Source organism: Nonomuraea marmarensis (assembly GCF_043197025.1).
Taxonomy (GTDB): Bacteria; Actinomycetota; Actinomycetes; order Streptosporangiales; family Streptosporangiaceae; genus Nonomuraea; species Nonomuraea marmarensis.
In genome coordinates this window covers 113523-224740 of sequence record NZ_JBICRM010000008.1, presented here as the reverse complement: position 1 = coordinate 224740, position 111218 = coordinate 113523, and the positions used below count along the sequence as shown (strand labels likewise).

Annotated in this window: 104 protein-coding genes, 3 tRNA genes, 4 pseudogenes and 1 riboswitch (2 of these 112 cut by a window edge); of the genes and pseudogenes, 41 read left to right on the top strand and 70 right to left on the bottom strand. The window is 69.6% G+C overall.

Annotation, left to right across the window (positions count from 1 at the left end; translation table 11 throughout):
• Positions 1-1449 carry the 5' portion of a hypothetical protein gene (locus tag ACFLIM_RS15880; protein ID WP_393165907.1) on the bottom strand. It extends 51 nt beyond the left edge of the window, so the window shows 1449 of its 1500 coding nt (coding positions 1-1449); the start codon lies at positions 1447-1449; its stop codon lies beyond the left edge, outside the window.
• A gap of 269 nt (positions 1450-1718) precedes the next feature.
• Positions 1719-2681: a thiamine-phosphate kinase gene (locus ACFLIM_RS15875; RefSeq protein WP_393166203.1), complete on the bottom strand. Its 963-nt coding sequence runs from the start codon at positions 2679-2681 to the stop codon at positions 1719-1721.
• Between the two features lie 53 nt (positions 2682-2734).
• Here ACFLIM_RS15875 and ACFLIM_RS15870 point away from each other — a divergent pair, with 53 nt between their 5' ends.
• Both ACFLIM_RS15870 and ACFLIM_RS15865 read left to right on the top strand, forming a co-directional pair.
• Positions 2735-2968: an Lrp/AsnC family transcriptional regulator gene (locus ACFLIM_RS15870; RefSeq protein ID WP_138693958.1), complete on the top strand. Its 234-nt coding sequence runs from the start codon at positions 2735-2737 to the stop codon at positions 2966-2968.
• Positions 2969-2981: 13 nt separating this feature from the next.
• The gene (locus ACFLIM_RS15865; protein ID WP_393165905.1) at positions 2982-3413 is read left to right on the top strand and encodes a DUF3515 domain-containing protein; all 432 of its coding nucleotides are present in this window, start codon (positions 2982-2984) and stop codon (positions 3411-3413) included.
• Between the two features lie 6 nt (positions 3414-3419).
• On the opposite strand, the gene ACFLIM_RS15860 is transcribed toward ACFLIM_RS15865, so the two are convergent.
• From ACFLIM_RS15860 to ACFLIM_RS15850, 3 genes are all read right to left on the bottom strand, one after another.
• Positions 3420-4514 (bottom strand): D-alanine--D-alanine ligase family protein, encoded by a 1095-nt coding sequence (locus tag ACFLIM_RS15860; protein ID WP_393165903.1) that lies wholly within the window; start codon positions 4512-4514, stop codon positions 3420-3422.
• A gap of 64 nt (positions 4515-4578) precedes the next feature.
• Entirely contained in the window at positions 4579-5589 is a 1011-nt protein-coding gene (locus tag ACFLIM_RS15855) for an NAD(P)H-dependent glycerol-3-phosphate dehydrogenase (protein WP_393165901.1), read from the bottom strand.
• 4 nt (positions 5590-5593) lie between these two features.
• The gene (locus ACFLIM_RS15850) at positions 5594-6304 is read right to left on the bottom strand and encodes a lysophospholipid acyltransferase family protein (protein WP_393165899.1); all 711 of its coding nucleotides are present in this window, start codon (positions 6302-6304) and stop codon (positions 5594-5596) included.
• Positions 6305-6378: 74 nt separating this feature from the next.
• On the opposite strand from ACFLIM_RS15850, the gene cofC reads away from it, so the two are divergent.
• Together cofC and ACFLIM_RS15840 are read left to right on the top strand one after the other, a co-directional pair.
• Positions 6379-7014, top strand: a complete 636-nt coding sequence (cofC, locus tag ACFLIM_RS15845) for a 2-phospho-L-lactate guanylyltransferase (RefSeq protein WP_393165897.1) — start codon at positions 6379-6381, stop codon at positions 7012-7014.
• 60 nt (positions 7015-7074) lie between these two features.
• Positions 7075-7275, top strand: a complete 201-nt coding sequence (locus ACFLIM_RS15840; RefSeq protein WP_393165895.1) for a hypothetical protein — start codon at positions 7075-7077, stop codon at positions 7273-7275.
• A gap of 66 nt (positions 7276-7341) precedes the next feature.
• Here ACFLIM_RS15840 and ACFLIM_RS15835 read toward each other — a convergent pair whose 3' ends face one another.
• The 4 genes from ACFLIM_RS15835 to leuC form a co-directional block, all read right to left on the bottom strand.
• A complete protein-coding gene (locus ACFLIM_RS15835) occupies positions 7342-7641 on the bottom strand; it encodes an HU family DNA-binding protein (protein ID WP_393165893.1) in 300 nt (99 codons plus the stop codon).
• A 107-nt stretch (positions 7642-7748) separates the two neighbouring features.
• The gene (locus tag ACFLIM_RS15830; protein WP_393165891.1) at positions 7749-7979 is read right to left on the bottom strand and encodes an SCO5555 family protein; all 231 of its coding nucleotides are present in this window, start codon (positions 7977-7979) and stop codon (positions 7749-7751) included.
• Complete coding sequence (gene leuD, locus ACFLIM_RS15825) at positions 7958-8545, bottom strand: 3-isopropylmalate dehydratase small subunit (protein WP_393165889.1); 588 nt, start codon at positions 8543-8545, stop codon at positions 7958-7960. The genes ACFLIM_RS15830 and leuD overlap by 22 nt, the downstream gene beginning before the upstream one ends.
• Positions 8546-8556: 11 nt before the next feature.
• Entirely contained in the window at positions 8557-9942 is a 1386-nt protein-coding gene (gene leuC, locus ACFLIM_RS15820; protein ID WP_393165888.1) for a 3-isopropylmalate dehydratase large subunit, read from the bottom strand.
• Positions 9943-10121: 179 nt separating this feature from the next.
• Here leuC and ACFLIM_RS15815 point away from each other — a divergent pair, with 179 nt between their 5' ends.
• Both ACFLIM_RS15815 and ACFLIM_RS15810 read left to right on the top strand, forming a co-directional pair.
• Positions 10122-10838, top strand: coding sequence for an IclR family transcriptional regulator (locus ACFLIM_RS15815; RefSeq protein WP_346111356.1), 717 nt, complete (start codon positions 10122-10124; stop codon positions 10836-10838).
• 58 nt (positions 10839-10896) lie between these two features.
• Positions 10897-12609: a hypothetical protein gene (locus ACFLIM_RS15810; protein WP_393165885.1), complete on the top strand. Its 1713-nt coding sequence runs from the start codon at positions 10897-10899 to the stop codon at positions 12607-12609.
• 157 nt (positions 12610-12766) lie between these two features.
• On the opposite strand, the gene ACFLIM_RS15805 is transcribed toward ACFLIM_RS15810, so the two are convergent.
• The 4 genes from ACFLIM_RS15805 to ACFLIM_RS15790 all read right to left on the bottom strand — a co-directional run bounded on the left by ACFLIM_RS15805 (position 12767) and on the right by ACFLIM_RS15790 (position 13778).
• A tRNA-Glu gene (locus tag ACFLIM_RS15805) sits at positions 12767-12839 on the bottom strand.
• Between the two features lie 18 nt (positions 12840-12857).
• A tRNA-Glu gene (locus ACFLIM_RS15800) sits at positions 12858-12933 on the bottom strand.
• Between the two features lie 89 nt (positions 12934-13022).
• Entirely contained in the window at positions 13023-13292 is a 270-nt protein-coding gene (locus tag ACFLIM_RS15795; RefSeq protein WP_393165884.1) for a hypothetical protein, read from the bottom strand.
• A 414-nt stretch (positions 13293-13706) separates the two neighbouring features.
• Positions 13707-13778: transfer RNA gene (locus tag ACFLIM_RS15790), tRNA-Gln, on the bottom strand.
• 164 nt (positions 13779-13942) lie between these two features.
• Between ACFLIM_RS15790 and ACFLIM_RS15785 the strand changes: the two genes are divergently transcribed.
• Positions 13943-15910 (top strand): M3 family metallopeptidase, encoded by a 1968-nt coding sequence (locus ACFLIM_RS15785; protein ID WP_393165882.1) that lies wholly within the window; start codon positions 13943-13945, stop codon positions 15908-15910.
• Here the strand turns inward: ACFLIM_RS15785 and ACFLIM_RS15780 are convergent.
• A complete protein-coding gene (locus tag ACFLIM_RS15780; protein ID WP_393165881.1) occupies positions 15907-16479 on the bottom strand; it encodes a PadR family transcriptional regulator in 573 nt (190 codons plus the stop codon). The genes ACFLIM_RS15785 and ACFLIM_RS15780 overlap by 4 nt on opposite strands.
• A 54-nt stretch (positions 16480-16533) precedes the next feature.
• Between ACFLIM_RS15780 and ACFLIM_RS15775 the strand changes: the two genes are divergently transcribed.
• Positions 16534-17781 carry an MATE family efflux transporter gene (locus ACFLIM_RS15775; protein ID WP_393165879.1) on the top strand — a complete coding sequence of 416 codons (1248 nt, stop codon included), beginning with the start codon at positions 16534-16536 and terminating at the stop codon, positions 17779-17781.
• Here ACFLIM_RS15775 and gltX read toward each other — a convergent pair.
• Together gltX and ACFLIM_RS15765 are read right to left on the bottom strand one after the other, a co-directional pair.
• Positions 17675-19048, bottom strand: coding sequence for a glutamate--tRNA ligase (gene gltX, locus ACFLIM_RS15770; RefSeq protein WP_393165878.1), 1374 nt, complete (start codon positions 19046-19048; stop codon positions 17675-17677). The two genes, ACFLIM_RS15775 and gltX, sit on opposite strands and share 107 nt — an antisense overlap.
• Positions 19041-19817, bottom strand: coding sequence for a fumarylacetoacetate hydrolase family protein (locus ACFLIM_RS15765; protein ID WP_393165876.1), 777 nt, complete (start codon positions 19815-19817; stop codon positions 19041-19043). Before ACFLIM_RS15765 ends, gltX begins: the two co-directional genes overlap by 8 nt.
• Before the next feature lie 212 nt (positions 19818-20029).
• On the opposite strand from ACFLIM_RS15765, the gene ACFLIM_RS15760 reads away from it, so the two are divergent.
• Complete coding sequence (locus ACFLIM_RS15760; protein ID WP_393165874.1) at positions 20030-20368, top strand: antibiotic biosynthesis monooxygenase family protein; 339 nt, start codon at positions 20030-20032, stop codon at positions 20366-20368.
• A gap of 3 nt (positions 20369-20371) precedes the next feature.
• Here ACFLIM_RS15760 and ACFLIM_RS15755 read toward each other — a convergent pair whose 3' ends face one another.
• Complete coding sequence (locus ACFLIM_RS15755) at positions 20372-20968, bottom strand: HD domain-containing protein (protein WP_393165872.1); 597 nt, start codon at positions 20966-20968, stop codon at positions 20372-20374.
• A gap of 165 nt (positions 20969-21133) precedes the next feature.
• On the opposite strand from ACFLIM_RS15755, the gene ACFLIM_RS15750 reads away from it, so the two are divergent.
• The gene (locus ACFLIM_RS15750; protein ID WP_393165870.1) at positions 21134-22762 is read left to right on the top strand and encodes a heparinase II/III family protein; all 1629 of its coding nucleotides are present in this window, start codon (positions 21134-21136) and stop codon (positions 22760-22762) included.
• 13 nt (positions 22763-22775) lie between these two features.
• On the opposite strand, the pseudogene ACFLIM_RS15745 reads toward ACFLIM_RS15750, so the two are convergent.
• Positions 22776-22988: pseudogene (locus ACFLIM_RS15745) on the bottom strand (MerR family transcriptional regulator); the annotation flags it as partial.
• Between the two features lie 146 nt (positions 22989-23134).
• Here ACFLIM_RS15745 and ACFLIM_RS15740 point away from each other — a divergent pair.
• A complete protein-coding gene (locus tag ACFLIM_RS15740; protein WP_393165868.1) occupies positions 23135-23938 on the top strand; it encodes an aminotransferase class IV family protein in 804 nt (267 codons plus the stop codon).
• 183 nt (positions 23939-24121) lie between these two features.
• On the opposite strand, the gene cimA is transcribed toward ACFLIM_RS15740, so the two are convergent.
• Positions 24122-25699, bottom strand: a complete 1578-nt coding sequence (gene cimA, locus ACFLIM_RS15735) for a citramalate synthase (protein WP_393165866.1) — start codon at positions 25697-25699, stop codon at positions 24122-24124.
• A gap of 198 nt (positions 25700-25897) precedes the next feature.
• Positions 25898-26542 carry a DsbA family protein gene (locus tag ACFLIM_RS15730; RefSeq protein ID WP_393165864.1) on the bottom strand — a complete coding sequence of 215 codons (645 nt, stop codon included), beginning with the start codon at positions 26540-26542 and terminating at the stop codon, positions 25898-25900.
• A 59-nt stretch (positions 26543-26601) separates the two neighbouring features.
• Here ACFLIM_RS15730 and ACFLIM_RS15725 point away from each other — a divergent pair, with 59 nt between their 5' ends.
• The 3 genes from ACFLIM_RS15725 to ACFLIM_RS15715 all read left to right on the top strand — a co-directional run bounded on the left by ACFLIM_RS15725 (position 26602) and on the right by ACFLIM_RS15715 (position 28922).
• Positions 26602-27246, top strand: a complete 645-nt coding sequence (locus tag ACFLIM_RS15725) for an O-methyltransferase (protein ID WP_393165862.1) — start codon at positions 26602-26604, stop codon at positions 27244-27246.
• A 68-nt stretch (positions 27247-27314) separates the two neighbouring features.
• Positions 27315-28298 carry an aldo/keto reductase gene (locus tag ACFLIM_RS15720; protein WP_393165860.1) on the top strand — a complete coding sequence of 328 codons (984 nt, stop codon included), beginning with the start codon at positions 27315-27317 and terminating at the stop codon, positions 28296-28298.
• Positions 28299-28370: 72 nt separating this feature from the next.
• Complete coding sequence (locus ACFLIM_RS15715) at positions 28371-28922, top strand: Uma2 family endonuclease (RefSeq protein WP_393165858.1); 552 nt, start codon at positions 28371-28373, stop codon at positions 28920-28922.
• 39 nt (positions 28923-28961) lie between these two features.
• Here the strand turns inward: ACFLIM_RS15715 and ACFLIM_RS15710 are convergent, their stop codons facing one another.
• Both ACFLIM_RS15710 and ACFLIM_RS15705 read right to left on the bottom strand, forming a co-directional pair.
• Entirely contained in the window at positions 28962-30059 is a 1098-nt protein-coding gene (locus ACFLIM_RS15710; RefSeq protein WP_393165856.1) for a branched-chain amino acid aminotransferase, read from the bottom strand.
• A gap of 197 nt (positions 30060-30256) precedes the next feature.
• A complete protein-coding gene (locus ACFLIM_RS15705; protein ID WP_393165854.1) occupies positions 30257-31303 on the bottom strand; it encodes a 3-isopropylmalate dehydrogenase in 1047 nt (348 codons plus the stop codon).
• Positions 31304-31403: 100 nt separating this feature from the next.
• A riboswitch (cyclic di-AMP (ydaO/yuaA leader) is annotated at positions 31404-31543 on the top strand.
• Between the two features lie 27 nt (positions 31544-31570).
• On the opposite strand from ACFLIM_RS15705, the gene ACFLIM_RS15700 reads away from it, so the two are divergent.
• Positions 31571-32128, top strand: a complete 558-nt coding sequence (locus ACFLIM_RS15700; RefSeq protein WP_393165852.1) for a C40 family peptidase — start codon at positions 31571-31573, stop codon at positions 32126-32128.
• A gap of 54 nt (positions 32129-32182) precedes the next feature.
• Entirely contained in the window at positions 32183-32998 is an 816-nt protein-coding gene (locus ACFLIM_RS15695) for a class I SAM-dependent methyltransferase (protein ID WP_393165850.1), read from the top strand.
• A gap of 420 nt (positions 32999-33418) precedes the next feature.
• Here the strand turns inward: ACFLIM_RS15695 and serA are convergent, their stop codons facing one another.
• On the bottom strand, positions 33419-35008 hold the full coding sequence (gene serA / locus ACFLIM_RS15690) for a phosphoglycerate dehydrogenase (RefSeq protein ID WP_393165848.1): 1590 nt from the start codon (positions 35006-35008) through the stop codon (positions 33419-33421).
• 242 nt (positions 35009-35250) lie between these two features.
• Here serA and ACFLIM_RS15685 point away from each other — a divergent pair, with 242 nt between their 5' ends.
• From ACFLIM_RS15685 to ACFLIM_RS15665, 5 genes are all read left to right on the top strand, one after another.
• Positions 35251-36105, top strand: coding sequence for a hypothetical protein (locus ACFLIM_RS15685; RefSeq protein WP_393165846.1), 855 nt, complete (start codon positions 35251-35253; stop codon positions 36103-36105).
• A 78-nt stretch (positions 36106-36183) separates the two neighbouring features.
• Positions 36184-37545, top strand: coding sequence for an MFS transporter (locus tag ACFLIM_RS15680; protein ID WP_393165844.1), 1362 nt, complete (start codon positions 36184-36186; stop codon positions 37543-37545).
• Positions 37546-37736: 191 nt separating this feature from the next.
• The gene (locus tag ACFLIM_RS15675) at positions 37737-38288 is read left to right on the top strand and encodes an FHA domain-containing protein (protein ID WP_393165842.1); all 552 of its coding nucleotides are present in this window, start codon (positions 37737-37739) and stop codon (positions 38286-38288) included.
• 88 nt (positions 38289-38376) lie between these two features.
• Positions 38377-39921, top strand: a complete 1545-nt coding sequence (gene dacB, locus ACFLIM_RS15670; RefSeq protein WP_393165840.1) for a D-alanyl-D-alanine carboxypeptidase/D-alanyl-D-alanine endopeptidase — start codon at positions 38377-38379, stop codon at positions 39919-39921.
• A gap of 513 nt (positions 39922-40434) precedes the next feature.
• Complete coding sequence (locus tag ACFLIM_RS15665; RefSeq protein ID WP_393165838.1) at positions 40435-40572, top strand: hypothetical protein; 138 nt, start codon at positions 40435-40437, stop codon at positions 40570-40572.
• Between the two features lie 39 nt (positions 40573-40611).
• Here the strand turns inward: ACFLIM_RS15665 and ACFLIM_RS15660 are convergent, their stop codons facing one another.
• The 4 genes from ACFLIM_RS15660 to ACFLIM_RS15645 form a co-directional block, all read right to left on the bottom strand.
• Entirely contained in the window at positions 40612-40860 is a 249-nt protein-coding gene (locus ACFLIM_RS15660) for a hypothetical protein (protein ID WP_393165836.1), read from the bottom strand.
• A 276-nt stretch (positions 40861-41136) separates the two neighbouring features.
• Positions 41137-41904, bottom strand: coding sequence for a type I methionyl aminopeptidase (gene map, locus ACFLIM_RS15655; RefSeq protein WP_393165834.1), 768 nt, complete (start codon positions 41902-41904; stop codon positions 41137-41139).
• Between the two features lie 70 nt (positions 41905-41974).
• The gene (locus tag ACFLIM_RS15650; protein ID WP_393165831.1) at positions 41975-42697 is read right to left on the bottom strand and encodes a siderophore-interacting protein; all 723 of its coding nucleotides are present in this window, start codon (positions 42695-42697) and stop codon (positions 41975-41977) included.
• Entirely contained in the window at positions 42694-43224 is a 531-nt protein-coding gene (locus ACFLIM_RS15645) for a PadR family transcriptional regulator (RefSeq protein WP_393165830.1), read from the bottom strand. Before ACFLIM_RS15645 ends, ACFLIM_RS15650 begins: the two co-directional genes overlap by 4 nt.
• A gap of 210 nt (positions 43225-43434) precedes the next feature.
• On the opposite strand from ACFLIM_RS15645, the gene ACFLIM_RS15640 reads away from it, so the two are divergent.
• From ACFLIM_RS15640 to ACFLIM_RS15630, 3 genes and pseudogenes are all read left to right on the top strand, one after another.
• Positions 43435-44256 (top strand): NAD(P)H-binding protein, encoded by an 822-nt coding sequence (locus tag ACFLIM_RS15640; RefSeq protein WP_393165828.1) that lies wholly within the window; start codon positions 43435-43437, stop codon positions 44254-44256.
• Entirely contained in the window at positions 44253-44423 is a 171-nt protein-coding gene (locus ACFLIM_RS15635; protein ID WP_393165826.1) for a pyridoxamine 5'-phosphate oxidase family protein, read from the top strand. Before ACFLIM_RS15640 ends, ACFLIM_RS15635 begins: the two co-directional genes overlap by 4 nt.
• Positions 44424-44433: 10 nt before the next feature.
• A pseudogene (locus ACFLIM_RS15630) lies at positions 44434-45300 on the top strand (haloalkane dehalogenase); the annotation flags it as partial.
• Positions 45301-45421: 121 nt separating this feature from the next.
• On the opposite strand, the gene ilvC reads toward ACFLIM_RS15630, so the two are convergent.
• The 5 genes and pseudogenes from ilvC to ACFLIM_RS15605 form a co-directional block, all read right to left on the bottom strand.
• Positions 45422-46405, bottom strand: coding sequence for a ketol-acid reductoisomerase (ilvC, locus tag ACFLIM_RS15625; RefSeq protein ID WP_393166202.1), 984 nt, complete (start codon positions 46403-46405; stop codon positions 45422-45424).
• 23 nt (positions 46406-46428) lie between these two features.
• Positions 46429-46953, bottom strand: a complete 525-nt coding sequence (ilvN, locus tag ACFLIM_RS15620) for an acetolactate synthase small subunit (RefSeq protein WP_393165824.1) — start codon at positions 46951-46953, stop codon at positions 46429-46431.
• 78 nt (positions 46954-47031) lie between these two features.
• A pseudogene (locus ACFLIM_RS15615) lies at positions 47032-48777 on the bottom strand (acetolactate synthase large subunit); the annotation flags it as partial.
• A 198-nt stretch (positions 48778-48975) separates the two neighbouring features.
• A complete protein-coding gene (locus tag ACFLIM_RS15610) occupies positions 48976-51567 on the bottom strand; it encodes a putative bifunctional diguanylate cyclase/phosphodiesterase (RefSeq protein ID WP_449291473.1) in 2592 nt (863 codons plus the stop codon).
• Positions 51568-51828: 261 nt separating this feature from the next.
• Positions 51829-52737, bottom strand: a complete 909-nt coding sequence (locus ACFLIM_RS15605) for a 2-hydroxyacid dehydrogenase (RefSeq protein ID WP_393165822.1) — start codon at positions 52735-52737, stop codon at positions 51829-51831.
• Positions 52738-52775: 38 nt separating this feature from the next.
• On the opposite strand from ACFLIM_RS15605, the gene ACFLIM_RS15600 reads away from it, so the two are divergent.
• Entirely contained in the window at positions 52776-53822 is a 1047-nt protein-coding gene (locus ACFLIM_RS15600) for a PQQ-dependent sugar dehydrogenase (protein ID WP_393165820.1), read from the top strand.
• Here ACFLIM_RS15600 and ACFLIM_RS15595 read toward each other — a convergent pair.
• The 3 genes from ACFLIM_RS15595 to ACFLIM_RS15585 form a co-directional block, all read right to left on the bottom strand.
• Positions 53809-55812, bottom strand: coding sequence for a VanW family protein (locus ACFLIM_RS15595; RefSeq protein ID WP_393165819.1), 2004 nt, complete (start codon positions 55810-55812; stop codon positions 53809-53811). The two genes, ACFLIM_RS15600 and ACFLIM_RS15595, sit on opposite strands and share 14 nt — an antisense overlap.
• 92 nt (positions 55813-55904) lie before the next feature.
• Positions 55905-56567: a response regulator gene (locus tag ACFLIM_RS15590; RefSeq protein WP_393165817.1), complete on the bottom strand. Its 663-nt coding sequence runs from the start codon at positions 56565-56567 to the stop codon at positions 55905-55907.
• The gene (locus ACFLIM_RS15585) at positions 56564-58138 is read right to left on the bottom strand and encodes an ATP-binding protein (protein WP_393165815.1); all 1575 of its coding nucleotides are present in this window, start codon (positions 58136-58138) and stop codon (positions 56564-56566) included. The genes ACFLIM_RS15590 and ACFLIM_RS15585 overlap by 4 nt, the downstream gene beginning before the upstream one ends.
• Positions 58139-58274: 136 nt before the next feature.
• Here ACFLIM_RS15585 and ACFLIM_RS15580 point away from each other — a divergent pair, with 136 nt between their 5' ends.
• Genes ACFLIM_RS15580 through ACFLIM_RS15570 form a run of 3 tightly spaced genes read left to right on the top strand, consistent with a single transcriptional unit; the run spans position 58275 to position 61225 of the window.
• Positions 58275-59243, top strand: coding sequence for a tripartite tricarboxylate transporter substrate binding protein (locus tag ACFLIM_RS15580; RefSeq protein ID WP_393165813.1), 969 nt, complete (start codon positions 58275-58277; stop codon positions 59241-59243).
• Positions 59243-59728, top strand: coding sequence for a tripartite tricarboxylate transporter TctB family protein (locus ACFLIM_RS15575; protein WP_393165812.1), 486 nt, complete (start codon positions 59243-59245; stop codon positions 59726-59728). The genes ACFLIM_RS15580 and ACFLIM_RS15575 overlap by 1 nt, the downstream gene beginning before the upstream one ends.
• Entirely contained in the window at positions 59729-61225 is a 1497-nt protein-coding gene (locus ACFLIM_RS15570; protein WP_393165811.1) for a tripartite tricarboxylate transporter permease, read from the top strand.
• Positions 61226-61287: 62 nt separating this feature from the next.
• Here ACFLIM_RS15570 and gatB read toward each other — a convergent pair whose 3' ends face one another.
• The 6 genes from gatB to ACFLIM_RS15540 form a co-directional block, all read right to left on the bottom strand.
• The gene (gene gatB, locus ACFLIM_RS15565; protein ID WP_393166198.1) at positions 61288-62778 is read right to left on the bottom strand and encodes an Asp-tRNA(Asn)/Glu-tRNA(Gln) amidotransferase subunit GatB; all 1491 of its coding nucleotides are present in this window, start codon (positions 62776-62778) and stop codon (positions 61288-61290) included.
• Between the two features lie 2 nt (positions 62779-62780).
• Positions 62781-64271, bottom strand: a complete 1491-nt coding sequence (gene gatA, locus ACFLIM_RS15560) for an Asp-tRNA(Asn)/Glu-tRNA(Gln) amidotransferase subunit GatA (RefSeq protein WP_393165809.1) — start codon at positions 64269-64271, stop codon at positions 62781-62783.
• Complete coding sequence (gene gatC / locus ACFLIM_RS15555; RefSeq protein ID WP_393165807.1) at positions 64268-64567, bottom strand: Asp-tRNA(Asn)/Glu-tRNA(Gln) amidotransferase subunit GatC; 300 nt, start codon at positions 64565-64567, stop codon at positions 64268-64270. The genes gatA and gatC overlap by 4 nt, the downstream gene beginning before the upstream one ends.
• Before the next feature lie 445 nt (positions 64568-65012).
• A complete protein-coding gene (locus ACFLIM_RS15550; RefSeq protein ID WP_393165806.1) occupies positions 65013-67085 on the bottom strand; it encodes a putative bifunctional diguanylate cyclase/phosphodiesterase in 2073 nt (690 codons plus the stop codon).
• A 166-nt stretch (positions 67086-67251) separates the two neighbouring features.
• A complete protein-coding gene (gene ligA / locus ACFLIM_RS15545) occupies positions 67252-69441 on the bottom strand; it encodes an NAD-dependent DNA ligase LigA (RefSeq protein WP_393165804.1) in 2190 nt (729 codons plus the stop codon).
• Positions 69442-69507: 66 nt separating this feature from the next.
• Positions 69508-70491, bottom strand: coding sequence for a methionine synthase (locus ACFLIM_RS15540; RefSeq protein WP_393165802.1), 984 nt, complete (start codon positions 70489-70491; stop codon positions 69508-69510).
• A gap of 24 nt (positions 70492-70515) precedes the next feature.
• Here ACFLIM_RS15540 and ACFLIM_RS15535 point away from each other — a divergent pair, with 24 nt between their 5' ends.
• Positions 70516-71148: an MBL fold metallo-hydrolase gene (locus ACFLIM_RS15535; RefSeq protein WP_393165800.1), complete on the top strand. Its 633-nt coding sequence runs from the start codon at positions 70516-70518 to the stop codon at positions 71146-71148.
• Here ACFLIM_RS15535 and mnmA read toward each other — a convergent pair.
• On the bottom strand, positions 71141-72199 hold the full coding sequence (mnmA, locus tag ACFLIM_RS15530; RefSeq protein ID WP_393165798.1) for a tRNA 2-thiouridine(34) synthase MnmA: 1059 nt from the start codon (positions 72197-72199) through the stop codon (positions 71141-71143). The genes ACFLIM_RS15535 and mnmA overlap by 8 nt on opposite strands.
• Positions 72200-72266: 67 nt before the next feature.
• On the opposite strand from mnmA, the gene ACFLIM_RS15525 reads away from it, so the two are divergent.
• Positions 72267-73310, top strand: coding sequence for a DUF695 domain-containing protein (locus ACFLIM_RS15525; protein ID WP_393165795.1), 1044 nt, complete (start codon positions 72267-72269; stop codon positions 73308-73310).
• Here the strand turns inward: ACFLIM_RS15525 and ACFLIM_RS15520 are convergent.
• Positions 73303-74466, bottom strand: a complete 1164-nt coding sequence (locus tag ACFLIM_RS15520) for a cysteine desulfurase family protein (RefSeq protein WP_393165793.1) — start codon at positions 74464-74466, stop codon at positions 73303-73305. The two genes, ACFLIM_RS15525 and ACFLIM_RS15520, sit on opposite strands and share 8 nt — an antisense overlap.
• A 53-nt stretch (positions 74467-74519) precedes the next feature.
• Between ACFLIM_RS15520 and ACFLIM_RS15515 the strand changes: the two genes are divergently transcribed.
• From ACFLIM_RS15515 to ACFLIM_RS15505, 3 genes and pseudogenes are all read left to right on the top strand, one after another.
• Positions 74520-75032 (top strand): TetR/AcrR family transcriptional regulator, encoded by a 513-nt coding sequence (locus ACFLIM_RS15515; RefSeq protein ID WP_393165791.1) that lies wholly within the window; start codon positions 74520-74522, stop codon positions 75030-75032.
• A 150-nt stretch (positions 75033-75182) separates the two neighbouring features.
• A complete protein-coding gene (locus ACFLIM_RS15510) occupies positions 75183-76370 on the top strand; it encodes an MFS transporter (RefSeq protein ID WP_393165789.1) in 1188 nt (395 codons plus the stop codon).
• Between the two features lie 16 nt (positions 76371-76386).
• Positions 76387-76668, top strand: a pseudogene (locus ACFLIM_RS15505) (HIT family protein); the annotation flags it as partial.
• Between the two features lie 54 nt (positions 76669-76722).
• On the opposite strand, the gene ACFLIM_RS15500 reads toward ACFLIM_RS15505, so the two are convergent.
• From ACFLIM_RS15500 to ACFLIM_RS15445, 12 genes are all read right to left on the bottom strand, one after another.
• Positions 76723-77118 (bottom strand): type II toxin-antitoxin system VapC family toxin, encoded by a 396-nt coding sequence (locus ACFLIM_RS15500; protein ID WP_393165786.1) that lies wholly within the window; start codon positions 77116-77118, stop codon positions 76723-76725.
• Positions 77112-77366 carry a type II toxin-antitoxin system Phd/YefM family antitoxin gene (locus tag ACFLIM_RS15495; RefSeq protein ID WP_393165784.1) on the bottom strand — a complete coding sequence of 85 codons (255 nt, stop codon included), beginning with the start codon at positions 77364-77366 and terminating at the stop codon, positions 77112-77114. Before ACFLIM_RS15495 ends, ACFLIM_RS15500 begins: the two co-directional genes overlap by 7 nt.
• A 188-nt stretch (positions 77367-77554) precedes the next feature.
• Positions 77555-78508 carry an electron transfer flavoprotein subunit alpha/FixB family protein gene (locus ACFLIM_RS15490; RefSeq protein WP_393165781.1) on the bottom strand — a complete coding sequence of 318 codons (954 nt, stop codon included), beginning with the start codon at positions 78506-78508 and terminating at the stop codon, positions 77555-77557.
• Between the two features lie 19 nt (positions 78509-78527).
• A complete protein-coding gene (locus ACFLIM_RS15485; protein WP_393165780.1) occupies positions 78528-79307 on the bottom strand; it encodes an electron transfer flavoprotein subunit beta/FixA family protein in 780 nt (259 codons plus the stop codon).
• 190 nt (positions 79308-79497) lie between these two features.
• Positions 79498-80715: a serine/threonine-protein kinase gene (locus ACFLIM_RS15480; RefSeq protein WP_393165778.1), complete on the bottom strand. Its 1218-nt coding sequence runs from the start codon at positions 80713-80715 to the stop codon at positions 79498-79500.
• A 35-nt stretch (positions 80716-80750) separates the two neighbouring features.
• The gene (locus tag ACFLIM_RS15475; RefSeq protein WP_393165777.1) at positions 80751-82517 is read right to left on the bottom strand and encodes a serine/threonine-protein kinase; all 1767 of its coding nucleotides are present in this window, start codon (positions 82515-82517) and stop codon (positions 80751-80753) included.
• A gap of 25 nt (positions 82518-82542) precedes the next feature.
• On the bottom strand, positions 82543-84525 hold the full coding sequence (locus ACFLIM_RS15470; RefSeq protein ID WP_393165775.1) for a serine/threonine-protein kinase: 1983 nt from the start codon (positions 84523-84525) through the stop codon (positions 82543-82545).
• A gap of 152 nt (positions 84526-84677) precedes the next feature.
• The gene (locus ACFLIM_RS15465) at positions 84678-85190 is read right to left on the bottom strand and encodes a YbaK/EbsC family protein (RefSeq protein ID WP_393165773.1); all 513 of its coding nucleotides are present in this window, start codon (positions 85188-85190) and stop codon (positions 84678-84680) included.
• Positions 85191-85251: 61 nt separating this feature from the next.
• Positions 85252-86802, bottom strand: coding sequence for a flavin monoamine oxidase family protein (locus ACFLIM_RS15460; protein ID WP_393165770.1), 1551 nt, complete (start codon positions 86800-86802; stop codon positions 85252-85254).
• An 82-nt stretch (positions 86803-86884) separates the two neighbouring features.
• Positions 86885-87727 (bottom strand): M55 family metallopeptidase, encoded by an 843-nt coding sequence (locus ACFLIM_RS15455; protein ID WP_393165767.1) that lies wholly within the window; start codon positions 87725-87727, stop codon positions 86885-86887.
• 62 nt (positions 87728-87789) lie between these two features.
• The gene (locus ACFLIM_RS15450) at positions 87790-88995 is read right to left on the bottom strand and encodes a DUF6395 domain-containing protein (RefSeq protein WP_393165765.1); all 1206 of its coding nucleotides are present in this window, start codon (positions 88993-88995) and stop codon (positions 87790-87792) included.
• Between the two features lie 2 nt (positions 88996-88997).
• Positions 88998-89369, bottom strand: a complete 372-nt coding sequence (locus ACFLIM_RS15445) for a hypothetical protein (RefSeq protein WP_393165763.1) — start codon at positions 89367-89369, stop codon at positions 88998-89000.
• A 201-nt stretch (positions 89370-89570) separates the two neighbouring features.
• Between ACFLIM_RS15445 and ACFLIM_RS15440 the strand changes: the two genes are divergently transcribed.
• Positions 89571-90431, top strand: coding sequence for a hypothetical protein (locus ACFLIM_RS15440; protein WP_393165761.1), 861 nt, complete (start codon positions 89571-89573; stop codon positions 90429-90431).
• 28 nt (positions 90432-90459) lie between these two features.
• Here the strand turns inward: ACFLIM_RS15440 and ACFLIM_RS15435 are convergent, their stop codons facing one another.
• Positions 90460-91233 (bottom strand): enoyl-CoA hydratase/isomerase family protein, encoded by a 774-nt coding sequence (locus tag ACFLIM_RS15435; protein WP_393165759.1) that lies wholly within the window; start codon positions 91231-91233, stop codon positions 90460-90462.
• Positions 91234-91312: 79 nt separating this feature from the next.
• A complete protein-coding gene (locus ACFLIM_RS15430; protein ID WP_393165758.1) occupies positions 91313-91969 on the bottom strand; it encodes an endonuclease in 657 nt (218 codons plus the stop codon).
• Positions 91970-92063: 94 nt separating this feature from the next.
• Between ACFLIM_RS15430 and ACFLIM_RS15425 the strand changes: the two genes are divergently transcribed.
• The gene (locus tag ACFLIM_RS15425; protein WP_393165756.1) at positions 92064-92354 is read left to right on the top strand and encodes a Fe-S cluster assembly protein HesB; all 291 of its coding nucleotides are present in this window, start codon (positions 92064-92066) and stop codon (positions 92352-92354) included.
• A 33-nt stretch (positions 92355-92387) separates the two neighbouring features.
• Here the strand turns inward: ACFLIM_RS15425 and ACFLIM_RS15420 are convergent, their stop codons facing one another.
• A complete protein-coding gene (locus tag ACFLIM_RS15420) occupies positions 92388-93080 on the bottom strand; it encodes a rhodanese-like domain-containing protein (protein ID WP_393165754.1) in 693 nt (230 codons plus the stop codon).
• 73 nt (positions 93081-93153) lie between these two features.
• Between ACFLIM_RS15420 and ACFLIM_RS15415 the strand changes: the two genes are divergently transcribed.
• Positions 93154-95169 carry a CehA/McbA family metallohydrolase gene (locus ACFLIM_RS15415; RefSeq protein WP_393165752.1) on the top strand — a complete coding sequence of 672 codons (2016 nt, stop codon included), beginning with the start codon at positions 93154-93156 and terminating at the stop codon, positions 95167-95169.
• Positions 95170-95460: 291 nt separating this feature from the next.
• Positions 95461-96063: a TetR/AcrR family transcriptional regulator gene (locus ACFLIM_RS15410; protein WP_393165750.1), complete on the top strand. Its 603-nt coding sequence runs from the start codon at positions 95461-95463 to the stop codon at positions 96061-96063.
• A gap of 41 nt (positions 96064-96104) precedes the next feature.
• On the opposite strand, the gene ACFLIM_RS15405 is transcribed toward ACFLIM_RS15410, so the two are convergent.
• From ACFLIM_RS15405 to ACFLIM_RS15355, 11 genes are all read right to left on the bottom strand, one after another.
• Complete coding sequence (locus ACFLIM_RS15405) at positions 96105-96383, bottom strand: hypothetical protein (protein ID WP_393165748.1); 279 nt, start codon at positions 96381-96383, stop codon at positions 96105-96107.
• Entirely contained in the window at positions 96376-97089 is a 714-nt protein-coding gene (locus tag ACFLIM_RS15400; RefSeq protein ID WP_393165746.1) for an HNH endonuclease family protein, read from the bottom strand. Before ACFLIM_RS15400 ends, ACFLIM_RS15405 begins: the two co-directional genes overlap by 8 nt.
• An 85-nt stretch (positions 97090-97174) precedes the next feature.
• Positions 97175-98053: a 2-hydroxy-3-oxopropionate reductase gene (locus ACFLIM_RS15395; protein ID WP_393165744.1), complete on the bottom strand. Its 879-nt coding sequence runs from the start codon at positions 98051-98053 to the stop codon at positions 97175-97177.
• A complete protein-coding gene (locus ACFLIM_RS15390) occupies positions 98050-98841 on the bottom strand; it encodes a hydroxypyruvate isomerase family protein (protein ID WP_393165742.1) in 792 nt (263 codons plus the stop codon). Before ACFLIM_RS15390 ends, ACFLIM_RS15395 begins: the two co-directional genes overlap by 4 nt.
• Positions 98838-99524: a GntR family transcriptional regulator gene (locus ACFLIM_RS15385; protein WP_393165740.1), complete on the bottom strand. Its 687-nt coding sequence runs from the start codon at positions 99522-99524 to the stop codon at positions 98838-98840. Before ACFLIM_RS15385 ends, ACFLIM_RS15390 begins: the two co-directional genes overlap by 4 nt.
• Positions 99525-99573: 49 nt before the next feature.
• Entirely contained in the window at positions 99574-100497 is a 924-nt protein-coding gene (locus tag ACFLIM_RS15380; RefSeq protein ID WP_393165738.1) for a D-2-hydroxyacid dehydrogenase, read from the bottom strand.
• Complete coding sequence (locus ACFLIM_RS15375) at positions 100494-101375, bottom strand: carbohydrate ABC transporter permease (protein WP_393165736.1); 882 nt, start codon at positions 101373-101375, stop codon at positions 100494-100496. The genes ACFLIM_RS15380 and ACFLIM_RS15375 overlap by 4 nt, the downstream gene beginning before the upstream one ends.
• Positions 101375-102259: a carbohydrate ABC transporter permease gene (locus ACFLIM_RS15370; protein WP_393165734.1), complete on the bottom strand. Its 885-nt coding sequence runs from the start codon at positions 102257-102259 to the stop codon at positions 101375-101377. Before ACFLIM_RS15370 ends, ACFLIM_RS15375 begins: the two co-directional genes overlap by 1 nt.
• Before the next feature lie 8 nt (positions 102260-102267).
• Positions 102268-103554 (bottom strand): ABC transporter substrate-binding protein, encoded by a 1287-nt coding sequence (locus tag ACFLIM_RS15365; protein WP_393165732.1) that lies wholly within the window; start codon positions 103552-103554, stop codon positions 102268-102270.
• Positions 103555-103610: 56 nt separating this feature from the next.
• Positions 103611-105554 carry a beta-galactosidase trimerization domain-containing protein gene (locus tag ACFLIM_RS15360; protein WP_393165730.1) on the bottom strand — a complete coding sequence of 648 codons (1944 nt, stop codon included), beginning with the start codon at positions 105552-105554 and terminating at the stop codon, positions 103611-103613.
• Between the two features lie 216 nt (positions 105555-105770).
• Complete coding sequence (locus ACFLIM_RS15355) at positions 105771-107849, bottom strand: family 10 glycosylhydrolase (RefSeq protein WP_393165728.1); 2079 nt, start codon at positions 107847-107849, stop codon at positions 105771-105773.
• 212 nt (positions 107850-108061) lie between these two features.
• Here ACFLIM_RS15355 and ACFLIM_RS15350 point away from each other — a divergent pair, with 212 nt between their 5' ends.
• Both ACFLIM_RS15350 and ACFLIM_RS15345 read left to right on the top strand, forming a co-directional pair.
• Entirely contained in the window at positions 108062-108835 is a 774-nt protein-coding gene (locus tag ACFLIM_RS15350) for a hypothetical protein (RefSeq protein WP_393165726.1), read from the top strand.
• Positions 108828-109970: a helix-turn-helix domain-containing protein gene (locus ACFLIM_RS15345; RefSeq protein ID WP_393165724.1), complete on the top strand. Its 1143-nt coding sequence runs from the start codon at positions 108828-108830 to the stop codon at positions 109968-109970. The genes ACFLIM_RS15350 and ACFLIM_RS15345 overlap by 8 nt, the downstream gene beginning before the upstream one ends.
• A 6-nt stretch (positions 109971-109976) precedes the next feature.
• Here ACFLIM_RS15345 and ACFLIM_RS15340 read toward each other — a convergent pair whose 3' ends face one another.
• Entirely contained in the window at positions 109977-110141 is a 165-nt protein-coding gene (locus ACFLIM_RS15340) for a hypothetical protein (RefSeq protein WP_393165722.1), read from the bottom strand.
• Positions 110142-110221: 80 nt separating this feature from the next.
• Here ACFLIM_RS15340 and ACFLIM_RS15335 point away from each other — a divergent pair, with 80 nt between their 5' ends.
• Positions 110222-110629 carry a TOBE domain-containing protein gene (locus ACFLIM_RS15335; RefSeq protein ID WP_393165720.1) on the top strand — a complete coding sequence of 136 codons (408 nt, stop codon included), beginning with the start codon at positions 110222-110224 and terminating at the stop codon, positions 110627-110629.
• Between the two features lie 64 nt (positions 110630-110693).
• On the top strand, positions 110694-111218 hold the 5' portion of the coding sequence (modA, locus tag ACFLIM_RS15330; protein ID WP_393166196.1) for a molybdate ABC transporter substrate-binding protein. It continues 201 nt past the right edge of the window; only the first 525 of its 726 coding nucleotides appear in the window; its start codon is at positions 110694-110696; the stop codon falls past the right edge of the window.

Below are 111218 nucleotides of genomic sequence, written 5' to 3'. Positions count from 1 at the left end.
CCCCCTGCCGGTGGCGGTGAACGAGACGTCGACCGAGTCCCCGGCCGGCAGCGACTCCGGCAGGTCCAGGATCAGCAGGTCGCCGTCCTGGGTCCATTCGGCGCCGGCCACGTTCATGACCCTGCCCTCGACGGGGACGGAGACCGTGGGCTTCTCCAGCGTCTCCTGGGAGGTGTTCGAGAGCCGCATGTCGGCCTTGTAGGTGGTCAGGCGCTGGTTGATGGTCTGCTTGACGTTCACCGAGCCGCCGGTGGGCGCGGAGTCGACTGTTGGGGTGTCGGTGGGGACCGGGGTGGTGCCGATGTTCGGGGCCACATCGTCGAGCGTGGACGCGTCCTGGGTCGGGCTGTCCGTCACGCTCACCTCGACGGGCGGGTCGGCCGGCTCCTCGGTCGGCGTCGCCGACGTCTTCATCTTGGTCTTCGTGGTCTTCGTGGGCGTCGGGGTCGCGGTACGACGGGGCGTACGGGCGCTGTACGTGGGCGTCGGCGTCGGTGTCTCCTCGGGCGTGGTCTCCTCCGGGGCCCCGTCCGACGGCGCCTCCTCGGGCTCGGTCTCCTCCACGGCGGGATCGGAGACCTCGGGGCCCGACTGGTTGGTGGTGGCCTGCACGGCCGTGCCGCGGGGTCCCGGGTCCGCGGCGGAGCTCATGAACTTGACGCCCGCCACGGTGCCGCCGAGCACGACGGCCACGGCGGCGACCGACAGCAGCGCCACCTTGCCCTTGCCGCCTCCCGAGGGGGCGGTGAGCACGTCGTCGCCGCGAGCGGGCCTGCGGCGGCCGCGGCGGCTCCGGGGCTCGTCCGGTTCGTCCATGCCGTCGGACGACCAGCCGGAGCCGAGGAAGCCGGTCTCGGCGTCCGCCCAGGCCGGGGCCTGCACGGCCGTCGGCTCGCCGGCCACCTTGATGTCACCCGGCTCGGGCGGGCCACCGAAGATGGGGCCTGAGGGGGCGTCGAACCTGCCGGTACGGTCGCCGGGCCCGTCGAACGGTCCCGGACGATCAGCCGGCCCGTCGAAAGGCCCTGGACGATCGGTAGGTCCGTCGAAAGGCCCGGGGCGATCGGTTGGGCCATCGAAAGGCCCGGGTCCGCCGAAGGCCGCCGTCTGATCATCAGGTCCGTTGGCGCCACCGTTGAAGGGCGCAGGCCGGGCGAAGGAGGCGGACCCGTCGAAGCGGCCCGGAGGGTCGAAAGCGCTCGGCCTGTCCGCGGGGTTGAAGGGGCCGGGGCGGTCGGCGGGCTGGTCCCAGTCCGGTGGGCGGGCGAAGGCGCCCGTCGTCTCGAACGGCCCGGCCTCGTCCCCCGTGGGGCTCGGCGGCGGGAAGGCGCCCGCGGGGTCGTTGGCCGGTGGGAAGCCGGTGGCGGGGTCGTTGGGCAGCGCGAAGGCCCCGGTGGTCTCGAACGGCTCCGGAGCGCCCGGCGGCGGCCCGTCCTGTCGCCGTGGCATGGGAGCCCACTGGCCGGTCACCTCAGGCTGGTCTGGCAGCGAAGGCCAGCCCGGCGGCTCGGCCTCCTCGTCAGGACCCCAGAATGCGCTGCTGTTCCCCCGTTCATCCCCGTCGTCGGATCCACCTGTGCCGTGGCGGCCCATGGCTGCCCTTTCTGCCGGTTACAGTGGCCGCCAATCTTCATAACACCTTTGCTACGCCGTTGTCACAGTAATCCCACGAGTGATACCCCAAAACGGGAAAATTTCACTCAAATCGGGACAAGTCATCACCGAAAGTGATCCCAACCAGGTCGTCCAATCTCGCGCCCATACACCGCGATGCCCTCGCCTTCGACCACCCGGCCCACGACCTGCCACGACGGCGGCAACCGTACCTCTGCCGGGAACACCGCCGCGAGCGCGTGATCCTCACCCCCCGTGAGCACCCACTCGAGCGGATCGGCCCCCAGTTCCTTGGCCGCCACCGCCACCGGCTCCCCCACGGCGAGGGCCTGGGGATCCAGCTCGACGCGTACGCCGCTGGCCTCGGCGATGTGGCCGAGATCCTGCACCAGCCCGTCGCTGACGTCCAGCATCGCGCTCGCGCCGAGTTCGGCCGCCTGCGGGCCCGCCGCGTACGGAGGGCGGGGCCTGCGGTGCGCGGCCACGGCCTGCTGGAGGGCGGAAGAGTCCAGCGGCGCGCCCGCCTCCAGGAGCGCCCATCCGGCGGCGGCGTGCCCGAGCCGGCCCGACACCGCCACCACCTGCCCGGGCCTGGCCCCTGAACGTTTCACGGGAGCGCGCCCGCCCAGGTCGCCCAGCGCGGTCACGCCGATGACGACCATGTCACACCGGGTGACGTCACCTCCAGCCACGCTCGCGCCGACCTCCGCGCACTCGTCCCTGAACCCGTCGGTCAGCGTGTCGAGCCACGTCAGGGGAAGGTCGGCGGGGATCCCGAGCCCGACCACGATGGACGTCGGCACGGCGCCCATGGCGGCCACGTCGGCCAGGTTCTGCGCCGCGGCCTTGCGGCCCACGTCATAGCCGCTGGACCAGTCGCGGCGGAAGTGCCTACCCTCGAGCAGCAGATCCGTCGAGACCACGACACGGCCGTCCGGCACGCGGACGATGGCGGCATCGTCACCCGGGCCGAGCATTACCGCCGCGCCCTGGGGCAGACGTCCGGTAATACGATTTATCACTCCGAATTCGCCGAGATCTCCGACTGTGATGACGCACCTCCTGATGCACACAGGGTACGGTGGCCCTTCGGCGTGATCCAATCGCCTGGGAGGACGTAATGGTGCAGGCCTACATCCTTATTCAGACCGAGGTCGGCAAGGCCGCTGCCGTGGCTCGCGAGATTTCCGGGATTCCGGGGGTCACTCAGGCGGAAGACGTGACGGGGCCCTACGACGTGATCGTGCGCGCCGAGGCCAACAACGTCGACGAGCTGGGCAAACTCGTCGTCGCGCAGATTCAGGCGGTGGATGGCATCACGCGTACTCTTACGTGTCCGATCGTTCACATTTGAAGGTAGTCGTCGCATGCGTGCCGCCGCCGTACTGCTCGTTCTCCTAGCACTCGCCGGTTGCGGCGGCACCGTACAGGTCGATCCGCCCGCGCCGCAGGGCGACGCGGTGGCGGCCTGCGGCAAACTGGCCACCCTGCTGCCTGAGACGCTCGACGGCGACCCGCGTGGCACGTCCACCCCCGAGTCGCCGTACGTGGCCGTCTGGGGCCAGGGCACCATCGCGTTGCGCTGCGGCGTGCCCCGGCCCGCCAAGATGGCGCCCACCGACCAGTTGCAGGAGATCGGCGGCGTGGGGTGGTTCGCCGATCCCGACAGGCCCGCGTTGTTCACGGCTGTGACGGACATCGCGTACGTGGAGGTCACGGTCGGCGGCGAGCACGTGGCCGCCGAGGTGCTCGCGGACCTGTCGAAGCCGATCGCCCAGATCTCGGCGCAGCCCCGCTGATCGTTCTCAGCGCAGCCCCGCCGATCGGGACAGCGCGAGCTGGATGAGCCGGTCGACCAGCGCCGGGTAGTCCAGGCCCGAGGCGGCCCAGAGTTGCGGCGCCACCGACAGCGACGTGAACCCGGGCATGGTGTTGATCTCGTTGAAGATCAGCCTGCCGTCGGGCGTGTAGAAGAAGTCGACCCGCGCGAGCCCCTCGCAGTCGAGCGCGTCGAACGCGCGCACGGCCATCGCCCGCAGCTCCTCGATCGTCTCCGGAGGGAGGTCGGCGGGCACGGTGAGCGACATCTGGTCGGGGTAGTACTTCGCCTCGAAGTCGAAGAACTCCTGCCCGCCCTCGACCTTCACCTCTCCCGGCATCGACGCGGCCGCGGGCTCGTCACCGGGCGACTCCAGCACCGCGCACTCGATCTCGCGGCCCGCGATCGCGGCCTCGATGAGCACCTTGGGGTCGTGCTGCCTGGCGAACTCCACGGCCGACTCCAGCCCGGCCCGATCGGACGCCTTGGAGATGCCCTGCGAGGACCCGGCCCTGGCCGGCTTGACGAACACCGGCCAGCCGAGGTCCTCCGCCTCCTTCAGCACGCGGTCGCGATCGAGCCGCCAGTCGCGGTCGCGTACGACGACGTAGCGTCCCGTCGGCAGCCCCGCGGCGGCCATGACGGTCTTCATGTGGGCCTTGTCCATGCCCACCGCGCTGGCCAGCACGCCGGAGCCGACGTAGCGCACCCCCGCCATCTCCAGCAGGCCCTGGATCGTGCCGTCCTCGGCGTAGGGGCCGTGCATGACGGGGAAGACCACGTCGACCGTGCCGAGCTCCACGGGAATGCTGCCGGGGTCGTAGGCCACCAGCGAGTTGCCGCCCGAAGGCAGCGCCAATGCCGCTCCCGAGGTGTCGACGACGGGCAGCTCGCCGGACTCGATGGCGTATCGCTGGTCGGACGCGGCCAGCACCCATCTGCCGTCCTGGGCGATCCCGATGGGGATCACCTCATATTTGCTCCTGTCGATCGCATCCAGCACGCTGCCCGCGCCCATGAGGGACACGGCATGCTCGGAATTGCGGCCTCCGAAAACGACGGCGACGCGTGGCTTGCTCATGGTGTCCGAATCTACCGGGGTGTCCCTGTCACAGCGAGTCAAGCACGCCGTAATCAGGTCTTTGTCAGACGCCGTAGCGCTCGGGCTTCGGCGATCGTGACATGAGTAGCATGCCCGCCTCGGCCGGTGCCATGCCGTCGTGCACGATCCCGACGACCACCTCCGTGATCGGCATCTCGACGTCGTGCTTCCTGGCCAGCTCCAGCACGGACTCGCAGGACTTCACGCCTTCCGCGGTCTGCTTGGTGGCGGCGACCGCCTCGGCCAGGGTCATGCCACGGCCCAGGTTCTCGCCGAACGTACGGTTGCGCGACAGCGGCGACGTACAGGTGGCGACCAGATCGCCCATCCCCGCGAGCCCCGCGAACGTGTGCGGGTCGGCCCCGAGCGCCGCGCCCAGGCGGGAGATCTCGGCCAGGCCCCTGGTGATGAGCATGGCGCTGACGTTGTCGCCCATGCCCATGCCCGCGGAGACGCCCACGGCCAACGCGATCACGTTCTTCACCGCACCACCGAGCTCGACGCCGACCACGTCGGGGTTGGTGTACGGGCGGAACCACGGCGGCAGGTGGCAGATCGACTGGAGGCGGGCGGCGACCGACTCGTCGGTGCAGGCGACGACCGTGGCGGCGGGCTGGCGGTGGGCGATCTCCTTGGCCAGGTTGGGCCCGGAGACGACCGCGACCCGCTCCTCGGGCACCTCCGCGACCTCCCGGATCACCTCGCTCATCCGCTTGGTCGTGCCTAGCTCGATGCCCTTCATCAGGCTGACCAGGACCGCTTTAGGGGGAATGTGCTCGCGCCAGGCGGCCAGATTCGGCCGCAGGAGCTGCGACGGCACGGCCAGCACCACGAAGTCCGCCCCGTCGAGCGCCCGCGCGGGGTCGGTCGTGGCGCGCAGAGCCTTCGGGAGGGGCACGCCGGGCAGGTAGTCGGCGTTCGTGTGGTCGCGGTCGATGGCCTCGACCAGCTCCCGCCTGCGCCCCCACAACGTGACCTCGTTACCTGCCTCCGTCAGGAGCATCGCGAACGTGGTGCCCCACGAACCTGTGCCGAAAACGGCCACTTTTGTCATGCCATCACCGCCCAGCGGGATCGTAGGGGGTCGCGGGGGCCTTCTCGCCCCGCAGCTCGGCGAGCTGCTCGGTGATGGCCGCCATGATGTCGGCCGTCGCGTCGCGCAGCACGCTGGCGTGCAGGGGCTTGCCCTCGTGCTTCGACAGGTCCACCGGCGGCCCCACGATCACATGGAACGTCTTGCGCGGGAACAACCTGGGCTTCTTCTCCCCATACGGGAGCAGCTCTTGCGCTCCCCAGTGGGCCACCGGGATGACCGGCGCGCCGCTCTCCAGCGCCAGCCGGGCCGCGCCCGTCTTGCCCACCATGGGCCACAGGTCGGGGTCGCGGGTGCAGGTGCCCTCGGGATAGAACAGGATCGCGCCGCCGTCCTCGAGCCGCTGGGCCGAGGCGCGCAGCGACCTGGCCGCCTCGTCGCTGCCCCGGTCGACCGGGATCGCGAGCAGGCTCGTCACCGCCCGGCCCAGGAACGGCACCCTGAACAGGCCTGCCTTGGCCAGGATTACCGGCCAGCGGCCGTTGTTGTAGAGGAAGTGCGACAGCAACACCGGATCCGTCCAGGAGAGATGATTGGCCGCGATGATCACGCCGCCGGTGCGGGGAATGCGCTCCCCCCGGCGCCAGTCCCGCTTGACCAGGAGCCGCGACAGCGGTTTGACGATCACTACTGCCAGGGTTTCCCAGAAACGCGATGGTCGCGTGGGGCGGCTCATGGTCTCCTCCTACGGTATGCGCCCCAAGTCTCCCGGTTGGTCGCGTGGGATGTCGAGGCGCGATGCTTAAGGGTATGAGCTTCCGCTGGTCACTGGTGATCCCGGTGAAGACGCTGGTCGCGGCGAAGACCCGGCTGGCCGCCGCGACGGGTCCGCACCGCACCAGGCTGGCCGTCGCCGTGGCCAGCGACACGGTGGCGGCGGCGCTCTCCTGCCCGCTGGTCGCCCGGGTAGTCGTGGTCACGGCCGACCCCGCCGCGGCGGGGCCGCTGGCCGCGCTGGGCGCCGACGTGGTGCCCGACCCGGACCGCGGGCTGAACACCGCGCTGCGCACAGGGGCCGCCCATGCCGTACGCCTCGCGCCCGGCGACCCGGTGGGCGCGCTCCAGGCCGACCTACCTGCACTGCGGCCCGCAGAGTTGGGCGTTGCCCTGGGGGCAGCGGCCGAGTTCGACCAGTCGTTCGTGCCGGACGCGCTCGACGTCGGCACCACCTTCTATGGAGTACGGCCCGGGATGCCGTTCACACCGAGGTTCGGTGGCGAGTCGCGGGCCAAGCACCTGGCCGGTGGGGCCAAGGAGCTGTGCGTGCCCGGGATCGACTCGGTACGGCGGGACGTGGACACACCCGACGACCTGCGCGCGGCCATCGCGCTCGGGCTGGGGCGGCACACGGCGGCGGTGGTCGCCGATCTGTGGCCCGGCTCATGAGGCGAGCCGTCCATCCTCGCGACCTCGCCGGGCAGGGGCAAACGGTTTAATCTGGTCTGCGTGCAGGGGACGGTACGCAGCTTCGATCAGGACACTCGTTCTGGCACGGTGTTCCTCGATGACGGGACCGTGCTGGAGTTCGGCGCTCCCGCTTTCGACGCGGGGCCGCTGCGGCTGCTGCGCACGGGGCAACGGGTCAACCTCGCGATGTCCGGCGGGGAAATCAGCTACATCACGCTCTCGACTTTCCCGCTGCCGTAACCGTGCCGCGCCGATAAAGGCGAACGCCCGGGCCGACCGGGGCCCGGGCGTGCTGGTCCGTTTCGTTTACCTTTTCTTTCCGATTTTCTTGCCGCCCTCGTTGACCAGCTCTTTGAAATCCGAGCCGGGGCGGAACTTGGGTCCCCAACTCTCCGCCACGCGGATTTCCGCGCCGGTCGACGGATTCCGCGCCGTGCGGGCGGGCTTGTTCACCATCTCGAACGCGCCGAAGCCCGTGATCGAGACCTTGTCGCCTTTGGCCACGGCCTTCTGGATGGCGTCGACGACCGCGTTCACGGCCTCGGTGGCCGTCTTCCTGTCGCCCACCCGATCGGCGATGGCCTCGACGAGTTCTCGCTTGTTCATGAAAGTCCTGCTCCCCCAGTTACGGCTCGGGGTTCCAGCTCACGAGTTCGACGTAGAAACCCCTTACGCGCTCGAAAGTAGGCCGGATTGCGGGGGAACTCAATCACCTAGCGTGTTTCCTCATTGCGTGGCGTGTCGAGGGCGCCGTCAAGAGAGGCCAGAAACGCGTCGAGGCGGGTCGCCGCCCTTTCCGGGTCCCGCTTCGCCAGGTCGCAGATCGTGAGGTAGCGGCGGGCCGCCCGTTCCTTGTCCGCGGCGGGCAGCAGGCGGACGCGGCGGTGCGCCTCGCGCAACCGCCGCGCCAGTTCGTCGTCTTCTAGACGGTCGTCGGCAGCCATGGCTGCCGACCATTCTCGTACGCGTCCACATCGTCGGCGTGACGCAGGGTCAGCCCGATGTCGTCGAGCCCCTCCGTGAGCCGCCAGCGGGTGTAGTCGTCGATCTCGAACGCGACGACCTCGCCGGCCCAGCGGACCTGGCGTTCCCCCAGGTCGACGGTGACCTCCAGCTTCGGGTCCGCCTCGACGGCCGACTGCAGGGCCTCGACCTTCTCGGCCGGCAGGATGACCGGCAGCAGGCCCATCTTGGTGGAGTTGTTGCGGAAGATGTCGCCGAACCTGGCGGCGATCACGGCGCGGAACCCGTACTGCTGCAAGGCCCAGACGGCGTGCTCGCGCGAGGAGCCGGTGCCGAAGTCGGGGCCCGAGACGAGGATCGAGCCGCCCTCGTAGGCGGGGTCGTTGAGGACGAACGCCGGGTCCTCGCGCCAGGCCGCGAACAGGCCCTTCTCGAAGCCGGTGCGGCTGACCTGCTTGAGCCAGACGGCCGGGATGATCTGGTCGGTGTCGACATTGCTGCGGCGCAGCGGCACCGCCGTACCGGTGTGAGTCGTGAATGCGTCCATGTCGTGATCTCCTAGAGGTCGGCGGGAGCGGTCAGGCGGCCGGTGACGGCGGTCGCGGCGGCGACCTGCGGCGACACCAGGTGGGTGCGGCCACCCTTGCCCTGGCGGCCCTCGAAGTTGCGGTTGGAGGTGGAGGCGCTGCGCTCGCCGGGCGCGAGCGTGTCGGGGTTCATGCCCAGGCACATCGAGCACCCGGCCTCACGCCACTCGGCGCCCGCGGCCTTGAACACCTCGTGCAGGCCCTCCTGCTCGGCCTGCAGCTTGACCAGCATCGAGCCGGGCACGATCAGCGTGCGGGTGCGCACCTGGCGGCCGCGCAGGATCTCGGCGGCCGAGCGCAGGTCCTCGATGCGGCCGTTGGTGCACGAACCGACGAACACCGTGTCGACCTCGATCTCGCGCAGCGGCGTGCCCGCGGTCAGGCCCATGTACTCGAGCGCCCGCTCGGCGGACGAGCGCGCGACCGGGTCGGCGAAGGAGTCGGGGCTCGGCACGGCCTCGCCCAGCGGCAGGCCCTGTCCCGGGTTGGTGCCCCAGGTGACGTACGGGGTCAGCGTCGCGGCGTCGATCTCCACGACCTTGTCGAACACGGCGTCGTCGTCGGTGCGCAGCGACTTCCAGTATTCGACGGCCTGGTCCCACGCCTCGCCCTGGGGCGCGTGCGGGCGGTCCTTGAGGTAGGCGAACGTGGTCTCGTCCGGCGCGATCATGCCGGCCCGGGCGCCCGCCTCGATCGACATGTTGCAGACCGTCATGCGGCCCTCCATGGAGAGCTTGCGCACGGCCTCGCCGCGGTATTCGACGATGTAGCCCTGGCCGCCGCCGGTGCCGATCTTGGAGATGATCGCCAGGATCAGGTCCTTGGCCGTGACGCCGGGAGGCAGCTCGCCGGAGACCTCGATGGCCATCGTCTTCGGCCGGTAGGCGGGCAGCGTCTGGGTGGCCAGCACGTGCTCGACCTCGGAGGTGCCGATGCCGAACGCGATGCCGCCGAACGCGCCGTGCGTCGAGGTGTGCGAGTCGCCGCACACGATCGTCATGCCCGGCTGCGTCAGCCCGAACTGCGGCCCGATGATGTGCACCACGCCCTGCCCGGCGTCGCCCATCGGATGGAGCCTGATGCCGAACTCGGCGGCGTTCTTCCGCAGCGTCTCGACCTGCGTCTTGGACACCGGGTCGGAGATCGGGCCGAGCACGGTCGGCACGTTGTGGTCCTCGGTGGCGATGGTGAGATCGGGCCTTCGCACCTTCCGGCCGGCGAGACGGAGCCCGTCGAACGCCTGCGGGCTGGTCACCTCGTGAATGAGGTGCAGGTCGATGTAGAGCAGGTCCGGTTCGCCGTCGGCGCGGCGGACTACGTGTTGCTCCCAGACCTTCTCGGCCAGTGTGCGGCCCATGATCTCCTCCTGCTTATTTGCGATGCTCGCGCATCGCGGCTCGGTCGCTCAGACCCGGTCTCTTCCCTCGTCGCTCCGGTTGCTCCGCTCCCTGCGCTCCTGAGCCGAGAGACCGGCGCTCCCTCGCGGGAGATTCCTTTGACTTGCTTTCTCATATGTCGAGACGGCAGTATCGGCTTATGGACAACTCTAGCGGAGTCGGAGTACTCGACAAGGCAGTTCTTGTACTCAATGCCCTCGAAGCGGGACCCGCTTCACTGGCGCAGCTCGTCCAGGCCACCGGTCTGGCCCGGCCCACGGCCCACCGGCTGGCCGTCGCACTGGAGCACCACCGCATTGTGAGTCGTGACACGCAGGGCAGGTTCGTGCTGGGCCCGCGGCTTTCCGAGTTGTCCACCGCGGCCGGCGAGGACCGGCTGCTGGCGGTGGCCGCACCTGTGCTGATGCAACTCAGAGATCTCACCGGGGAGAGCGCTCAACTCTACCGTCGCCAGGGCGACGAACGGGTCTGCGTGGCCGCGGCGGAGCGGGCCAGCGGGCTGCGCGACACGGTTCCCGTGGGCTCGGCGCTGCCCATGGCGGCGGGCTCGGCGGCGCAGATCCTGCTGGCGTGGGAGGAGCCCGACCGGCTGCACCGGGGCCTGCGCGGGGCCAAGTTCACCGCCGCCACGCTCGCCTCCGTACGACGGCGGGGCTGGGCCCACAGCGTCGGCGAGCGGGAGCAGGGGGTGGCCAGCGTTTCGGCGCCCATAAGGGGCAGCGGCGGCAAGGTCATCGCGGCCGTTTCGGTCTCCGGGCCCATCGAGCGGCTGACCAGGGCGCCCGGCCGGCTGCACGCGGTGCCCGTTATGGCCGCGGCCGAACGCATAACGGAGGCGATGCGGCGGACATCATGATCAGCAAAAGGAGGTATTTGGGGAGCCGACAGCCTCCCGGGCGCACTAGCCTGAGTGCGTGACCGATCGCATCGAGGTAGCCGCCACTGAGCTGCGACCCCTGCTCGAAGAGTTCATCATGTGGGCGCGTGCGAACGCGCCCGGGAGCGACCCCGAGCTCGTGGGGCCTGCCGCACTTTGGCACCGTCTCGCCTTCTCGCAGGATCTCGGCACCTGGAAGCGGGCCGACCTGCGTAACCTGCTGCTCGACCGCATACCCAAGGTCGTGGAGGATCCCGACGCCGCCGCCGACGGGATGCTCCCGGCCGTGGACGCGTACCTGACGTTCCTCTCGCAGACCGGCAGGCTGGCCAAGGGCTCGGACTCCCTCGCCGAGCTGCAGGCCGAGCTCGACGACGTCGAAGACGAGTTCGTCGACCTGATGGAGGACCTGCTCGAGGACGTCGAAGGCGACGACGAGGGGGAGGAAGAGGCCGGCGACCTGGGCGACTTCGAGCCGTTCGCCGACGAGCTGGCCGAGCTCGACACGATCAGGCTGCGGCCCGACTCCGAACTGGCCGCGGCCGCCCGCCAGGCGCCGCTGGTCGCCATGGCCCGCGACCTGGCCGTGTGGGTGGGTTCGGGGCGTCGGGTGGGCGAGGACACGCTGCTCTCCGACGCCGAGGTGGAGGAGGCGCTGACGGCCGTCGGGATGCCCAGGCCGCAGACCGACGGCCCGGTCTCCGAGGCCGTCCCCCAACTATGGAACATCTGGAACCTCGCCGTGGACCTGGAGTTCCTCCAGCCGGGCGAGGTCGGCACGGTGGCCGTGCAGGACGACACCGCGGAGTGGCCGTTCGACGAAGACGAGGACGTGCTCGACGCCTGGATGCTCGGGCTGCACTCCGTCGACTACGGCGACCCGGAGTTGGACGACGAGGACCTCACGATGGCCCTGGCCGGCCTGACGCGGGGCCTGCTGGTCAGGCTGCTGCTCGCGGGTGGCTCGCGCGACCTCGACGAGCTGGCGCAGGAGCTGGCCGAGGCCGCCGCCGACCTCGACGAGCTGGGCTCGGACGCGTGGGAGGCGGCGGGCGACCCGCTGGCGCCCGCGATCGACTGGCTGATCGGCTACGGCATGGTCGAGGTCCAGGACAAGACCCTCAGCCTCACGCCGCTCGGCACCGAAGGCGTCATCCACCTGGTGGACGACGCCGACATCGAGGTGGACGCCAGGCCGGCGATCGAGTCGATGAGCGCCCACGAGCTGCTGGCGCTGAGCGCCGAGCTGCCCGAGGACGAGGCCGACGCCGAGTTCGCGGCCTGGATGCGGCTGCGGGAGCCGGAGAAGGCGGCTGAGGAGCTGCTGGAGGCCGCGGCGGAGGACGAGAGCGACGCGCTGATCAGGGTGCAGGCGGCCAGCGTCGTCGGCACGCTGGGCGCGGCCGCCATCCCGGCCTGGCAAGAGGCCCTCAAACAGCCGTCCCTGCGGCCTTACGCGGCCACGCATCTGAGCCAGCTGGAGATCGAAGGGGCGCCCGAGCCGACGCAGGACGACACGCACTGGCTGATCCTGGACATGTGGACGATCTCTGCCGGGCTGGGGCGGTCGGAGTTCGTGAGCAGCCTGCGGGACATCGGGCCTGACATGGTCAACAGCCTGCTCGAGGTGATCTGGAAGATTCCGCATGCGCATGTGGAGGAGCTGCTGGATCTGATCTCGCAGGTCCACCCGGACAAGCAGGTGGCCAAGGCGGCCCGGCGCGCCCTCTTCAGGGCCCGCTCTGTGTGATGCGTTCTGTGCACAAAGCTCCCCGCCGTTCATGGCGGGGAGCTTTGTGCTGAGTACAGCGCCGTTCGGGGCGGGGCTCTTTGGGTTTTACGCTTCGTACGAGCGGCCCCGGAATACGAAACGCCCCGGGCTGAGTGCACCGGAGCGGTTGTAGACGTAGTCCCGACCGGATTCGAACCGGCGCTACCGCCTTGAGAGGGCGGCGTCCTGGGCCACTAGACGACGGGACCTTCGTGAGCTTGTGACAGTGGTAGTCCCGACCGGATTCGAACCGGCGCTACCGCCTTGAGAGGGCGGCGTCCTGGGCCACTAGACGACGGGACCCTGTCCACAAGCTGATCTGCCGGGCTGCCCGGCAACGCAGGTAACTCTACCGCACCCCGCAGACCACAACCAAACCGCTTATCCGCCCATCAGATCGGGCCTGTAGCGCCGAACCCAGTCACCCATCGGGCCCCGTTCCCACAGCGGATCGAACTCTCCGAGCGGATCGCCACCTCCGGTCTGCCCGTCGCCGGGTCCACGGGGACGCGGGCCAGGCGGTCGCGCATCCAGCCCGGTACTCGGGGCGGCACCGTCCGCTCCCCCCAGCCGATGAGCCCGACCGAGCGCAGTGCCTGGGCCCGCACTCGTACGCCGCCCGGTCGGCCCACGCGTCGCGGGTTGGCCAGTTGGGTGTCCACGACGTCGATCCTGGTGATGTCCTGCCAGCGGAGCGCGATGGTCGTGCCGTGGCCCGGCTCCGACTAGATCTCCACGGTGCCGCCCACGCCGCGTGCCCGTTGCCGCATGCCGTCCAGGCCGAAGCCGTCAGCGGGCGGCTGCGGGTCGAAACCGGTCCCGTCGTGGCCCGGATGTCCAGGAGGATCGTTTCGTCGGCGTAGGACAGGGTGAGGCCCGTCCTGGTGGCTCTCGCGTGCTTGGCGACGTTGGCCAGGGCCTCCTGCGCGATGCGGAACAGGGTGGTCTCCACGTCGGCGGCCAGGGCCACGGGGGTGCCGGTGATCTCCAGGGCGAGGTCCACGCCGGGGCGCAGATCACGGATATTCCGCACCGGCTCGCAAAATAAAAAACGGACGCATCGCGTCCGTTAAATGCTGGGGTACCAGGACTCGAACCTAGACTAACTGAACCAGAATCAGTCGTGCTGCCAATTACACCATACCCCACCGCCCGCAGCCCCTCGGGACCGCGCTTGGCGACGTCCGAAAGAATAGCCCAGCTCGGGGGGTAAGACCAAAACGATTAGCCAACCGGCCCTCCGCCGCCCCCGGCACCGGCCCGGTCGTGCCAAGCTGAAGGGGACAAAACACCACGTGGAGGAGCCCCAGCGTTGGCCGAGAATCCGTTCTTCGCCCCTAGCAATCTGCCCTACCAGCTGCCGCCCTTCGCGGACATCCGCGAGGAGCACTACCTGCCGGCGTTCGAGCGCGGCATGGCGGAGCAGCTGGCCGAGGTCGACGCGATCGCGAGCAGCACAGAGCCGCCCACCTTCGACAACACGATCGCCGCGCTCGAGCGGTCGGGGCGGATCCTCGACCGCACGGCCACGGTCTTCTACAGCATCGCCTCCTCGAACACCACCGACGGCATCATGGAGATCGAGAAGCAGATCTCCCCCGAGCTGACCAGGCACAGCGACGCGATCCGGCTCAACAGGGCGCTGTGGGCGCGGATCAAGCAGGTGACCACGGAGGACGCCGAGGAGTCCTGGCTGCTGGAGAAATACCGGGACGACTTCATCAGGGCAGGGGCCGACCTGTCGGAGACCGAGCAGGACCGGCTGCGCGAGCTCAACGGGGAGCTGTCGACGCTCTCGACGGAGTTCGCGCAGAGCCTGCTCAAGGCGTCGACCGAGTCGGCGCTGGTGGTGGAGGACCCCAAGGAGCTCGACGGCTTCGACGAGGCCAAGATCGAGTCGTTGCTCAAGGACGGCAAATACGTCCTGCCGCTGCTGAACTTCACCAACCAGCCGGGCCTGGCCCAGCTCACCGACCGCGACGTGCGCCGCCGGCTGTACGAGCTGAGCGTCGGGCGGGCGCCCGGCAACTTCGAGCGCGCGGCCAAGATGGCGACGCTGCGGGCGGAGCGGGCGGCGCTGCTCGGGTTCCCCAACCACGCCGCCTACTCGGTGACCGACCAGACGGCCAAGACCGCCGAGGCGGTCGAGGAGATGCTCGGCCAGCTCGTCGGCCCCGCCGTGCGGAACGCGGGCAAGGAGGCCGAGGCGCTGACCGAGCAGGCCGGGTTCGCGATCGAGCCGTGGGACTGGTCGTACTACTCGGAGAAGGTGCGCCAGGCCCGCTACGACTTCGACGCCGCCGCGATGCGGCCGTACTTCGAGCTCAACCGGGTCTACCGGGACGGCATCTTCTTCGCGGCGACCGAGCTGTACGGCGTCACGTTCGCCGAGCGCGCCGATCTCGGCGGATACCACCATGATGTGACCGTGTTCGAGGTGTCCAACGAGGACGGGAGCCGGTTGGGGCTGTTCGTGCTCGACCCGTACGCGAGGGAGACCAAGCGCGGCGGGGCGTGGATGAACAACCTGGTCGACCAGTCCTTCCTGTTCGGCCAGCTGCCCGTGGTGATGAACAACCTCAACGTCACCAAGCCGGCCTCCGGGCCGACGCTGCTGACGTACGACGAGGTCAACACGGCCTTCCACGAGTTCGGGCACGCGCTGCACGGATTGTTCTCCCAGGTGCGCTACCCGCGCGTGTCGGGCACCAGCGTGCCGCGCGACTTCGTCGAGTACCCGTCGCAGGTCAACGAGATGTGGGGGACCTGGCCCGAGGTGCTGGCCAACTACGCCAAGCACCACGAGACGGGCGAGCCGATGCCGGCCGAGCTGGTGGCGAAGCTGACGGCGGCGGAGAAGTTCAACCAGGGCTTCAAGACCGTCGAATACCTGGCCGCGACGCTGCTCGACTGGGCCTGGCACAAGCTGGCGCCCGGCGAGACGGTGGCCGACGCCGAGGCGTTCGAGGCGGCGGCCCTGGAAGCCGCGCGGATCGACGTCGCGCTGGTCAGGCCGCGCTACCGGACCAACTACTTCGCGCACATCTTCGCCGGCGGCTACAGCGCCGGCTACTACTCCTACATCTGGAGCGAGGTGCTCGACGCGGAGAGCGTGGAGTGGTTCAAGGAGAACGGCGGGCTCACCAGGGCGAACGGCGACCACTTCCGCCGCGAATTGCTCTCCCGCGGCGGGAGCCTCGACCCGCTGACCGCGTTCCGCAACTTCCGGGGGCGCGAGCCGAGCATCCAGCCGCTGCTCGCCCGCCGCGGCCTCGACTAGCCGCCGTCGCGCAGTGGGCCGGAACGTGGCCCACTGCGCAGTTCCTCGATGCGACGGCGGAGCCACTCCCGCTCGGCCTGGCTCGACGCGCGGGCGATCAGGAGCATGCCGCGCCGGTACGGGTCCGGCTCGTCCTTCGCCCTGACCGGCCTGCCGCCCTCGTAGAAGAAGCTCGCCGGGGCCTCCAGAAAAGCCAGGCGGCGGCCGAGCACCCGCGCCTGGTCGGCTGGGTCGGGCAGCGCCGACAGGAACGTCAGCAGCGCGAAGAACCTGGTCTGGTCGCTGATGTCCAGGTCCGAGGGCTCACGCAACCGCCCGAGCAACTCCTCGCGGCCCTCGCGGGTGATCGTCAGCACCTGCCGGCGCGCGGCCGCCGCACCCGCCTCCTCGTGCCGTTCGACCAGCCCCTTCGCTTCGAGCCTGGAGATGGCCGGGTAGAGGGCGCCGTCGCTGACCGGGCGCAGGTGGCCGGTGAGCGCCGCCAGGCGTGACTTGAGCTCGTAGCCGTGCATGGGGCGCTCGTTCAGGAATCCCAGGATGGTGAGGCTCAGGTCACCGCCGCTTGCCATGGGGTGCATCGTAACGCTATACCTCTAAACGAGGTACAGCGAAACGAGGTAGTGATGACCCGGCTGGCCCTGCCCATCTACGTGGAGTTGCTCACCGCCGTGGTCGCGGTCGGCCTGATCGACCTGCTCTGGGTGTCCGGGCTGGGCGAGGCGGCGATCGCGGCGGTCACGGTGGGCACCACGGCCGAATACCTGGCGTACGGGCTGTTCCTGGCGGTTCCGACGGGGGTGACCGTGCTGATCGGGCGGCGCGACGGCCACGCGCCGCTGGCTCCGGTGATCAGGACGGGCTGGTTGTTGTGGGGGGTGTTCTCGGTCGCGATCGCAGTGCCGGGCGTGTTGTGGCGCGAGCCCCTGGCCGGGCTCTTCACCGATTCACCGGCGCTGACCGCGGACTTCTTACTCGTCTCGCTCGGCGGGTTGCCGGTGTTCTTCGCCCAGACGGTCGTGGACGGCATCCTGAAGGGCCTGGGGAACACGAAGCTCCCCATGCGGAACGCGTTCATCTGCAACGGCCTGGTGATCGCCCTGGATCCGCTCTTCATCTACGGGCTCGACCTGGGCGTCCAGGGCGCCGCGATAGCCACGGTGATCGCGCGCCTGATCACGCTGGCGATCGCTCTCTTGTCTGTGGTACGGCTCCGCTCCCCGGGTCAGGGCCTGGCCGCGGGCGAGGTGATCCGGACAGGGCTCCCCATGTCCGGAGATTTCCTGGCTCGTTCCCTGGTGGGGCTGGCCCTGGTGGAGATCGTGGCCGGGTTCGGCACGGCCGAGGTGGCCGGGTACGGGATCGGGCAGAAGATCATGCTGGCCGGGGTCATGGTGTTCTACGCGTTGCGCCAGGCGGCGATGATCCGTACCGCTCGCTCGGAGCCCGTCCGGGCGCCGCTCCGGCTCGGGCTCGGGGCGGGAGCCGTGGTGGCGATCGTGCTGAACGTGGCCGCGGCGCCGGTCGCCGGGCTGTTCACCGACGATCCGGCGGTGGCCGTGGGCTTTCTGCGGTGGATGGCGCTCTATCTGGTGCCGTTCGGCGGGTTGATCGCCGTGGGCGGGGTCATGCAGGCAAGCGGAAGGGGCAGCCGTCTGCTGGCCGCCACGCTGGCGGGCTTCGCCGTACAGCTGCCCCTTGCCTATCTGCTGAGCTCGTGGCTCGGCGTCCCCGGGGTGTGGTTGTCGATGGCCGCGGGAGCCGCGGTCAGCCTCGCAGGCGCGCTAGCGCGGCGCGCAGGCGGTCCTGGATCCGCTCGCGGCCGAGCACCTCGATCGACTCGAACAGCGGCAGGCCCACCGTCCGGCCGGTGATCGCCACGCGTACGGGGGCCTGGGCCTTGCCGAGCTTGAGCCCGTGGGCCACGCCGACCTCCTCCAGCGCCTGCTTGAGCGACTCGGGGTCCCAGCTCACCGACTCCAGCCGCTGCAGGTAGTCGGTGAGGATCTCCACCGGGGAGTTCTTCATCGCCTTGTCCCAGGACGCCTGGTCGAAGACCGGCTCCTCGAGGAAGAGGAAGTCGACGTTCTGCCGGATCTCCGACAACACCGAGATACGGGTCTGAGCCAGCGCCGCGACCTTGCTGAACAGCTCGCGGTCCCAGGAGGGGTCGAGGTAGGGCACGCAGCGCTCCTCGAACGTCTCCAGCGGCAACGCCCGGATGTACTCGCCGTTGAACGCGCGCAGCTTCTTCTCGTCGAAGAACGCGTTGGACGGGTTGACGTCCTCCAGCCTGAACAGCGGCGCCATCTCCGACCACGGCATGATCTCGCGATCCTCGCCGGGGCCCCAGCCGAGCAGCATGAGGTAGTTGACCATGGCCTCGGGCAGGTAGCCCTCCGCGCGGTAGTCCTCCAGCGCCACCTTGTCGCGGCGCTTGGACAACTTCTTGCGCTGCTCGTTGACGATCACCGGCAGGTGCGCCCAGACCGGCGGCGTCGCGCCCAGCGCGGGCCAGAGCAGCTCCTGCCTGGCCGCGTTGGGCAGGTGCTCCTCGCCGCGGGCGACGTGGGTGATGCCCTGCGTGATGTCGTCGACGGCGTTGGCCAGCACGTAGAGGGGCGAGCCGTCGCTGCGCGCGATCACGAAGTCTTCCTGCGCGTTGTTGGGGAACTCCACCCGGCCGCGCACCAGGTCCTCCACCACCGTGACGCCCTCGTCGGGCGTGCGGAAGCGCACCGCGCCCGCGGTGAGCCCGCGCCCGCGGCAGTAGCCGTCGTAGCCCTTGTCCTTGGAGCCCGTGCGCTCCTGGACCTGCTCGCGGGTGCAGTCGCAGAAGTACGCCTTGCCGTCGGCCAGCAGTTTGGCCACGGCCTCGCGGTGCTGCGGCTCGTACGCCGACTGGAAGTAGGGGCCCTCGAACACCGGGTTGGTGCCATTGATCCCGATCCAGTCGAGCGCCGAGATGATGCCCTCGGTCCATTCGGGCCGGTTGCGGGTGGCATCGGTGTCTTCGATGCGCAGGATGAACCGCCCGCCGGACTGCATGGCGACAGCCCAGTTGAACAGCGCGGCGCGGGCACTGCCCACGTGGAACATGCCGGTTGGAGACGGGGCGAACCGCACCCGTACGTCAGTCACGGGAGACCACCTTGTTCGTGAGTGTGCCGATGCCTTCGATGCCGACGCTGACCTCGTCGCCGATCTCCAACGGGCCGACGCCCGCGGGCGTGCCGGTCAGGATGACGTCGCCGGGGATCAGCGTCATGACGGCGCTGACGTAGGCGACCAGCGCGGGAATGTCGTTGATGAGCTGGCTGGTGCGCCCACTCTGCCGGATCTCGCCGTTGACCGTGGTCGTCAGCGCCAGGTCGGTGGCGTCGAGGTCGGTCTGGATCCACGGCCCGAGCGGGCAGAACGTGTCGAACCCCTTGGCCCGGGTGAACTGCACGTCCTTCTTCTGCAGATCGCGGGCGGTGACGTCGTTGGCGCAGGTGTAGCCGAAGATGACGTCCTTGACCCGCTCGACCGGCACCTCGCGGCACAGCCTGCCGATCACCACGGCCAGCTCACCCTCGTAGTCGACGCGGTCGGACAGCGTCGTGGGATAGGCGATGTTCTCCCCATGGCCGATCACCGTGGTGGACGGCTTCATGAAGATGAGCGGCTCCTCGGGCACCTCGTTGCCCAGCTCGGCCGCGTGCTCGGCGTAGTTTCTGCCGATGGCCACCACCTTGCTCGGCAGCATCGGGGCCAGCAGCTTCACCTGGGACAGCGGGTGCCGCTCGCCGGTCAACTGCACCTGGCCGAAGGGATGGCCGGAGACCGCGGAGACGAACTCCTCCCCCGGACCGCCCTCGACCACACCGAACGACACGCCTTCGCCTGTGGAGAACCTCGCTATACGCACCCGACAAGGCTATCGCCGCCGCCGGAGGGCTCCGGTCACGTCCGGACACGCCTGGCCTTGGACTTGTCGATAAATGGGCGGGTTGTCCGCAGTCGTGCTCGAGCACCTGCGCGACGCGCTGGACCGGGATCATGTACCGGCGGCCGCCCGCGTTAGCCTGGTGCCCTCACCTGCGCCGCCCTGTGGTGGTGCGCTGACGAGAGGGGCCTGTGTTGTCCGTCGTGAAGATCAACGTGCTGACCGTGCCCGCCGACATGCGGGAGGAGCTCGAACGGCGGTTCTCCAAGCGGGCCGGGATGGTGGAGTCGGCGGCCGGGTTCGAGTGGTTCGAGCTGCTCAGGCCGGTGGAGGGCACCGATCAGTACCTCGTCTACACGCGCTGGCGCAGCGAGGAGGACTTCCAGACGTGGCAGCAGGGGCAGGCGTTCCAGCGCGGGCACGCCCAGGCGGCGCAGGGCGCCCAGGGGCACGGGCATGGACAGGGGCCCGCGGCGACGGGCTCGGAGGTGTGGACGTTCGAGGTCGCGGAGAGCGCCGGGCCCAAGTCCTGAGCTCTACGCGTCCAGGGGGTTGCGGGTGATGCGGTCCACGATGCCGCCGCCGACGAACTGGGCCGCGAAGCTCGACGGCTTGCGCGCTCCCTGCTCCGAGATGCACACGCTGAACTCCTTGGCGATCTCCAGCCGCGGGTAGCGCTCCAGGACCTCGCGCCGCACGTCAGCGGGGATCTCGTCCGTCCTGCGGCCCGAGATGTCCATGCCGGTGGAGAGCTCCAGCAGGTGGCCCTCGGGGTCCTCGTCCAGCGGCACCTCCTCCCACATGTGCCGGATGATCACCTCGCACGCGCGTAGCCTGCGCTCGGGCGACCAGCCTGCCCCGGCGCAGAAGGCCCAGGCCACGTGCCCGCCCGCCTCCTCGTACGGGACCGTGTGGCTGTCGAACTCGGCCACCAGCCCGATGTCGTGCAGCATCGACGACACGTACAGCAGCTCGGCGTCGAACGCGATGCCGTTGTCCCGTGCGTACGCGGCCGCCCACAGGTAGGCGCGGACCGAGTGGTTGAGCAGCGAGGGCGAGTGGTATCTACCGGCCACTTCGAGGGCGCCGCGGCAGGCCGGCGTGTCCGGGATCACGAGATCGTCGAGTGTCACGTACCCCAGCATGTCGCGACTGGCACGGCGTCCGCCAGCCGGAGTGCCGGCGCCGCATCGGGCGGCTAACGAATCAGGCATTCGGCTTGACCCGTTGATCGTGATTCCGAAAGCATGTCCCGCCCTCATCTTTTGTCCCGTTCGTTTGCCCTGGAAGGACCTGGCGTGCGCCGGCTCGCGATACCTCTTGCCCTCATGCTCGTACTCGGTGGGTTCGTGAGCCCCGCGCAGGCCGACAAGGTGACCCGCACCGCGGAGTGCCAGGGCGACTGGTTACCCGGGACGCCGACGGCCGACGATGTCATGAACGGTGAGATCTCGCTGGTGGGACTGCCGGCGTACAAGCTGGGCAAGAAGATCAACTGGGCCGCGAGCCCGTACCGGAACCGGTCGTGGGAGTTCGTGTTCCAGTCGTTGCGCTGGATGGGGACGCTGGTCGTCGCGTACGAGAACAGCGGCGAGCAGCGCTACCTCGACCGCGCCACCGAGATCGCCAAGGACTGGGCCGCGAACAACAAGCCCGGGGCGCGCGGGACCAAGTCGTACGTGTGGAAGGACCACCCCGTCTCGCTGCGCACGCAGCCGCTGCTGTGCCTGAGCAGGCACGTCAACGAGAGCTGGCTCAAGGACAGCCTGGCCGACCACGCCCGGCTCCTGTCGAACTCGCGGCTCTACAAGAAGGGCCACAACCACGGCATCGACCAGGACATCGCGCTCATGGGCATCGGCTGCCGGTACGGCCGCAAGGACTGGGCGAACCTGGCCACCAGCCGGCTGACCGGCACGGTCAAGCTCGACGTCGACTCGCAGGGCGCGCTCATGGAGCAGGCGCCGCGGTATGCGGTGTACGTGTACGACCGGCTGCAGGTGGCGATGGCCAACATGAAGGCGTGCGGCAGGAAGGTGCCCGCCGAGATCGCCAAGCGGACCGAGGCCCTGAAGGACTTCATCGCCCACTCGACCATGCCGAACGGCTACATGGTGCCCATCGGGGACGGCAGCGCCGAAACCGAGCCGAAGATGGAGACCGGCACGCCGAAGGAGGAGGTCAAGGCTTATCGGGCGGGGTACGTCTTCGGGCGTACGGCCTTCGGGAAGCCGGAGTCGGCGTACTACTCGATCAGGTTCGGGCCTGGGCTGAAGTTCCACGGTCATGAGGATCACCTTGGGGTGACGTACTACGCGCAGGGGCGGAACATCCTCGTGGACGGGGGGTTCCATTCGTACGAGAAGAGCTCGTATCGGTACTGGACGCTCTCGCCGGAGGCGCACAACGTGCCGACGGTGGTCGGGGCCCGGTTCAGGCCGCGGACCTCGTCCAAGCTCGTGGGGACGAAGTACGGCAAGGACCGGCAGTCGTTCAAGGTGACGGACAAGGCGTATGGCGTGAGCCGCACGAGGTCGGTGCTGGTGAACCACGGGGAGGACCTGATGGCTGTCCTCGATACGGCGTCCGGGGGCAAGAAGATCAGGAACATGTGGCGCTTCGACCCGTCGCTCAAGATGCTCTCCGATGGCGGCGGGAAGGTCGTGCTGGGGGACGGCAAGTTCAAGGTCACGATGGTGCAGTTGTCGTCGTGTGACCGGGTGGGCGGGCAGAAGGTGGAGCGCGGCGGGAAGCTGGGCTGGGTTTCGCCCACGTACCTGTCGAAGAAGCCGACGAATGTGGTGGTGTCGCCGACGGCGAAGTCGCTGCTGACGGTGATCGTGCCGGGCACGGACTCGCCCAAGGTGTCATGCTCTGGCGGGAAGGTCACGGTCGAGGGCGTGTCATTCCCATCCGATCTGTTCTAGGGGTTACCGTGCGGCCCCGGACGCACGGCAACACCGAACGGATCACCTCGGTGGACAGGCCCGCATTCAGCAGGGCACGGATCTGCCGCACGGTGATCACCGAGTCCTCGTCATAGTCGCGGTAACCGTTTGGATCACGTCTGGCGTCGAGCAATCCCTGCGCCTCGTAGTACCGCAGCAACCGTGAGCTGACCCCGGTACGCCTGGACAACTCCCCGATCAGCATGTGACCAGCCCCACCTGAGGTTGACCTTCCTATCGATGTCAACCCTTAACGTCGCCTCATGAGCGGAACATTCCGCACACGTCGCCCGCGGCCGTGGGCGGGGCTCGTTCTTCCGTCCACTCGATTCCGTACCGCTGGAGTGCTGCATGACCTCTTTTGTTGTTCAACGTAACGGTCAGGCGGCGACCGCCGAGGAGTTGGCGCCGCTCGCTTTCGCGGGCTATGCCCACTTCACCGCCATGCAGGTGCGTGGAGGCCAGATCCGGGGCCTCGACCTGCATCTGGAGCGGCTGCGGTCTGCCTCGAAGGAGTTGTTCGATCAGGCATTGCCCGACGATCGGGTGCGGTCGTATCTGCGGACGGCGGTGGAGGCCGGTCCGGCTGACCTCTCGCTGACGGCCACGGTGTACTCGCCGGCGGGCGAGTTCACCGTGGCCGGGGCTGATGCGGAGCCGGAGGTGCTGGTCCGTACCGGGCCGGCCGCGTCCGGCCCGCAGGGCCCGCTGGCCCTGGCGACGGTCGCGTACGAACGGGTCCTGCCGGCCGTGAAGCACGTCGGCGAGGTGGCCAAGACGTATTTCCTCCGCCAGGCCGCTGGACAAGGCTTCGACGACGCCGCCTTCGTCGACCGCCGGGGCCGGCTCAGCGAGGGCTCGATCTGGAATCTGGCCTTCTGGGACGGCACCGCGGTGGTGTGGCCTGACGCCGAGATGCTGGGCGGGACCACCATGGGCATTGTCCGCCGGCAGCTGGATCGCCTCGGTGTCCCGCAGCGCGTCCAGGAGGTCACGCTCGCCGACCTGCCGGCGTTGGCCGGGGGCGTGGTCATGAACTCATGGACGCCGGGTGTGGCGGTACACCGGATCGGCTCTGTTTCCTTGCCTGAAGCGCCGAACTTCTTGGAGTTGCTTCACCAGGCATACCAGGCCGAACCACTCACCTCGCCGTGAGGGCTGGTCCCACCAAATCCCCAGACCTGAACGCCAGAGGGGACCCTTCTACCGCAGTCAACGCTGGTCGCGAGGGGTAGCGGCGGCGATCTCCGGCCGGGTCGAGATCACAATGGGCATAGACAGCAGACCCCCCATCGCGCGTCGTTGGTTGCGAAGGACCTTGCTTGAAAGCCCGAACCCCTAGTGGGTTTCGTGGCCGGCGCGCAGGAGGCCGTACGTGACTGCCTGTTCCAGCGCCTGCCAGGAAGCGTCGATGATGTTCTCCGCCACCCCGACCGTGGCCCACTCGGCCCTGTCGTCGCTGGAGGTGATCAGGACGCGGGTGATGGCGTCCGTGCCGTGGGTGCCCTCCAGTATGCGGACCTTGTAGTCCACCAGCTCCAGCTTCGCCAGGTCCGGGTACAGCTGCTCCAGCGCCAGCCGTACCGCCTTGTCCAGGGCGTTCACGGGGCCGTTGCCCTCGCCTGTGGCCACGATGCGCTCGCCCTTGGCGTGCAGTTTGACCGTGGCCTCGCTGACCAGTTCGCCGCCCTTCGTGCGTTCCACGATGACGCGCCAGGACTCCACCTCGAAGTGGCGCTTGCGCTGCCCGTGCACGGTGTCGCGGAGCAGCAGCTCGAACGAGGCGTCCGCGGCCTCGAACGTGAAGCCTCGCGACTCCAGGTCCTTGACGCGTTCGACCAGCGTCTTGGTGTGCTCGGGGGTCAGCGAGTAGCCCAGCTCGCGGCCCTTGAGCTCGACCGAGGCGCGGCCGGCCATGTCGGAGACGAGCATGCGCATGTCGTTGCCCACCTGGGCCGGGTCGATGTGCTGGTAGAGGTTGGGGTCCACCTTGATGGCGCTGGCGTGCAGGCCGGCCTTGTGGGCGAAGGCGGACGTCCCCACGTATGGGGCGTGGGAGTTGGGGGTGACGTTCGTGACCTCGGTGATCGCGTGGGCGATGCGGGTCATGTCCGCCAGCGCGCCCGCGGGTACGAGGTCGAAGCCGCGCTTGAGCTGCAGGTTCGCCACGACCGTGAAGAGGTTGGCGTTGCCCGAGCGTTCGCCGTAGCCGTTGGCGCAACCCTGTACGTGCGTGGCGCCCGCCTTGACCGCCGCCAGGGTGTTGGCCACCGCGCAACCGGTGTCGTCGTGGCAGTGGATGCCGACCCGGGCGCTGGTGCGTACCGCATCCAGGACGATCTCCGCCAGCTCGTCCGGGAGCATGCCGCCGTTCGTGTCGCACAGGGCGATGACGTCGGCGCCGGCTTCGGCGGCGGTCCTGATGACCTCCAGCGCGTAGGCTGGGTTGGACTTGTAGCCGTCGAAGAAGTGCTCGGCGTCGAGGAAGACTCGCTGTCCCCCCGCACGAAGGTGGGAGACCGTGTCGCGGATCATCGCGAGGTTCTCCTGGAGAGTCGTGCGGAGGGCCAGCTCCACGTGCCGGTCGTGGCTCTTGGCGACAAGGGTCACGACCGGCGCGCCGGATTCGCGCAATGCGGCCACCAATGGGTCGTCGGCTGCCTTCACACCGGCCCGGCGGGTCGCGCCGAACGCGGCTAGTTGCGCGTGCTTCAGATCGAGCTCTGTTCGAGCCCGCTTGAAGAACTCTGTGTCCTTGGGATTGGCGCCCGGCCAGCCCCCTTCGATGAAGCCGACGCCCAGGCTGTCCAGGTGACGTGCGACGGCGAGCTTGTCGGCGACGGTGAGGTTGAGCCCCTCCTGCTGGGCGCCGTCACGCAGCGTCGTGTCGTATACGTGGAAGCGTTCGTCGGCCATGAGTCTCTCCGGAGGAGTCTGGGTGCTGGAAAACAAAAAGACCCCTCACGGACGTGAGAGGTCTGCGCGCTGGCGGTGTCCCTTTGTCAGCCAGCGCGCCTGCTGATAATGAGCAGACCGTAGAACATGGTGCTCACCAGTCTGCCACATGGATTCACCATCTGGCACACTGATCTCACGCACTGGGACACAGGCTCGTTAGACCACGACACCGTCGCCCCCGGTGATGGCCCGTTCGAGCGCCGCCGGATCGAAGGCCTCGCCACCCAGCTGCTGCCCGTCGAGCAGCACCGTGGGCGTGCCTTCCAGCCGCACCTTCGCCGTCTCCGCCAGGTGCTCCTCGGCGTACGACTGCGAGGTGACGCATTCGTCCACGTCCGCCCCCGCCTTCCTGGCCGCCTTGACCAGTTCCTCGACGGTGAACCCGGACGCCTCCCCGTGCGGCGCGGGCTGGATGGCGTACAGCTCGTCCCGGAACGCCAGCCAGTTCGCCTCGGGGACGCAGCGGGCGGCAGCGGCGGCGCGGATGGAGTTCGAGCGCATGGGCTCGTCCTGGAAGATCGTCACCGGGTGGAAGACGACCTTGACCTTGCCTTCCATGGCCAGCTTCCGGATCGTGCCGTCCACCCTGGCGTGCAGGTCCTTGCAGACGGGACAGTCGAAGTCCTCGTACAGATCGAGCACGGGAGCCTCTCTCGACCGGTCGGCGAGGACCATGGTGCCGTCGATCTGGCGGGTCAGCCGCACTCCGTCGGACGACTCGCCCGGCTCCGAGAACGCCAGCACCCCGAGTACGGCGATCGCCACGCACGCGACCGCGACCGCCACCAACCGCTTCATCATCAGCCCACTCTCACCTCATTGATCGCGCAGACCCTACCGGAAGAGGAAACAATGGCCGCATGAAGGCATACCTCCTGGATCCCGCCGTAGCCCAATACGTCTTCGCGCACACCACCCCGCCCGACCCCCTGCTGGAGGAGCTGGCGAAAGAGACCGCCGAGGCCACCGGCGACGCGGCCGGCATGCAGATCTCCCCCGACCAGGGCAACTTCCTCACCATGATCACCCAGCTCGTGGCGCCTCAGGTGGTCGTGGAGGTGGGGACGTTCACCGGCTATTCGTCCGTGTGCATCGCCCGCGGGCTGACCGGCGGCCGGCTGCACTGTTTCGACGTGAGCGAGGAGTGGACGTCCATCGCGCGCCGGTACTGGCACCAGGCCGGGGTCGAGGACCGCATCACGCTCACGCTCGGCCCCGCGCTCGAGACGCTCGCGGCCTTCGACCAGCCCATCGACCTGGCCTTCCTCGACGCCGACAAGGGAAACTACCCCGGCTACTACGAGCTGCTCGTCAACCGCCTGCGCCCCGGCGGGCTGATCGTCGCCGACAACACGCTGAGGAGGGGGTGGGTTGCGGATCCGGCGCACGACGAGACCACGACCGTGGAGATCCGCGAGTTCAACGACCTGGTGATCGAGGATCCGCGGGTGACCGTGCTCATGTTGCCGGTCGCCGACGGCATGACCCTGATCAGGAAGAACTAACCGATCAGCATGACCGGGCCCGCGCCGGGCAGTTTCCACCCCTGACCGCACAAACCTGAGGGGGACACATGCAGTACCGCGCTCTTGGCCGGCAGGGTCCGACGGTCTCGGCGCTGGGGTTCGGTGCGATGACCCTGGCTCCGGGGATCTACGCCGACGTGGACGAGCAGCAGGCGGCCGACGCCCTGCTGGCGGCGCTCGACGCGGGCATCACGTTCATCGACACCGCCGACATCTACGGCGCCGGACACAGCGAGAGCCTGATCGGCCGGGTGCTGCGCGGGCGGCGCGACGAGTTCACGCTGGCCACCAAGTTCGGCGGCAACCAGGACGAGCGCGGCCTGCTGGTGCCGGGTCTCGGCCGGCCCGAGTACGTACGGACCGCGCTCGACGCCAGCCTCGGCCGCCTGCGTACCGACCACGTGGACCTGTACTACCTGCACCGGCTCGACCCGACGACGCCCGTCGAGGAGACCATGGGCGCGCTCGCCGAGCTGGTCGAGGCCGGGAAGGTGGGCCACGTCGGGCTGTCGGAGGTGTCGGCGCGCACGCTCAGGCTGGCCTGCGCCGTGCACCCGGTCACGGCCGTGCAGAGCGAGTATTCGCTGTTCAGCCGGGCGCCGGAGCAGGAGGTGCTGCCGGCCTGCGAGGAGCTGGGCGTCGGCTTCGTCGCCTACAGCCCGCTGGGCCGCGGCATCCTCGGCGGCACGATCCGGGGCCGGGGCGAGCTCGCAAGCGGCGACTGGCGCCGGGGGAACCCGCGTTTCCAGGAGGGCAACCTCGATCGCAACGTGGCGCTGGCCGACGCCGTGGCCGCGCTCGCCGCCGAGCACGACCTGTCCGCCGCGCAGCTCGCGCTGGCCTGGCTCATGCACCAGGGCGCCGTGCCGATCCCGGGGTCGCGGCGGGCCGGGAACGTGCGCGCCAACGCCGCGGCCGCCGACGTGACGCTGGCCAAGGAGGTCGTGTCGCGGCTCGAAGAGCTCGTGCCGCCTGGCGCGGCGGCCGGTGAGCAGGGCAACGAGGCGTATATGGCCAACATCGACGAGTAAAGGAAAACGCCTCCTCGCAACGCCGCCGAGTATTACGCTGGGTCACTCCGTGACTACCAGAGGACGGCGACTATGGTCGGGCCACTCGAAGAGCGATTCCGGACGGTACGCGATTTGCTCCCCGAATATCGGGTGGAGACGACGAAGGGCCGGATCGTGGTGAACGAGTCGGGCACCTGGCAACACAACACGATTCTTTCTCAGCTGTTGTTCCAGATAGTCGGCGCGGCGGCCGAGCGGGGCTGGGAGATCTGGCCGAACATCACCGTCCACCTGGGACAACACGCCGATCGGTTCGTGCCCGACCTGGCCGTGGTGCCGCGGTTCCCGCGAATGGCGGAGGAGCACGCCGTGCTCGGCGATTCGACGTTGCTGCTCGTGGACGTCGTTTCCGCGGGCAGCACCTACGACGACTACTACGTCAAACCGAACGGATACGCGCCGGCCGGGGTACCGCTTTATCTGGTGGTCGATCCTTTCCGGCGTTCGGTCCGGCTGCACAGCGAGCCGGGCGGCGGAAAATACGGCCGGGAAACGGAGGCGAACGCGGGTGAGCCGTTGTTCCTGCCGCCGCCCTGGGGGTTCGCCCTGGACACCGGGAAACTGCTCGGCGCCGACGAATAGGCGGCCTCGGGGCTCGGTGAGGCCCCGAGGACGGGCCGACTAGACGATCTTGTGGACCCAGCTGTGGGAGTCGGGGCGGGTGCCGTACTGGATGCCCATCAGCTCTTCCCGCACCCGCATCGTCACGGGACCGGGGGTGCCGTCGGCGACGGTCCAGGAGCGGTCGACGCCCTTCACCGTGCCCACCGGCGTCACCACGGCCGCCGTCCCGCACGCGAACACCTCCGTGAGCTCTCCCGCCTCGGACGCCGACTGCCACTCCTCGATCGAGAGGAGCCGCTCCTCGGTCTCCAGGCCCAGGTCCCCGGCCAGCTCCAGGATCGAGTCCCTGGTGATGCCGGGCAGCAGGGTGCCGGTGAGGGCGGGGGTGACGAGCTTGTCGCGGAAGACGAAGAACAGGTTCATGCCGCCCATCTCCTCGACGTACCTGTGCTCGTGGGCGTCCAGCCACACCACCTGGTCGCAGCCGTTCTGCACCGCCTGCCGCTGCGCGACGAACGCCGCCGCGTAGTTGCCGCCACACTTCGCGAAGCCCGTGCCGCCGGGGGCGGCCCGCGTGTACTCCGTGGACAACCAGACCGAGACGGGCTTGATCCCACCCGTGAAGTACGAGGCCGCGGGCGAGGCGATGACCATGTACTTGTACGACTTCGACGGGTAGTTCACCCCGAGGCCCGCCTGGGTGGCGATCATGAAGGGCCGCAGGTAGAGGCTGTGGCCCTCGGTCGTGGGCACCCACGCCCTGTCTGTCTCGACGAGGAGCTCCAGCGAGTCCACGAACGTCTCCTCCGGCAGCTCGGGCATGGCCATGCGGCCGGCCGAGCGGTTGAAGCGGGCGGCGTTCGCGTACGGGCGGAATGTCACGATCGAGCCGGTGATCTGCCGATACGCCTTGAGACCCTCGAACAGCTCCTGCGCGTAGTGGAAGACCGAGGTGGCCGGGTCGAGCGAGAGCGGCCCGTACGGCCTGAGCGTGGCGTCATGCCACCCCTGCCCCTCGGTGTAGTCGATCGAGATCATGTGATCCGTGAAGGTCTGCCCGAAACCGGGGTCCGCCAGCACCTGCTCCCGCTCGGCCGCGGTGCGAGCGTGGTCGGATAGCTGCACGTCGAAGCTGAGCTTCTCAGCGATGGTCATGACGGCGGTCCTTCTCTCTGAGATGTCTGACAAGGCTTGGGGCGTACGCGAACACTGCCCGGGAGCAGTATTCGTACTTCCTATTGTCTCGCTATATGAGAACGTCGGTGCCCGATGGGCTGGTTCGGCCGTTTGGACGCGAAAAAGCGCCTGGCAGTCCTCCTCGGACCACCAGGCGCGTTCGGGGCTAGGCGGTCCTAGCCGGATACTCGCGCGGTGATGTCGTCGCCGATCTCGTGGGTGGTGCGGCCCGCCCAGCCGGCCAGCCGGTCGACGATGTCGTCGGCGACCGCCTGCTCGACCTTGGCCGCCTCGGTGTGCAGGCCGAGGTGGTCGAGGAGCATGGCGACCGACAGGATGGTCGCGGTCGGGTCGGCCTTGCCCTGCCCGGCGATGTCGGGGGCGCTGCCGTGCACCGGCTCGAACATGCTGGGCGCGGTGCGCTCGGGGTTGATGTTGCCGCTGGCCGCCAGGCCGATGCCGCCGGCGATGGCCGCGCCGAGGTCGGTGATGATGTCGCCGAACAGGTTGTCGGTGACCACCACGTCGAACCGCTCGGGCTGGCTCACGAAGAACATCGAGGCCGCGTCGATGTGGCTGTAATCGGTCGTGACCTCGGGGAACTCCTCCGCCACCCGGTTGACCGTGCGCTGCCACAGGTCGCCGGCGTAGGTGAGGACGTTGGTCTTGTGGACGAGCGTCAGCTTCTTGCGCGGCCGCGACTTGGCCTTCTCGAACGCGAAACGCACCACGCGCTCGACGCCGTAGGCGGTGTTGAGCGACTCCTGGGTGGCGATCTCGTGGGGCGTGCCGCGCCGCATGACGCCGCCGGTGCCCGCGTAGAGGCCCTCGGTGCCCTCGCGGACGACGATCATGTCGATGTCCTCGGCGGGCGTGTCGGCCAGCGGGGTCTCCACGCCGGGGAACAGCTTGACCGGCCGCAGGTTGACGTAGTGGTCGAACTCGAACCGCAGTCGGAGTAGCAGGTCGCGCTCGAGCACGCCCGGCGGCACGCTGGGGTCGCCCACGGCGCCGAGCAGGATCGCGTCGTAGCCGCGCAGCTCCTGGAGCACCGCGTCCGGCAGCGTCTCACCGGTGCGGTGATAGCGCGCGGCGCCCAGGTCGTAGTGCGTGGGCTCGATCTTCGTGCCTACGGCCTCCAGGACCTTGAGTCCTTCGGCTACGACCTCGGTGCCGATGCCATCCCCAGGGATGACGGCCAGGCGGATGTTACGCGACTCCATGGGCGGTACCTTACCGGCTCGTCTCGACTGACGAACACAGCATCTCATTTTTCGGACGTCCGGTTTTGCGGTGGTTTACAACCCTTTGACCGTTTCGTTAGAGTCCGACAAGCCTAATCCACGCAGCGTCGCGTGGAGCCGGGGACCCACCTCCCCCATGGGGCGAATCGGCATCCGCCGTAGGGCTGCTTCCAAGCCCGAGCCCGTCAGCTAACCCGGTAGGCCGCATGGAAGGACAGTCCGCTGTCTCGCATCGCCATTTTCCTGGTGGCAGCCGCCGCCGGCCTCACTCTGGCCACCCCAGCCCACGCCACCTCCCCCCAACCCACCTCCCACGATGGACCGACCACCCTGACCGGCCCCCAGGTCAAACGCATCCAGCAGAAGCAGGCGCCCACGCCCGCCTGGAAGGTCGCCCTCGACTTCGCCCTGCACAAGCGCGGCATCCCGTACGTCTGGGGCGGGACCAGCGACCAGGGGTACGACTGCTCCGGGCTCATGCTCAGGGCCTACGAGGACGCGGGGATCGAGTTGCCGCGTACCGCGGCGGAGCAGTACAACGCGTTCTCCAGGAAGATCTCCTGGGATCACCTCAAGCCCGGCGACCTGGTCTTCTTCAGCAATCTCGGGCACGTGGGGATGATCTCCAAACCCGGTTACATGGTGCACGCGCCCCACACCGGGGACGTGGTCAAGGAGGAGAAGCTCTCGGACTGGCGCAGGGACGCGTTCGTGGGCGCCGTACGGCCCGACCCCAAGGGCGTACGACTCTGGTCCGAGCAACGCCGCACCCCTCCCCCGTCGATGCTCACCGCCATCCTCTGACCAGGAAAGCGGCCCCGCGAGCCGTCGCGGGGCCGCTGCCGTAGCGTGGTGTGTATGCCACCCGAGAAGGTGCACCTCACCGGGGAGAAGGCCACGCTCCTCGCCACCCTGTACGGCAGGGCGCTCGACGCGAGATCGCGGCAGCCGATCCTCGGCGACGAGCTGGCCGCGGAGGCGGTCGAGCGGATCGACCACGACTTCACCAAGACGGGGATCACCACCCGCACCGCCCCGGCGGTCGCGCTCAGGGCCCGGTTCATCGACAACTGGGCCAGGGAGTTCCTGGCCCGGCAGCCGGCGGCCACCGTGCTCCACCTGGGCTGCGGGCTCGACACCCGCGTCCACCGGCTGGCCCCGCCGCCCACCGTGCGCTGGTACGACGTGGACTACCCCGAGGTCATCGACCTGCGTGGCCGCCTGTTCCCCGAGCGGCCCGGCTACTCCATGATCGGCTCATCGGTCACCGACCTGAAATGGCTGGAGCAGGTCCCCGACGACGCTCCCGTGCTGGTCGTCGCCGAGGGCCTGCTCTACTACCTCGACCCCGCCGAGGGCCAGGGGCTCCTGCGGGCGATCGTGGACCGGTTTCCCAGCGGCCAGTTCGTCTTCGACGCGCTCAGCTCGTTCGGACTCCGGCTGCAGAAGCTCAACAAGCCTGTCCAGAAGGCCGGGGCCACGCTCTACTGGGGGATCGACGGCCCACAGGATCTGGAGAAGATCCATCCGAGGTTGCGCTGCGTCGACGCGGTGAGCGCGTTCGACATCGACGGGTTCGACCGGTTGTCGATCCCGCACCGGGTCTCGGCCTGGATCGTCAAGGCTCTGCCGGGGATGAAGCGGACGGCCGTGTTCTACCGGCTGGAATTCTGAGGCGCGCCGCCGTTGTCCCGGCGGTCCAGCGCGGTCTGCAGGGCCTCGGCGGCCTCGTCCTCGTGCTCCTCGGCACGGTTCCAGACATACATCTCGTACATGTGACTCATCTCGTTTCGCGGGCGCGTTCCACTGGGAAGTCGGATCCCGGTCGCGAACCCGACCGGGCCTGATCTCGTGGTCCGGATCACGGACCGGACGAAAGGGGCTTACTGGCCGACGCAACGCCGCTCACCGCGGCGAGTCGTCGACCTGCCCTAACAGGCCCCGCCGCGGCAGGTAATAAGTACGAGAACCTGGCGCATTTCCAACAACAGTACCCGAGCCATCTCGTTGGATGTCCTAGTATCTCGCATCCTGAGACAACAAAAAGGCCGCCACCCGGAACGATCCAGGTGGCGGCCCCTACAAACCGAAAGGTCAGTCCTCCAGGTCCACCGAGCGGCCGCTCTCAGCGCCGATCTCGGCCACGATCTGCTCGATCACGTCGGCCGGGATCGCCGAGTCGACGGTCAGCGCGATGAGCGCCTTGCCGCCCTTGACGTCGCGGGCCACCTGCATCGAGGCGATGTTGATGCCGTGCTCGCCGAGGAGCCGGCCGACCACGCCGACGATGCCGGGACGGTCGGTGTAGGTGAAGAACGCCAGGTGGGCCGTCGGCTCGATCTCCATCTCGTAGCCGTTGACCTCGACGATCTTCGTGATCTGGCGAGGGCCGGAGAGCGTACCCGAGACCGAGACCTGGCGGCCGTCGGCGAGCAGGCCGCGCACGGTCACCACGTTGCGCCAGTCGGGGCTCTCGGAGCTGGTCACCAGCTCGACGGTGACGCCGCGGTCCTTGGCCAGCAGCGGCGCGTTGACGTAGGTGACCTGCTCCTCGATCACGCCGGCGAACACGCCCTTGAGCGCCGCCAGCTCGATCACCCGCACGTCGTGGGAGGCGATCTCGCCGCGCACCTCGACGTCGAGCTTGGTGGCGACCTCGCCGGCCAGCGCGGTGAACACCCGGCCCAGCTTCTCCGCCAGCGGCAGGCCAGGCTTGACGTCCTCGGCCACCGCCCCGCCCTGCACGTTGACGGCGTCGGGTACGAACTCGCCCGCGAGCGCCAGCTTCACGCTGCGCGCGACCTGGGTGCCGGCCTTCTCCTGGGCCTCGTGCGTGGAGGCGCCCAGGTGCGGCGTGACGACGACCTGGTCCAGCTCGAACAGGGGGCTGTCGGTGCACGGCTCCTTGGCGAACACGTCGAGACCCGCCCCCGCGACGCGCCCCTCCTTGATCGCCGAGTAGAGCGCGCCCTCGTCCACGATGCCGCCGCGGGCGACGTTGACGATGCGTACGGACGGCTTGACCGCGTGCAGCTCCCTGTCACCGATGAGCCCGATCGTCTCCTTGGACTTGGGCAGGTGAACGGTGATGAAGTCGGCCTGCTTGAGCACCTCTTCGAGGCTGAGCAGCTTGACGCCCATCTGCGCGGCGCGGGCCGGCGGCAGGTAGGGGTCGTAGGCGATCAGCTCGACGCCGAACGGCTGCAGCCGCTGGGCCACGAGCTGGCCGATCTTGCCGAGCCCGAGGATGCCGACGACCTTCTCGTCGAGCTCGACCCCGGTGTACTTGGAACGCTTCCACTCACCGTTCTTCAGCGCGGCGTGGGCCTGGGCCGTGTTGCGCGCGCTGGCCAGGATGAGGGCGATGGTCTGCTCGGCGGCGCTGGTGATGTTGGAGGTCGGGGCGTTGACCACCATGACACCGGCCTTGGTGGCGGAACCGACGTCGACGTTGTCGAGGCCGACGCCGGCGCGGGCGACGACGCGCAGCTTGGGCGCGGCGGCGACGGCCTCGGCGTCGACCTGCGTGGCGGAGCGGACGATCAGCGCGTCCACGTCCGCGAGAGCGGGGAGCAGCTGGGAACGGTCGGCGCCGTCGGTGTGGCGGACCTCGAAATCAGCACCGAGTACGGCGAGGCCGGCTTCGGACAGCTCCTCTGCGACCAGAACGACGGGCTTGTTCACTGGTGTGGATCCTTAGGGACATGCTGCGGGCTTCGGGGGACACGTCCACGGATCCCCCGGCGGTCCCACAGAGTGTATCCGTGGCTTGTGAACGCTTTCACGAGAGACCCACGATGTGAGACGGGTCCCGCCGTACCCAGCGGTAGGCAAACTCATCCACTCCGCGGCCATCTTTGTCTTGATCGGGACATTTATTCGCCATTAGCCTGATAAGCCGTGGCCGAGTACTTAGGGTTCGTCATATGAGCATCGGGAATCCTGCGCTTGCCGACGTGCTCGCACAGCATGGCACGCCTCACCGCCTGCTGGGCGCTCTCGCCGACGGTGGAGTCCTGGTGGCAGTGCGACCAGATCGCTCAGTCGTCCTCGGGACGACCCAAGCCGGTGACCGGGTGCTGCTCGGTTACACCGGCCCTGCTACCTATGCCAGGCACCGCGGCAGTCATTCCCTGTCGGCGTGCGACGCCGACACCATCCTGGACATCCAGCGCGTCACCGGCGTGCGGGAGATCGTGATCGACGCGGCCGGACCAGCCGCCGCGGCCGTGCCCATCGACGATCTCCAGCGGTTCCTCACCTCGACGCGTAGCGGGCCTACGCCCGTCCTGTCCGGGGCGGTGCCGGCCGCCTACGCGACGGGTGCCATGGCCACCGTGTCGCGGGGCGCCGCGCTGGCCCAGGTGGCGCCGCCGAGCCCGGAGGCGCCCGCGCTGCCGTGGGTGCCCGCACCCCGGCCGCACCTGTCGGGGCCCATGCAGCAGGTGGACCCCGGGTACCGGCGGTGCACGCATCCGATCCTGCCCGCGCTGCGGCAGGCCATCTCGTACCTGCTCATGGACTTCCCGCTGGTGCACCATGTGTGGATCTCCGAGGCCCGCACGGCGTCCGGGGCGCCCGGGATCATGCTGCACGTGAAGGTGCACATGTCGGCCGCCGAGGACGTCGTACGCGATCTGCACCGGCTGGTGCGCGCCCGGCTGCCGCAGTTCGCGGCCTCGGGGGCGCCGATCCTCATGGCCAGGGTGGCGGACACGCGCAGCGAGCGCCGGATGATCGAGATCGGTGCGCACGTGGTGTGCGCCGACGTGAGCGACTGACCCGGTAACGGGCCCTTCGCCGCATGAGCGGAGAACTGGGCCCTATCGGACAAGCGCTCGCTCGGCTTCAATAAGGGCATGATCGCACCGGCGGTGACCACGCCCACGGTCTCCAGGGGCGTGCGCCTCGGCTACGGCGTGGGGTCCTTCTGCACGGCGACGGTGAACGCCGTGCCCGGGCTGCTCCTGCTGTACTACATGACCAATTTCCTGGCCGTGCCCGCGTGGCTGGCCGGGGTGGTCGTGACCGCGCCCAAGGTCTGGGACCTGATCATCAACCCGCTGGTCGGCCGCTGGTCGGACCGGACCCGTTCGCGGCTGGGCCCGCGGCGGCCCTGGTTGCTGGCGGGCGCCTGCACGTTGCCGATCGCGTTCTTCCTGGTGTTCGCCGGGCCGCCGCTGACGGGGGTGCCCGCCGCCCTGTACGTGGGGGTGTGCTTCATGGCGACGGCGACGGCGTACGCGTTGTTCGAGGTGCCGTACAAGGCGATGCCCGGCGAGATGACGCACGACTACCACGAGCGCACGTCGCTGCTGCAGTGGCGGATGATCTTCATTGGCGCGGCCACCGCGATCAGCGGGGTGCTGGCGCCGGCCATCGTCACCAGCCAGGGCGGGAACGGCACGCTGGGCAGCTACCGGCTGATGGCGGTCACGATCGCGGTCATCCTGCTCGTCTCGATGTTCGGCTCCTTCTTCGGCACCGCCCGCGCTCCGATGACCGGCGCGCCCGAGGCCGACAGGGGCGGGTGGCGGGAGCAGTTCGCCGCGATCAAGGGGAACCCGGCGTTCGTCTGGATCACCGCGCTGGCCTGCACGCAGATGCTCGCCGTGAGCATGATGCTGGCCGCGGCGCCGTACTTCGCCGCCTACATCATCGGCACGCCCACGGCGACACAGACGTTGTTCGCCGCGCTGGTGGGCCCGATGTTACTGACGATGCCGCTGTGGGTGCGGCTGTCCAAGCGGTTCGACAAGCGCGGGGCGATGATCCTGGCCGCGCTCATGTTCGGGGGCGGGACGGCGGCGACCATGGCCACCCCGATCTTCGGCGTCGTCTACGCGCACGTGATGATCCTGCTGGTCGGCGTGGGCATCGCGGGGGTGGAACTGCTGCTGTTCTCGATGCTGGCGGATGTGATCGCGGTGGACGCGGCGCAGACCGGCAAACGGCGGGCGGGCGTGCTGACCGGGTTGTGGACGGCCATCGAGAGCGGCGTCAGCTCGTTCGGAGCGCTGATCTTCGGCGTGATCCTGTCGGTGGCCGGCTTCGTCGAGTCCGAACCGAGCCGACCGGTCGAGCAGCCGGACAGCGCGGTGACCGCGGTCCTCATCGGGCAGACCACGATCCCCGCGCTGATCATCTTCCTGTCGGTGCTGATGACGCTGAAATACCGCCTCACGCCACCCGGCGCGCCGGCACCAGACGCGTCCGCGTGAACAGCCCGGCCACCAGCGCGGGCGCCTGGCCGTGCACCGGGTCACCTCTCGCAGTGTCGGTGATCGTGTAGACGGCCCGGCCCTGCTCGTCGACGCCGCCGGGCGCGACCAGGCCGTCGCGTTCCAGGCGGGAGAGCGTCGCGATCCGCGTATTCTGGACACGGAACGCGGTTCAGGCCGATACTCGCTACATGAGCTCCACGCACCCGCCCTTTCGCGCGTCCGACGGGGAACGCGACCGTGCGATCGACGAGCTCAGAGACCGAGCCGTGGAGGGCCGGATCTCGCACGACACGTTCGTGGGCCGGGTGGACCAGGCGCTGCGGGCGCAACACCAGTCCGAGCTCGACGAGCTGGTGGCCGACCTGCCGCGGCGGCCGACGTTCAGGCAGCGGTTGACCGACGCGGTCGCGTCGGTGTCGGAGTTCACCACCAGGCTGCAGTCGGCGTGGCGGCGGCCGCGGCTGCCCCGGCTGGCCCTGCCGGACGACGACCGGCTGCGTTACGTGGTGGGCCGGGGGTCCGCGTGCGATCTCGTGTTGTCGGACCTGACGGTCTCCCGGGTGCACGCCGAGCTGCGGCGCGAGGGCGGCGGCGGGTGGATGCTGGTCGATCTCGGCTCGCTCAACGGCACCCGGCTCAACGGGTGGCGGCTGGTGGGGCCCGTGCGGGTCAGGTCGGGTGACGAGATCTCGTTCGGCGACAGCGGCTTCCTGCTGACCGCACAACAGCCGTCGCTCTGACGCCCCGATAAATACGGATATTTGCGGATTACAGGCTGACTGCGCTGATCCATGCTCTCATGCGATCCCTCAGCCTTTTGGAGACCCCATGCGGCGCACCTCAGCCTCCCTCGTCGCGGGCGCGCTCGTCGCGGCCCTCGCGTGGGCGTCCAGCCCCTCCTCACCGGCCGTCGCGCTCGATCCCTCGGCGGGCGCGGCCGACCTGACCCAGGACCTCAACAAGATCCTCGCCGACTCGCGGCTCACGATCGCCAGGGCGGGCGTCGTGGTCAAGAGCGCCCAGACCGGCGAGGAGCTGTACGCCACCGACGCCGACAAGCTGCTGATCCCCGCGTCCAACACCAAGCTGTTCACCTCCGCCGCGGCGGTGGAGACGCTCGGGCTCGACTACCGGTTCCCCACCACCGTGCTGAACGGCGGCCGCAAGGTCGGCTCCGTGCTGACCGGCGACCTGGTGCTGCGCGGCACCGGTGACCCGACCATGCTGGCGGCCGACTACGACGCGCTGGCCAAGGAGGTGGCCGCGGCGGGCGTCAAGGTCGTCACGGGCAGGCTGGTGGCCGACGACACCTGGTTCGACGCGCAACGGCTCGGCAACGACTGGGCCTGGGATGACGAGACCGCGTACTACGCGGCGCCGATCTCCGCGCTGACCGCCTCGCCCGACACGGACTACGACGCGGGCTCGGTGATCGTCGCGGTGGCGGCCGACGGCGGCAAGGTCAAGGTGACCACCACGCCGGAGACCGACTACCTGAAGATCGTCAACAAGGCCACCGTGGGCTCGGCGACCGACGTGCTCATCGAGCGGCAACACGGCACGCGCACGGTCGTGATCACGGGTACGGTGGCGGCCCCGTACCAGGAGTGGGTGGCCGTCGACGACCCCACGGCGTACGTATCCTCGCTGTTCCGTAAGTCGCTGGCCGCCCACGGCGTCAAGGTGCTCGGGCCGACTGTCGCCGGGGCGGCTCCTTCCGGTGCGAAGGAGCTGGCCAAGCACGAGTCGATGACGCTGGGCGAGTTGCTGGTGCCGTTCCTGAAGCTGAGCAACAACATCCACGCCGAGATCCTCACCAAGGCCATGGGACGCAAGGCCGCGAACCAGGGCACCTGGTCGGCCGGGCTCAAGGTCAGCACCGACTTCGCCAGGGCCAACGGGGTGCAGGTGATCAACATGCGTGACGGGTCCGGGCTGTCGCGCCGGGACGGCTTCTCGCCGGGCTCGATCGTGCAGCTCCTGACGTCCGTACGGACCAAGCCGTGGTTCAAGACCTGGTACGACGCCCTGCCCATCGCCGGCAACTCCCAGCGTTTCGTCGGCGGCACCCTGCGCAGCCGGATGCCGAACACGCCCGCCGCCAATAACGTGCACGCCAAGACGGGTTCGCTGACCGGGGTGACGGCGTTGTCCGGTTACGTGACGAGCGCCGAAGGCGAGCCGCTGGTCTTCTCGATCATGCTGAACCAGTACCTGTCCGGCTCCCCCAAGGACATCGAGGACAAGATCGCCATCCGGCTCGCCCAGTTCTCCCGCACCACCGCGACCGCCGACGCCGTCCAGCTCCGCGCCACGGATCAGGGCGCGGCGGGCGACCTCGAGTGCTCGTGGCTCAAGCCCGTGCAGTGCTAGCGACTCGCTGAGACCCGGCGGCCCCCTGACGCTCAGGGGGCCGCTGTGGTTTACCGAGCTCGGGACGGGTCGCATGACGATTCGGCCACTTGGAGCTCCAAGTTTGCCCTCAAATTTCCGGACATAGCCGACTCGGGCGGGCCAGAATTCGGATTCGACGCAGTGTCGAGCCCCGAACCGGAGGACAAGAATGCGCGGACAGCTCCAGGCACTGGCCTGCCTCGGCAGTCTGGCGGCATTGAACTTCGGCGCCCATTAGAGCGCCGCTCCCAGACCAGGGAGCGCCGGGCTTTCACCGGCCCCACCCGAGCCGGTTTCCCACCGCACGCCCATGCGCTCCCTTCCCAGCGGGCCCGGCCGCGCCTCCCCCCGCACATAGGACCGCGGCCGGGCCCGCATCTCTGCGAGCCGACCTGTTGCGGGCGGCGCTGCCGTACCGGGAGTGGTTCATCGGGGTGGGGCTGGACTCGGCGGAGGTGGGTATCCGCCGTGATGCTGTACGAGGGATTAGTCGTGACCGTCAACTCGGACGATCCCGCGTACTTCGGGGGTTATGTGGCCTTGCAGCGGGAGCCGGGGATGACGGACGCGCAGCTCGACCGGATCGCCCGCGACTCCTTCGACGCCTCATTCGCCTACGAACATGATTAAGGGGCCCACCTCGCCGGATGGGCCCCTTCAGAACGCTTTTCAGCCGCCACTCAGGACAGACTTGAGGAGCTGGTTGAGGATGTCGACGTCGACGATGTCGTTGTCCTCGCCGAAGTTGTTCCACTCGCCGAAGTCGAACTCCGGGTCTTCCCTGTCGCTGCCTGGACCGGGCAGGATGGCCGAGTTCGCCTGCGTGGCGGTGATGCTAGGTGTCGCCGCGAGCGCGGGGCCGCCGAGCATGACCATCCCGCCGACGACACCGGCGAGGATGAGCCCTTGTTTGTACATTTCGATTCTCCTCTGATAACCCTCGACTACTCTCCGTAGCTATCGGAGGATGATCTGCCCGGGCGCCAAGTTTGACAAACACCCCTATTTTCGCTCCTGACCTGCATAAATACAGCGTCTGGGCGAAGCGATGCCGAAGATCGGTGTACTTGACGGAACGGCCGTTTGCGATTGGGGGACGGAATTGCCATTCTTGACCTCCGCACAACCGTGGCGCAGCCCGTTTCCAGGCCCCGAACTGGTGCGCTTTGTCACGGAGAGGCGTGATTCGGGAGCCTACGGCAGGGTCAGGATGACCGGGCCGTCCGCGGTGATGGCGACCGTGTGCTCGACGTGCACGCTCCTGCTGCCGTCGCCCGAGCACACCGACCAGCCATCCTCCGCCATGAAGTAGCCGTCGCCGCCTCCGGCCATCAGGCTCGGCTCGATCGCGATCACCAGCCCGGGCCTCAGCCGCAGCCCGCGACCGCTGCGGGCCTCGTTGGGCACGTACGGCGACTCGTGCATGGCCCGCCCGATGCCGTGGCCGCCGAAGTCGTTCTGCATGCCGTATCCCGCACCGCGCCCGACCGTGGACATGGCGTGGCCGATGTCCCCCATCCTGCCGCCGGGCAGCGCCGCCTCGATGCCCGCGGCGAGCGTCTCCTCGGCGACCCTGATCAGTTTGAGGTCCTCCGCGCGGGCGTGCCCGACGGCGAAGCTGACCGTGCCGTCGGCGTGCCAACCCTCGATGTACGCACCGCAGTCGACGCTCAGCAGGTCACCGTCACGCAACCGGTACGGCGTCGGCAGCCCGTGCAACATCACCCCGTTCACCGACGTGCAGATCACCCCCGGGTACGGCATGGCGCCGAAGGACGGGTGGTACCCGAGGAACGACGCCCCCGCCCCGGCCTCCTGGATGACCATCCTGGCCACCTCGTCGAGTTGCTTCAGCGACACCCCGACGGCGGCCCGCTCCCGCACCGCGGCCTGAACGGCGGCGACGACCCGGCCCGCCTCCCGCATCGCATCGATCTCCCCGGCGGTCTTGAACTCGATCACGGCCCCTCCCGGCCTCTCGAACGATAACTATACCGGTATTATTATCACGGATCTCGACCGTGCCGACGCTTCAGTCCATCCCCTTCCTGCCCGGAGTCCAGAACGGCTTCGTGCGCACGTCCCTGCGCTGCCAGCCACGTTCGCCGACCAGGTGGGCGCGTACGGCCTGGATCGTGCGCGCCTCGCCCGCGAGGTAGGCCACGCCGGGCTCGTCCGGCAGATCCAGCTCCCTGACCGCGTTCACCAGGACCTCGGACCGGACCGCCGACGCGCCCTTCCTGCACACCCTGACCAGTTCCCCGGGCAGGTCCAGATGGCCATCCGGCCCATCGGCCTCCACGGCGCCGAAGGCCGGCTCGCCCTCCGGCAGGGAACGCAACATCGCGCCGAACGCCACCGACGCCGTCTCCTCCCCGGCGAACAGGTGGTACGGGGCCTCCTCCCGCACCACGAAGCCACCGTCCGGCCGGGTGAAGGCGATCTCCTGGCCAGGCTTGGCGTTCCTGATCCACGAGGTGCCGGGCGAGTCTCCGCCGTGGTCGTACCCGATCAGATCGACGGCCTCCCAGGAGGGGTCGTGCTCCCAGATCGAGTACGTGCGCAACACGCCGCCCAGCAGGCCATCACCCTCGACGAAGAGGCGTACGTGCTGGCCCGGCGTCCATTTCAGCCCGGCGAGGGCCTCTCCCCCGATCCTGACCCGCCGCATGCGGGAGGTCACCCGCTCGACCTCGACGACCTCGCCCGCCAGGAACATCCGGTCGAGCAGGCGGCGAGCGATGCTCCGGCTCATGATCGCTGCCTCCTGGGGTCCAGCCGCTCGATCCTGCGGCGGGTGTCCACGAAGATCTCCTGGATCTGCTCGACCACCCTCGGGTCGCCGTGCGCGTGGGCGAGTGTCTTCACGGCGGCCTTGACCAGGCGCAACGCCGGGCCGATGATCTCGGCCGCCTCGGGCTCGCGGAACATCCCCCACTCGCCCCTGCTGGCCGCCCGGCCCCAGAGCCGCTCGATCTCCTCGGCCTGCTCGTCGGCGGCCCGCCGGCCTTCCTCGGTGACGTGGTAGACCTTGCGGCCGTCGGCGGGCTCGACGCGTACGAGACCTTCGTCTTCGAGCAGTTGCAAGGTGGGGTAGATGGAGCCGGCACTCGGCTCGTAGGTGCCGTTGAAGCGGTCGGCGAGGCGGCTCATGACCTGGTAGCCGTGGCCGGGCTGCTCGGCGATCAGGGCGAGGATGGCCAGGCGGAGCTCGCCGGGTCCGAAGAAGCGCCCTGTGGGGCCCAGCCCTCCTGGGCCTGGGGTGCGTCGCGCGTTCATCATGAGTCGGATGCTATATCGAACGATATATCTTGCGCGACTATTTCAGATGCTTCCTCGTCGCGGCCTCGCGCATCCGGTGGAAGGCGACACGTCGACCGAGCGGTGATCCCATGCGCCTGAGTCAGTTGCCTGACTAACTATAGACATGGCGCCGTCCCATGGGCTACGGTTCCTCAAGTTAGTCAGCCAACTCACTTTGAGGAGAAGTTCATGATCGTAGTGACCGGTGCGACGGGGAACGTCGGACGCGAGCTGGTCGGACTGCTCGCCGCCGCGGGCGAGCAGGTGACTGCGGTTTCCCGGCGACCAGCACCAACGCCGATGCCGACAGGAGCGCGGTGGAGCCAAGGTGATCTGGCGGATCCCGCCGGTCTGCGGGATGCGCTGGAGGGAGCCGACGCGATGTTCCTGCTGGTCGCCGGGGACGATCCGGAAGCCCTCCTCCATCAGGCCAGGGAGGCCGGTGTCGGCCGGGTCGTGTTGTTGTCCTCCCTGGGTGCGGGGACCAGGCCGCACCTCTACCGTCACCCCGCGGCGTTCGAGGCCGCCGTGCGCGGCTCCGGCCTCGACTGGACCATCCTGCGACCGGGCGGCTTCGACTCCAACGCCTACGCCTGGGCCGGCACGATCCGCGCCGAGCGTACGGCCGCCGCACCGTTCGGCGACGTCGGCCTGCCGACCATCGACCCGGCCGACATCGCCGAGGTCGCGTCCGCGGTCCTTCGCGAGAACGGTCACTCCGCTCGTACCTATGAGCTCACCGGCCCCGCCCCGACTACGCCGCGGGAGCGGGCGGCGGCGATCGGTGCTGCGCTGGGTGAGCCGGTGCGGTTCGTCGAGCAGACCCGCGAGGAGGCCAAGGCGCAGATGTTGCAATTCATGCCCGAACCGGTCGTGGACGGCACCCTGACCGTCCTGGGCGATCCGACGGCCGCCGAGCAGAAGGTGAGCCCGGACGTCGAGCGCGTCCTCGGCCGCGCACCGCGTACCTTCGCCGACTGGGTCGCACACAACCTCGCGGCCTTCCAATGAGCGCGCCGCCTCGCCCGGTTGAGGGCTTCCTCGCCGGGCCGCACCTGGCCACCTTCACTACGGCCCGCCCCGACGGCTCGTCGCACGTGGTGCCGGTGCGCTTCACCTGGGACGGTACGTCCGGCCTGGCCCGCATCCTGACCCGCGCAATGAACCTCAACCTCTAAAGAAGGACTTACTATGCCCATCCAGCGCGTACTTGACTCCACGATCTTCTACCGGGAGCTCGGCACCGGCACGCCGATGGTCTTCCTGCACGGCAACCCGACCTCCTCACACCTGTGGCGGCACATCCTGCCCGCCGTCGGCGACCCGGGCCGCCGTCTGGCCCCCGACCTGATCGGCATGGGCGAGTCAGGCAAACCGCCCATCGACTACACATTCGCCGACCACGCGCGCTACCTTGACGCCTGGTTCGACGAGCTCGGTTTGGACCAGGTCGTGCTGATCGGGCACGACTGGGGCGGCGCCCTGGCCTTCGACTGGGCCGCCCGCCACCCCGACCGGGTGCGCGGCATCGCGTTCACCGAGACCATCGTCAAGCCGATGACCTGGGGGGAGTTCCCGGAGGGCGGGCGCCCGCTGTTCCGGGCCATCAAGACCGAGGGGGTGGGCGAGTCGATGATCCTCGACGACAACGCGATGATCGAGCAGGGGTTCCCCGGCAGCGTCGCCACCCCCATCAGCCAGGACGACCTCGACGCCTACCTCCGGCCGTACCCGACCAGGGAGAGCCGCCTGCCGATGCTGCGATGGGCGCGTTCGATGCCGCTGGGCGGCGAGCCGGCCGACGTCGTGGCCAGGATCGAGGCGTACGACAGGTGGCTGGCGATCAGCGCGGACGTACCCAAACTGCTGCTCACGTTCAACCCGGGACCCGGGGCGATGATGGGCCGGGAGCTCACCGACTGGTGCGCCGCCAACATGGCCGGCCTCGACATCAGCCACCATGACGTGATCGCCGGCCACCACAACCCCGAGGACCATCCCCATTTGATCGCCACGGCCATCGCGGAATGGGCGGACAAACACGGGCTCCGGTGAAAGCGCTTTCGAGCGGCTCGCCCTCGGCGCGCACCGGCGGCTCGAAGACGGCCGGCCGGCCCACACTCCAGCGAGGCAGCGGGTGGGGCGCACCTGCCCCACCCGTACCCCAAGAAACCGGTTACGCCTTGAGCCAGCTCATCATCGGGCGGAGCTTGGCGCCCGTCTTCTCGATCGGGTTCTCGGCCAGCTCCTCCCGGTGCTGCGTGAACTCCTTCTGGCCCGTGTCGAACTCCTCGACGAGCTGCCGGGCGAACGTCCCGTCCTGGATCTCGCCCAGGATGCGGCGCATCTCCTGGCGCGTCTCCTGCGTGATGACGCGCGGCCCGCGGGTGTAGCCGCCGTACTCGGCCGTGTCCGACACCGACCAGTACATCTTCGAGATGCCGCCCTCGTACATCAGGTCGACGATCAGCTTCATCTCGTGCAGGCACTCGAAGTACGCGACCTCGGGCTGGTATCCGGCCTCGATGAGCGTCTCGAACCCGGCCTTGATGAGCTCCGACACGCCACCGCACAGGACGGCCTGCTCGCCGAACAGGTCCGTCTCCGTCTCCTCGGTGAACGTCGTGCGCAGCGCCCCGGCGCGCGTGCCGCCGATGCCCTTCGCGTACGAGAGCGCCAGGTCCAGCGCCTTACCGGAGGCGTCCTTCTCCACGGCCACCAGCACCGGCACGCCCCGCCCGGCCTCGAACTGCCGGCGGACGAGGTGGCCAGGGCCCTTCGGCGCGACCATGCACACGTCCACACCCTCGGGAGCCTCGATGAGGCCGTAGCGGATGTTCAGGCCGTGGCCGAAGAACAGCGCGTCCCCTTCGACCAGGTTCGGGGCGACGTGCTCGGCGTACAGGTGGCGCTGGATGTGGTCCGGCGCGAGGATCATCGTGAGGTTGGCCTCCTCGACCGCCTCCGACGGCGTGAGCACGCGCAGGCCGTCGTTCTCGGCCTTCTCGCGGCTCTTGGAGCCCTCCGGCAGGCCGACGCGCACGTCCACGCCGGAGTCACGCAGGGAGAGCGCGTGGGCGTGGCCCTGGCTGCCGTACCCCAGCACGGCCACGTGGCGCCCCTGGATGATCGACAGGTCGGCCTGATCGTCGTAGTAAATCTCGGTCACTTGCTCAATACCTTTCAGGCGGTACGGTCCAAAGCCCTGAGGGACCGGTCGGTGATGGAGCGGGCGCCGCGGCCGATGGCCACCATGCCCGATTGGACGAGTTCTTTGATCCCGAACGGCTCGAGGACCTTGACGAACGCGTCGAGCTTGTCGGGGGTGCCGGTGACCTCGATGGTCACGGCGTCGGACGCGACGTCGACGCAACGGGCGCGGAAGAGGTTGACGAGCTCCAGCACGTGGGAGCGGCTGTCGGCGTCGGCCCTGACCTTGATCAGCATCAGCTCGCGCTGCACGGACTGCGTCGGGTCGAGTTCGACGATCTTGAGCACGTTCACGAGCTTGTTGAGCTGCTTGGTGACCTGCTCAAGGGGAAGCTCCTCCACGCTGACCACGATAGTGATGCGCGAGATGTCGTCGTGCTCGGTGGGTCCGACGGCCAGCGAGTCTATGTTGAACCCCCGCCGGCTGAACAGCGCGGACACGCGCGCAAGGACTCCGGGCTTGTTCTCGACAAGCACAGAAAGAGTATGCCTGCTCATTGGTCGCTCACCGCTCCTCGTTCGCTCCGCGGGCGCTCCTTCGTCGCGACCGCTGCACTCACTGCGTCGGGTTCGCTCCTACTCATCCTCGTTCTCCCACTTCGGCGCCATGTCACGGGCGATCTTGATGTCGTCGTTGCTGGTGCCTGCCGCGACCATGGGCCAGACCATGGCGTCCTGGTGGACGACGAAGTCGACCACGACGGGCACGTCGTTGATCTCCATGGCCTTCATGATCACGGCGTCCACGTCCTCGGGACGCTCGCATCGCAGGCCCACACAACCATAGGCCTCGGCCAGCTTGACGAAGTCCGGGATGCGGCGCGTCTTCTGCAGGTCGGTGTTGGAGTACCGCTCGTCGTAGAAGAGCGTCTGCCACTGGCGGACCATGCCGAGATTGCCGTTGTTGATGATGGCGATCTTGATCGGCACGCCCTCCAGCGCGCAGGTGGCCAGCTCCTGGTTGGTCATCTGGAAGCAGCCGTCGCCGTCGATGGCCCACACCGTGGAGCCGGGGCGGCCCATCTTGGCGCCCATCGCGGCCGGGACGGCGAAGCCCATGGTGCCCAGGCCGCCGGAGTTGATGAACGTGCCGGGGTTCTCGTAGTCGATGAACTGCGAGGCCCACATCTGGTGCTGCCCGACCCCGGCCACGTAGTACGTGTCGGGTCCGGCGATGGCGCTCAGCCGCTCCATGACGTACTGCGGCGCCAGCGTGCCGTCCTCGAACGTCTCGTATCCCAGCGGGTACGTCTGCTTGTACCCGTTCAGCACCGTCCACCAGTCGGAATAGTCGCCCCGGGCCTCCGACGCCTGGATCACGCCGATGAGGTCGCTGATGACCTCCTTGCAGTCCCCCACGATCGGCACGTCGGCATGCCGGTTCTTGGAGATCTCGGCGGGATCGATGTCCGCGTGCACGATCTTCGCATGAGGCGCGAACGACGACAGGTCACCGGTCACCCGGTCGTCGAATCGCACCCCCAGCCCGATGATCAGATCGGACTGCTGCAGCGCCCCCACGGCGGAGACGCTCCCGTGCATGCCGGGCATGCCCATGTGCTGGGGATGACTGTCGGGGAACGTCCCCCGCGCCATCAGGGTCGTGACGACCGGGATGTTCGTCAGCTCGGCCAGTTGCAGCAACTCGGCCGAGGCGCCCGCCTTGTGCACGCCGCCGCCGACGTACAGGATCGGCCGCCTGGCCTCGGCGATCAGCTTGGCTGCCTCGCGGATCTGCTTGGAGTGCGGCCTGGTGACCGGGCGGTAGCCCGGGAGCTGCATGGTGGGCGGCCAGCTGAACGTGGTCTCCGCCTGCAGCGCGTCCTTGGAGATGTCCACGAGCACCGGGCCGGGACGGCCCGTGGAGGCGATGTGGAAGGCCTCCACGATCGTACGGGGGATCTCCAGCGGATCGGTGATCAGGAAGTTGTGCTTCGTGATCGGCATGGTGATGCCGGAGATGTCGGCCTCCTGGAAGGCGTCGGTGCCGATGGCCCCGCTCGGCACCTGACCGGTGATGGCCACGATCGGCACCGAGTCCATGTACGCGTCGGCAATCGGCGTCACCAGGTTCGTGGCCCCGGGGCCGCTGGTCGCCATGCACACCCCGACCCGGCCCGTGGCCTGCGCATAGCCCTCGGCCGCGTGCCCCGCACCCTGCTCGTGCCGTACGAGCACGTGCCGGACCTTGGTCGAGTCGTAGAGAGGATCGTAGGCCGGCAGAATGGCGCCGCCCGGGATCCCGAACACGGTGTCGACTCCCACGTGCTCCAGCGCCCTGACCAGGGCCTGTGCACCTGTCATCCGTTCGGTCATCGGCTCGTTCCTTGCGTGGCTACTCGCTTAAGGACATAAAAAATGCCCCGTCCCGCCAGGCGGCGGGTCTGGGGCGGCGCGCAGGTCGTCGTGCTTCGCTATCGGCCTGCGCGCCGGCGAAGTACTACGAGAATCTCACTGCGAAGCATGGCTTACACCATAGCCGCTCCGAAGGCTCCAGTGTCAACTTCGTGGACACAAGTCTCAAACAGTGAGACTCGTCCGCATCAACGAGTCGACCCCGCGCGCCGCCATCGGACGGGCCACCAGGAAACCCTGCCCCCTCGTGCACCCCATGCGCTTGAGCAGCTCCAGCTGCTCGGGGCGTTCGATGCCCTCGGCCACCACGATGAGCCCGAGGTCGTGGCCGAGCCGCACGATCGTACGGGTGAGCAGCGTCAGCGTGTCGTCCCGGCCGAGCCCCGACACGAAGGAAGGATCGATCTTGATCATGTCGACCGGGAGCTGCCTGAGGAACGCCAGCGACGCGTAACCGGTGCCGAAGTCGTCGATCGCCAGGCGTACCCCGAGGGCGCGCAGCTCGGACAGCCGCTTGATCGTCTCCTCGGCGTCCTCGACCAGCATCTCCTCGATCACTTCGAGCGTGAGCGAGGAGGCGGGCAGCCCGCTCTCCTCCAGCGCCTCCCGGACCGTCTCCACGAAGCGCGGCGCCATGATCTGCCTGGCCGACAGGTTGAGCGACAACCCGATGTCCCAGGACGAGGCCCGCCAGGCGGCCACCTCGCGGCACGCCTCGCGCAGGATCCACTCGCTCAGCGGCACGATCAGCCCGGTGTCCTCCGCCGGGCCGAGGAACTGCTCGGGCGGCACGAACACCGAGCCGCGCCACCACCGCACCAGCGCCTCGACCGCCGTCACCCGCGACGTGGCCAGGTCGACCACCGGCTGGTATTCGATCGCGAACTGCTGCTCGATCAGCGCCCGCTGCAGGTCGGCGGCCAGCTCCAGCCTGCGCACCACGTCGGCGTGCATCTGTGCGGCGAACACCTCCACCCGCCGCCCGCCCAGTTCCTTGGAGCGCGCCATGGCCACGTCGGCGTTGCGGATCAGGTCGGCCGCGGGCAGGTCGTCCTCGGTGAACGCCACGCCCACGCTCGCGGTCAGCGCCACGTCGCGGTCGGCGACGCGGAACGGCTCCTGCGAGACCGCGCGGACGAGCCGCTCGGCCAGGTCGACCGCGACCTGCGCGTCGCCGCCCGTCTCCACGAGCACCGCGAACTCGTCGCCGCCCCACCGGGCGAGCGTGTCGTCGGTACGTACGGCGCCGCGCAACCGCCGCGCCGCCTGCCCGAGCAGGTAGTCGCCGCTGGCGTGCCCGACGGAGTCGTTGACCGAGGTGAACCCGTCGAGGTCGAGGAAGATGACCGCGACGTTGCCGGACGTGCGCCCCGGCAGCACCTCGCGGGTGCGCTCCTCGAAGTAGGCGCGGTTGGGCAGCCCGGTGACGCCGTCGTGGAAGGTCAGGTGGGCCACCTGGTTGCGCAGCGCCTCCTCGTCGCTGACGTCTCTGGCGGTCACCAGCATCAGCTCGTCGCCGCCGACGTGGCGGGTGGCGACGGACTCGGTGGGGCGCCAGGTGCCGTCGGCGCCGCGCACCCGGCAGGCGATCAGGCAGGCGCCGGGCGAGGCGGTCTCCTCGTCGAGGCCCATGGCGCGCAGCGCGTTCTGGATGCCGGGCACGTCCTCCGGGTGGATGTAGTCGAAGATCGACCCGCCGACCAGCTCCTCGGGGCGGTAACCGTAGGTGACCTCGACCCCGGCGCCGATCTCGCGCACCACGCCTTCGTAGTCGCACAGCAGCACCACGTCGCCGCTGCTCTCGGCCAGCTCCCTGAGCTGCCGCTCGCCGAGCCTGACCTGGCCGCGCAGGCGCATGTTGGTCGCCGACACCACGAACAGGCGCACCAGCAGGAGCAGCACCACGGAGACCGCGACCACCACCACGCCGGCGACCGGCGGCTCCTGGCGCCCGCCGGCCAGGTGGGCGAGCAGCGTGCAGGTCGCCACGGCCACCAGCGCCATCGGCACGATCGCGATCACGTTGCCGACGGCGCGACCGCCCGCCTGCCCGCCGCGCGGCCCCCACGGGACGGCCGCGAGCAGCAGGAGCGCGACGGGCGCGAGCAGGACGCTCCACGGCTGCGGGTCGCCGCCGTCGAGCCGCGCCACCCCGGTCGCCAGGCCCGCCACGGTCATGGTGGCGAGCACGCCGACGCCGGCCAGGCCGAGCAGCCAGGAGGGAGACCTGCTGGTGAGCACGGACGGGATCACGGCGCACGTCACCAGCAGCGCGACCATCGGCGGCAGCATGACGAGGGTGAACGCGGGCGGGTCGGCCGTGTCGGCGTAGACGTGGCGCAGCGCCACCACCCAGCCGATCATGAAGAGCGAGGCGGCACACAGGTAGGAGTCCGTGATATGCCGTAATGCGACCCTGGCCGGGAACCTGCGGTCGGCGGCGATCACCGCGCCACCGGCCGTGACCACGGTGCCGAGCAGCACGAACAGGTCGGCGAAGCTGACCACGAAGCTCTCGGCGAACGGGCGCAGCGCCACCCCGGCGGCCCAGATGACGGCACCGCCGCCCATCCAGCGCGCGCCCAGCGCCGTCGGGCGGTGCGCGGCCGACTTCACCGAGGCGATCAGCAGGGAGGAGGCGGCGACCAGCGCCGCCAGCCCTCCGGCGAGCGCGCCGGTGAGCAGGGCCTGACCGCCCGCGAGGAGCGCGGCGGCGAACGCCACCACGCCTACCGCCGCCGCGGCGGTCAGCGGCACTCGAGGATCACGCCAGCGGATCACAGTCGTTGCCCATCCCGTCTCGAACTCTGCACCCATGACCCGCCGAAGTCCGGCGGATCACTTCGCCAGTGTGTGCGGTCATGGGGGCGCGGGTGGTGACAACGCCGATGTCGTCACCGATCTGATAACCACACAGACCTCTTGCCGCCAAGAGTTCCTTGACAGTGAGTCAGGAACTCCCTGCAAAGGTAACCGTACGCAGGGAAGGTCACGGACCAGCCACGGTCCGGGATCCTCTCAATACGCGTCGGTTATGACGTTGACCAGGTGCTCGCCTGCGAGGTAACGCTCGAGCTGAACGCGCAGGAGGCGCAACATGCGCCGCCCCGACGCGGGGGTGCTGCCCGCGACGTGCGGGGTGATCAGTACGCCCGGCGCGCTCCAGAGGGGGTGGCCCTCGGGCAGCGGCTCGGGCGCGGTCACATCCAGCGCGGCGCGTAGCCTACCGGTTTTGAGCTCCGCGAGCAGGGCGTCGGTGTCGACGATTCCGCCTCTGGCGGCGTTCACCAGGAGCGCGCCGTCCTTCATCCGCGCCAGGAAGGCCGCGTCGACCATCTCCGCGGTGTCGGACGTGGAGGGCACCAGCAGCACCACGACGTCCGCCGCCGGCAGCAGTTTGGGCAGTTCGTCCAGGCCGTGCACGCCTTCGCGGGCGCTCCTGGCCACGCGTACGACCTCCACCTCGAACCCACCGAGCCGCCTTTCCAGCGCCGCGCCGATGGAGCCGTACCCGACGATGAGCACGGTCGAGTCGGCCAGCACCTCGGTGTGGTGGTAGGTCCACTCGCCCCGGCGCTGCGCGTCCACGAACCCGGGGAACTCCCTCAGCACCGCCACCATCGCCCCGACCGCCCATTCGGCGGTCCCCGCGTCGTGCACGCCCCGCGCGTTGCACAACCTCACGCCCCGGGGAATGTGCGGCAGGTACGCCTCCACCCCCGCGCTCGTGGCCTGCACCAGCCGCAACGAGCGCATCCGAGCCAGCGTCCCCGGCAGGTCGAGCACCGTGATCAGCGGCGGGATCCAGACCTCCACCTCCTCGATCCCCGCCGGCATCGGGGACGTGCCGTCATAGACAGCGCATTCAACCCCAGGTAGGTCGGACAGAACATCAGCCACCGAATCGGACGGAACCCAGGTCTTCATGCGGAGAACCTTACGACTCGGGGGGAAGTATGGAACACATGAGGAAGATCTGCACGATCATGCTGATGGCCGCGCTCACCGCCTGTTCCAGTGCGGGAGAGGTGCTCCCCACGGCCGCCGTCTCGGCAGGCGCCGCCCCCGGCGAGCCGAAGGACGTGGTGACCGGGCTGTCCGTGCCGTGGGCGATCGCGTTCCTGCCCGGCGGAGACGCGCTGGTCACCGAGCGGGACTCGGCCAGGCTGCTGCGGGTGAGCCAGGCTGGCAAGGTGACGGGGCTGGGGACGATCGAGGGGGTACGGCCGGAGGGGGAGGGCGGCCTGATGGGCGTGGCGGTCAAGGGCGACCAAATATTCCTTTACTACACGGCGGAACAGGACAACCGGATCGTCCGCTACCGGCTCACCGGCGACCGCCTCAGCGACCAGCGCATCCTCGTCCAGGGCATCCCGAAGGGCGGCATCCACAACGGCGGCCGGCTGGCCTTCGGCCCCGACGGCTACCTGTACGCGACCACCGGCGAGACCGGCGAAGGCGGCCTCGCCCAGCAGCGCGACTCCCTCGGCGGCAAGATCCTGCGCATGACCGTGGACGGCGCGCCCGCCCCCGGCAACCCGTTCGGCACCCTCGTCTACAGCTACGGCCACCGCAACGTCCAGGGCCTGGCCTGGGACCGCTCGGGCCGCCTGTACGCCACCGAATTCGGCCAGGACACCTACGACGAGATCAACCTGATCAGGCCGGGCGCCAACTACGGCTGGCCGGAGGTCGAGGGCCGCGGCGACGACCCGCGATTCGTGAACCCGCTCCTCACCTGGACCACCGCCGAGTCGTCCCCGTCCGGCATGGCGTACGCGGACGGCTCCCTGTGGGTGGCCGCGCTGCGCGGGGAGCGCCTGTGGCAGATCCCGCTCAGCGCGGACGGCTCGGCGGGCAAGCCCGTCGCGCACTTCACCGACCGGTACGGCCGGCTCCGCGCGGTCACCACGGCCCCCGACGGGACCGTGTGGGTGGGCACCAGCAACAAGGACGGCAGGGGCTCGCCGCGCCCCGGCGACGACCGGATCCTCTCGGTCAACGTGTCGTAGCGGTGCAGATCACCTGGGCCTGCGGCCGATACTCCGTGGTCAGCTTCTTGTCCTTCTTGACCGCTTTGCCGTCCTGGTTGAACACCCGGGTGACGTCGATGGTGAAGCCCTGCTGGCCGGCCGTGGGCAGGCAGTCGGGCGCGTCACTCGTCTCGCGCCGGAACTGGGTGAGGTTACGCCGCTCCGACTCGACCGCCTCGATCTCGTCGTACCGCTTGGTGCTCCACAACGTGACCGAGACCGAGGTGTCGGTAAAAGCGGTCTTGATCAGCACGCCGTTCTCGGAGTCGTTGCGCCACTTCAGGTCCTGTTTCGGATAGAGCAGCGCGACGTCGCGTCCGGCCGGGTAGCGGGGGGCGTAGTAGTCCATCGGCTGGTGCTCGACGTCGTCGAACCCGCCGAAGAACGCCGCGTTGTACATGGTCGTGGCGAACTGGGAGGTGCCGCCGCCAACAATGTTCACCATCCGGCCGCCGACGATCTGCCCGGCCTCGACGTAGCCGTCCTCGACCGTGCGCTCGCCCACGACCTCGTTGATCGAGAACGTCTCCCCCGGCTTCACCAGGCGTCCGTCGAGCTCCTGGGCCATGCGCTGGATGTTCTTGACGCGCGGCTGGCAGCAGTCGAACGCCGTGGTGAACGTGCCCACGATCTCCTTGATGCCGAGGCCGCGTACCTCCGAGGTGGTGACGGTCGGGGCGACGGCGCCCAGCCGGACCGGGACCGTGCGGGCCCCGCCCGCGTCGAACACCTTCTCGGCGTCCCTGGCCAGCAGCTTGTCGTTCACGCCCCGCCCCGTGCGCGCGGGCACCAGGACGGGCTTACCGTCCACGATGTCGTACGTGGCGTCGCGCGGCTGCTGTGCGGCGTCCACCAGGCTGCTCTCCACGACGGCCAGCACGGCCTTGGCGTTGAACTCGGGAGCGAGCCCGCCGCTGCCGTCGGAGTTGTAGGTGAGGTTCGCGGCGATCATGGCCGGGGAGACCTGCGCCTGCTTGTCGCCGATGGTCAGTGTGATGGGCGCGGCGACGGCCTGCTTCGCCTTGGCGACCGCTTCCTCGACGGCCCCGGCGGTGGTGACGGGCTTGGCCGGCCTGAGCGTGAGCGCCACCGTGCCGCCCCCCTTCAGGAAGGCGTCGCCGATCCTGCGCACGGCGTCGTCCCTGTCGAGCAGCACGCCGTCCTCGGGCAGCCGGGTCTTGGGCTCCAACCCGGTGAAGGACACCCGGCCCTCATGCGCCTGCTTGTCGGCGCCCTCCGCCAGGCCGTCGACGGTCCTGGTGAGCTGGGAGGAGTCGATGCTCACTTTCGGTTCGAGCTCGGTCTTGCCGGTCAGGCCCTGCCAGACCTCCTCCGGGCTGGGGAACCCGCTGGGCGCCTGCCCGATCGTGCCGACCACGTCGAGCTCCAGACCGGCCTCGTCGGCCTGGATGGTGGCCTTCGCGCCGCCGATGTCGGCCACGACCGGCTTGCTCAACCTGGCGCCCAGCTCGGTGCGCAGCTTGTCGGCCGCCTGGGTCACGGTCAGGCCGCCGATGTCGACGCCGGCCACGTGGGTGCCGCGCAACACCGATCCTGACATGAGCACCGCGGGCACGACGTACGCCAGCGCCGCCAGCACCGCGACGAACACGAACAGGCCCGTGAGGAGCCGGCGCCGCCTGGGCGGCTCGGGTTCGTAGGCGGGCGGCCGTTCCGCAGGCCCCGTCGCGCCGAACACCGGGGCGGGCGGGGACGACGGTTCCTTGGCGCTCATCGGCCACGGCTGCGCCGGCGGCGCCACCGGGGGCAGCGCGCCGTTCGAGGGACCGCCCGGGGCGCTCGGGCCTTGGGCCGGCCGGGGCTCCTGCCTGTTCTGCGGGCCGAAGATGTCCCGGGAGACGCCCGGGGGCAGGCCTTCGATCCGCGGCTTCTTGGAGACGCCCGACGTGGGTAGTGGCACCGAGGCGAACGGGTCGGTCGGTGATTCGATCGGTCCGGCGTTTCGCACGCCTCAATCTCCTCCCGGTCCGCAGCCAAGTCTCAGGCAACAGTAAGGCACGCGCATCCGCATATGTCACGGTAAATGGCTACGGAAATGTGTCAACCTAGCCACCGGTAGCGATGTTCGGGTCGACCGGCCGTGCCGTAACGCGGCCGGAGTTCGGCCTGCCCTGCGGCGCACAGATATTCCAGATAGCGGCGGGCGCTCACCCGCGACAGGCCCGTGAGCTCGGCCGCTTCGGCCGCCGACAGGTCGCGGCCCGCCTCCCGCAGGGTATCGGCGACCAGCGCGCAGGTGGCCGCCGACAACCCTTTCGGCATGGGCGCGGCGGATTTGGGCGTGCCGAAGAGCCGGTCCACGTCGTCCTGGCGGGCCTCGGGGCCGATGGCGGTCAGGCGCTTGCGGGTGTCGGCGTACTGGTGGAGGCGTTCGGTCAGCGCGGCGGCGGTGAACGGCTTGATGAGGTAGTTGACCGCGCCGCCGCGCATGGCCTCCCTGACGGTGGGCACGTCGCGGGCCGCGCTGATCATGAGGACGTCCACGTCGTTGAGCGCCTTGAGCACCTCCAGTCCCGACATGTCGGGCAGGTAGATGTCGAGCAGCACGAGGTCGGGCCGCAGCTCGGCCACCGCGGCGAGCGCGTCGGCACCGTTGTGCGCGACGGAGACGACCCGGAAGCCGGGTACGCGGGTCACGTAGCCGCTGTGAATGCGCGCCACCATGAAATCGTCGTCCACGACTAGGACGCGCAAGTCGCTCATGACCGCACCTTGGCGGGGAGGAGGGCGGTGAAGACCGCGCCGCCCGAGTTGCGGACCTCTACCCAGCCGCCTCTGCGCAGGCAGGCCTGCCTGGTCAGGGCCAGGCCGAGGCCGCGCGGCCCCGACTGGGCGGCCTTGGTGGTGAATCCCTCCCTGAAGACCTCCTCCACCAGGTCCGGGGCGATGCCGGGGCCCGAGTCGCCGACGCGCACGCGCAGCCCTTGATCATTGGCTTGCACCGACACCTCGATCGTGCCCTCCGCGCCGTCGAGGGCGTCGATGGCGTTCGCGACCAGGTTGCCGACCACCAGGACCGCGTCCTGCGGGTCGCCGATCAGGCCCTCGGGCACGGCGGAGTCGTCGGACAACACGAGCTTGGCGCCGCGCTCGGCCGCCTCGGCGGACTTGGCCAGCAGGAGGGCGGCCAGCGTGGGGTCCTGGACGCGTTCGCGCAGGTCAGTGGCGTACGTGCCGCGGGTGGTCCGGGTGATGAAACCGACGGCGGCCTCGTGCTCGCCCAGCTCCAGCAGGCCGACGACGGTGTGCATGCGGTTGGCGAACTCGTGCGCCTGGGCCCTGAGCGCCTCGGTCGCGCTGCTGGTGTCGTCGAGCTCGCGGGCCAGGCGTACCAGCTCGGTGCGGTCTCGCAGGGTGACGACCCAGCCGCGGTGCTGGCCGCGTACCGACACCGGGGTGCGATTGAGCACCAGGACGCGTTCGCTGTGCAGGACGACGCGGTCCTCGCCCGGGTCGGCGCCGCCGAGCACGTCGCGCATGCGATCCGAGACCGGCATCTGGGTGAGGTCCTCACCCACGTCGCCGAGCAGCTCGCGGGCGGCGTCGTTGATCAGCGTGACGCGGCCGGCGAGGTCGAGCGCGAGCACGCCCTCCTTGACGCCGTGCAGCACACCTTCGCGCTGCTCCAGCAGCGCGGCGATCTCGCGCGGCTCCAGGCCGAACGTCTGCCTGCGCACCCGCGCGGTGATCAGCGCGGCCAGCGCGAGCCCGGCCAGCAGCACCGCCAGGGCCGTCCAGATCAGCGGCGGGAGCGCGGCACCGAGCTGCCCGATGACCGTGGTCTCCAGCACGCCGACCGAGACGAGGCCGATGACGTTGCCGTATTCGTCGCGGATGGGGGTCTTGCCCCGGACCGTGGTGCCGATCGTGCCGGTCTCCGTGCCGACCCAGCTCCTGCCCGTCCGCAGCACCGTGGTGCCGTCGGTGGACAACTGCTTGCCGATCAGCGAGGTGTTGGGGTGGGCGTAGCGCTTCTGGTCGGCGTTGGCGATCACGACGTAGTCCGCGCCGGTCTCGTGCTGCACGCTCATGGCCAGCGGCTGCAGCACCGTCTCCGGTCTCGCCAGCTTGAAGGCGTCTCTGACCTGCGGGAGCGCGGCCACCGACTGCGCGATCGCCAGCGCCCGCTGCTGGTGCAGCGAGTCGAGCTGGTCGCGCGTGTGCTCGGCCCACACGCCTCCGGTGCCCCCGACGGCGAGCAGCACGATCACCATCTGGAGCACGAACAGCTGGGTGCCGAGGGAGGCGTCCCTCACCCGTCTCACGGTCCACATGGAAACAAACCCAGGTCACGGCCAGGTCGCGACCAATACGACCACTATGACGGCAAGCGTGCAAAGCCTCGACGCGGAGGGGAAGTGGCTTCACCATCCCAGTTTTATAACCGTGAAATCCCCCCTTGGAGTGATCATGCGCTTGAGCGTATTCGCCGCACTCGCGGCACTCTCCCTCGGTGCGCTGACCGCCTGCGGCGGCGGGTCGGGCACCTCCGCCAGCGCCTCGCTGCGGATCATGGCTCCGGCCGCGCCGGGTGGCGGCTGGGACCAGACCTCCCGTACGGCGGAGCAGGCGTTCAAGAGCGCCGACCCCAAGCGCAAGGTCGAGGTGTACAACGTTCCAGGCGCCGGCGGCACGATCGGCCTGGCGCAGCTCGCGGGCGAGAAGGGCAACGGCAACCTGCTGATGACCATGGGCCTGGTCATGGTGGGCGCCATCGAGCAGAACAAGTCGAAGGTCACGCTGACCGAGACCACGCCCATCGCCAAGCTGACCGAGGAGTACGAGATCGTCGTCGTACCAGCCGCGTCCCCGTACAAGACACTGGCCGACATGGTGGCGGCCTGGAAGGCCGACCCGAAGAAGGTGTCGATCTCGGGCGGGTCCGCGGGCGGCACCGACCACATCGTGGCCGGGCTGATGGCCAAGGCCGCGGGCGTGGACCCCAAGCAGGTCAACTACATCGCGCACTCCGGCGGCGGCGAGGCGCTGAACGAGCTGCTCGGCAACAAGGTCAGCGCGGGCATCTCGGGCGTGGCCGAGTTCGCGGAGCACGTGAAGTCGGGCAAGCTGCGCGCTCTCGGTGTGACCTCCGGTGAGCGGGTGCCCGGGCTGGACTCGCCCACTCTGAAGGAGGGCGGGCTGGACGTGGAGCTGGCCAACTGGCGCGGCTTCGTCGCCCCCGGCGGGCTCTCCGACGCCGACAAGAAGGCGCTGACCGACCTGGTCACCAAGATGCACGACTCGCAGCCCTGGAAGGACGCGGTGGCCAAGAACGGCTGGATCGACTCGTTCCAGACCGGGCAGCAGTTCGCCGACTTCCTGGGGGCCGAGCAGACGCGGGTCAAGGGCATCATCGCCGAGATGGGGCTCGTCTCCTGATGACTCGATGGTGGCGGCCCGAGCTCGGGCTGGCGGTCGTGGTGCTGGTGCTGGGCGTGTTCGTGGTGATCGGGACGCTGGACGTCTCCGCCGCGGCCTCCCAGCTCGGCATCGGGCCGCGGTTCTTCCCCATGCTGGTGGGCGGGGCCATGGTGCTCGTCGGCCTGTTCTACGTGATCGACGTCGTACGCGGCGGGCGCGGCGACCCCGAGGAGAGCGAGGACGTGGACGTGGAGGCGCCCACGGACTGGCGCAGCGTCGGGCTGGTCAGCGGGATCTTCCTGGCGTTCGCGGCGCTGCTGAACGTGCTCGGCTGGATCATCGCCGCCAGCCTGCTGTTCTTCGGCCTGTCGGTGGCGCTTGGGGCCGAGCACAAGTTGCGCGCGGCCGTGGTCGCGGCGGTCATGGGGATCGCCACGTACCTGCTGTTCGTCAAGGGCCTCGGCGTGTCCCTGCCGGGCGGACCGCTTTCCGGGGTGATCTGAGTGTCGTCGTTCCAACTGCTGCTCGACGGCTTCGCCGCCGCACTCACCCCGGTCAACCTCCTGTACGCGCTCATCGGCGTCACCCTCGGCACCCTGGTCGGAGTGCTGCCCGGCATCGGGCCCGCGATGACCGTGGCGCTGCTGCTGCCGATCACGTTCACGGTGCCGCCGGCCAGCGCGTTCATCATGTTCGCGGGCATCTACTACGGCGGCATGTACGGCGGCTCGACCACCTCCATCCTGCTCAACACGCCCGGCGAGTCGTCCTCGATGATCACCGCGCTGGAGGGCAACAAGATGGCCAGGCGGGGCCGGGCGGCCCAGGCACTGGCCACGGCTGCCATCGGCTCGTTCGTGGCCGGGACCATCGCGACCGCCCTGCTGGTCGTGGCCGCGCCCGCCGTGGTGAGCTTCGCGATCTCGTTCGGGCCCGAGGACTACTTCGCCCTGGCGATCCTGGCCTTCACGGCGGTGTCGTCCGTTCTGTCCCGCTCGATCGTGCGCGGCCTGGCCTCCCTGGGGCTCGGCCTGATGATCGGGCTCGTCGGCATCGACCAGCAGACCGGGCAGGCGCGGCTCACCCTGGGCATCCCGCAGCTGCTCGACGGCATCGACGTGGTGATCGTCGCGGTCGGCCTGTTCGCGCTCGGCGAGGCCCTCTACGTGGCCTCCCGGCTGCGCCACGCCACACCCGAGGTGGTGCCCGTGGGGCGGGCGTGGATGGGCCGCGCGGACTGGCGCCGCTCGTGGCTCCCCTGGCTACGCGGCACCGCGCTGGGCTTCCCGTTCGGCGCTTTGCCCGGCGGCGGGGCCGAGATCCCCACGTTCCTGTCGTACGCGGCCGAGAAGCGGCTGGCGCGGGGCGTGGCCCGGGAGGAATACGGCAAGGGCGCCATCGAGGGCGTCGCGGGCCCGGAGGCGGCCAACAACGCCTCGGCGGCCGGCACCCTGGTCCCGCTGCTCACGCTGGGCCTGCCCACGTCCGCGACGGCCGCGATCCTGCTCGCCGCCTTCCAGCAGTACGGCCTGCAGCCGGGGCCTCAGCTGTTCGACCACAACCCGGCGCTGGTGTGGAGCATGATCGCCTCACTCTTCATCGGCAACACGATGCTGCTCGTGCTGAACCTCCCGATGGCCCCTTTGTGGGCGCGCGTGCTCCGGATCCCCCGGCCGTACCTCTATTCCGGGATCGTCCTCTTCGCCGCCCTCGGGGTCTACGCCCTGAACGGCACCGTGGTGGACCTGTTCGTGCTGTACGTGCTCGGCCTGCTCGGCTACGCCATGCGGCGCTTCGGCCTGCCGGTCGCCCCTGCGGTGATCGGCATGATCCTGGGCCCGATGGCGGAGATCCAGCTCCGCAGAGCACTGGCCATCGGCGCGGGCGACGTGACCGTCCTGGTGCGCAGCCCGGTGGCCGTGGTGCTGCTGGCCCTGGCGTTCCTGGCCCTGCTCACACCCCTGTTCAGGAAGGCCCGTAGAACCCGGGTCGCGCCTTAGCCACCGCCGGACCTGGCCCCGCCGATATCTCCCAATCGGCGGGGCCATGAAACGCTGATGGACTACTCGGGCGAGACGCCGAGCTTCTCCAGGATCAGCTGACGGGCCCTGGCCGCATCGGCCTTGCCCTTGCTGGCCCGCATGACGCCACCCACCAGAGCGCCGGCCGCCGCGATCTTCCCAGACCGCACCTTCTCAACCGCGTCGGCGTTGTCGGCCAGCACCTGGTCGATGATCGCCGACAACTCACCCTCGTCGTTGACGATCCGCAGCCCGCGCCGCTCGACCACCTCGTCGGGCGTGCCCTCGCCGGCCAGCACGCCTTCGAGCACCTCGCGGGCGAGCTTGTCGTTGAGCGCGCCCGAGGCCACCAGCTCGGTCACCCTGGCGATCTGCGCGGGCGTGATGGGCAGGTCGGCCAGCGGGGTCGCGGTCTCGTTGGCCCGCCGCGCCAGCTCGCCCATCCACCACTTGCGCGCGTCTGCCGCCGGAGCACCCGCCGCGACCGTGGCCTCGACCAGGTCGAACGCGTCGGCGTTGTGCATGGCCTGCATGTCGAGGTCGGACAACCCCCACTCGGCCTGCAGCCGCTTGCGCCGCACCGACGGCAACTCGGGCAGGCCCGCCTTCAGCTCGGCCACCCACGCCGGATCGGGCGCGATCGGCACCAGGTCGGGCTCGGGGAAGTAGCGGTAGTCCTGCGCCTCCTCCTTGGACCTGCCGGACGTGGTGGTGCCGGTGTCCTCGTGGAAGTGCCTGGTCTCCTGAACGATCTTCCCGCCCTCGGCGAGAACCCCCGCCTGCCGCTCGATCTCGCTCCGCACGGACCGCTCGACGCTGCGCAACGAGTTGACGTTCTTGGTCTCCGTACGGGTGCCCCACTCGGCCGAGCCGCGCGGCATCAGCGACACGTTGACGTCACACCGCAGCGACCCCTCCTCCATGCGCACGTCGGAAACGCCGAGAGACCGCATGATCTCCCGCAGCTCGGTCACGTACGCCTTGGCCACCTCGGGCGCGAGCCTGTCGGTGCCGGGGATGGGCTTGGTCACGATCTCGACCAGCGGAATGCCGGCCCGGTTGTAGTCGACGATCGAGTAGTCGGCCCCGTGGATGCGCCCGGTCGCGCCGCCCACGTGCGTGGACTTGCCGGTGTCCTCCTCCAGGTGCACCCGCTCGATCTCGACCCGCACGATCCGGCCCTCGACCTCGACGTCGACGTAGCCGTCGACGCAGAGCGGCTCGTCGTACTGCGAGATCTGGTAGTTCTTCGGCATGTCCGGATAGAAATAGTTCTTCCGGGCGAAGCGGCACCACTCGGCGATCGAGCAGTTCAGCGCCAGCCCGATGCGGATCGTCGACTCGATGGCCGCGGCGTTGGCCACCGGCAACGCCCCGGGGAACGCCAGGCAGGTCGGGCAGACCTGCGTGTTGGGCGGAGCGCCGAAGGTCGTCTTACAGCCGCAGAACATCTTCGAACGCGTGCCCAGCTCGACATGCGTCTCCAGCCCGAGCAGCGGCTCGAACCGGTCAAGCGCTTCGTCATAGACCATGGTCATAGCGACGGGGCCTCCTTCAGCAGCGGGCCGCCCCAGCGGCTCTCCAGGGCCTTTTCGACGGCGGCGCCGACGCGGTAGCAGCGGTCGTCGGCCAGGACCGGGGCCATGATCTGCAGGCCCACGGGCAGGTTGTCCTCGTCGGCCAGCCCGCACGGCACCGACATGGCCGCGTTGCCCGCCAGGTTGGACGGGATGGTGCACAGGTCGGCGAGGTACATCGAGATCGGGTCGTCGGTGCGCTCGCCGATCGAGAACGCCGTCGTCGGCGTGGTCGGCGACACCAGCACGTCGACCTGCTGGTAAGCCGCCTCGAACTCGCGGGAGATGACGGTGCGCACCTTCTGTGCCTGGCCGTAGTAGGCGTCGTAGTAGCCGCTCGACAGCGCGTACGTGCCGAGCATGATGCGCCGCTTGACCTCGGGACCGAACCCGGCGGCCCTGGTCAGCGCCATGACCTCCTCGGCGCTGCGAGTGCCGTCGTCGCCGACGCGCAGGCCGTAGCGCATGGCGTCGAAGCGCGCCAGGTTGGACGAGCACTCCGACGGCGCGATCAGATAGTACGCGGGCAGCGCGGTCGTGAACGCGGGACACGAGACCTCGACGACCTTGGCCCCGAGCGACTCCAGGAGCTGGACGGCCTCGTGATAGCGGGCCAGCACCCCCGGCTGGTAGCCCTCGCCGCCGAACTCCTTGACGACGCCGATCCGCATGCCGGAAATATCGGCATTCTTGGCGGCCTCGACCACCGAAGGGACGGGTGCGTCGACCGAGGTGGAGTCCATCGGGTCGTACCCGGAGAACGCCTCGTGCAGCAGCGCCGCGTCCAGCACGTTGCGCGCGAACGGCCCCGGCGTGTCGAGCGAGCTCGCGAACGCGATCAGCCCATAACGGGACGAGCCGCCATATGTCGGCTTCATCCCCACGATCCCGGTCACCGAGGCCGGCTGCCGGATCGACCCGCCCGTGTCGGTGCCCGTGGACAGCGGCGCCTCGTACGCGGCCACCGCCGCACTCGAACCACCCGACGACCCCCCGGGCACCTTCGTCAGGTCCCACGGGTTGTGCGTCGGGTGGAAGGCGGAGTTTTCCGTGGAGGAGCCCATGGCGAACTCGTCGAGGTTCGTCTTGCCCAGGATGACCAGCCCGGCCTCGCGCAGCCGCGCGGTGACGGTCGCGTCGTAGGGCGGCCGCCATCCCTCGAGGATCTTGGACGCGGCCGTGGTCGGCATGTCCCGCGTGCTGAAGATGTCCTTGTGCGCGATCGGCACCCCGGCCAGCGGCCCGAGCTGCTCGCCCGCCCTGAGCCTGGCGTCGACGGCCCGCGCCTGGTCGAGCGTCGTCTCGCGATCCACGTGGAGGAACGCCTTGACCTTGGGCTCCACCTCGGCCATGCGGTCGAGATGCGCCTCGGCCACCTCGACGGCCGACACCTCGCCACCGGCGATCATCGTACCCAGCTCGGCGGCGGTCTTACGGATCAAGCTCATGCCTCCTCCCCGAGGATGCGCGGCACCCGGAAGCGGTCGTCCTCGACGGCGGGAGCGCCGGAGAGGGCCTGCTCAGGCGTCAGGGACTGTCGCACCTCGTCGGCACGGAAGACATTGGTCAGCGGAAGCGCGTGCGACGAAGGCGGCACGTCCCCTGCGGCGACCTCGGACACCTTCGCGACCGCCTCGATGATGGCATCGAGCTGGGTGGCGTAGTGGTCGAGCTCGTCGTCGGTGAGCGCCAGCCTGGACAACCGGGCCAGGTGTGCGACCTCGTCGCGGGTTATGGCGGACATGAGTCGTTGAACCCGTTTCGTGGATGGAGTCTTTGGACACTGCCATCCTAGGGGGCTTGACCTAGCAGGCCCGAACGGTTAACCGCCCACCCGCTCGTTGCACCACCAGGGGCCGGACAGGGGTCTGCTGTGGAGCGCGACGGCTGCGGACCGGATGCCTGGTCGTCCTCATCGTGCTGACCATGCCACTGGTGCTTCTCGCGGGCGTGCTCCTGGCCGTCTCCACCGTGGACTCCGCCCAGCTGGAGTACCGCGCCGCCCGCGGCGAGGGCACGCTCGGCACGTTCACGGCGACGCGCCTGGACTGCTCCTGCTGGGCACCCTGCTGTTCGCCGCCTTCACGCTCGCCCTGTTACTCGTACCGGCGTACCTGCTCTGGCGTGTCCTCAGAAAGCGCCCTCACCCGTAAAGCTTCCGCCACTCGAAGTTCCTGGCGAAGATGTGATCAGGCTGAGCGGCTGATCTCGGGCTGGTAGCCGTACTCGACCTCAGCCGTAGTCTCGAAGTGGTCTCGGAGCCAGACCGTGGCGTCGGCGGCCGGCATGGGGCGGCCGAACAGCCACCCCTGCCCCACGTCACACCCCACCTCCGCCAGTCGCATCGCGACCTCGTCCGACTCCACGCCCTCCGCGACCGACCTCAGCCCGAGCGAACGCACCAGGTCCACGATGGAGCGGACGATCCGGTCGTCGTCCTCGGACTCGGCGATCCGGCATACGAACGAGGCGTCGATCTTCACTTCGGACACCGCCAGCCGCTGGAGCCTGATCAGCGAGGAGTAGCCGGTGCCGAAGTCGTCCAGGGCCAGGGGCACCCCGAGCGTCGCCAGGGCCTTGATCGTCTCCTGGGTGTAGGCCTGGTCGCCGGTCAGGATGCGCTCGGTGACCTCCAGCTGGATGGCCCCCGGCGGCAGCCCGTACCTGGCCAGGCCCACTTCGAGCTGCTCCGGCAGGGCCGAGTCGAGCAGGTCGCGGGCGGAGATGTTGACTGAGATCTGCACCCGCAGCCCGGTGTGCCACCAGCGGGCGGCCTGCTCGAGCGCCGCCTCGATGACGTACGCGGTGAGCTGCCGCATCAAGTAGGACTGCTCGGCCAGCGGGACGAACTCCGACGGCGCGATCGGCCCGTGCACCGGGTGGCGCCAGCGCAGCAGGGCCTCGACGCCCTGGACGGCACCGGTGCCGAGGGTGACCTTGGGCTGGTAGTGCAGCCGCAGCTCGCGGTTGTCGATGGCGCGGCGCAGGTCGCCGAGGAGGTTGAGGCGTTCAGGGGAGTTACGGTCTTTGTCCGGCTGGTAGAGCTCTACGCCGGTACGCCCCTCCTTGGCGAGGTACATGGCCACGTCGGCCCGCTGGAGCAGCAGCTCGAAGTCGGGGGCGTGGTCCGGATAAAGGGCGATCCCGACGGATCCGTCCACATCGAAGGTCATGCCCTCCAGGCGTACCGGTTCGGTGAGCGCCGCCCGCAATCTGGCCGCCACCTCCCGAGCCGCGTGCGTGTCCCGGATCGAGGGCAGCAGCACGGCGAACTCGTCGCCGCCCAGCCTCGCCACGACGTCCCCGGGGCGTACGGAATGGGTGAGCCGGTGCGCGACCATCTGCAGCAGCCGGTCGCCCACCGGGTGCCCCATCGTGTCGTTGACCTCCTTGAACCGGTCGAGGTCGAGCAGGAACAGGCCGACCCGGTCGTCCTGGCGGGCCTCGGCGAGCGCCTCCTCGGTGCTGACGATGAGCATCTTGCGGTTGGGCAGGCCAGTCAGCTCGTCGTGCATGGCCTGGTGGTCGCGGCGCATGGAGAGGGTGGCGGTGAAGTAGACGGCGGCCAGGGGGGCGACGAACAGGGGTACGAGTCCGGGCGAATGGTTCATGACGACGACGACCAAGGGTGCCAGGCCGAGCAGCCCGGCGTACACGAGGCTCTGCGGACCCACCGTGGCCTTCAGCACGCGCGTGATCGAGCGCCGCTCGTGCAGCGCGACCGCGCCGCACACGAGCGTGGCCCTGGTGGCGAAGTACGCGACCCCGGCCAGCGCGATCGCCAGCAGGTCACCCCCGCCCGGCACCCACGGCAGGGCCGGGCTCGGCGCGATCCCGAACGCCCCCAGCACCACGGCGGCCGCGGTGAGCGCGAGCGTCGACTGGGAGACGTTGAACATGACCCGATGCCACGACTTACGCGTCACCACGCCGTTCATGGCCACGGCGACGGCCTGCATCAACACCGCCACCGGCAACCCGAAGTGCAGCAACACGGCGAAGGTGAACATGGTGGACGGATAGGTGCCGCCCACGGCGGTGGCGGACGACACCATCACGGGCCTGAGCTCACCCAGGGCCACCAGCGCCGCCAGCACCCAGAACAACGGCGTCCGGGCGAGCTCCACCAGCTCGGCGATGTCCAGCCGGAGCATGGCCACCACGAGAGCGGTGCAGCCGATCACGGTAATGCCCGCGAGGAACGCCCACAGCGGCGTGCCGACGCGTGGTCCGGTGTCGCGGGTGTCGGTTGGGTCAGTCATCGGTAACAGAACCCCCATTAGGTCACTATGGGAGGGTACGACCTTCACCCCACTTCGCGAAACCAAGCGCGTACGTTCCGTCACTTCTCCTTTCCGACATATACCCAAAAACCACCCTATGTAGCAAACCGTTCACGCTCACACACGGGCCTGGGTATCCACCCGACTACGGCTCGGACGTGACCGCGGCCGCAGCGGCCGCCTCCGGACCATCGTCCAGCAGGATCGCGAACCCGGCCCCATCCAGGATCGGCACCCCAAGACCCACCGCCTTGTCGTATTTCGACCCGGCATTCTCCCCCGCCACCAGGAACGAGGTCTTCTTCGACACCGACCCGGAAACCTTCCCACCCCGGCTGGTCAGCGCCTCGGCCGCCGTATCCCGCGTGTAACCCTCCAGCGTCCCCGTCACCACGAACGTCAGCCCTTCGAGGGTCTGCGGCCCCTTCTCAGGCGCGGGCTCGTCCTCCATCCGCACCCCGGCGGCCTTCCACCGGTCGATGATCTCCCGATGCCAGTCCACCTCGAACCACTCCCGGATCGTGGCCGCCACCCGCGGCCCGATGCCCTCGATCTCCGCCAGCTCCTCCTCCGAGGCGTTCATGATGGCGTCGATCGACCTCATCGCGTTGGCCAGGTCGCGCGCCGTGGGCGGTCCGACGTGCCGGATGGACAGGGCGACGAGCACGTTCGCGAGCGGCGTCTGCTTGGCCCGCTCCAGCTCCTCGATGAGCTTGAGCGCGTTCTGGCTGGGCTCGCCGTCGATGTTGGAGAAGAACGTGACGACCTTCTGCTCACCGGTCTTGGGGTCGATTTTCGGCAGCCCGGTGTCCTGGTCGCGGACCACCGACTTGATGGGGATGAGCTGCTCCAGCGTCAGGTCGAACAGGTCGGCCTCGGAGCGCACCACCGGCTGCTGCGGCGGCAGTGGCTGGGTGAGCGCGGCGGCCGCGACGTAGCCGAGGCCGTCGATGTCGAGCGCGCGCCGCCCGGCGGCGAAGTAGATGCGCTCGCGGATCTGCGCCGGGCAACCACGCGCGTTGGGGCAGCGCAGGTCGGCGTCGCCCTCTCGCTCGTACGCCAGCTCGGTCCCGCACTCCGGGCAGTGCGTGGGCATGACGAACTCCCGCTCGGACCCGTCGCGCAACGCCGTCACCGGCCCGACGATCTCCGGAATGACGTCGCCCGCCTTGCGCAGCACCACGGTGTCGCCGATGAGCACGCCCTTCTTGACCACGATGGCGGCGTTGTGCAGGGTGGCCCGCTCGACGGTCGAGCCCGACACCACGACCGGCTCCATCACCGCATAGGGCGTGACCCGCCCGGTGCGCCCGATGCCCACCTGGATGTCGAGCAGCTTGGTGTTGACCTCCTCCGGCGGATATTTGTACGCGATCGCCCACCGCGGCGCCCGCGACGTGGAGCCCAGCTCCCGCTGCGTGCGGAAGTCGTCGACCTTCACGACGACCCCGTCGATCTCGTACGCGGGATCGTGCCGGTGCTCCCGGTAGTACTCGATGAACTCGTTGATCTCGGCGAGCCCCGGCAGCACCTTGTAGAGATCGCTGACCGGCAGCCCGAACTCCCGCAACCGGTCGTAGGTGTCGGACTGCGCCCGCGGCTCGGCCGAGCCCTCCCAGATGCCGATGCCGTGCACCAGCATGCGCAGCGGCCGCTGGGCCGTGATGCGCGCGTCCTTCTGCCGCAACGTGCCCGCCGCCGAGTTGCGCGGGTTGGCGAACGGCTGCTTGCCCTGCTCGACGAGCTGCTCGTTGAGCTTCTTGAAGTCCTCGACCGGGATGTAGACCTCGCCGCGCACCTCGACCAGGCTCGGGACGCCGTCGCCCTTGAGCCTGTGCGGGACCCCTTTGATCGTGCGGACGTTGGGGGTCACGTCGTCGCCCGTGCGCCCGTCACCCCGGGTCGCGCCGCGCTCCAGCTTGCCGTCGCGGTAGACCAGCGCGATCGCCAGCCCGTCGATCTTGAGCTCGCACAGGTAGGGTCCGGGGTCGCCCTCGGCCAGCCGCTCGGCCCGCGCCTGCCAGGCGGCCATGTCGTCGGCGCTGAAGGCGTTGTCGAGGCTCTCCATCCTGTTGAGGTGCTGGACCTTGGCGAAGTCGCCCGAGACCGGCGCGCCCACCTTCTGTGTGGGCGAATCGGGCGTCTGGAGCGTCGGATGCGCCTGCTCCAGCGTGAGCAGCTCCTTGAACCACTCGTCGAACTGGGCGTCGCTGACCGTCGGCTGGTCGAGCACGTAGTAGCGCCAGCGAGCGTCCTCGACCTGCTCGCTCAGCTCGGCATGCCGCTTGAGCGCGGTCACGGGCACGCCCCCGACCTCGGTGCCTGGCTCACTCACGCTCGCTCTCCTTCCTTCCGACAACCTGAGCAAACGCTACCGCCGAGCACCGACAACCACACGCCCTCAGCCGCCTTGCGACGGATCGTCCCTGAGCACCTGAGCCGCCTTCCGGCAGGCCGCCAGCGCCGCCCGCGCATAGCGGGGCGACGCCCCGGCCAGCCCGCACGCCGGAGTGAGCACGACCTGCTCAGCCAGCCGATCAGGCGCGAACCCGAGCCGCCGCCACAACTCCACCGCGGGCTTGGCCACCACCCCGGCGTCCGGCAACCGCGTGTCCCTGCCGGGCACGACCCCCAGGAAGAACCTCAGACCCGCCTCGACGACCTCCCCCAGGGCATCCTCGTCCCGGCGCCGCAGCAGCGAGGCGTCCACCGACACCCCCCGCACCCCGGCCCTGCGCAGCAGGTCGAAGGGCACCGACGGCGCGCAGCAATGCACGATCGGGTCGTCGAACAGCCGCAACGACTCCTCCGCCCGCCACCCCTCCACGGCCGCCAGCCGCCCGAACCCCGAAGCCGTCGGCACGGTCCCCGCCAGCACCCCCGGCAGCCCGGGCTCGTCGAGCTGCAACACGATCTCCGTCACCCCGGGCAGCCGCCGCCGCACCTCGGCGCAGTGATCGGCGACCCCCTGAGCCAGCGAGGCCGTCAGATCGCGTACGGCCCCCGCGTCGGAGAGCATCTTGTCCCCGTGCCTGAGCTCGATGGACCCGGCCAGCGTCCACGGCCCGCACACCTGCAGCTTGAGCGGCCCCGAGTAGTCGTGCCCGATCTCCTCCAGCCCGTCGAGATCCCGCCGCAGATGATCGACCGCCCGCTGATGGTCGCGCCCTGGCCGATCGCTCAGCCGCCACCCGGAAGGCTGCACCTCGACGTGCAGATCGACGAGCAATCCCGCCGTACGGCCGATCATGTCGGCCCCGACACCCCTGGCGGGCAGCTCAGGCAGGTACGGCAGCCCGGGCACCTCGCCGAACACGACTCTGATCGCCTCAAGATGATCCTCACCCGGATGCGATCCCACCCCGGTGGCTTCCCACGTTGACATGGGCACAAGCGTAGGCTCTGGCGAGTGGAGCTCACCAAATATGACCACGCCTGCGTACGCGTGGAGAAGAACGGCAAGGTCCTGGTCATCGACCCGGGGACGTTCACGAAGGGTCCGGTGCTGGACGGCGCCGACGCCGTGCTCATCACCCACGAGCATTGGGACCACGTCGATGTCGACAAGCTGAAGGCGGCCTCGCCCGCCCTGGAGGTCTACACCTGCGAGGCCGTCGCCGCCGAGCTGGCGGACGTCCCGGCGAAGGTCCAGGTGGTACGCCACGGCGACGGCTTCGAGGTGGCCGGTTTCCGGGTGCGGGCGTTCGGGGAGTGGCATGCCAAGAACCACCCGGACGTGCCCGTCGTCCAGAACATCGGATTCCTCCTGGACGACGAGATCTTCTACCCGGGCGACGCCCTGACCGTGCCGGACGCGGAGGTGCCCACCCTCCTGGTCCCGACCGGCGGCCCGTGGCTGAAGCTCGGGGACATGATCGAATATCTCCGCGCGATCCGCCCCGCAAGGGCGTTCTCCACCCATGACGGCCTGTACAACGACATCGGCCTGGGCCTGGTGGACAACTGGCTGAAGGGGGAGTCGGAGGAGCAGGGCGCCGACATGCGGCGGCTGAAGGTCGGCGAGTCGGTCACCCTCAGCTAGCGGAGACGATGGTCGCCGAGCCGATGACGGTGGAGCCGGAGTAGAGGACCGCCGCCTGGCCCGCCGCGACCCCGGTGGCCGGGCGGTCGAGCTCGACGCGGAGCCCGCTCCCGACCTCCTCGAACCGGCACCCGTAGACCTCTCCGTGCGCCCGTAGCTGCACGGTCAGATCGCCCGCGGCCGCCGGGCCGTTCCAGACCGGGGTGCCGCAGGTGATCGAGGTGACCTCCAGCGCCGAACGCGGCCCGACCGTCACCGTGTTGGACACCGGCTCGATCGACAACACGTAACGCGGCCGGCCGTCGGCGGCGGGCCGGTCCATGTGCAGGCCCTTGCGCTGCCCCACCGTGAACCCGTGCGCCCCCTGATGGCTGCCGACCACCGCGCCGTTCTGGTCGACGATGGGCCCCTCGGCCGAGCCGAGCCGCTTGGCCAGGAAGCCCCGCGTGTCGCCGTCGGCGATGAAGCAGATGTCGTGGCTGTCGGGCTTGTCGGCGACGGTCAGGCCGCGCCTGGCGGCCTCCTCGCGCACCTCGGCCTTGGTCGAGTCGCCCAGCGGGAAGATCGCGTGGCTGAGCTGCTCGCGGGTGAGCACGCCCAGCACGTAGGACTGGTCCTTACCCTGGTCGACGCTCCTGGACAACATCCCGCCGGCCAGCTTGGCGTGGTGCCCGGTGGCGACCGCGTCGAAGCCCAGGGCCAGCGCCCGGTCGAGCACCGCCGAGAACTTGATCTTCTCGTTGCACCGCAGGCACGGGTTGGGAGTGCGGCCCGCGGCGTACTCGGACACGAAGTCCTCCACCACGTCGCGTTGGAAACGCTCGGCCATGTCCCAGATGTAGAACGGGATCCCGATCACGTCGGCGGCGCGCCGCGCGTCGCGCGAGTCCTCGATCGTGCAGCACCCCCTCGCGCCCGTGCGGTGGGATTGGGGGTTGGCCGACAAGGCCAGATGCACACCAGTGACGTCGTGACCGGCCTCGGCGATCCGAGCGGCGGCCACGGCGGAGTCGACGCCGCCCGACATGGCGGCAAGCACACGCAGTTCCATGACCGTTCCAGCGTACTGTCCCCTTGGGAGTGCGCGACCATGACCTCAGTCTGGGAGGATTCAGGCCATGCGACTGTTCGGGCGCAAGGACGAGGAAGAAGAAAAGGGCGACGGCATCGCCGAGTTCTGGGCGTGGTGGGATGAGACCAGGCCACGGCTCGACTCGATGGTGGCGGCGGGCGCGACCGAGGGGCTGGAGGACGCGCTCGCCCCGGCCGTGGCGGCGATCCATCCCGGCCTGGTCTGGGAGGTGGGCCCCGGCAAGAACGCCGCGCACGCCCTGGTGGTGACCGCGGCGGGCGACGCCGAGCTGCGTTCGCTCGCGCACCGCTGGGCCAAGGCGGCGCCGCCGTCGGACATGCTGTGGGAGTTCCACCCGTCGCGGCAGGCCAATCCGCAGGCGCTGGAGCTGACACTCGACGTGGGCGGCTACGAGTTCGCGCTCGACAAGCTGATGCTGGGCCTGCGGGTGCCGAGAAACCAGTCTCGGGTGGACGTGGCCGCGTACCACCCGATCTTCGGCGAGCTCGACGAGGAGACCAGGATGGAGGCCACGCTGCTGGCCCTCGACTGGCTGCTCGGCGAGGACGACGTGGCCAGGTGGGTGGGGGAGATCACGCCGGCGACGTTCCAGCCGATCGACTCCGTGGCCGCCGTGCACCTGCCCGCCGTGGTCGCCGACCTGGCCTCCGGTTTCACCGAGGAGGAGTGGGTGCTGCTCGAAGGCCAGACCGCGGCGGGCGCGCCGCTCGTCGCCACGGCCCGCCATCCGCTGCGGCCGGTCGACTATCCGCTGTTCGACCAGCACATCACGATCACTCTCCCGTACGCGCACCGCGACGAGAACGGCCTGCCGGTCGGCGACTCGCTGGCCGCGCTGCGGGACTTCGAGGAGCGGCTGGCCGCCCGCCTGCTCAAGCTGCGCGACGACGCCGTGCTCGCGGCGCATCTGAGCGCGGAGGGGCATCGGATCATCCATGTGTACGCCGACCCGACCGGCGACGCCGCGATCCACGCCAAGGAGCTGATCGTGAGCTGGGAGGAAGGCGAGCCGAGGGTGGACGTGGCCGCCGACCCGGGGTGGACCGCCGTGGTGTCCTTCGTCAGCTGAGGCCGGCTCGGCGGGCGCGTTCGACGGCGGCGGGGAGCACCTCGATCAGGCGGTCGACGTCGTCGCGGGTCGAGGTGTGGCCCAGCGTGAACCTGAGCGAGCCCCGCGCCGCCGCCGGCTCAGCCCCCATGGCCAGCAGCACGTGCGACGGCTGCGCCACACCCGCCGAACAGGCCGAGCCCGTCGAGCACTCCACGCCCTTGGCGTCGAGCAGCATGAGCAGCGCGTCTCCCTCGCAACCGGGGAAGGAGAAATGAGCGTTACCGGGGAGGCGGTCGACTGGGTCACCGTTGAGCACGACGTCCGGGACGGCCTCGCGTACCCGATGGATGAGCTCGTCGCGCAGCGACGTCAGGCGGCGGCGCAGGGACTCCTGCTCCTTCACGGCGGCGCTGACGGCGGCGGCGAGCCCGGCGATGGCGGGCGCGTCGAGCGTGCCCGAGCGCACGTCGCGCTCCTGACCCCCGCCGTGCTGTACGGAGACCGGCGTCAGCCCCCGGGCCAGCAGTAACGCGCCGACCCCCATCGGGCCGCCGACCTTGTGGCCGGTCAGCGTGAGCGCGTCGGCCCCCGAGTCGGCGAACGACACGGGCAACTGCCCCACCGCCTGGACCGCATCGGTGTGGAACGGGATGCCGTGCTCGTGGGCGATCGCGGCCAGCGTGTGGACCGGCTGGATCGTGCCGACCTCGTTGTTGGCCCACATGACGCTGATCATGGCCACGCCGCCGGGGTCGCGGTCGATGGCGGCGCGCAGCGTGTCGGGCTGCACCCGGCCATATTCGTCGACCTCCAGCAGCTCGACCTCGGCGCCCTGGCTGTCGGCCAGCCACTGGGCCGGGTCGAGCGCGGCGTGGTGCTCCACCGAGCTGATCAGCAGCCGCCGTCGCGGCCGGCGCGCCCAGTAAAGGCCCTTGATGGCGAGGTTGTCGGCCTCGGTGCCGCCCGAGGTGAACACCACCTCGCTGGGCCTGGCGCCGAGCGCGTCGGCGATCGTCTCGCGCGACTCCTCGACCACCCGGCGCACCTGGCGGCCGGCCGCGTGCAGCGAGGAAGCATTGCCGACGCGTTTGAGTTGCTCCGTCATGGCCTCGATCGCTTCGGGCAGCATGGGGGTGGTAGCCGCATGATCAAGATAGGCCGACGGTCTGGTCACACGCTCAGGGTATCTCGTTTGCGACTGTACCGTCCGGACGGTACAGTAAAGGCATGAGAAGAGACGAGCTTCTGGACGCGGCGGAGGAGCTCCTCTGCGACCAGGGCTCGGCCGCGCTCACCCTGGCCGCGGTGGCGGACCGGGCGGGCGTCAGCAAGGGCGGCCTGCTCTATCACTACGGCTCCAAAGAGGCCCTGATCAAGGGCATGGTGGAGCGGTTGATCGAGGACTTCGACGAGCTCGTGGCCGCTCAGCCCGGTGAGACCTATACCGAGCGATATGTCGGCGCGACCATGGCCGCCGTGCGGTCGAGCAGGTTGCGACGATGGGCTGTCGTCACGGGGGCGTCGGGAAACCTCTTCCTGCTCCAGCCGCTCCGGGAGGCGATGGTCCGATGGCATCGCGAGGGGTTGAGCGAGGAGCCGGATCCGGTGGCCGCGCAGATCGTACGGCTCGCGTGTGAGGGGCTCTGGGACGTGGCCAGCCACGACCCGGAGCAGAACACGAACAACGATCTCCAGGCCCTGGAGACCCGCCTGCGGGCGCTGCTCAAACCCACCGCCTGAGGCCCCCGCGTTTTCGCCGCCGTCCACGTCTGGACGGCGGCCGATCCATGCCCGTCCCCCGGCCCTGCGTTGCCCGGCTGGGCTCGCTTGGCTTGTCAGGCGCCGCCCGAAAAATGACGAAATATTACGATCTTGTATGAGGTGTTCCTTATGACCCGCGAGTTGAGAAGTGCTCGGTACGGGGCGGTTCTTACTTTTGTGCTTGCCGGACTGATGGTGGGCACGATGACCGTGCGCATCCCGGCACTGACCGACAAGCTCGGCCTGTCCGAATCCACGCTCGGCTTGATCCTGCTCGTGTGGGGCCTGGGCGCGTTGGTGACCATGCAGTCCATGCGCCGGGTCATGGCCCGCGCGGGCAGCCGGGCGGTGCTGCGCATCGGCGGTCCGCTGACCGCGCTCAGCCTCGTGGCCTTGGCGTTCGCCCCGAACCTCCCCTTGCTGCTGGTGGCCGTGGCGTTCTTCGGCATGGCGTTCGGCACCGTGGATGTGGCCATGAACGCCCAGGGCTCCACGGTCGAGCAGGCGTACGGGCGCCCGCTGATGATCGGGATGCACGCGGGCTGGTGCGCAGGCGCCATCTCCGCGGGCGCACTGGGCAGCGTGGCGATCGCCATGGGACTTCCGTTCACCACCAACGTGGCGGTGATCGGCCTGGTGTCGCTGCCGGTCATGGTGCTGCTCGGCCGTACGTACCTGCCCGAGTCCCCGGCGGCCGGGACCGCGACGGCGGGGCGCCGGCGCATGCCGCCGATCGTCTACCTGCTGGGCGCGATCATGTTCTTCGCCTTCATGGTCGAGGGCACGGTCGCCGACTGGAACGGCCTGTACATGCGTGACGAACTGGGCGCACCCGAGGCCCTGGCCGCGCTCGGCTACCCGATCTTCGAGGCCGGCATGCTGATCGCCAGGCTCACCGGTGACCGGCTCCGGGTCAGGTTCGGGGTGCGGGGCATGCTGACCGTGTCCGGGGTGGCCACGGCCGGGTTCTTCGCGGTGGTGCTGGTCGCGCCGGCGGCGGGGGTGGCGGTGTTCGCGATGTTCTTCGTGGGGCTCGGGGTGGCGACGATCTCGCCGCTGACGTTGTCGCTGGCGGGAACCGCGACCGACGCCCCCGGCCCGGCGATCGCCCAGGCGGGTGCCATGGGGTACGCGGGGCTCCTGCTCGGCCCGGTGGTGATCGGCTTCCTCTCGGACGCCACCTCACTCCGTACGGCACTCGGCATCGGCGTCGTCCTCGGCGCCCTGATCACCCTGGCCGCCCGCTTCCTCCCGCACAGGGAACCCACCGCGATCACTCCGCTGCCCATCAGGGAACCCGCCGAGGCCGCGGCCTGAGTGGCATCATCAGGGGATGGATCTTGAGAGGAACGTGCCCTTCGACGTCCAGGCGTACGAAGCCCGCGTGAAATCGATCCCCTGCTTCATCTGCGCCATCGTGGCGGGCGACCCCGAATACGCCCTGGAGCAGATCGTCTACGAGGACGACCGCCACCTGGCCTTCCTCTCCCGCTACCCCACCCTCCCCGGCTACCTCCTGGTGAGCCCGAAGCAACACATCGAGCACGCCGTACGCGATCTGGACGAGGCCGACTACCTGGACCTCATGCGTGTGGTCAGGAAGGTGGCCCTGGCCGTGGAGTCGGTCGCACTGCCGACTCGCGATCAAACAGCGCTCATGGGCAAAGGTTCACAGCTTGATGACCTCGACGCCGGGCATTTCGTCGTAGTCCGAGTCCTGCGTGACGACCGGAACGTTGTGTGCGATGGCTGTGGCGGCGATCCAGCTGTCGTTGATGGGCGCCTTGCGTCCGGCGCTGCGTAGACGGGACACCAGCAAGGCCCATGCGTCGGAGACGGCCTCGTCGATCACGATGGGCTCGAAGCGCTCGGCGAGTTGGTAAGTGGAGAGTCGCTGAGCGGATGTGTCGGGATCGCGAGCCTGAAGCACGCCGAGCCTGAGCTCACCGAGCGTCACCACCGAGACGCCCCATTCGTAATCTGCGAACCGGTCGGTGTCGAAGCGCTCCGCTTCCAGTCCGATGAAGATCGACGTGTCAGCCAATGCGCGCTTGCGTTCTACCACGGGAGATCGTCTGTCGTCTCGGTCAGCGTCTCCCGCAGCTCGTCCGCAAGGCCGGTGGTGTCCGCGCCCAGACGGGTCAGTTCGATACCGACTTCGGCTGCGGAAATCCATCGACGGCGTCGAGAAAACGGGATGATCTTTGCAACTGGTCGATTATCCCGGAGAACCTCGATCTCCTCGCCGGATTCAACGCGCCGCAGCACCTCGGCAGTGTTGTTGCGCAGTTCTCGGGCAGGAATCGCACTCATGCCACAATCGTAGGCTACATGCTACAGGCGTAGCAACACATTCCTCCTCGCCGGAACACGAGTTGACCTGCCAGACGAACGAGCGGGCTTGTCCGGGGATCGAAGGGGGAGCCCCTTGGGAGGCGCTGCCTGGAGCAGTCCACGCGCGAAGCGCCCCCCAAGCGGAAGGTCCCCCGGGCCGCCAGAAGCTACTTGCGCTTGTTCACCTCTTCGGTGAGCTGCGGCACCACCTGGTGCAGGTCGCCCACCACCCCATAGTCGGCCAGCTCGAAGATCGGCGCCTCAGGGTCCTTGTTGATCGCGACGATGGTCTTGGCGGTCTGCATGCCCGCCCGATGCTGGATAGCCCCCGAGATCCCAGCCGCGATGTACAACTGCGGCGAAACGGTCTTACCCGTCTGCCCCACCTGGAACTGGTGCGGATACCACCCGGCATCGGTGGCGGCGCGCGAAGCGCCCACGGCCGCGCCCAGCGCGTCGGCCAGGCCCTCGATGACCGAGAAGTTCTCGGCCGAGCCCACGCCGCGCCCCCCGGAGACCACGATCGCGGCCTCGGTCAGCTCCGGCCGGGCGCCCTTCTCCTGCTTGACCCGCTCGACGATGCGGGCGGCCTTGGCGGAGTCGGACAGCGTGACCGACACCTCCTCCTCGGCCCCGGCTCCCGTGGAAGCCACCGGGGCAGTCGAGTTGGGGCGTACGGCGAAGATCGGCGTACCCTTGCTCACCTTCGACCGCACGTTGACGCCGCCGCCGAAGATGGACTGGTCGGCCACGAAGCCCTCGCCCAGGCCCACGGCGTCGGTGATGACCCCGGAGTCCGTCTTGACCGCGAGCCGCCCGGCGATCTCCTTGCCCTCGGCCGTGGCGGCCACGAGCACGGCGGCCGGCGACTTGCCGGCGACGAGCTGGGCGAGCAGTTCGGCCTTGGGCGCGACCACGTAGTCGACGATGTCGCCCGAAGAGGCGACGTAGATCTTGTCAGCGCCGTGTTCGGCGAGCCTGGACTTGGCCTCGGCTGTGATGCCGGGCCCGGCCCAGACGGCGGCGGGTGTGCCGAGCGAGCGGGCCAGGGTCAGCAGCTCGAGCGTGACCTTCTTGACCTCGCCTTCGACCTGCTCGACGAGAACGAGAATCTCCGACATATCAGTAAAACTCCCGTTCTCAGATGAACTTCTTGGACGCGAGGAACTCGGCGGCCTTCGCGCCACCGTCGCCCTCGTCCTTGACGATCGTGCCGGCGGCGCGCGGCGGCGCCGCGGCGAAGTCGACGACCTCGGACCACGCGGCGGCCAGGCCCACCTGAGCGGCGTCGATGGAGGCGTCGCCGATGGCCAGCGTCTCGACCGGCTTCTTCTTGGCCGCCATGATCCCCTTGAACGACGGGTAGCGCGGCTCGTTGATCTTCTCGACCACGGACACGACGGCCGGCAGCGTGGCCGACACCTTGTCGAAGCCGTAGTCGGTGATGCGCTGGATGCTGATCGAGGCGCCTTCGACGTCGACCTTGTTGGCCAGCGTGAGCTGCGGCGTGCCCAGGCGCTCGGCCAGCATCGCGGCGAGCATGCCGGTGCGCGCGTCGGTGGACTCCGAGCCCAGGACTACCAGGTCGAACCCGATCTTCTTGAGCACCTGGGCCATCGCATATGAGGTCGACAGCGCGTCGGAGCCGTGCAGCGCGTCGTCGCTGAGGTGGACGGCCTTGTCGGCGCCCATGGCCAGCGCCTTGCGGATGGTCTCGGTGGCCCTGCCGGGACCCATGGTGAGCACGGTCACCTCCCCACCGTGGGCCTCTTTGAGCTTCAGTGCCTCCTCGACCGCGTACTCGTCAAGCTCGTTGACGACGCCGTCGGCGGCGTCGCGGTCGAGCGTCTTGTCATCGGACCGCAGCTTGCGCTCGGTCGCAGTGTCGGGGACCTGCTTCACGCAGACGACGATGTTCATGGCCGGTGGCCGACCTCCCGTTTCGCGTGCGCCACCGCCTCGCTGCGGTCGGCGCCGAATGCAATGCTGTCCAGACTGCCAGGTGCCCGCCGGGCTCCCGACACAGGGTTATGTTACTCATGGGTAGGTTACGTGAGAAATCCTATCGCCCCCACCTTACCGAACTTCATTCTGTTCACCACGCAAGGGCTCAGGCCGACAGCAGGAAAACGATCCCCACCACCAGCGCCGTGCCCGCGAACAACGCCAGCGTGAACGTGCTGAACAGCGCCGCCAGCCCGAAGCACAGCCCCGCCGCCCCCGCCACGCTGACCAGGTCCATGATGATCCGGCTGCGCTGGTAGGGGCTGTGCGAGAACAGCGCCACCCCGGCGTCGGACATCACACCCAGCGTGTACGCCGCCAGCAGGAAGAGCGCCACTTCGGGCAGCGGCTCGCGGGCGGCGGCGGCCAGCAGCGACACGAACAGTCCTGAGCCGATCAGCCAGCGCCTGCGCACCTTCTCCCGGTGCCTGGCCCTGGACTCCTCCACTGACCTGCGATATCGCTCCCTGCCCGGCCGCCACTCCCTGGTGGTCAGGTCGTCGCCGGTGCGCACCGGCGTACCGATCGGACGGGGTGGGACGTGGCGGACGTGGGAGACTGGCGCGACGCCCAGCCTGGCGCAGATCTGCGCGGCCGTCGGCCGCGCGCCCGGTTCGGTCGACAGGCACTCGCGTAACAGCGGCTCCAGCCACTCGGGCACGCCGTCCAGGTCGGGCGGGTGGTGCACGACCCGGTAGGCGACCGCGGAGGCAGGACCCTGCCCGTACGGCTGCCGCCCGGTCGCCGCGTAGGCCAGCGTCGCCCCGAACGAGAACACGTCGGCCTCCATGCCCGCGTGCTTGCCCTCCAGCACTTCGGGCGCCAGGTAGCCGGGTGTGCCCACCACCGCGCCCGAGGCCGTGACGGACAGCGTGTCGAGCGCGCTGGCGATGCCGAAGTCGATGACGACGGGCTCGCCCTCGGTCATCATCACGTTGGCCGGTTTGAGATCGCGGTGCACCACCCCGGACTCGTGCATGGCCAGCAGCGCGTCGGCCAGGCCGCTCGCCAGCAGCCGCAGGTCGGCGACGGGCACGGGCACGGCGCTGAGCGGGCGGCCCTGGACGTAGCGGGTCACGAGGTAGGGCCTGGCGCCTTCCAGCGAGGCGTCGAGCACCTCCGCGACGTGCGGTCCGCCGACCCTGCGCATGGTCTCCACCTCGCGCGCCAGCCTGGCCAGCGCGCCACTGTCGGCCGCGACGTGCGGGTGCAGCACTTTGACCGCGACCGTACGCCCTTCGGCGTCGAGCGCGAGGTGCACCTCTCCGAACCCGCCGGACCCGAGCCGGGAGAGTAGCTCATATGGGCCGAGGTGCTCGCTCATACCTCTACTGTCCCCCCGAGAGCTCACCGAGACACTCAGAACCAGTTGGTCAGGAACCCCAGCCCGAGCCCGTCCAGCAGGCTGCCGATCAGCCCGCTGATCAGCCCGATCGTGCTCTGCTTGGCGTCGCCGGCCAGGTCGTTGATGACCGACTCCGGCGCCCGCCACGGCGACCACACCGCGTCCTGCCCCAGCGCGAACATCACCGCGAACAGCGCCGCCGTGCCCACCAGCACGACCGCGACCAGCGCCGCGCCCGGGCTGCGCAACACGCCGGTGAGCGAGCGGGTGACGGCCTTGCGCGGCGCGCCGCCGCCCGGCAACACGAACAGGCCCGCCGCGAAGGCGCCCGCCGCGTAGGAGGCCGCCTCGTTGACGCCCATCCGGCCCGCCCAGTAGAGCACGCCCCAGACGCACACGCCGAACAACAACGCCAGCGGCACGTGCACCGCCGTCACGAGCGCGGACTTGACCAGCGCCCACGGGGTGCCCACCAGGACCAGCAGCGGATCGGCGGAGCTGCTCCCGCGTACCTGGCGTCTCTTGACCAGGTCGCCGAAGAGGTATTCGCCGATGCGCAACACCAGCGCGAGCGCGACGGCGATCGCGCCCACCATGACCGGCATCATGACGGTCAGCGCGACCAGCGTGACCAGCAGCAACAGGCCCACGAACTGGCTGCCGAACAGATATCTCTTCCGCGCCGTCGGCGGCGCGGGCGGCGGAGTGTAGGGCCTGACCTGCGACGGCGACGTGGGCGGCGGCGCCGGGTAGCCCGCCACGCGCTGGTCGGTGCGCGGCATCGGCGGCCTGGCGGACATCGGTGCGGGCACGTAGGGCGGCGGCCGCTCCTCCTCTCGCCGCCGCGGCGGGGCGGGCGGCGGCGGCGCGGGCTTGCGGTATTCGACCGGCGGCAGCAGGTCGGAGAACGTGTCCATGGTCCGCGTACGGTCGCCCATGCGCTTGGTGCCCGTCGGCCCCTCGAACTCGTTGAACGTCGTGACGGCCGGGTCGAGCGCCCTGGCCATCCGCAGCAGCTCGTGGGCGCTGGGCCGGGCGGCGGGATCGACCTGCAGCGCCCGGGACAACCAGCCGCGCAACCACGCGGGCGCCCGGTCGAGCTGGGCCCGCCCTTCCATGATGTTGAAGCAGACCGCCTCGAACGTCCCCGTGCCGAACGGCGGCGCCCCCGTCGCGGCGAAGAACACCGTCGAGGCCAGCGCGTGCACGTCGGCCGCCTGGGTGATCTCCGAGTCGCGGATGATCTCGGGCGCCAGATAGCCCGGCGTGCCCACGAACATGCCCGTCTGCGTCAGCCGGGTCGCGTTCACCAGGTGGGCGATGCCGAAGTCGATGACCAGCGGCTCGCCGTCGACCAGCATGACGTTGGACGGCTTGAAGTCGCGGTGGATCACGTCGGCCGCGTGGATGGCCACCAGCGCCTGGCAGAGCCCCTGGGTCAGCCTGATGATCTGGCGCGCCTCCAGGGCACCCTCGGTCAGTACGGTGTCCTCCAGCGTGCGGCCGGGCGCGAACCGGGTCACGACGTAGGGCTGACCGCCCACCAGCTCGGCGTCGATGACCTCGGCCACGTGCGGGCTGCGTACCCGGCGCATGGTCTCGACCTCGCGGGTCAGCCGGTCGCGCGCCTTGAGGTCCGCGGCCACGTGCGGATGCAGCACCTTGATCGCGACCTCGCGGCCATCGCCGTCGAGACCCAGGTGGACGACCCCCATGCCGCCCTCGCCGATCTTCCTGACCAGCCGGTAGGGGCCGAGGCGTTCTGGTGCTTGGATGCTCATCGCCGCCTTCCCCGCGTCATCCGCCCTAGTTCCCCCTCAGTCCATCTAGCTGCTCGACCACTGGATTGACGTTCAGCGGAGTCCATACGGCCCCCCTCGGCTCGTCCCCGAACGTGCTCGCAGCGAGGATCAGCGAGAGCGCGGCACCCGCCGCGAGGATTCCTGCCACAACCATCGCCGCTGTTCTCGAGGGTACGAGCGATGAGAGCGTTCTGCGCATCTGTTTGCCAGGACCTTCGACTCCGGGACCTGCGCAGACGGTCCACAGCGCGATCGCGGCCCCCCACGCGAGGGCGTTGGACGGGTCCATCCCGGCCACCACCGTGAGCAACAGCGTCACCGGCAGGCCCAGGATGAGCGCGTAGAGCACGAGCGCGAGCGTGATGCCCACGGACTTGGCCAGCGCCTTGGGATAGGCGAACGCCCTGACCACGTCGAGCGCCGCCGCCCCCGCCGCCCTGCGCGCCGTCAGCTGCGGCTGGGCCAGGTCGGCGGCGCGCAGCAGCACCGCGAACGGCACCGCCACGACCGCCACGAGCACCGGCGCGAGCAAGGCCGCCACGATCATGAGAACGAGCAACATCCCGCTCGCCACGCCGTACGCCCTGGAACGCTGCAACACCTTGCCCGGGGGCACGGACGGGAGGTACGGGTCGTGCTTGGTCATCGGGTCGGGCTGGTAGTGCGGCTGCGCCGGGATGTAAGGGGGCGGCTGGACCGGGTTCGGACTGCGCCTGCCGTAGTCGGACCCCTCGGGACCCGTGCCGAGCCGCCCGGCGTCGGGACCCTGGTTCGGGCTCGGCGCCGGGGTCGGGTTGAGCCTGCCGTAGTCGGCAGAGTCCGGACGCACCCGTCTGGTGGGCACGTCGGCCTCGCCCGGCGGCGCCGGGTGGCCGTGGTTGTTGGCCGGCTGCTGCTGCCACGGCGGGGGCGCCGCGGCCTCGCGCTGGATCTGCCGCAGCTCCTCCGGGGTCACCCTGCGGGTGGGCCACGGGTCGGCCTGGTTGGGCAGGAGCGAGACGTACGGCTGGTCCGGCGGTGGCGTGGACGGCTGGTCCTGGCCTTCGAGCAGCCGCTTCGGCGTCACCGGCGGCGTGGACACGTCGTAGGACGGCTTGTCGGTCACCTTGGGAGGTGGCGGCTGCTGCTGCGCGTCGGGGCGCGGCATCGGCTCGGGGCGTGGCGCGGTCGAGATCTCGTCGGGCGTGCCGACCGGCGGCTTGGGGAACATCCTGGCGGTCTGCTCGGCCAGCTCCGCCGCCTTGGGGCGCTTGTTCGGGTTGCGCTGGAAGGCCGCCTTGAGCAGCGGATGCAACGCCGGCGGGGCCGCGCTGATGTCGGCCTTGCCCGCGGTGATGTTGTAGAAGATCATCTCCAGCGTGCCCTTGCCGAAGGGCGGCTGGCCGGTGCCCGCGAACAGCAGTGTGCCCGCCCACGCGTGGATGTCGACCTCGGGCCCCGCCTCCTGCCCCTCGATGATCTCGGGCGCGAGGTAGCCGGGCGTGCCGATGAACATGCCGGTCTGCGTCAGCCTGGTCGCGTCGACCGCCTGCGCGATGCCGAAGTCGATCAGGACGGGCTCGCCGTCGAGGATCAGCACGTTGCCCGGCTTGAGGTCGCGGTGGATCACGCCCACCGAGTGCACCACGGCCAGCGCCGAGGCCACCCCGTGGGCGACCCTGACCAGCGCGGGCAGGTCGAGTGGCCCGTCGTCCTTGACGATCTCGTCGAGCGGACGGCCGGGGACGTAACGAGTGACGATATAGGGGCGATGACCGGTCACGTCGGCGTCGAGCACCTCGGCGATGAACTTGCTCCGCACCCTGCGCATCGTCTCGACCTCGCGCGAAAGCCGCCGCCTGGCGACCTCGTCACCGGCGACCTCTCCACGCAGGACCTTGACCGCCACCTGCCGCCCTTGCGGGTCGACAGCAAGGTGGACAACGCCCATCCCGCCTTCACCGAGCCGCCTGAGCAGCCGGTAAGGGCCTAGTCGGTCATCGTTCATGGCATGAAGCACCATACCGGCTTAATCCCCGCCCACGAGATGAACCATGAGGCCACATTCCCACTCGTACAACGTCCAGAAAGGCCTCATGGGTTTCCCATCCAACGGTCTCGAATCGGCTTCAGTTTGCTTCGGCGGCCTCCGACCGGCTTTCAGCCCGCCAGCGGGAGCACCTCCGCACTCTTCAGACCCGCCAGCGTGGCGCCAGATACGGCGAGCTTCGATCTGCGCACGCCGCTTCCGATCACCACCCTCGGGTGCTCCGCGACGTGGGTGTCCACCAGGACCGGCCAGTCGTCGGGCAGCCCCAGCGGCGTGATGCCGCCGTATTCCATGCCGGTCAGCTCGACCGCGTCGGACATCGGCGCGAAGCTCGCCTTGCGGGCGTCGAGATGCCTGCGTACCACGCCGTTCACGTCGATGCGCATCGTCGCGAGCACCATGCACGCGGCATAGCGCGTCTCGCCGCCCCGCTTGGCCGCCACGACCACGCAGTTGGCCGACTCGTCGAGCGCGATGCCGTATCGCTCGCAGAACGCCGCCGTGTCGGCCAGATCAGGGTCGATCTCGGCCACCTCGACAACCTCGATGTGCGGTACGGCGAGCGCCACCGGGTCGGCCAGCAGGTCGGTCCGGTCGGTCGCGGGCACCCAGTGCAACGTCATCCCATCTCCTCGATCGCTCCTCCCAGGAGCCTATTCCGGTCCCGGGAGCAGCGCGGCGGCGTCACGGTGACTGCAACACTCGCTGGTGCAGCTGGGTGACGGCGCCGCGGGCGGACTCCATGGCCCCCGCCTGCCAGGCGATCAGATGGGTGAGCCAGTCGCCCGCGAAGTAAACCCTTCCCGCGGGGCGTTGCAGAAAAGTGAAGGACGAATCAAAGTCGGGCCAGCGTACCCAGCCTCCCTGGATGTGCTCCTGGCGGTCCCAGGCGATGGAGACGCTGGAGAGGAGGTGCTGGCGGTATTTGTCGCCGTGGATCTTCTTGCCCTGGGTGAGCGCCCTTCTCCTTCTGTCCTCCGGGGTGAGGGCTCCGTACAGTTCGGCGTTCCGCTCGGAGTTGTAGTAGCCGACGAGGAGGCCGCGTTCGGAGTGGTAGCCGTAGGAGGGGTACCAGATGTGGGTGATGTCCAGGTCCGTCTCGGTCACGCCGCCGTAGATCCGGTCTTCCAGCTCCCACCAGCGCCTGCCGTACTCCAGGCCGATCTTGCCGGCGGCCACCGGGATCGGGGTCTTGAGCGCGGTGGTGACCTGGGCGCCGAGGTTGTGCGGGATCTTGGCGAGGAGGTGGGGCGGGAGGGCGGCGACGCAGTAGTCGGCCTTGATGGTGCCGCCGTCCCAGGCGACCTCCACGCCGTCCGCCATCGTGGTGATCTTGGTGACCTTGGTGCCCGTCCTGATGCGGTCCTCGCCCACGGCCTCGGTGAGCTTGGCGACGATCGCGTCCATGCCGCCGACGGGCTGGAACATGGGGGTGGCCTGGTCGTAGCCGAAGTCGTTGGTGATGGCGCGGCCGGTGCCGGCGGCGAGGATCTGGTGGAGGGTGCCGGGGGGTGCGATGGGGGTGCCGGTGTCGAGTGCCGGATATTTCATGAAACCGCGCCGGGGTGAACCTTCGTAGTCCAGCTTGGGGCCCAGGTCGCCGAACCTTCTGAGGAAGTCGAGCAGGCGTTCCTGGTCGTCCTTGGTGATGGTCTTGTCTAGCGCGCCGACATTTGTCGCTTTGGCGAGTAATTCTGCGACATATCCGTATATGTCGGCTCGCGCCGTCCGCGCCCGCACCGTCTGCCCGCTGGTGTGCACGTACGCGGCGGCGTTGTTGTTGACGAACGTCTCGATGGGGATGCCCAGCTCGCGGCAGTAGTCGAGGGTCACCATCCAGGGGGCGATCCGGCCGGGGCCCGCGTTGAAGTACACCCCTTCTCCGAACTTCACCTCCTGCGAAGGGCCGTTCAACTGCGGCAGCCGGTCGCCGCCGCGCAACGTCAGGTTCCGCCCGCCTGCCTTGTTCCTGGCTTCGAGGAGGGTGCAGTCGTACCCGGCCTTGCCCAGCTCGTACGCGGCCGTCAACCCGGCGACCCCGGCACCGAGTATCACCACCGTGGCCGCCCCTTTGCCGCGCAGGGAGAAGTCGCCCGGCGCCGGTGCCACGAACTCCTTGTCCTGCTGGGACGGCGCCAGGCCCAGGGCGCCCATGGCGGCGTACATGGCACCCGCGCCACCCACCGCCCCGATCCCGACGAGCAACCCCCGCCGAGTCAGCGCCGCGCCTTCCACGTCTACCCACTCCCTACACCTGATCCCGACAACCGGTCCCCAGCCCGTGGCGGACGCCCTCCGCTCCCTCGGTCCTGCGAGTTCAGCCGTAGGGGCCGCTGCCGCAGGCGATCTGGCCGCCGATGGTGGCGAAGATCCCGAACAGCGCCATGATCTGCGTGAAGTCGTCCGTGGTGAACTCGGTGTGACGCGACCCGACCGACTTCACCCCGGGAACCAGTGCCACGGCTGCGGCGATGGCCGTGGAGTTCCACTCCACCCCGAGCGTGTACGGCGCCGCCACCTGGTACGGCGTGAAGTCGCTCAACCGGCCGAGCCCTCGCACGGTGGCCTCACGGATCCTCGCCTGGGCAACGCTGGGCGGCAACAACTCGGCCGAGAACTTGTCGATCCCCTTCTTCACCGCGACCGTCTCGACGTCACCGAGCAGTTCGCGCGCCTCTTCACCAACGGCCTCGTCCCCGGTCACCACCACGACCGGCACCCCGTGGAACCCGGCGCACGCGGCGACGAGCCGGGTCTCGCCGCACAGGTCGCCGTTGAGGTAGACGTTCTGGATCTCCTTGCCCATCCAGGTGTGGTTCAGGACACCGTCCGGTACGCCCGCGCGAGCGTGGTACCCGACGAAACAGGCGGCCTGGAACGATCCGTCCAGCCCCTGAGCCATCCGCTGCGCCTTGCCAGGGCCCCGGATGAGGGTGGCCCGGGGGTCCAGCAGGTCGATCCGGAGGTTCTTCGTGGATCCGTGGGCGTCGTTGACCAGCACGCTGGTCGCCCCGGCCACGAAGGCACCCTCGACAGCGGCGTTGGCATCGGCGGTCATCAACTCGCAGCCACGCTCGTAGCCGCGCTTACCGGCGTGCATTTCCTCGGGGTCGGTCAACCCCGTCACGCCCTCCATGTCCACCGACAGATAAACCTTCACGCGGCTTACTCCTCAACTAACCCGAACTGGAGGCCGTCGGGAAGAGGCCGGGTCCGATGCGGTCAGGAGCCCCATGTCTCCACCCGGCGTACCTCGTCCTCGGTCATGAACCCGACGTTCGCCGTGATGAACTCGGTCGCCTCGTCGCGCCACCGGACAGGGATCTCGTCGATGGCCTTCGGGTAGCAGTGGTCGAGCCAGCTCGTGGACTGCTCCGTGGCGTCGAGGTAGTCGAGTGCCTTGGCGAAGAGCGTGTGCTCGATGCCGGGGACGCGCGCCAGCCCGTACTCGATCATCTCCTGGCCGCCGTAGGGCGGCTTTTTCTGCCACTTGCGGGCGGCCGGGCGGTCGGCGGTGATGGGGGTGTCGAGCGGGCGGCGTTCGACGGCGGCCTGGATGAGCTCCTTGTAGAGACACTTGCCGCAGGTGCGGCACGGGCCGTCGGTGCCGCGCAGGCACCAGCGCACCTGGTCCTTGAGGCCGGAGTTCAGGGCCAGGCGCATGGTGACCGCCTCGCTCACGCCGCCCACGGGGAGCACGATGTGCACGCCCGCCGCGGCGAACAACGTGCCCCACGCTCCGTGTGGCGCCCACAGGCGGTTGTCGGGGGTGTAGCGCCACAAGTAGCGACCCCCGCCCAGCCATCGTGAACCGAGTTCATAGCCGAAGCCCAGGGCACCGAGGTTCAGCTGATCGGCGAGCAGCAATGCGCCTGCCGCCACCGCATGGTGTTCGGGGTAGCCGGGGCGCGGCTCGGCCAGGGTGAACTCGAGGTCGGACGTGACCGTGGTCAACTCGCGTCCGGTCTTGGCAGCGAGCTTGGCCAGCACATCGGAGCGGTAGTGCGACCAGCGGTTGGGGATGCGCGGATGTGCCACCCGCCGGAAATGTACGAATGGCGCTTCCGGGTAGATGGTGGCCGCCGCTACGGAGTCCGCGCCGCCGCTGTACGAGATCGCGAGCCTTTTCCCTGCCCGGCGTGCCTCAGTCCCCACCGGTCCGGCCTCGATGCCCCAACCGTCGTGGATGGCCGCGGCCAGCTCGGCCGAGATGGCGCGGTCGAAGGTGATCCGTTTTCTGGTCCACGGCGCCACGATCGTCCAGGCGGCGACGGCGAAGAGGTCCGGGTGCGCGTCGTCCGGGACACCGCCGATGGAGCAGGAATTGATGGCCAGCTTGACCGGGTGGTCGTCGCTGGCCCTGCCGGTGATCTCGTCTTCCGGGTCGAGCCGGAAACTCAGCTCCGTACCGGTCCACTTCACACGCACGGCTACGACCCCTCCCGCCGTCCCGAGCCGCCATCGTCCGACGAGCCCACGACCGCGCCCGGCCCATCACCCCGCAGGTCGTCGATGGCCTGCCAGACGAGGACCTCGTTCTGCAACACGCCGTCCAGCGCTTTCGCCGTCTCCTGCGCGAGCCTGTGGGTGTCGTCGATCTTGGCCTTGTCGACCACCGGTGGCCGGGCGGTCCTGAGCCGTTCCACCTCGCCTTGGAGGGTCGCCATTTCGCGCCGGAGAGTCTGGACTTCCCAGAGCGCGTCCCTGATGTCCTGGCGATGGTCAGCGATGGAGATGTACCGGGAGTCGAACCACGTACGCACGGCCTTCCGGAGCCGGGCAGGGACCAGGACGCGCATCATGAAACGCCACCATAGTGGCAATCCCGCATCCAATTGGACGGCCTTCTTGAATGGGTCCCCTTTGTGGGTCCGGTTTGGGGGGATGCGTCCGAAGGGTCGGGATGAGTCGCGGGGACGTGGCGGCTGGGGGCGGCGATCGAGAGTTATCGATCCGCCAAAAGGGCCGACACGCGGAGTACATGGCTGATAACGTTCCGCAACATGCCCTCCTCCGTGCATGACGCGTTGAACGCCCTGTTTCGGAACCGGCCGACACTCGCCGTCGAACTCCTGCGCGACGTCTTCGATATCGACCTGCCCACGGACACGCTCGTCGAGGTCGCTCCGAGCGATCTGATCGACATTCCCTCGTTCGACCGCGAGATCGACCCGTTCTTCGCCGTCGGGCGGCGGCGCGAGCGGGTTCACGGGGTCATCGTCGAGATCCAGCAGTCCCTGTGCGAGGAGGACCGGCAGGGCTGGGCGCGGCGCGCCGCCGCGCTCTGGCTCCGGCTGAACCGTCCCGTGCTGCTGCTCGTCCTCGCCCCCGACCCCCAGATCGCCTCCTGGGCCGCGCAGCCGATCGTCACGAGCCTGCCAGGGTACGTGCTGCATCCCCTGGTCATCGGTCTCGACCAGGTGGAGGCCATCTCCGACCCGTCTCAGGCCGCTGACTGCCTGGAGTTGGCCGTCATATCCGTCATGGCCCATGGAACCGATCGAACGGTCATCGAGACGTTCCTGTCGGCGCTGTCCAAGGTCGACGAGGACCACGGCGCGCAGTACTACGAATACGCCTATCTCCTGTCGTCGATCGAGGTCCGGCAGGTCATGGAGGAGATCATGTCGTCCGACGCGTGGCCGGTCCACAGCCCGTTCGCCCGCGAGCACTTCACCAAGGGGCGTGCCGCCGGACTGTCGGAGGGCAAGGCGCGGGCCGTGCTGGCCGTGCTGAGGGCGCGGGGCGTGGCCATCACGGACGACGCGCTCACGGCCATCACGTCATGCGCGGACCAGGAGCAGCTGGACGAATGGGCTCATCGGGCGGCCACCGCGCTGACCATCGACGAACTCTTCGCCTGACGGCCTCGGGCCTTGCCCCGGCCGCAGGTCATTGGCCGGTGAACTTGGGCTTCGACTTCTCCGCGAACGCTCGCATGCCGTTCTTGGCGTCGTCCGTGGCGAAGAGGCCGGAGAACTGGAGGCGTTCGATCTCCAAGCCCGTGTCCAGGTCCACCTCCAGACCCTGGTCCACGGCCTGTTTGGCGGCGCGGAGCGCGACCGTGGGGCCGCCGACGAAGGTGGCGGCCCATTCGAGGGCGGCCGTGTAGACCTGCTCGTCAGGGACCACCCGATCCACCAGGCCGATCGCCAGGGCCTCCGGGGCGGGGACGTGACGGCCGGTGAAGATCAGGTCTTTCGCCCGGGCCGGGCCGATCAGGCGGGGCAGACGCTGGGTGCCGCCCGCGCCGGGGATGATGCCGAGCAGGATCTCCGGCTGGCCCAGCTTGGCCGACTCCCCCGCGACCCTGAAGTCGGCGCAGAGGGCCAGCTCGCACCCGCCGCCCAGGGCGTATCCGGCGATGGCCGCGATGACCGGCTTGCCGATCTGGGCGACCGCGGTGAAGCAGGCCTGGAGTGTGCGGGAATGGGTGGACATGTCGGAGTAGGACATGTCGGCCATCTCTTTGACGTCGGCTCCCGCGGCGAAGACCCGCTCGCCGCCGTACACGATGACGGCCTGCACCTGCGGGTCGGCGTCCACGTCGCGGGCCGCCTCGGCGATCTCCCGCTGGACCTGGCCGTTGAGGGCGTTCATCTTCGGCCGGTCAAGACGGATCGTGGCGATCTGGTCGGCCACCTCGACGCTCACAAACTCACCCATGGCTCGAACCTAACAGAGCAGGCATTCATGATCTCGTTGCCCGAGTCGTGGCGCGTGCATGTCGGGTGGCGGTTCGGCGTTATCGGGTGGCGGCCGCCTTCACCTCGTCGGCCGTCTTCTTGCTGCGTGACACCCGTACGAGAGCCGCCGAGAGGCGGGCCAGTTCGTCGTTCGAGTGGGCCAGCTTGGCCAGCGGGCGTTCCTGGCGTGGCAGGCCCACCTTGCCGGCGCCCTCCAGCACCCGCTGGTCCAGGTGGGGCGCGACCTGGGGCCACACGGCCTGGACCTCGCGCAGGAAGATGTCCGCGCCCGTCGGGCCGATGCCGGGGAACTCCATCAGCAGCGACGCGATCCGGCGGGCATCTCCGTGCGCCTCGTCGCGCAGGCGGCGCAGGTCGCCCTTCCAGCGGTCGGTGAGCAGTTCGGCGCCCTTGCCGAGCATCGTCGAGGTGCGCTCGTCGTAGCGCCGGTAGTGGCCGCGGCCCAGCGCGTCCACCCGGTCCTGCCAGCTCGCCTCCCGCATGCCCTTCGGCGTGCCGTACCCGGCGGCGAAGAGCTCCCGTGCGGCCGCGACCGCGACCTCCGCCGAGATGCGCGCGCTGAGCAGGGTGGCCAGGACGAGCAGCTGGTACAGCGGCTTCGGCTGGTCGGAGAGCCTGATGCCCGCCTCGCCCGCGAACGTACGGCCGTAGCGGTCGAGCAGGACGTCCATGACGGCTTTGTCGGTCTTACCCATGGTGCTCCGCTACCCGGCAGCGATCCCGGCATTCCGGTGTTTGGGGCGGGGGTCGTGGGGGAGGCGGAGGTTCCCGATGACAAAGGAGCTCGTTGTGCTGACATTGACTGACAACGCCGTCGTCGCGATCCGCGACCTGATGGTCGGAGAGGACGTGCCCGCCGACGCGGGCCTGCGGATCGCCCCGAAGGCCGATGAGGCCGGTACGCTCGAAGTTTCCCTGGCCAGCACGCCGCACGCGGGCGACCAGGTCGTCGAGAAGGAGGACGTGAGGGTGTTCGTCGCGGAGGATGCCGTGCCGATCCTCGACGACAAGTCGCTGGACGCCCAGCCGGGCACTCCGGGCCATCCCACGTTCCGCCTCGATCGGCGGGCCCAAGCCTGAGGTCTGGCCCCGCCTGGCCCGGGCCAGGCGGGGCTAGCCTTGGTCGGACTCCGATTCCGGGGAGCGCACGTCGCCGAGTCCGAACAGGCCCACCAGCGTGCCGTCCACCTGGGTGACCACGACATGACCCACCTTGGCCCGGTCCATGCGCTGGATCAGCGGTTCGAGCTGCTCGCTCGGGCGTACCGTCGGCACGCCGACGCGCATGGCCCGCTCGGCGGTGCCGCTCAGGTCGGCTCCCTTCAGCTCGCCCGACCCGATCACGCCCTGCACCACGTCGTCCTCGTCGACCACCACCGCGAGCCCGGCGGGATCGCCGATGATCCGTTCGGTGAGCTCGTCCAGCGGGTCGTCCAGGACGGCGGTCACCGGGTCCCGGCGTACGTTCCGCGACACCAGCGCGGCCTCCCCCTCGTAGGGCAGGTCGGCCGAGAGCCAGTCCATCTTGCCCATCGCATAGTCGTGCACCTCACCGAACCCCAGGCGTGCCAGGCGGTGGGCGGCCCGCGGGCTCAGGTCGCACAGCCAGTCGTGGCAGTAGACGATGACCGGGCGGTTCCGGTCGAGCGTGGCGGTCGACGACGGGTCGATGGCGCCGAGGGGCAGGTTAGTGGCCCGGGGCAGGTGCGCCCACGTGTACTCCGCCTCCGGAAGCACCTCCACCAGCTGGGCCTGGCGGATGGCCATCAGGTCCTGTACGGCTTCGCGGTCGATGATGTGCGTCATGGCGTGCCCGTACCCCCGCATGAGCCCTGGATTCGTGTCACGATGACGACGCGTCCGATTCAGGGAGTGTCCGATGTGTGACGATCCGCTGCTTCCCGACACGGTGGCGCGTGCGCTGGCCGGCTACCGTTCGCTGCGTGACGCGCATGACGTCCGCTGGGGCGAGCCGCCCCTGGCGTACGTCGTCCAGGCCTGGGCCACCGTCTTCCTCGACGGCCGCTACGACTACTGGAAGGCGGCGCTGCGGCAGCTCGCCGAGCGTCACCCCGGCGTGCCCGTGCGGGAGCTCGGGGACCGTCTCGGCGAGGTGGACCCCGACCGGGTCGTGCGCGATGCGCTGGGCGGCGACGTGCTGGACAACCTGGCCGCGTTGCGCCTCACGCCCGAGGGGTTCGCGCTGGAGGCCGACACGCGGGTCGTGCTGGACGACAGTCCCTTCCGCACGGCGTTGCTGCTGGACTCCGGCAGGGACGAGGCCGTCACGGTCGTGGTGGACGGGACCGCGTACGAGGTGCCGGCCCGCGGCGCCAAGGTGGTGGAGGTGGCGCGGGACGTCAGCGTCGGCGGCCTGGCGGTCGATCTGTCCCCCTTGTGCAGGCGGGCCGCGGCCGCCGCGGTCAGGGTGCGGGCCGGGTTCCCGTGCCGGTGGAGCGTGATCGGCGCGAACGGGCAGGGCTGGTACCCCGAAGGCGCCCCGCGGAAGGTGGACGCCCATCGCAGGCCGTACTTCCATGGTGATGATCTGGTGATCGAGGTTCCCGCCGAGCCGGTCACGGTGAGCGTGGGCAGGGGGATGGAGTACACCTCCTCCGAGGTCGTGCTGACCCCGGAGGCCGGTGCGGAGACGCTGGTCGAGGTGGCGCCCGAGCGGCTCTACGACGCGGCCGCCCGCGCCTGGTACGGCGGTGACCTGCACGTCCACCTCAACTGGATGGGCGAGGAGCCCGCCGCGCCCGCGCTGGCCGCGGCGGCGCAGCACGGCGAGGACCTGCACGTGCTCAACCTCGTGGCGGGCAACGTCGCGAGCGAGCGCGTCTACGACGTGGAGGCGCTGGCGCACTGGGCGGGCAAGGATCTGCCGTGGTCGGACGACCGGCATCTGGCCAGGCTCGGCGTGGAATACCGCAACGACCTCATCGGGCACCTGACCGCGTTCGGGCTGCGCGAGTTGCCGCGGCGCTACCACACCGGCTTCCTGGGCACGGCCGACTGGCCGCCCAACGCCGCCGCCTGCGAGGAGCTGCGGGCGGCGGGCGGGGTGACCGGTTACGGGCATCCGTTCCACGTGGCGTTCGCCGACGACGACCCGCCCGACGTGGTGCTCGACCATGGGCGCGACTGCTCGGCGAGGGAGATCGTGGCCGACGCCGCGCTCGGTCTGATCGACACCCTGGACGTGCTCAACCACTCCTCGATCGCCGCCACCGCCGCCGTCTACCGCCGCCTGATCGGCGCCGGCAACAGGCTCACGGTCACCGCGGGCACAGACGCGGTGCTGTCCTTCTGCCGCCGCGGCACCGCGTCCAGTCCCCCCGGCTGGGAACGCGTGTACGCCAACGTCGCGGGCCCGCTCACCGCCGAGTCCTTCGCCGAGGCGATCCTGCTCGGCCGCACGTTCGCCACCACGGGGCCGTGGCTGGAGCTCACCGTGAACGGCCACGGGCCCGGCGACACACTGGAGCTGGCGCCGGGGCAGCGGGTGGAGATCGTGGTCTCGTCGATCGGGCCGGAGGTCGAGTCACTGGAGATCCGCACCGCAGAAGGCGTCCTGGCGCAGGGTCCGCCGGGACGGCTGGCCGCGTCGATGGTGACGAGCGAGCCCACGTACGTGGTCGCCGTCGCCTCCGGCGGGCCGCACCCGCGTACCTTCCACCGGGCCGGCGCCTACGCGCACACCAGCCCCGTGTACGTGGACGTCGCGGGCGGGCACGTGGCCAGGGAGGCGGACGTGCGATGGTGCCTGGCCTGGCTGGACCGGCTGGAGGCGGTGCTGCGGGAGTTCGGCACGTTCGAGAGCGCCGAGCAGCTCGATGACCATCTGGAGTTGTACGAGCGGGCCAGGCACGTCTACCGGCGGCGGCTCACATGAGGCCGGCTCAAATGAGGCAGGCGAGGACACGTTCCCTGCCGTCCTGGAGGACAACTTTCGACATCGAACATCTCACCCACGGCCGCCCGTGCCGGCGAGGGACAGAAAGCGGGCTTGACCTGGGCATTTGAAGCGACGGAGAGCTCACTTCCGGAAGTGTCCAGTGTGAAGCGGAGAAAATTTCTCCGCTTTCTGACGATAGTGTGCCAAGAGAACCGACGTCAAGCGAGAGGCGGCTGACTCATGCGCGCTCCGGGTCAACTCAGGGCGGACGCACGACACAACCGGGAGATGATCATTGACACGGCCAGGGCGGTGTTCGCCGAGCAGGGGCCGGCCGCGACACTGGACGAGGTCGCGCGCCTGGCCGGGGTGGGCGCGGGCACGCTCTACCGGCATTTCCCCGACCGTGACAGCCTGATCCACGCCGTGCTGGCCGACACGCTGGAACGTATGATCGCCCTGGCCGAGGAGGCGCGGGCGGAGGAGACCTGGGCGTGGGACGCGCTCGACCACTTCGTGCACGGCTGTGCCGGGCTCCGGCTGGACCTGCTCGTCTCGGTCGCCGGCGCGCAGGTGCACCGCGTGTCCGCGACGCCGGAGATCAACGAGGGGCGCGCCCGGCTGCTGGCCGCCCTCGACCAGATCGTGCACGCCGCACACGACGAGGGGGCGCTGCGCCTCGACGTCGGCTCGGGAGATGTCATGGGGGTCGTCGGCCTGCTCGTCCGGGGGCTTCCCACGTTGCCCGCCGACCTGGGCGACGAGTTGCGGGACCGCGCGGTGCGGCTCGTGCTCGCCGGGATGCGCGCCCACCCGGCGCCCACTCCGCCGGGGGAGGCGATGACGGCCGAGGAGCTGAGCCGCCGCCTCGCCAAGCAACTCGACGGCTAGCAAGAGTGGCCCCGGCGACGGGTGGTCGCCGGGGCTCGGGTTCAGGTAGTCGGATTGAAGTTCGCCAGGCCGTCGGGCATGCCCCGCCGGACGGCCTGGATGATCTCCTGGTGGAGCCGCGGGCCGGGATCGGCGGCCAGCCCCAGGGGGCTGCCCTCGATCTCGTACCACTCGTCGGCGTCCAGATACTGGATGCGGACGGTCGCCCGCCCGCCGGCGACCTCGGTTCGTACGGTCACTTCGCCGGTGATGACGCCGACCTCGTCGGTCATCACCCCGCCGGGCCCGGCGACGACGTGGCTCTCGTAACGCTCAGCCACCGTCGTTCTGCTTGTCGTCCTGCTTGTCGTCCTGCTTGTCGGCCTGCCGGTCTTCTTGCTGGCCGCAGGTGCCGATCATCTCCGCCAGCGCGTCCCGCTCGGGCTGGGTGACCGTGAGGTGGTAGCGGGACTTGACGTCGATCCAGGCCCTGCCGTAATCGCACCAGTAGGTCCGCAGTGGCGGCCGCCACTCGCCGGGTGCCTGGTCGCCCTTGGACCGGTTCGACTCGGCCGAGACCGCGATGAGCTGCGGCCCGTCCAGGTCGTTGGCGAACTGCCTGCGCCGCGTGTCGGTCCAGGTGTCGGCCCCCGAACGCCACGCCTCGGCCAGCGGGACCATGTGGTCGATGTCGAGCTGGGTGGCGCGGTCGAAGTCCTTGCCGTCGTACGGGCTGTGCCAGGTGCCGGCGATGGCGCGGCACTTCTCGTCCTGCTTGACGTCCTCGCCGTCACGGGCCAGCACGAGCTCGCGGGTGTCGCAGGAGTGACCCTGCCCCTCCCAGTGCGGGAAGCGGGAGCGGCTGTAGCCCCGCATCGGGCGCGGTTCGGCGATGGTGAGCTCGGACAGCTGCGCGTCGGCGGCTTTGGCGGACAGGGCGGGCGGAGGTTCGGCTGGAGAGGCGGTCGCCGCTCCGGGGACCAGGACCAGGAAGGTTGCGGCGGCGGCGGTCGCCGCATGTGGATGCCATGTTCGCAATGAGAGCATGGCCAACGACTAACAGCGGCGATTACTCCAAGTAATCGACATCCGCCCCTTCTTGTCGCTTAGAGTGACAAGTTTGAGGCTCTCGTTACGAGGCTTCCGAGAGGCGTTCGACGCCGCGCAGCAATGCGGAATGGTCCAGCGCGCCGTCGCCGGCCGCGTTCGCCGCCGCCACGAGCTGGGCGACCAGCGCGCCCAAGGGCAAGACGACGCCGGCCTCGCGGGCGGCAGACGTGACGATGCCCATGTCTTTGTGGTGCAGGGCGATGCGGAAGCCCGGCTCGAAGGAGTGGCTCACCATGTTGGCGCCCTTCTGCGCCAGCACGGCCGAGCCGGCCAGGCCGCCCCCGAGCACCTCCAGCGCGGCCTCCAGGTCCACCCCGTACGCCCGCACGAACACCACGGCCTCGGCCAGCGCCTCGATGTTCGCGGCCACGATGAGCTGGTTGGCCGCCTTGACCGTCTGGCCCGCGCCGCTCGGCCCGACGTGCACGACGGTTCTGCCCACCGCGTCGAAGATCGGCTTGGCGGCCTCGAAGGCGTCGCCGTCACCGCCCACCATGATCGACAGGGCCGCGTTCCTGGCGCCCGCCTCGCCGCCCGAGACGGGAGCGTCGAGGTAGCGCAGGCCGCTCCGGGCCGCCTCGGCCGCCAGCTCGCGGGTGACGTCGGGGCGGATCGAGGAGAAGTCGATGATCAGCGTGCCCGGGGCGGCGTGCGCGAACACCCCGCCGTCGCCGGTCAGCACGTCCTGTACGTCTGGCGAGTCCGGGACCATGAGGGCGACCACCTCGGCCCCCGTCACGGCGTCGTCGATCGAGCCGGCCACCCGGCCACCGGCCTCGGCCAGGGGCTTGGCCTTCTCGGGCGAGCGGTTGTAGCCGGTCACGCGGTGCCCGGCCCTGACCAGGTGCACGGCCATGGGGCTGCCCATGATGCCGAGGCCGATGAAGGCGATGCTGGTCACGTTGTTCCTCCACGTTGCTCGCGCGGCAGCCAGTCGAAGGCGCCGGGGCCCTCGGAGCGGTATTCGAGGCCGATATATCCGTCATATCCGGCGGCGTACACGTCGTCGATCCACTGCCGGATCGGCAACGTGCCCTCGCCGGGCGCGCCCCTGCCAGGGGCGTCGGCGATCTGTACGTGGGCGATGCGCCCGGCGTGCCGCTCGATGACGGAGGGCACGTCGTCGCCGTTGGTCGCCAGGTGGTAGAAGTCGGCCAGCAGCCCCACATTGGGCACGTCGCCCAGCCGGTCGAGCACGGCCACGGCGTCGTCGGCCGTCAGCAGCGGGTAGCGCGGCGCGCCGCTGACCGGCTCCAGCAACACGGTCCCCTCGACGCCTCGGGCGCAGGCCGCCAGCAGCTCGACGGCCAGGTCGTCCTGCTCCTTGGCCTCGACGCCGTCCACCCGGTTGCCGTAGAGGGCGTTGAAGGCCCGGCAGCCGAGCCGCTGCCCGATGGCCGCCACCACGGGGATGTTGTCGAGCAGCTCACGCGAGCGCGCGGGCCACGACACCAGGCCGCGGTCGCCGCCCGGCATGTCGCCGGCGAAGAAGTTGAGCCCCGTCAGCCGCACCCCGGCGTCCTCGACGGCGCGTACGAACGCGTCCACGTCCCGGTCGTCAGGCACCGCCACCGGCCACGGCCACCAGAACTCGACCGCCGAGAACCCGTCGGCCGCCGCCGCGGCGGGTCGCTCCAGCAGGGGCAGGTCCGTGTAGAGGATCGAGCAGTTGACCGTCCACTTCGTCACGTATGTGCCCCTTCTGACTGTTCGCGGCGCAGTTGGCTGACCAGGCGGCCCTGGGCCTGGTCGAGGTGGTGGGCGAGGCGCTGCTGCGCCCGCTCGGGATCGCCGTCGCCGATCGCCTTGAGGATGTCGTCGTGCTCGTGCACCACGTTCATCGGATGTGTCGTGCGGTGGGCCTGGAACTGGCCCATCGTGAGGTGCACCTCCCCGAGGATCACCTCGTGCATCCGCGACAACCGGCGGCTCCCGACGGCGGCGACCAGCGCGGAGTGGAAGGCGATGTCGGCCTCCACCTGGCTGGCGAACGCCATGTCGCCGGCCGCCGCCTTCATCGCCGCCTGGGCGCGCACCGCGGCCGGGGGCACGGTCGCCGTACGGGCCAGCGCCGCGACCGCGGCCCGCTCGACGGTCTCGCGGCTGAAGTAGAGGTCACGGATCTCCGCCTCGTCCAGCTTCGGCACGACGGCGGTCTTGTGGGTGGTGCGGCGCAACAATCCGAGCGCGGTGAGCCGCTCCAGGCACGCCTTGGCGGTGGGACGCGCGACACTGTATTCGTTGGCGATGCGGATCTCGGTGAGCTTCTCCCCCGGGGCGATCTCACCGTTGACGATGCGCTTGCGGACCGACTCGTAGAGCGCTTCCGTCAGAGACGACGGTCCGAGAGTGAAGCTGGTTTGACCGTCCACAAATCTCCTCCCGACAGCGCCGAAATGCTAGACAAGTATACAGGCGTACTCAGTACCCGGCCGACTTGTCGACGACGTTGCGCAGCGGCTCGCCGCGAGCGAATCTGCCCAGGTTGTCCAGCAGGATGTCGAATCCCCTGCGGGCCGTCTCCCTCGTGGTGGCGCCGTTGTGAGGGGTGACGATGACGTTCGGCAGCTCCCAGAACGGACTGTCCGCGGGCAGCGGCTCCACCCCGTGCGCGTCCAGCCCGGCTCCCGCGATCTCGCCCCGCCGCAGCGCGTCGAGCAGGGCGGCGTCGTCGGCGATCCCGCCGCGCGAGACGCAGACGAAGCACGCCGTACGCTTCATCGCCGCGAACGCCTTCCGGTCGAACCGCCCGGCAGTGGCATTGGTGAGCGGTGCGGTGACAACGACGAAGTCGGACTCGGCCAGGAAACGCGGGAAGTCGTCCTGGTCGAACAGCTCGTCCACGCCCGCCGCGGGCCGCCCGGTCCTGCGCAGGCCGAGCACCCGCATGTGGAACGCCCTGGCCTTGGCCGCCAGGTCGAGCCCGGCGTGACCCAGGCCGTACAGGCCGATGGTCTTTTCCGCCAGCTCGCCGTGCACGTGGCGGTCCCAGCGGTGCTCCGACTGGGCGCGCAGCCAGCGCGGCGCGTCCCTGTTGAGCATGAGCGTGAGCAACATCGCGTGCTCGGCCAGCGGGATCGCGCCGTTGCCCGTCGAGGACGTGAGCGTGACGTCGCTGTTCAGCAGCCCTTCCGACAGGACGGCGTCCACGCCCGCGACCGGGCTGTGCACCCACCGCAACCTGGCCGCCCTGGCCAGCAGCGGGTCGGGCACGTGGCCGACGACCGCGTCCGCGAGCTCGATCCCGTCGAGGTCCGCCGAGAACTCGACGCGCGTCGCCGGGGCCGCCGCGCGGATCCGTTGGCGGGCGAGCTCGTCGTAGGCGCCGGTGATGATGATCCTCATTTGAGCCCCGTGGTGGCGATGCCGCGGATGAGCTGCTTCTGGGCGATGGCGAAGAAGATGAGCACCGGCAGCAGCGACACGAGCGACATCGCGAACAACATGCCCACCCCGCTCTGCGTCTCGGAGTCGACCATGGAGTTGAGCGCCACCGGCACCGTGAACATCTTCGGCGACGTGAGGTAGATGAGGGGCACGAAGAAGTCGTTCCAGGTCCAGATGAAGGTGAAGATCGTGGTGGTCACGAGCGCGGGCCGCATGAGCGGCAGGATCACGTACCAGAAGGTGCGGAACGGGCCCGAGCCGTCGATCCAGGCCGCGCGGTCGAGATCGCGCGGGATGGTCCTGATGAACTGCACCATCAGATAGATGAAGAACACGTCGGTGGCCAGGAACTTCGGGATGAGCAGCGGATAGTACGTGTTCACCAGGTCGAGCTGCGAGAAGAAGATGTACTGCGGGATCACCAGCACGTGCATCGGCAACATCACCGACACGAGCGTGATCGCGAGATACACCTTGCGCATCCTGAACTCCAGCCTGGCCAGCGCGAACGCGGTCAGGGAGCAGGAGAAGAGGTTCCCGACGATGGAGCCGGCCGTCACGACCAGCGAGTTGAGGAAGAACACGGTGAACGGGCGGTTGAGCGCGTTCCAGCCCTCGACGAAGTTGTCGAAGGTGATCTCGCTGGGGATGAGCCCCGTCTCGGTAAGGATCAGGTGGTCGGGCTTGAGGGAGCTGACGATCATCCAGACCAGCGGATAGAGCATCAGCAGCACGAACGCGCCGAGGCCGAGGTGCTTGAGCAGGTCACGCCGACCGCGCCGGCGCACGGCCGCCCTGGAATGGGTACGCGTGGAGTCGAGGGTCGCGGTCGTCATCAGTCGTCTCCGTAGAAGACCCAGTATTTCGACAGGACGAAGTGCACGGCCGTCACCAGGCCGATCGCGATCATCAGCACCCAGGCCAGCGCGGAGGCGTAGCCCATGTCGAAGTTCGTGAATCCCTGCTGGTAGATGTAGAGCGTGTAGAACAGCGTGGAGTTGGCCGGGCCGCCGGTGCCGCCGCTGACGACGTGGGCCTGGGTGAAGGTCTGGAACGCGCCGATCGTCTGCAGGATCAGGTTGAAGAAGATGATCGGGGTGAGCAGCGGGATCGTGACGCGGGTGAACTGGCGGACGATTCCGGCGCCGTCCACCTTGGCGGCCTCGTACAGCTCCTCGGGGATCTGGCGGAGCCCGGCGAGGAAGATGACCATCGGGGAGCCGAACGTCCACACGTTCAGGACGATCAGCGTCGAGAGGGACAGGCTCGGGTTCTGCAGCCAGCTGCCCAGCTCCAGGCCGAAGAGCGACAGCGCCCGGTCGATCAGGCCGTCGTCGCCGAAGATCTGCCGCCACAGGATCGCCACCGCCACGCTCGTGCCGAGCAGCGAGGGCAGGTAGAAGGCGCTGCGGTAGAAGGCCAGGCCGCGCAGACCCCGGTCGAGGATCAGGGCGAGCAGCAGCGCGAAGCCGAGTTGCAGCGGGATGGAGATCAGGACGTAGATCAGGGTGACCTTGACGGCGGCCCAGAAGTAGCCGTCCTGGAACATGCGGTGGAAGTTCTCCAGGCCGTTGAACTCCGGCGTGCTGAGGATGTTGTAGTCGGTGAAGGCCAGGTAGAGGGATGCGAGCAGCGGCACGGCCGTGACCAGCACGAGCCCGAGCCACCAGGGGATGAGGAAGACGTGCGCGGCCCCGCCCTGACGATGGAGTTTCGACACGCGAGCTCCTAGCGGGTCCGCGCGATGCCGGCCTGGACCTCGTCCAGGAAGCGTTTCGAGCCGTCGGCCGTGCTCACCCGGCCGAGCGCGATCTCCTCGGCCACCCTGGCCATGGCCGTGCGCCAGGTGCTGGTGCCCGGCGGTGCCTCGAAGCGGGGCTTGCGCTCGGCCTCGCGGGCGGCCTGCACGACGGTGAGCATCTCCTTCTCGTCCTGGCCGGCGAATTCGTACGACTGCTGGAACACCTTGGGGTTGACCGGCGCGCCCATGGTCAACCCGACGGTCTTGATCATCGCCACGTTGTTGGTGTTGTAGTTGACAACCTTGCCGGCCGCCGCCAGCTTGTCGTCGTCGATGCCCTGATATATCGCCATCCGGGGGTAGTAGAGGTACTGGTGCCCGGCCTGGGCCCCGGGTGCGACGGGCATGGCCCGCAGCTTGAAGCGGTAGTCGGGGAACATCTTCGCGTCGTCGATGATGTGGTTGGAGTTGCCCACCTTGGCCAGCGTCTTCTTGCCGACCAGCGCCCAGTCCGGGCCCATGCCTTCCTGCTCGCTGAGCGTCAGCACGGCCCCCGCCTTGAGGAGCTTGTCCCACCAGTCGAACCAGGCGCGCGTGCTGTCGAGGGTGAAGCCGGCCTTGCCGTCCTCGGTCCACAACTGCTCGCCGCGCTGGCGCAACCAGGCCTCGAACTGCATGTCCGCGTCGGGCTCGTACGGCATGCCCTTGCGCTTGTTCGGGTTGTTCTTGGCGTAGTCGATGAGGAAGGCCGCCCAGGCGTCCCAGTCGGCGTCGGCGGGCGGGAGGTCGACGTCGTCTTCCTTGGCGAAGGTCTCGTTGTAGCGGATGACGGGGATGAAGATACCGAACGGCATGGTGTTGAGCTCCCCGCCGAGCTTGAACGACTCCAGGTCCTGCTTGGAGTAGTCGGCCAGGCTCAGGCTCGGGATGTCGTCGAGGCGGCGGTAGAGCTTGCTCTTGTGGTACGTGAGCACCTGTGCCGAGGCGATCCAGAAGATGTCGGCCACGTCGCGGGCGGCCATCTGCGTGGTCATGCGCTCCTGGAAGGCGGTGTACTCGGCGAACTCCGGCTCGATCAGGATGCCCGGGTTCTTGGCGCTGAACTCCTTGAGCGCCTTCGTGTAGTTCTGCTGCCGGATGTTGTTGCCCCACCAGGCGTACCGCAGTGCGGTGCCGCCGCCGCTCTCGGAGCCGCCGCCGCACGCCGAGAGGCCCGCGCCCAGCGCTCCCGCCGCCGCCAGCTTCAGGAATCCCCGCCGATCGAGTCCGCTCATCACTGTTCTCCCGTCGTTCTCACAGGGGACCGGCTACCCCGGTGATGACCTAGTGTTCATTTGTCAGACGAGATCGTCAATAGGTCATGAATACTTGTTTGACAATGTGGCACGACTAGCACCTCATACAGACCGATCTCCGGCAGGCGCACGCGGTCGCCGTCCCTCTCCAGGGGGCGCCCGGCGCGCAGGGCGTATACCTCGCCAGGGCTCGAAAGCGTGATCCAGGACTCGCCGATCGGCAGCGGGCGGCGGAAGCGCTGGTCGGCGTCGCCCGAGCGGTTGAGCAGGTGGATCACGTGTGCGTCGGCGGAACGGGTGGGGACGATCTCCACCTGTTCCGGCAGGCCGGTCTCGATTGCGAGGTCCCCCGCGGCCTCCAGTGCCCGGTTCACGAACAGGTCGCGGTGTGCGCTCAGCCCGGTCTCCCGGTAGCCGCGGCCGACCGTCCACGGCATCAGCACGCCCCTGCCCTGGCCGTAAGGGGCGCTCAGCCAGCCGGGGTGGCCGGTGTCGTGGTGGCCGTGGCACTTCTCCGGAGGGCCGTACCTGGCTCTGGACAGCGCGAACACGCCCTTCCTGGCTCCCTGCGCCGCTTCGACCACGTGGAAGGCGCCGATCACCGGCAACATGCCGGTGTCGCCGCGCAGATGGAGCGACCTCGTGGACTCCTCGGTCTCCCAGCTCGCCAGGCGGCGGGCCGCGGGCAGGCAGGCGAGTTGCGTCCGGTCCGCGTCGAACCCGGTCGAGCCGGTCGCCAGCACCGTCCCGCCCGCCTCCGCGTAGGCGTCCAGTACCTCGGGGGCCTGGAGCGGCCCGAGGTCCGGGAGGACGATGAGCCGATAACGGGACAGGCCGACCATCGGCAGCTTGTCCTCGGGCAACACGTCGAACGGGACGTGCCGCTCCAGCAGCGCCAGGTACAGCCCTTGGAACTCGGCCTTGGCGGCCTCGGGCCTGACCAGTAGCGTGCGCGCCTCGGAGGCGAGGTCCCGGTAGACACCCGCGTGGTCGCGGTGGAAGCGGGTGATCTCGCCGGCGATCTCCAGGCACTCGTACGGGCTGTCGTCGGGCGTCCCCATGATGTATGTGGACGGGATCGCCCCCCGCGAGATCGCCTGGATCAGGTACTGGGCGAAGTGGTACGGCTCCTCCCCCGCCATCCGGTACGGCATGTCCACGAACCCCACCGAGTTGACCAGCACCGGAACGTCCGGCCGGTACGACTTGGCCGCACTGACGTGCTCGCTGGTCCGGTGGTGCCACAGGGGCCGGCCGACGGCGTTGTTCGCCTCGTGGAAGACGATGTCGGCCTGCTCGCCCAGGATCAGCGCCGCCTCGGGCCGCCTCCCGGCGATCTCGGCCCTGATCCTGGCGTTGAGGTCCGCCAGCGTCTCGTTCGCGAAGCGCCGCCACCGCGGGTAGCCGGGCGAGTCCCGGCCCTCGGGGAGCGGGTCGCCGAAGCGGCGGGCGCAGGCCAGGCAGTGGCACGCCCCCCAGTAGCGCCGGCTGTAGTCGACCTCGTTGAACGACATCCAGTTGAGGAAGAAGCCGTCGATCTCGTACCGGTCGAGCACCTCGCCGATCACCTCGAACAGCTTGACCTGGTAGTAGTCGCCGCTCGGGCATACGCTGGTCAGCCCGTTGTAGACCTGCGGCTCGCCGCCGGGACTGACGAAGCACCACTCGGGATGCTCCTCGGCCCGCCGATGATCGATCTTGGAGAAGTCCATGCGGGCCAGCACGCGTACGCCCCTGCGCCTGGCCGCGGTGACCGCGTCGCCGATCAGGTCGCCGGACGGCCGTTCGGCCAGCCTCGGGTTGCGGGTCTGGAAGCCCAGGTCGGTCGGGTAGTTGGCGAGGATGCCACCGACGCTGATCAGCCACGCGTTGGCGCCGAACTCCTCCAGATAGTCCAGCACCCGTTCCACGTCGAGCCCCGCGTCCACCTCGCGGAGGTTGGTCTGGAACATCCGGAAGGGCTCACGCCACCAGCTCATAGCCTCACTCCGTGAGGCGCGCTCGGTCGCCATACGCCGCTGCCTTCCCCCGCTCTGGTCGCTACGCTCCCGCCGCTCCTCCAGGCGACGGCACTCCCTCGCCTGCTCATGGCCTCACTCCGTGAGGCGCGCTCGGTCGCCATACGCCGCTGCCTTCCCCCGCTCTGGTCGCTACGCTCCCGCCGCTCCTCCAGGCGACGGCACTCCCTCGCGGGCTCATGACCGCTCCCAGGTGAGGTGCACGACCTCGATGAGCCCCACGCCCGCCAGCCCGACCTCCACCCGGCCGTCGCGGACCACCGTCTCGGCCTCGGTCTCCGCGACCAGCAGCCGGGCCTTGGCGTTCCGCACGCCGGGCGGCAGGGCGACCGTGACCGTCTGCGGGGGCAGCGGGAGGGTCTCCCTGATGGCGCCGCGCATGGTCATCGGGTTGGTGAGGTTCACGACGGTCACCGCGACACCGTCCTCGTCGCGCCGTACGGCGAGATCGGCCAGGCCGGGGCCTTGGACGGTCGCCTCGGGCTCGCCGCCGAGCGCCCACCGCACCGCGTTGGCGATCAACCGGCCGTGGTCGGCCTGGAGCGCCTCCCAGAAGATCGCGCCGAGGTCGAACGGGAAGTAGACGACCCGCCCCGGGTCCTGCCTGGTGATGACCGCGGGGGCGTCCGGTTCCTGCCGGGCGTACAGCTCCTCCATCGGCAGGTCGGGAAAGTCGGGCACGAACCGGAACGGCACCTCCGTGCCCTCGCGAGCCTCGACCCGCAACAACCGGGTGCCGCCGATGATCCGCTTGGCGCCGCCGAAGCCCGCGTTCACGGGGTGCTCCTGGGTCAGGGCGATGTAGTTGTTCTTCACCGGCCCCCTGGTGGGCTCGACCAGGTCCACGCCCAGCACGTCGGCGAGGCCGAGGCCGTCGCGCGGCTCGCCGTGCTCGTCGTACAGGGAGGACTGGTGCGCGGCCACCAGGCCGCCGCCCGCGGCGACGTACTCGCGGATCACCTGGCACTGCGCGTCGCTGAGCTGCTCGGCGTTGGCCAGCACCAGCACCTTGTACGGCCGCAGCCGCGCCGCGGACAACGCCTGGTCGGCCACCAGGTCGAACGGGATCCGCGCCTCGACCAGCGCCTGGTAGAACCCATCCTCGTCAGGGAAGGTGTGCGCGGCCCCGGCCCGCAGTTGCCCGGCCCGGTGCGGATCGAGCAGCGCCACCTCCGCGCTGACCGGCATCCCGGCCAGCACCGGCTCCAGCCGAGCGTGCAGGTTGAACGCCTCCACGACCGCCGGAACCCACCGTGGATCCGAGACCGTGGCGTTGAACTTCGTGAACCACGGGAACGCACCCTGCGCGAACCCGTCCACGATCCACGTCTTCACCTCCTCCGGCGGGGCCACCGCGTCCTTCCACCGGTGCTGGTGGTGCTCGGGGCCGACGGAGGCGATGAGCCCGACCGGCCGGTCGGGGAACAGGCCGCGGCTGCGCTTGGCCACCCGCCCGGCCACCCACGGCGCCTCGGTCCCGGAACGCCCCTGCTTGTCCACCACGAACATCGGATAAACCCGCCGCACCAGCTCCGGCTCCAGGTCCCGGGCCGCGAACGCGCCCAGGTTGGGGATGAACCGCGCGTGCGGCCGCACGTCCTTGACCGCCGTGTCCCAGATCGCGACCAGCTCGCTGAGCTTGCGCCGCCGCCAGGCCACGTACGCGGGCCAGGCCGGATCGGACGGGTCGTGCTCGCGTTTGGGCAGCTCGAACCCGGTGTCGTCACGGAAGGAGCGCCGCGCCGCCTCGCTGTAGGACATGCCGTAGTAGCCCTCCCACCGGTTGGCGAAGATGGCGTCCACGTCGTACTCGCGGACGATCTCGCGCGCCACCTCGGTGATGAACTCGCGGTGGTAGCCGGTGAAGGCGCAGGTCAACCAGATGCCGGGGTACGACCAGTGCTCGATGGGCGCCCCCTGCGCGTCGCATGCCAGCCATTCGGGATGCGCCCTGGCGGCGTCGGCGTGCACCGCGTGCGGATCCACTCGTGCCATGACGTGCATGCCCAATCCCCTGGCGGCCTCCACGAGGGTGCCGAAGGGGTCCGTGTCCGCCAGGTAGGTGCTGCGATGGTGGAACGGGATGCGGGTCGGGTAGTAGGCGATGTAGCCGCCCGCGCTGAGGCAGACCGCGTTCGACCTGCTGTCACGCATCACCGAGGTCCAGAAGTCGACATCGAGATGTGCCGGGTCGTCCTCGGCCAGAGTGAGCTGCGTCCAGCGGGTCGCCGTTCTGGGCCAGTCGGAAGTTCGCATCGCGACACACACCTCTCGTCAGGCTTATTGTCAGACGAGAAATATTGTCATACAAGAATGCAAGAGTGACAAGACTTGGAGCTGATGCTTTGAGCTGGGGACACGCCCATGGGGATAGGTGGCTGTGTGAAGCCGTGGCGGGTCTATGATGTTGGAAACTGAAGCGGCGCCGGCCTCTGGTCGCCGCCGGGCAAAGCGTTCGGAGGTCGCGCATGCTGGTGTCGCAGTGGGCTCACGACACGTTCGGGCAGCGCGTGCCACTCATCAGACAGGGCGTCGCGGAGGCGCTGTCGGTCGCGCTGGAAAACGCCCGCGACGCGCAGAAGGTGGCGCAGACCGATCACCTGCACCCGTTCGGGTTCACGCTCATGTCGCGCAAGTTCGAGGCGCTGGCCGAGGCGTTCGAGGACATGGGGGACGTGCAGGTCGTCAAGCCCGGCGGGTCGCAACACGAGCTGGTGGTGGTGGACGGCAAGCTGCTGTTCCCGTTCCGCTACGCCAAGGACCGCTCCTTGAGCGTGATGAGCGCCCGCATCGGCGACGGCCGGCCGTCCGCGCTGGTGCAGGCGCTGTTCAACCGGTTCGGGCCCGAGCCGAGGATGCGGCAGCTCGCCCTGCACGACGTCGCACCGCACGTGGCTCCGGTGGCCGAGGCGCTGGCCGACCTGCCCGAGGACACCAGCCTGGTGCTGATCGCCTACGCCTGCAACGCGCACGCCGGGCTGCTCGACGCCTGGTGGGGCGAGGCCGAGCTGCTGGATCGCACCGGCAGCCTCCGCTGGCACCACTGCGAGGAGATCCCCCTGGCGAAGGAGGCTTCCGCCGCCTACTCCTCGACGTTGTCGATCACGTTCGACCAGGGTGACATGCCCACGCCGGCGCTCAACACCCGCACCGGCGCCGAGCGCCTCACCACGCCTGTCAGCGAGGCCGCACCGGCTGACGGAGCCGCTTCGACCAGGGCAGAAGCCGCGAGCGGTGAATAGCTTCAAGACAGGCGCGCTGACCCCGCAGGCCGTCGCCGACGCCTTCGACGCCACCCGCCTCACCCAGGCCCGCCACCTGGCCGCGCTCACCAAGAAGGAGGTGGCCGAGCACCTCGGCGTCTCCCCCGCCGCCGTCGGCCAGTACGAATCCGGCGTCACCCGCCCCCGGCCCGACCTGCTCCCGCTGCTGGCCGAGGTGCTGGCGGTGCCGATGGCGTTCTTCCTGCCCGGCCGCCCGCACGGCAAGCTCGACGGCTCCATGGCGCATTTCCGCAGCCTGCGCTCCACCCGCGCCTACCAGCGCGCCAAGGCCGTGGCCTTCGTCGAGCAGGTGTGGGAGCTGACCTACGCCCTGGAGAAGCGGATCCAGCTCCCCCTCGTCGACCTGCCCGGTTTCGCCGGCGGCGAGATGCACTCCGCGTTGCCGCGCGACCCGGCGGGCGCCGCCCGGGCCCTGCGCGCCCACTGGGAGCTGGGCACCGGCCCGATCAGCCACCTCGTACGCCACATGGAGGCGCACGGCATCGTCGTGGCCTTCCCCCGCCACGACCCCGACGCGGTCACCGTGGACGCCTTCTCCACCTCCAGCCTGCCCCGGCCGATCGTCGTGCTGACCCCCAACCGGTTCGACGACATCTACCGCCACCGCTTCACCGCCGCCCACGAGCTGGGCCACCTGGTCCTGCACGGCGACACCGCCGCCGGAGACACCCACCAGGAGCGCGAGGCCGACGCCTTCGCCGCCGAGTTCCTCACCCCCCGCGACAGCATCCTGCCGGACCTGCCCCTGCGCGCCGACCTGCGCAAATTGGCCGAGCTGCGGCAGACGTGGGGCGTGTCGGTCGACTCGCTGCTCTACCGGTGCCGCGAGACCGGGCTGCTGTCCGACTCCGCCGCCGGCCGCGCCTACCAGCGCCTCAACGCCCTGCGCGACCAGCCCGGCTTCACCAACGAGCCCGTCTCCGGCTACCCGGGCGAGCAACCGGTCCTGCTGGCCCACGCCTTCGACCTGGCCACCCGGGAGAGCGACCTGACCGCCGCCGCCCTGGCCCAGGAGCTGGCCTGGCCGATCACCCGCGTACGCGAGCTCATCGGCCTGCCCGACCAGCGCCCTTCGCTGAGACTCGTCCTTTAGCTTCCTTCATCCGCCCAGTAGGGTCAGCGCCGCCGGCAGGCCGAGCACGGCGAACCCGCCGGCGACGACGAAGGCCGCGCCGTCTTCGCCACGCCCTTGAGTGAGCCGTGTCGCTGCCAGGACGAACGTGGTGGCCTGATGGCGGTGAGAGGGCTCTTTCGCAGATGCCATGATGTGCGGATATATCAGGCCGCTGCTGCAGGGAGAAGTGGGTATTCAGGCTGGAATGTGCGAAGGGTATGGTGATGCTTGTGACGACGTTTCGGATCAGCGAGGCCGCGGCTCTGCTCGGGGTCAGCTCCGACACCGTTCGCCGGTGGGTGGATTCCGGGCGGCTGGCCGCCGAGCGGGACGAGCACGGTCACCGGCAGGTGGACGGCGCCGAGCTGGCCGCCTTCGCCCGGTCCCAGATCGAGGACGCCGACGGCGGCCGTTCCTCGGCGCGTAACCGCTTTCGCGGGATCGTGACCGAGGTGATCAAGGACGCGGTGATGGCGCAGGTGGAGATCGCCGCGGGGCCGTACCGGGTGGTGTCGCTGATGAGCCGGCAGGCCGCCGACGAGCTGGGTCTGGAGGCGGGGGTGGTGGCGGTCGCGGTGATCAAGTCGACCAACGTCGTCGTGGAGGTTTCCGACCACGTACGCGTGGCCAGCCCGTAAGGAGTCCCCCTTGGTGTTCGGTCGTCTTTTCCGGTGGGCTGTCGCAGTGCCCGTCGTGATCGTAATGCTGTCCGGCTGCGGCTCTGGGCAGCCCGCCACGTCCGCTTCGAGTGCCGGGGTCAAGGAGGTGACGGTGTTCGCCGCCGCGTCTTTGACCGGTACGTTCACCGAGCTCGGCAAGGCCTTCGAGGCGGCGCATCCCGGCACGACGGTCAAGTTCAACTTCGGCTCCAGCGCGACCTTGGCGCAGCAGCTCGTCCAAGGGGCTCCGGCCGATGTGTTCGCGGCGGCCAGCCCGGCCACCATGAAGACCGTCACCGATGCCTCGCTGGCGAGTGCACCCACCACGTTCTTGCGCAACAAGCTGCAGATCGCGGTGCCGGTCGACAATCCGGCGAAGGTCGATGAACTGAAGGATCTGGCCGATGCGAAGGTGAAGGTGGCGTTGTGCGCTGAGCAGGTGCCTTGCGGTGCCGCCGCGGTCAAGGCGCTGGACGCGGCCGGGCTCAAGGTCACGCCGGTCACCTTGGAGCAGGATGTCAAGGCCACGCTGACCAAGGTCGAGTTGGGGGAGGTGGACGCGGCGTTG

What these genes read in the sequence shown, in the direction of transcription:
- ACFLIM_RS15870 (WP_138693958.1), top strand. Translation starts at nt 2,735, where the DNA reads ATGGTGCAGGCCTACATCCTTATTCAGACCGAGGTCGGCAAGGCCGCT.
- ACFLIM_RS15865 (WP_393165905.1), top strand. Translation starts at nt 2,982, where the DNA reads ATGCGTGCCGCCGCCGTACTGCTCGTTCTCCTAGCACTCGCCGGTTGC.
- ACFLIM_RS15860 (WP_393165903.1), bottom strand. Translation starts at nt 4,514, where the DNA reads ATGAGCAAGCCACGCGTCGCCGTCGTTTTCGGAGGCCGCAATTCCGAG.
- ACFLIM_RS15855 (WP_393165901.1), bottom strand. Translation starts at nt 5,589, where the DNA reads ATGACAAAAGTGGCCGTTTTCGGCACAGGTTCGTGGGGCACCACGTTC.
- ACFLIM_RS15850 (WP_393165899.1), bottom strand. Translation starts at nt 6,304, where the DNA reads ATGAGCCGCCCCACGCGACCATCGCGTTTCTGGGAAACCCTGGCAGTA.
- cofC (WP_393165897.1), top strand. Translation starts at nt 6,379, where the DNA reads ATGAGCTTCCGCTGGTCACTGGTGATCCCGGTGAAGACGCTGGTCGCG.
- ACFLIM_RS15835 (WP_393165893.1), bottom strand. Translation starts at nt 7,641, where the DNA reads ATGAACAAGCGAGAACTCGTCGAGGCCATCGCCGATCGGGTGGGCGAC.
- ACFLIM_RS15830 (WP_393165891.1), bottom strand. Translation starts at nt 7,979, where the DNA reads ATGGCTGCCGACGACCGTCTAGAAGACGACGAACTGGCGCGGCGGTTG.
- leuD (WP_393165889.1), bottom strand. Translation starts at nt 8,545, where the DNA reads ATGGACGCATTCACGACTCACACCGGTACGGCGGTGCCGCTGCGCCGC.
- leuC (WP_393165888.1), bottom strand. Translation starts at nt 9,942, where the DNA reads ATGGGCCGCACACTGGCCGAGAAGGTCTGGGAGCAACACGTAGTCCGC.
- ACFLIM_RS15815 (WP_346111356.1), top strand. Translation starts at nt 10,122, where the DNA reads ATGGACAACTCTAGCGGAGTCGGAGTACTCGACAAGGCAGTTCTTGTA.
- ACFLIM_RS15780 (WP_393165881.1), bottom strand. Translation starts at nt 16,479, where the DNA reads ATGGCAAGCGGCGGTGACCTGAGCCTCACCATCCTGGGATTCCTGAAC.
- ACFLIM_RS15775 (WP_393165879.1), top strand. Translation starts at nt 16,534, where the DNA reads ATGACCCGGCTGGCCCTGCCCATCTACGTGGAGTTGCTCACCGCCGTG.
- ACFLIM_RS15740 (WP_393165868.1), top strand. Translation starts at nt 23,135, where the DNA reads ATGACCTCTTTTGTTGTTCAACGTAACGGTCAGGCGGCGACCGCCGAG.
- cimA (WP_393165866.1), bottom strand. Translation starts at nt 25,699, where the DNA reads ATGGCCGACGAACGCTTCCACGTATACGACACGACGCTGCGTGACGGC.
- ACFLIM_RS15730 (WP_393165864.1), bottom strand. Translation starts at nt 26,542, where the DNA reads ATGATGAAGCGGTTGGTGGCGGTCGCGGTCGCGTGCGTGGCGATCGCC.
- ACFLIM_RS15725 (WP_393165862.1), top strand. Translation starts at nt 26,602, where the DNA reads ATGAAGGCATACCTCCTGGATCCCGCCGTAGCCCAATACGTCTTCGCG.
- ACFLIM_RS15720 (WP_393165860.1), top strand. Translation starts at nt 27,315, where the DNA reads ATGCAGTACCGCGCTCTTGGCCGGCAGGGTCCGACGGTCTCGGCGCTG.
- ACFLIM_RS15715 (WP_393165858.1), top strand. Translation starts at nt 28,371, where the DNA reads ATGGTCGGGCCACTCGAAGAGCGATTCCGGACGGTACGCGATTTGCTC.
- ACFLIM_RS15710 (WP_393165856.1), bottom strand. Translation starts at nt 30,059, where the DNA reads ATGACCATCGCTGAGAAGCTCAGCTTCGACGTGCAGCTATCCGACCAC.
- ACFLIM_RS15705 (WP_393165854.1), bottom strand. Translation starts at nt 31,303, where the DNA reads ATGGAGTCGCGTAACATCCGCCTGGCCGTCATCCCTGGGGATGGCATC.
- ACFLIM_RS15695 (WP_393165850.1), top strand. Translation starts at nt 32,183, where the DNA reads ATGCCACCCGAGAAGGTGCACCTCACCGGGGAGAAGGCCACGCTCCTC.
- ACFLIM_RS15685 (WP_393165846.1), top strand. Translation starts at nt 35,251, where the DNA reads ATGAGCATCGGGAATCCTGCGCTTGCCGACGTGCTCGCACAGCATGGC.
- ACFLIM_RS15680 (WP_393165844.1), top strand. Translation starts at nt 36,184, where the DNA reads ATGATCGCACCGGCGGTGACCACGCCCACGGTCTCCAGGGGCGTGCGC.
- ACFLIM_RS15675 (WP_393165842.1), top strand. Translation starts at nt 37,737, where the DNA reads ATGAGCTCCACGCACCCGCCCTTTCGCGCGTCCGACGGGGAACGCGAC.
- dacB (WP_393165840.1), top strand. Translation starts at nt 38,377, where the DNA reads ATGCGGCGCACCTCAGCCTCCCTCGTCGCGGGCGCGCTCGTCGCGGCC.
- ACFLIM_RS15660 (WP_393165836.1), bottom strand. Translation starts at nt 40,860, where the DNA reads ATGTACAAACAAGGGCTCATCCTCGCCGGTGTCGTCGGCGGGATGGTC.
- ACFLIM_RS15650 (WP_393165831.1), bottom strand. Translation starts at nt 42,697, where the DNA reads ATGAGCCGGAGCATCGCTCGCCGCCTGCTCGACCGGATGTTCCTGGCG.
- ACFLIM_RS15645 (WP_393165830.1), bottom strand. Translation starts at nt 43,224, where the DNA reads ATGATGAACGCGCGACGCACCCCAGGCCCAGGAGGGCTGGGCCCCACA.
- ACFLIM_RS15640 (WP_393165828.1), top strand. Translation starts at nt 43,435, where the DNA reads ATGATCGTAGTGACCGGTGCGACGGGGAACGTCGGACGCGAGCTGGTC.
- ACFLIM_RS15635 (WP_393165826.1), top strand. Translation starts at nt 44,253, where the DNA reads ATGAGCGCGCCGCCTCGCCCGGTTGAGGGCTTCCTCGCCGGGCCGCAC.
- ilvN (WP_393165824.1), bottom strand. Translation starts at nt 46,953, where the DNA reads ATGAGCAGGCATACTCTTTCTGTGCTTGTCGAGAACAAGCCCGGAGTC.
- ACFLIM_RS15605 (WP_393165822.1), bottom strand. Translation starts at nt 52,737, where the DNA reads ATGAAGACCTGGGTTCCGTCCGATTCGGTGGCTGATGTTCTGTCCGAC.
- ACFLIM_RS15600 (WP_393165820.1), top strand. Translation starts at nt 52,776, where the DNA reads ATGAGGAAGATCTGCACGATCATGCTGATGGCCGCGCTCACCGCCTGT.
- ACFLIM_RS15590 (WP_393165817.1), bottom strand. Translation starts at nt 56,567, where the DNA reads ATGAGCGACTTGCGCGTCCTAGTCGTGGACGACGATTTCATGGTGGCG.
- ACFLIM_RS15585 (WP_393165815.1), bottom strand. Translation starts at nt 58,138, where the DNA reads ATGTGGACCGTGAGACGGGTGAGGGACGCCTCCCTCGGCACCCAGCTG.
- ACFLIM_RS15580 (WP_393165813.1), top strand. Translation starts at nt 58,275, where the DNA reads ATGCGCTTGAGCGTATTCGCCGCACTCGCGGCACTCTCCCTCGGTGCG.
- ACFLIM_RS15575 (WP_393165812.1), top strand. Translation starts at nt 59,243, where the DNA reads ATGACTCGATGGTGGCGGCCCGAGCTCGGGCTGGCGGTCGTGGTGCTG.
- gatB (WP_393166198.1), bottom strand. Translation starts at nt 62,778, where the DNA reads ATGGTCTATGACGAAGCGCTTGACCGGTTCGAGCCGCTGCTCGGGCTG.
- gatA (WP_393165809.1), bottom strand. Translation starts at nt 64,271, where the DNA reads ATGAGCTTGATCCGTAAGACCGCCGCCGAGCTGGGTACGATGATCGCC.
- gatC (WP_393165807.1), bottom strand. Translation starts at nt 64,567, where the DNA reads ATGTCCGCCATAACCCGCGACGAGGTCGCACACCTGGCCCGGTTGTCC.
- ACFLIM_RS15550 (WP_393165806.1), bottom strand. Translation starts at nt 67,085, where the DNA reads ATGACTGACCCAACCGACACCCGCGACACCGGACCACGCGTCGGCACG.
- ACFLIM_RS15540 (WP_393165802.1), bottom strand. Translation starts at nt 70,491, where the DNA reads ATGTCAACGTGGGAAGCCACCGGGGTGGGATCGCATCCGGGTGAGGAT.
- mnmA (WP_393165798.1), bottom strand. Translation starts at nt 72,199, where the DNA reads ATGGAACTGCGTGTGCTTGCCGCCATGTCGGGCGGCGTCGACTCCGCC.
- ACFLIM_RS15525 (WP_393165795.1), top strand. Translation starts at nt 72,267, where the DNA reads ATGCGACTGTTCGGGCGCAAGGACGAGGAAGAAGAAAAGGGCGACGGC.
- ACFLIM_RS15515 (WP_393165791.1), top strand. Translation starts at nt 74,520, where the DNA reads ATGAGAAGAGACGAGCTTCTGGACGCGGCGGAGGAGCTCCTCTGCGAC.
- ACFLIM_RS15510 (WP_393165789.1), top strand. Translation starts at nt 75,183, where the DNA reads ATGACCCGCGAGTTGAGAAGTGCTCGGTACGGGGCGGTTCTTACTTTT.
- ACFLIM_RS15495 (WP_393165784.1), bottom strand. Translation starts at nt 77,366, where the DNA reads ATGAGTGCGATTCCTGCCCGAGAACTGCGCAACAACACTGCCGAGGTG.
- ACFLIM_RS15490 (WP_393165781.1), bottom strand. Translation starts at nt 78,508, where the DNA reads ATGTCGGAGATTCTCGTTCTCGTCGAGCAGGTCGAAGGCGAGGTCAAG.
- ACFLIM_RS15485 (WP_393165780.1), bottom strand. Translation starts at nt 79,307, where the DNA reads ATGAACATCGTCGTCTGCGTGAAGCAGGTCCCCGACACTGCGACCGAG.
- ACFLIM_RS15480 (WP_393165778.1), bottom strand. Translation starts at nt 80,715, where the DNA reads ATGAGCGAGCACCTCGGCCCATATGAGCTACTCTCCCGGCTCGGGTCC.
- ACFLIM_RS15475 (WP_393165777.1), bottom strand. Translation starts at nt 82,517, where the DNA reads ATGAGCATCCAAGCACCAGAACGCCTCGGCCCCTACCGGCTGGTCAGG.
- ACFLIM_RS15470 (WP_393165775.1), bottom strand. Translation starts at nt 84,525, where the DNA reads ATGAACGATGACCGACTAGGCCCTTACCGGCTGCTCAGGCGGCTCGGT.
- ACFLIM_RS15465 (WP_393165773.1), bottom strand. Translation starts at nt 85,190, where the DNA reads ATGACGTTGCACTGGGTGCCCGCGACCGACCGGACCGACCTGCTGGCC.
- ACFLIM_RS15445 (WP_393165763.1), bottom strand. Translation starts at nt 89,369, where the DNA reads ATGATGCGCGTCCTGGTCCCTGCCCGGCTCCGGAAGGCCGTGCGTACG.
- ACFLIM_RS15440 (WP_393165761.1), top strand. Translation starts at nt 89,571, where the DNA reads ATGCCCTCCTCCGTGCATGACGCGTTGAACGCCCTGTTTCGGAACCGG.
- ACFLIM_RS15435 (WP_393165759.1), bottom strand. Translation starts at nt 91,233, where the DNA reads ATGGGTGAGTTTGTGAGCGTCGAGGTGGCCGACCAGATCGCCACGATC.
- ACFLIM_RS15430 (WP_393165758.1), bottom strand. Translation starts at nt 91,969, where the DNA reads ATGGGTAAGACCGACAAAGCCGTCATGGACGTCCTGCTCGACCGCTAC.
- ACFLIM_RS15420 (WP_393165754.1), bottom strand. Translation starts at nt 93,080, where the DNA reads ATGACGCACATCATCGACCGCGAAGCCGTACAGGACCTGATGGCCATC.
- ACFLIM_RS15415 (WP_393165752.1), top strand. Translation starts at nt 93,154, where the DNA reads ATGTGTGACGATCCGCTGCTTCCCGACACGGTGGCGCGTGCGCTGGCC.
- ACFLIM_RS15410 (WP_393165750.1), top strand. Translation starts at nt 95,461, where the DNA reads ATGATCATTGACACGGCCAGGGCGGTGTTCGCCGAGCAGGGGCCGGCC.
- ACFLIM_RS15400 (WP_393165746.1), bottom strand. Translation starts at nt 97,089, where the DNA reads ATGCTCTCATTGCGAACATGGCATCCACATGCGGCGACCGCCGCCGCC.
- ACFLIM_RS15380 (WP_393165738.1), bottom strand. Translation starts at nt 100,497, where the DNA reads ATGAGGATCATCATCACCGGCGCCTACGACGAGCTCGCCCGCCAACGG.
- ACFLIM_RS15375 (WP_393165736.1), bottom strand. Translation starts at nt 101,375, where the DNA reads ATGACGACCGCGACCCTCGACTCCACGCGTACCCATTCCAGGGCGGCC.
- ACFLIM_RS15365 (WP_393165732.1), bottom strand. Translation starts at nt 103,554, where the DNA reads ATGAGCGGACTCGATCGGCGGGGATTCCTGAAGCTGGCGGCGGCGGGA.
- ACFLIM_RS15360 (WP_393165730.1), bottom strand. Translation starts at nt 105,554, where the DNA reads ATGAGCTGGTGGCGTGAGCCCTTCCGGATGTTCCAGACCAACCTCCGC.
- ACFLIM_RS15355 (WP_393165728.1), bottom strand. Translation starts at nt 107,849, where the DNA reads ATGCGAACTTCCGACTGGCCCAGAACGGCGACCCGCTGGACGCAGCTC.
- ACFLIM_RS15350 (WP_393165726.1), top strand. Translation starts at nt 108,062, where the DNA reads ATGCTGGTGTCGCAGTGGGCTCACGACACGTTCGGGCAGCGCGTGCCA.
- ACFLIM_RS15340 (WP_393165722.1), bottom strand. Translation starts at nt 110,141, where the DNA reads ATGGCATCTGCGAAAGAGCCCTCTCACCGCCATCAGGCCACCACGTTC.